The 115343-nt window shown below is 69.1% G+C and carries 101 protein-coding genes and 2 pseudogenes (1 of these 103 running past the window's edge); 50 read left to right on the top strand and 53 right to left on the bottom strand.

All coding sequences use genetic code 11. From position 1 onward, the window contains the following. Positions 1 to 610 carry the beginning of a PQQ-dependent sugar dehydrogenase gene (locus ACTWQA_RS27740; RefSeq protein WP_443161995.1) on the bottom strand. The gene continues 2216 nt to the left of window position 1, outside the view, so only the first 610 of its 2826 coding nucleotides appear in the window; the start codon lies at positions 608 to 610; its stop codon lies off the left edge, out of view. A gap of 122 nt (positions 611 to 732) precedes the next feature. Then, positions 733 to 3114: a ricin-type beta-trefoil lectin domain protein gene (locus tag ACTWQA_RS27735; protein ID WP_443161994.1), complete on the bottom strand. Its 2382-nt coding sequence runs from the start codon at positions 3112 to 3114 to the stop codon at positions 733 to 735. Between the two features lie 470 nt (positions 3115 to 3584). Here ACTWQA_RS27735 and ACTWQA_RS27730 point away from each other — a divergent pair, with 470 nt between their 5' ends. From ACTWQA_RS27730 to ACTWQA_RS27715, 4 genes are all read left to right on the top strand, one after another. Next, positions 3585 to 4325, top strand: a complete 741-nt coding sequence (locus ACTWQA_RS27730) for a FadR/GntR family transcriptional regulator (protein WP_443161993.1) — start codon at positions 3585 to 3587, stop codon at positions 4323 to 4325. 382 nt (positions 4326 to 4707) lie between these two features. After that, positions 4708 to 6156: an arabinofuranosidase catalytic domain-containing protein gene (locus tag ACTWQA_RS27725; RefSeq protein WP_443161992.1), complete on the top strand. Its 1449-nt coding sequence runs from the start codon at positions 4708 to 4710 to the stop codon at positions 6154 to 6156. 512 nt (positions 6157 to 6668) lie between these two features. Continuing rightward, positions 6669 to 7997, top strand: a complete 1329-nt coding sequence (locus ACTWQA_RS27720) for a ricin-type beta-trefoil lectin domain protein (RefSeq protein WP_443161991.1) — start codon at positions 6669 to 6671, stop codon at positions 7995 to 7997. A 113-nt stretch (positions 7998 to 8110) separates the two neighbouring features. Beyond that, positions 8111 to 10933 carry a glycosyl hydrolase family 95 catalytic domain-containing protein gene (locus ACTWQA_RS27715; RefSeq protein WP_443161990.1) on the top strand — a complete coding sequence of 941 codons (2823 nt, stop codon included), beginning with the start codon at positions 8111 to 8113 and terminating at the stop codon, positions 10931 to 10933. Positions 10934 to 10945: 12 nt separating this feature from the next. On the opposite strand, the gene ACTWQA_RS27710 is transcribed toward ACTWQA_RS27715, so the two are convergent. From ACTWQA_RS27710 to ACTWQA_RS27655, 12 genes are all read right to left on the bottom strand, one after another. After that, the gene (locus tag ACTWQA_RS27710) at positions 10946 to 11902 is read right to left on the bottom strand and encodes a sugar ABC transporter substrate-binding protein (protein ID WP_443161989.1); all 957 of its coding nucleotides are present in this window, start codon (positions 11900 to 11902) and stop codon (positions 10946 to 10948) included. A gap of 50 nt (positions 11903 to 11952) precedes the next feature. Beyond that, positions 11953 to 12702 carry an ATP-binding cassette domain-containing protein gene (locus ACTWQA_RS27705; protein WP_443161988.1) on the bottom strand — a complete coding sequence of 250 codons (750 nt, stop codon included), beginning with the start codon at positions 12700 to 12702 and terminating at the stop codon, positions 11953 to 11955. Further along, a complete protein-coding gene (locus ACTWQA_RS27700) occupies positions 12699 to 13712 on the bottom strand; it encodes an ABC transporter permease (protein WP_443161987.1) in 1014 nt (337 codons plus the stop codon). Before ACTWQA_RS27700 ends, ACTWQA_RS27705 begins: the two co-directional genes overlap by 4 nt. Next, positions 13709 to 14707, bottom strand: a complete 999-nt coding sequence (locus ACTWQA_RS27695) for a Gfo/Idh/MocA family protein (RefSeq protein ID WP_443161986.1) — start codon at positions 14705 to 14707, stop codon at positions 13709 to 13711. The genes ACTWQA_RS27700 and ACTWQA_RS27695 overlap by 4 nt, the downstream gene beginning before the upstream one ends. Beyond that, complete coding sequence (locus tag ACTWQA_RS27690) at positions 14704 to 15714, bottom strand: ABC transporter permease (RefSeq protein ID WP_443161985.1); 1011 nt, start codon at positions 15712 to 15714, stop codon at positions 14704 to 14706. The genes ACTWQA_RS27695 and ACTWQA_RS27690 overlap by 4 nt, the downstream gene beginning before the upstream one ends. Next, the gene (locus ACTWQA_RS27685; RefSeq protein ID WP_443161984.1) at positions 15711 to 16670 is read right to left on the bottom strand and encodes an ABC transporter permease; all 960 of its coding nucleotides are present in this window, start codon (positions 16668 to 16670) and stop codon (positions 15711 to 15713) included. The genes ACTWQA_RS27690 and ACTWQA_RS27685 overlap by 4 nt, the downstream gene beginning before the upstream one ends. Then, positions 16663 to 18207: a sugar ABC transporter ATP-binding protein gene (locus ACTWQA_RS27680; RefSeq protein WP_443161983.1), complete on the bottom strand. Its 1545-nt coding sequence runs from the start codon at positions 18205 to 18207 to the stop codon at positions 16663 to 16665. The genes ACTWQA_RS27685 and ACTWQA_RS27680 overlap by 8 nt, the downstream gene beginning before the upstream one ends. A 47-nt stretch (positions 18208 to 18254) precedes the next feature. Then, positions 18255 to 19319: an ABC transporter substrate-binding protein gene (locus ACTWQA_RS27675; RefSeq protein WP_443161982.1), complete on the bottom strand. Its 1065-nt coding sequence runs from the start codon at positions 19317 to 19319 to the stop codon at positions 18255 to 18257. Positions 19320 to 19556: 237 nt separating this feature from the next. Then, positions 19557 to 20342 (bottom strand): DeoR/GlpR family DNA-binding transcription regulator, encoded by a 786-nt coding sequence (locus ACTWQA_RS27670; protein ID WP_443161981.1) that lies wholly within the window; start codon positions 20340 to 20342, stop codon positions 19557 to 19559. Beyond that, positions 20335 to 21840 (bottom strand): rhamnulokinase, encoded by a 1506-nt coding sequence (locus ACTWQA_RS27665; protein WP_443161980.1) that lies wholly within the window; start codon positions 21838 to 21840, stop codon positions 20335 to 20337. Before ACTWQA_RS27665 ends, ACTWQA_RS27670 begins: the two co-directional genes overlap by 8 nt. Before the next feature lie 190 nt (positions 21841 to 22030). After that, on the bottom strand, positions 22031 to 23047 hold the full coding sequence (locus tag ACTWQA_RS27660) for a LacI family DNA-binding transcriptional regulator (RefSeq protein WP_443161979.1): 1017 nt from the start codon (positions 23045 to 23047) through the stop codon (positions 22031 to 22033). A 49-nt stretch (positions 23048 to 23096) separates the two neighbouring features. After that, complete coding sequence (locus ACTWQA_RS27655) at positions 23097 to 23657, bottom strand: MBL fold metallo-hydrolase (protein ID WP_138719807.1); 561 nt, start codon at positions 23655 to 23657, stop codon at positions 23097 to 23099. A gap of 163 nt (positions 23658 to 23820) precedes the next feature. Between ACTWQA_RS27655 and ACTWQA_RS27650 the strand changes: the two genes are divergently transcribed. Genes ACTWQA_RS27650 through ACTWQA_RS27625 form a run of 6 tightly spaced genes read left to right on the top strand, consistent with a single transcriptional unit; the run spans position 23821 to position 28232 of the window. Then, positions 23821 to 24657, top strand: a complete 837-nt coding sequence (locus ACTWQA_RS27650; protein ID WP_443161978.1) for an ABC transporter substrate-binding protein — start codon at positions 23821 to 23823, stop codon at positions 24655 to 24657. Beyond that, entirely contained in the window at positions 24654 to 25433 is a 780-nt protein-coding gene (locus ACTWQA_RS27645) for an amino acid ABC transporter permease (protein WP_443161977.1), read from the top strand. Before ACTWQA_RS27650 ends, ACTWQA_RS27645 begins: the two co-directional genes overlap by 4 nt. After that, entirely contained in the window at positions 25430 to 26194 is a 765-nt protein-coding gene (locus ACTWQA_RS27640; RefSeq protein ID WP_443161976.1) for an amino acid ABC transporter ATP-binding protein, read from the top strand. Before ACTWQA_RS27645 ends, ACTWQA_RS27640 begins: the two co-directional genes overlap by 4 nt. A gap of 7 nt (positions 26195 to 26201) precedes the next feature. Next, positions 26202 to 27731 carry a gamma-glutamyltransferase family protein gene (locus ACTWQA_RS27635; RefSeq protein ID WP_443161975.1) on the top strand — a complete coding sequence of 510 codons (1530 nt, stop codon included), beginning with the start codon at positions 26202 to 26204 and terminating at the stop codon, positions 27729 to 27731. Between the two features lie 56 nt (positions 27732 to 27787). Next, complete coding sequence (locus ACTWQA_RS27630) at positions 27788 to 28015, top strand: hypothetical protein (protein WP_443161974.1); 228 nt, start codon at positions 27788 to 27790, stop codon at positions 28013 to 28015. 19 nt (positions 28016 to 28034) lie between these two features. Beyond that, the gene (locus ACTWQA_RS27625; protein ID WP_443161973.1) at positions 28035 to 28232 is read left to right on the top strand and encodes a hypothetical protein; all 198 of its coding nucleotides are present in this window, start codon (positions 28035 to 28037) and stop codon (positions 28230 to 28232) included. Between the two features lie 15 nt (positions 28233 to 28247). On the opposite strand, the gene ACTWQA_RS27620 is transcribed toward ACTWQA_RS27625, so the two are convergent. Next, positions 28248 to 29183, bottom strand: a complete 936-nt coding sequence (locus ACTWQA_RS27620) for a helix-turn-helix domain-containing protein (protein WP_443161972.1) — start codon at positions 29181 to 29183, stop codon at positions 28248 to 28250. Positions 29184 to 29324: 141 nt separating this feature from the next. Here ACTWQA_RS27620 and ACTWQA_RS27615 point away from each other — a divergent pair, with 141 nt between their 5' ends. Genes ACTWQA_RS27615 through ACTWQA_RS27595 form a run of 5 tightly spaced genes read left to right on the top strand, consistent with a single transcriptional unit; the run spans position 29325 to position 35197 of the window. Further along, on the top strand, positions 29325 to 30197 hold the full coding sequence (locus ACTWQA_RS27615) for a branched-chain amino acid ABC transporter permease (protein ID WP_443161971.1): 873 nt from the start codon (positions 29325 to 29327) through the stop codon (positions 30195 to 30197). After that, positions 30161 to 31369: an ABC transporter substrate-binding protein gene (locus tag ACTWQA_RS27610; RefSeq protein WP_443161970.1), complete on the top strand. Its 1209-nt coding sequence runs from the start codon at positions 30161 to 30163 to the stop codon at positions 31367 to 31369. The genes ACTWQA_RS27615 and ACTWQA_RS27610 overlap by 37 nt, the downstream gene beginning before the upstream one ends. Beyond that, the gene (locus ACTWQA_RS27605; RefSeq protein ID WP_443161969.1) at positions 31366 to 33087 is read left to right on the top strand and encodes a branched-chain amino acid ABC transporter ATP-binding protein/permease; all 1722 of its coding nucleotides are present in this window, start codon (positions 31366 to 31368) and stop codon (positions 33085 to 33087) included. Before ACTWQA_RS27610 ends, ACTWQA_RS27605 begins: the two co-directional genes overlap by 4 nt. Further along, positions 33081 to 33764: an ATP-binding cassette domain-containing protein gene (locus tag ACTWQA_RS27600; protein WP_443161968.1), complete on the top strand. Its 684-nt coding sequence runs from the start codon at positions 33081 to 33083 to the stop codon at positions 33762 to 33764. The genes ACTWQA_RS27605 and ACTWQA_RS27600 overlap by 7 nt, the downstream gene beginning before the upstream one ends. Before the next feature lie 20 nt (positions 33765 to 33784). Then, the gene (locus tag ACTWQA_RS27595) at positions 33785 to 35197 is read left to right on the top strand and encodes an amidase (RefSeq protein ID WP_443161967.1); all 1413 of its coding nucleotides are present in this window, start codon (positions 33785 to 33787) and stop codon (positions 35195 to 35197) included. 192 nt (positions 35198 to 35389) lie between these two features. Here the strand turns inward: ACTWQA_RS27595 and ACTWQA_RS27590 are convergent, their stop codons facing one another. The 3 genes and pseudogenes from ACTWQA_RS27590 to ACTWQA_RS27580 all read right to left on the bottom strand — a co-directional run. Then, positions 35390 to 37183, bottom strand: coding sequence for an ABC transporter permease subunit (locus ACTWQA_RS27590; protein WP_443161966.1), 1794 nt, complete (start codon positions 37181 to 37183; stop codon positions 35390 to 35392). A 24-nt stretch (positions 37184 to 37207) separates the two neighbouring features. After that, positions 37208 to 38719 carry an ABC transporter substrate-binding protein gene (locus tag ACTWQA_RS27585; RefSeq protein WP_443161965.1) on the bottom strand — a complete coding sequence of 504 codons (1512 nt, stop codon included), beginning with the start codon at positions 38717 to 38719 and terminating at the stop codon, positions 37208 to 37210. A 229-nt stretch (positions 38720 to 38948) separates the two neighbouring features. After that, a pseudogene (locus tag ACTWQA_RS27580) lies at positions 38949 to 39041 on the bottom strand (hypothetical protein); the annotation flags it as partial. Positions 39042 to 39320: 279 nt separating this feature from the next. On the opposite strand from ACTWQA_RS27580, the gene ACTWQA_RS27575 reads away from it, so the two are divergent. Next, positions 39321 to 39917 carry a glycoside hydrolase family 3 C-terminal domain-containing protein gene (locus ACTWQA_RS27575; protein ID WP_443161964.1) on the top strand — a complete coding sequence of 199 codons (597 nt, stop codon included), beginning with the start codon at positions 39321 to 39323 and terminating at the stop codon, positions 39915 to 39917. Here ACTWQA_RS27575 and ACTWQA_RS27570 read toward each other — a convergent pair. Both ACTWQA_RS27570 and ACTWQA_RS27565 read right to left on the bottom strand, forming a co-directional pair. Beyond that, positions 39914 to 41530 (bottom strand): IS200/IS605 family accessory protein TnpB-related protein, encoded by a 1617-nt coding sequence (locus tag ACTWQA_RS27570; protein ID WP_443161963.1) that lies wholly within the window; start codon positions 41528 to 41530, stop codon positions 39914 to 39916. The two genes, ACTWQA_RS27575 and ACTWQA_RS27570, sit on opposite strands and share 4 nt — an antisense overlap. Then, on the bottom strand, positions 41523 to 42098 hold the full coding sequence (locus ACTWQA_RS27565; protein WP_443161962.1) for an IS607 family transposase: 576 nt from the start codon (positions 42096 to 42098) through the stop codon (positions 41523 to 41525). The genes ACTWQA_RS27570 and ACTWQA_RS27565 overlap by 8 nt, the downstream gene beginning before the upstream one ends. A 40-nt stretch (positions 42099 to 42138) precedes the next feature. Here ACTWQA_RS27565 and ACTWQA_RS27560 point away from each other — a divergent pair, with 40 nt between their 5' ends. Further along, on the top strand, positions 42139 to 43182 hold the full coding sequence (locus ACTWQA_RS27560; RefSeq protein ID WP_443161961.1) for a fibronectin type III-like domain-contianing protein: 1044 nt from the start codon (positions 42139 to 42141) through the stop codon (positions 43180 to 43182). Between the two features lie 53 nt (positions 43183 to 43235). Here ACTWQA_RS27560 and ACTWQA_RS27555 read toward each other — a convergent pair whose 3' ends face one another. Next, positions 43236 to 43595 carry a hypothetical protein gene (locus ACTWQA_RS27555; RefSeq protein ID WP_443161960.1) on the bottom strand — a complete coding sequence of 120 codons (360 nt, stop codon included), beginning with the start codon at positions 43593 to 43595 and terminating at the stop codon, positions 43236 to 43238. 299 nt (positions 43596 to 43894) lie between these two features. On the opposite strand from ACTWQA_RS27555, the gene ACTWQA_RS27550 reads away from it, so the two are divergent. Together ACTWQA_RS27550 and ACTWQA_RS27545 are read left to right on the top strand one after the other, a co-directional pair. Further along, complete coding sequence (locus tag ACTWQA_RS27550) at positions 43895 to 44311, top strand: nuclear transport factor 2 family protein (protein WP_443161959.1); 417 nt, start codon at positions 43895 to 43897, stop codon at positions 44309 to 44311. Positions 44312 to 44853: 542 nt separating this feature from the next. After that, positions 44854 to 45408: a DUF2690 domain-containing protein gene (locus ACTWQA_RS27545; RefSeq protein WP_443161958.1), complete on the top strand. Its 555-nt coding sequence runs from the start codon at positions 44854 to 44856 to the stop codon at positions 45406 to 45408. A gap of 76 nt (positions 45409 to 45484) precedes the next feature. Here the strand turns inward: ACTWQA_RS27545 and ACTWQA_RS27540 are convergent, their stop codons facing one another. Beyond that, positions 45485 to 46372, bottom strand: coding sequence for an NAD(P)-dependent oxidoreductase (locus tag ACTWQA_RS27540; protein ID WP_443161957.1), 888 nt, complete (start codon positions 46370 to 46372; stop codon positions 45485 to 45487). Positions 46373 to 46413: 41 nt separating this feature from the next. Between ACTWQA_RS27540 and ACTWQA_RS27535 the strand changes: the two genes are divergently transcribed. Next, positions 46414 to 46770, top strand: a complete 357-nt coding sequence (locus ACTWQA_RS27535; RefSeq protein ID WP_371825747.1) for a winged helix-turn-helix transcriptional regulator — start codon at positions 46414 to 46416, stop codon at positions 46768 to 46770. A gap of 355 nt (positions 46771 to 47125) precedes the next feature. Here ACTWQA_RS27535 and ACTWQA_RS27530 read toward each other — a convergent pair whose 3' ends face one another. The 3 genes from ACTWQA_RS27530 to ACTWQA_RS27520 all read right to left on the bottom strand — a co-directional run bounded on the left by ACTWQA_RS27530 (position 47126) and on the right by ACTWQA_RS27520 (position 50058). Beyond that, on the bottom strand, positions 47126 to 47869 hold the full coding sequence (locus ACTWQA_RS27530) for an ABC transporter permease (protein WP_443161956.1): 744 nt from the start codon (positions 47867 to 47869) through the stop codon (positions 47126 to 47128). Positions 47870 to 48157: 288 nt separating this feature from the next. Further along, entirely contained in the window at positions 48158 to 48856 is a 699-nt protein-coding gene (locus tag ACTWQA_RS27525; protein ID WP_443161955.1) for a response regulator, read from the bottom strand. After that, the gene (locus ACTWQA_RS27520) at positions 48853 to 50058 is read right to left on the bottom strand and encodes a sensor histidine kinase (RefSeq protein ID WP_443161954.1); all 1206 of its coding nucleotides are present in this window, start codon (positions 50056 to 50058) and stop codon (positions 48853 to 48855) included. Before ACTWQA_RS27520 ends, ACTWQA_RS27525 begins: the two co-directional genes overlap by 4 nt. A 191-nt stretch (positions 50059 to 50249) precedes the next feature. On the opposite strand from ACTWQA_RS27520, the gene ACTWQA_RS27515 reads away from it, so the two are divergent. The 4 genes from ACTWQA_RS27515 (at position 50250) to ACTWQA_RS27500 (ending at position 53698) form a co-directional block, all read left to right on the top strand. Beyond that, positions 50250 to 51626, top strand: coding sequence for an alpha/beta fold hydrolase (locus ACTWQA_RS27515; protein WP_443161953.1), 1377 nt, complete (start codon positions 50250 to 50252; stop codon positions 51624 to 51626). 482 nt (positions 51627 to 52108) lie between these two features. Next, complete coding sequence (locus ACTWQA_RS27510; RefSeq protein ID WP_443161952.1) at positions 52109 to 53137, top strand: serine hydrolase domain-containing protein; 1029 nt, start codon at positions 52109 to 52111, stop codon at positions 53135 to 53137. Positions 53138 to 53255: 118 nt separating this feature from the next. Next, positions 53256 to 53378 carry a hypothetical protein gene (locus ACTWQA_RS27505; RefSeq protein WP_443161951.1) on the top strand — a complete coding sequence of 41 codons (123 nt, stop codon included), beginning with the start codon at positions 53256 to 53258 and terminating at the stop codon, positions 53376 to 53378. A 2-nt stretch (positions 53379 to 53380) separates the two neighbouring features. Beyond that, the gene (locus ACTWQA_RS27500) at positions 53381 to 53698 is read left to right on the top strand and encodes a hypothetical protein (RefSeq protein WP_305915621.1); all 318 of its coding nucleotides are present in this window, start codon (positions 53381 to 53383) and stop codon (positions 53696 to 53698) included. A gap of 176 nt (positions 53699 to 53874) precedes the next feature. On the opposite strand, the gene ACTWQA_RS27495 is transcribed toward ACTWQA_RS27500, so the two are convergent. Both ACTWQA_RS27495 and ACTWQA_RS27490 read right to left on the bottom strand, forming a co-directional pair. Continuing rightward, positions 53875 to 55350, bottom strand: a complete 1476-nt coding sequence (locus tag ACTWQA_RS27495) for a coniferyl aldehyde dehydrogenase (protein WP_443161950.1) — start codon at positions 55348 to 55350, stop codon at positions 53875 to 53877. A gap of 101 nt (positions 55351 to 55451) precedes the next feature. After that, on the bottom strand, positions 55452 to 56255 hold the full coding sequence (locus ACTWQA_RS27490; protein ID WP_443161949.1) for an SDR family NAD(P)-dependent oxidoreductase: 804 nt from the start codon (positions 56253 to 56255) through the stop codon (positions 55452 to 55454). Positions 56256 to 56328: 73 nt separating this feature from the next. Here ACTWQA_RS27490 and ACTWQA_RS27485 point away from each other — a divergent pair, with 73 nt between their 5' ends. After that, positions 56329 to 56916: a TetR/AcrR family transcriptional regulator gene (locus ACTWQA_RS27485; protein WP_443161948.1), complete on the top strand. Its 588-nt coding sequence runs from the start codon at positions 56329 to 56331 to the stop codon at positions 56914 to 56916. A gap of 208 nt (positions 56917 to 57124) precedes the next feature. Here ACTWQA_RS27485 and ACTWQA_RS27480 read toward each other — a convergent pair whose 3' ends face one another. Continuing rightward, positions 57125 to 59881: a TIM barrel protein gene (locus ACTWQA_RS27480; protein ID WP_443161947.1), complete on the bottom strand. Its 2757-nt coding sequence runs from the start codon at positions 59879 to 59881 to the stop codon at positions 57125 to 57127. 246 nt (positions 59882 to 60127) lie between these two features. Here ACTWQA_RS27480 and ACTWQA_RS27475 point away from each other — a divergent pair, with 246 nt between their 5' ends. Beyond that, the gene (locus tag ACTWQA_RS27475) at positions 60128 to 61585 is read left to right on the top strand and encodes an alpha/beta hydrolase domain-containing protein (protein WP_443161946.1); all 1458 of its coding nucleotides are present in this window, start codon (positions 60128 to 60130) and stop codon (positions 61583 to 61585) included. Positions 61586 to 61924: 339 nt separating this feature from the next. Then, a complete protein-coding gene (rox, locus tag ACTWQA_RS27470; RefSeq protein WP_443162033.1) occupies positions 61925 to 63349 on the top strand; it encodes a rifampin monooxygenase in 1425 nt (474 codons plus the stop codon). Positions 63350 to 63425: 76 nt separating this feature from the next. On the opposite strand, the gene ACTWQA_RS27465 is transcribed toward rox, so the two are convergent. From ACTWQA_RS27465 to ACTWQA_RS27420, 10 genes and pseudogenes are all read right to left on the bottom strand, one after another. Beyond that, positions 63426 to 64895 (bottom strand): hydrogenase large subunit, encoded by a 1470-nt coding sequence (locus tag ACTWQA_RS27465; RefSeq protein ID WP_443161945.1) that lies wholly within the window; start codon positions 64893 to 64895, stop codon positions 63426 to 63428. Continuing rightward, complete coding sequence (locus tag ACTWQA_RS27460; RefSeq protein WP_443161944.1) at positions 64892 to 66340, bottom strand: proton-conducting transporter transmembrane domain-containing protein; 1449 nt, start codon at positions 66338 to 66340, stop codon at positions 64892 to 64894. The genes ACTWQA_RS27465 and ACTWQA_RS27460 overlap by 4 nt, the downstream gene beginning before the upstream one ends. Beyond that, the gene (locus ACTWQA_RS27455) at positions 66340 to 66999 is read right to left on the bottom strand and encodes a hypothetical protein (RefSeq protein ID WP_443161943.1); all 660 of its coding nucleotides are present in this window, start codon (positions 66997 to 66999) and stop codon (positions 66340 to 66342) included. Before ACTWQA_RS27455 ends, ACTWQA_RS27460 begins: the two co-directional genes overlap by 1 nt. 14 nt (positions 67000 to 67013) lie before the next feature. Then, on the bottom strand, positions 67014 to 67949 hold the full coding sequence (locus ACTWQA_RS27450) for a respiratory chain complex I subunit 1 family protein (protein WP_443161942.1): 936 nt from the start codon (positions 67947 to 67949) through the stop codon (positions 67014 to 67016). 5 nt (positions 67950 to 67954) lie between these two features. Then, positions 67955 to 69970, bottom strand: a complete 2016-nt coding sequence (locus ACTWQA_RS27445; protein ID WP_443161941.1) for a proton-conducting transporter transmembrane domain-containing protein — start codon at positions 69968 to 69970, stop codon at positions 67955 to 67957. After that, a complete protein-coding gene (locus ACTWQA_RS27440; RefSeq protein ID WP_327589615.1) occupies positions 69967 to 70449 on the bottom strand; it encodes an NADH-quinone oxidoreductase subunit B family protein in 483 nt (160 codons plus the stop codon). Before ACTWQA_RS27440 ends, ACTWQA_RS27445 begins: the two co-directional genes overlap by 4 nt. Positions 70450 to 70574: 125 nt before the next feature. Beyond that, positions 70575 to 70922: an ArsR/SmtB family transcription factor gene (locus ACTWQA_RS27435; RefSeq protein ID WP_443161940.1), complete on the bottom strand. Its 348-nt coding sequence runs from the start codon at positions 70920 to 70922 to the stop codon at positions 70575 to 70577. A 321-nt stretch (positions 70923 to 71243) separates the two neighbouring features. After that, complete coding sequence (locus tag ACTWQA_RS27430) at positions 71244 to 71570, bottom strand: DUF7134 domain-containing protein (protein WP_443161939.1); 327 nt, start codon at positions 71568 to 71570, stop codon at positions 71244 to 71246. A gap of 347 nt (positions 71571 to 71917) precedes the next feature. Beyond that, complete coding sequence (locus tag ACTWQA_RS27425; RefSeq protein WP_443161938.1) at positions 71918 to 72343, bottom strand: cupredoxin domain-containing protein; 426 nt, start codon at positions 72341 to 72343, stop codon at positions 71918 to 71920. A gap of 490 nt (positions 72344 to 72833) precedes the next feature. Beyond that, positions 72834 to 72923: pseudogene (locus ACTWQA_RS27420) on the bottom strand (succinate dehydrogenase/fumarate reductase iron-sulfur subunit); the annotation flags it as partial. Between the two features lie 119 nt (positions 72924 to 73042). Between ACTWQA_RS27420 and ACTWQA_RS27415 the strand changes: the two are divergent. The 3 genes from ACTWQA_RS27415 to ACTWQA_RS27405 all read left to right on the top strand — a co-directional run bounded on the left by ACTWQA_RS27415 (position 73043) and on the right by ACTWQA_RS27405 (position 74677). Continuing rightward, entirely contained in the window at positions 73043 to 73375 is a 333-nt protein-coding gene (locus ACTWQA_RS27415) for an ArsR/SmtB family transcription factor (RefSeq protein WP_443161937.1), read from the top strand. Positions 73376 to 73453: 78 nt separating this feature from the next. Beyond that, positions 73454 to 74155: a carbon-nitrogen hydrolase family protein gene (locus ACTWQA_RS27410; protein ID WP_443161936.1), complete on the top strand. Its 702-nt coding sequence runs from the start codon at positions 73454 to 73456 to the stop codon at positions 74153 to 74155. A gap of 69 nt (positions 74156 to 74224) precedes the next feature. After that, the gene (locus ACTWQA_RS27405; protein WP_443161935.1) at positions 74225 to 74677 is read left to right on the top strand and encodes a hypothetical protein; all 453 of its coding nucleotides are present in this window, start codon (positions 74225 to 74227) and stop codon (positions 74675 to 74677) included. A 15-nt stretch (positions 74678 to 74692) separates the two neighbouring features. Here the strand turns inward: ACTWQA_RS27405 and ACTWQA_RS27400 are convergent, their stop codons facing one another. Genes ACTWQA_RS27400 through ACTWQA_RS27385 form a run of 4 tightly spaced genes read right to left on the bottom strand, consistent with a single transcriptional unit; the run spans position 74693 to position 77519 of the window. Beyond that, entirely contained in the window at positions 74693 to 75259 is a 567-nt protein-coding gene (locus tag ACTWQA_RS27400; protein ID WP_443161934.1) for a universal stress protein, read from the bottom strand. Positions 75260 to 75301: 42 nt separating this feature from the next. Beyond that, positions 75302 to 77002, bottom strand: coding sequence for a SulP family inorganic anion transporter (locus ACTWQA_RS27395; RefSeq protein WP_443161933.1), 1701 nt, complete (start codon positions 77000 to 77002; stop codon positions 75302 to 75304). Next, on the bottom strand, positions 76999 to 77334 hold the full coding sequence (locus ACTWQA_RS27390) for an ArsR/SmtB family transcription factor (protein WP_327589607.1): 336 nt from the start codon (positions 77332 to 77334) through the stop codon (positions 76999 to 77001). Before ACTWQA_RS27390 ends, ACTWQA_RS27395 begins: the two co-directional genes overlap by 4 nt. A 2-nt stretch (positions 77335 to 77336) precedes the next feature. After that, positions 77337 to 77519, bottom strand: a complete 183-nt coding sequence (locus tag ACTWQA_RS27385) for a hypothetical protein (RefSeq protein WP_443161932.1) — start codon at positions 77517 to 77519, stop codon at positions 77337 to 77339. A gap of 239 nt (positions 77520 to 77758) precedes the next feature. Between ACTWQA_RS27385 and ACTWQA_RS27380 the strand changes: the two genes are divergently transcribed. The 6 genes from ACTWQA_RS27380 (at position 77759) to ACTWQA_RS27355 (ending at position 81814) form a co-directional block, all read left to right on the top strand. Further along, positions 77759 to 77917 (top strand): DUF3073 domain-containing protein, encoded by a 159-nt coding sequence (locus ACTWQA_RS27380; RefSeq protein WP_327589605.1) that lies wholly within the window; start codon positions 77759 to 77761, stop codon positions 77915 to 77917. Between the two features lie 164 nt (positions 77918 to 78081). Beyond that, entirely contained in the window at positions 78082 to 78987 is a 906-nt protein-coding gene (locus tag ACTWQA_RS27375) for an ABC transporter ATP-binding protein (RefSeq protein WP_443161931.1), read from the top strand. Beyond that, positions 78984 to 79712 (top strand): ABC transporter permease, encoded by a 729-nt coding sequence (locus ACTWQA_RS27370; protein ID WP_443161930.1) that lies wholly within the window; start codon positions 78984 to 78986, stop codon positions 79710 to 79712. Before ACTWQA_RS27375 ends, ACTWQA_RS27370 begins: the two co-directional genes overlap by 4 nt. Before the next feature lie 29 nt (positions 79713 to 79741). Then, positions 79742 to 80824: a sensor histidine kinase gene (locus ACTWQA_RS27365; RefSeq protein WP_443161929.1), complete on the top strand. Its 1083-nt coding sequence runs from the start codon at positions 79742 to 79744 to the stop codon at positions 80822 to 80824. Beyond that, positions 80821 to 81420 (top strand): response regulator transcription factor, encoded by a 600-nt coding sequence (locus ACTWQA_RS27360; RefSeq protein ID WP_443161928.1) that lies wholly within the window; start codon positions 80821 to 80823, stop codon positions 81418 to 81420. Before ACTWQA_RS27365 ends, ACTWQA_RS27360 begins: the two co-directional genes overlap by 4 nt. 190 nt (positions 81421 to 81610) lie before the next feature. Continuing rightward, a complete protein-coding gene (locus ACTWQA_RS27355) occupies positions 81611 to 81814 on the top strand; it encodes a hypothetical protein (RefSeq protein WP_443161927.1) in 204 nt (67 codons plus the stop codon). Between the two features lie 210 nt (positions 81815 to 82024). Here ACTWQA_RS27355 and ACTWQA_RS27350 read toward each other — a convergent pair whose 3' ends face one another. Continuing rightward, positions 82025 to 83449: an alpha/beta hydrolase gene (locus tag ACTWQA_RS27350; protein WP_443161926.1), complete on the bottom strand. Its 1425-nt coding sequence runs from the start codon at positions 83447 to 83449 to the stop codon at positions 82025 to 82027. Positions 83450 to 83528: 79 nt separating this feature from the next. Here ACTWQA_RS27350 and ACTWQA_RS27345 point away from each other — a divergent pair, with 79 nt between their 5' ends. Beyond that, a complete protein-coding gene (locus ACTWQA_RS27345; protein WP_327589595.1) occupies positions 83529 to 84134 on the top strand; it encodes an ArsR/SmtB family transcription factor in 606 nt (201 codons plus the stop codon). 233 nt (positions 84135 to 84367) lie between these two features. Here the strand turns inward: ACTWQA_RS27345 and ACTWQA_RS27340 are convergent, their stop codons facing one another. After that, a complete protein-coding gene (locus tag ACTWQA_RS27340; RefSeq protein WP_443161925.1) occupies positions 84368 to 85006 on the bottom strand; it encodes a TetR/AcrR family transcriptional regulator in 639 nt (212 codons plus the stop codon). A gap of 22 nt (positions 85007 to 85028) precedes the next feature. On the opposite strand from ACTWQA_RS27340, the gene ACTWQA_RS27335 reads away from it, so the two are divergent. The 3 genes from ACTWQA_RS27335 (at position 85029) to ACTWQA_RS27325 (ending at position 88075) form a co-directional block, all read left to right on the top strand. Further along, a complete protein-coding gene (locus tag ACTWQA_RS27335) occupies positions 85029 to 86351 on the top strand; it encodes an MFS transporter (protein WP_443161924.1) in 1323 nt (440 codons plus the stop codon). Then, positions 86348 to 86767, top strand: a complete 420-nt coding sequence (locus ACTWQA_RS27330; protein WP_443161923.1) for a hemerythrin domain-containing protein — start codon at positions 86348 to 86350, stop codon at positions 86765 to 86767. The genes ACTWQA_RS27335 and ACTWQA_RS27330 overlap by 4 nt, the downstream gene beginning before the upstream one ends. 240 nt (positions 86768 to 87007) lie before the next feature. Beyond that, positions 87008 to 88075 carry a serine hydrolase domain-containing protein gene (locus tag ACTWQA_RS27325; RefSeq protein WP_443161922.1) on the top strand — a complete coding sequence of 356 codons (1068 nt, stop codon included), beginning with the start codon at positions 87008 to 87010 and terminating at the stop codon, positions 88073 to 88075. 62 nt (positions 88076 to 88137) lie between these two features. On the opposite strand, the gene ACTWQA_RS27320 is transcribed toward ACTWQA_RS27325, so the two are convergent. Further along, positions 88138 to 88365: a hypothetical protein gene (locus ACTWQA_RS27320; protein ID WP_443161921.1), complete on the bottom strand. Its 228-nt coding sequence runs from the start codon at positions 88363 to 88365 to the stop codon at positions 88138 to 88140. A gap of 236 nt (positions 88366 to 88601) precedes the next feature. On the opposite strand from ACTWQA_RS27320, the gene ACTWQA_RS27315 reads away from it, so the two are divergent. The 3 genes from ACTWQA_RS27315 (at position 88602) to ACTWQA_RS27305 (ending at position 91863) form a co-directional block, all read left to right on the top strand. After that, complete coding sequence (locus tag ACTWQA_RS27315) at positions 88602 to 89444, top strand: helix-turn-helix domain-containing protein (protein ID WP_443161920.1); 843 nt, start codon at positions 88602 to 88604, stop codon at positions 89442 to 89444. 92 nt (positions 89445 to 89536) lie between these two features. Further along, on the top strand, positions 89537 to 90901 hold the full coding sequence (locus ACTWQA_RS27310) for an FAD-binding protein (protein ID WP_443161919.1): 1365 nt from the start codon (positions 89537 to 89539) through the stop codon (positions 90899 to 90901). Positions 90902 to 91143: 242 nt separating this feature from the next. Continuing rightward, positions 91144 to 91863 carry an FAD-dependent oxidoreductase gene (locus ACTWQA_RS27305; protein ID WP_443161918.1) on the top strand — a complete coding sequence of 240 codons (720 nt, stop codon included), beginning with the start codon at positions 91144 to 91146 and terminating at the stop codon, positions 91861 to 91863. On the opposite strand, the gene ACTWQA_RS27300 is transcribed toward ACTWQA_RS27305, so the two are convergent. After that, positions 91790 to 92887 carry a VLRF1 family aeRF1-type release factor gene (locus tag ACTWQA_RS27300; RefSeq protein WP_443161917.1) on the bottom strand — a complete coding sequence of 366 codons (1098 nt, stop codon included), beginning with the start codon at positions 92885 to 92887 and terminating at the stop codon, positions 91790 to 91792. The genes ACTWQA_RS27305 and ACTWQA_RS27300 overlap by 74 nt on opposite strands. A gap of 233 nt (positions 92888 to 93120) precedes the next feature. On the opposite strand from ACTWQA_RS27300, the gene ACTWQA_RS27295 reads away from it, so the two are divergent. After that, complete coding sequence (locus ACTWQA_RS27295) at positions 93121 to 94437, top strand: acyltransferase family protein (protein WP_443161916.1); 1317 nt, start codon at positions 93121 to 93123, stop codon at positions 94435 to 94437. 73 nt (positions 94438 to 94510) lie between these two features. On the opposite strand, the gene ACTWQA_RS27290 is transcribed toward ACTWQA_RS27295, so the two are convergent. Then, on the bottom strand, positions 94511 to 96901 hold the full coding sequence (locus ACTWQA_RS27290; protein ID WP_443162032.1) for a phosphoketolase family protein: 2391 nt from the start codon (positions 96899 to 96901) through the stop codon (positions 94511 to 94513). Positions 96902 to 97021: 120 nt separating this feature from the next. Here ACTWQA_RS27290 and ACTWQA_RS27285 point away from each other — a divergent pair, with 120 nt between their 5' ends. The 3 genes from ACTWQA_RS27285 (at position 97022) to ACTWQA_RS27275 (ending at position 100268) form a co-directional block, all read left to right on the top strand. After that, positions 97022 to 97285 (top strand): hypothetical protein, encoded by a 264-nt coding sequence (locus tag ACTWQA_RS27285; protein ID WP_443161915.1) that lies wholly within the window; start codon positions 97022 to 97024, stop codon positions 97283 to 97285. 11 nt (positions 97286 to 97296) lie between these two features. Continuing rightward, entirely contained in the window at positions 97297 to 99087 is a 1791-nt protein-coding gene (locus tag ACTWQA_RS27280; RefSeq protein WP_443161914.1) for an AMP-dependent synthetase/ligase, read from the top strand. 65 nt (positions 99088 to 99152) lie between these two features. Next, a complete protein-coding gene (locus tag ACTWQA_RS27275; protein ID WP_443161913.1) occupies positions 99153 to 100268 on the top strand; it encodes an acyltransferase family protein in 1116 nt (371 codons plus the stop codon). A gap of 31 nt (positions 100269 to 100299) precedes the next feature. Here the strand turns inward: ACTWQA_RS27275 and ACTWQA_RS27270 are convergent, their stop codons facing one another. Continuing rightward, a complete protein-coding gene (locus ACTWQA_RS27270; protein WP_443161912.1) occupies positions 100300 to 100548 on the bottom strand; it encodes a hypothetical protein in 249 nt (82 codons plus the stop codon). 212 nt (positions 100549 to 100760) lie between these two features. Between ACTWQA_RS27270 and ACTWQA_RS27265 the strand changes: the two genes are divergently transcribed. Next, on the top strand, positions 100761 to 101210 hold the full coding sequence (locus ACTWQA_RS27265) for a 3-keto-5-aminohexanoate cleavage protein (RefSeq protein WP_443161911.1): 450 nt from the start codon (positions 100761 to 100763) through the stop codon (positions 101208 to 101210). 137 nt (positions 101211 to 101347) lie between these two features. Beyond that, positions 101348 to 102334 carry an alpha/beta hydrolase family esterase gene (locus ACTWQA_RS27260; RefSeq protein ID WP_443161910.1) on the top strand — a complete coding sequence of 329 codons (987 nt, stop codon included), beginning with the start codon at positions 101348 to 101350 and terminating at the stop codon, positions 102332 to 102334. Between the two features lie 70 nt (positions 102335 to 102404). Here ACTWQA_RS27260 and ACTWQA_RS27255 read toward each other — a convergent pair whose 3' ends face one another. Beyond that, positions 102405 to 103745 (bottom strand): ROK family protein, encoded by a 1341-nt coding sequence (locus tag ACTWQA_RS27255; RefSeq protein ID WP_443161909.1) that lies wholly within the window; start codon positions 103743 to 103745, stop codon positions 102405 to 102407. A gap of 141 nt (positions 103746 to 103886) precedes the next feature. Between ACTWQA_RS27255 and ACTWQA_RS27250 the strand changes: the two genes are divergently transcribed. Next, positions 103887 to 105383: a cellulase family glycosylhydrolase gene (locus tag ACTWQA_RS27250; RefSeq protein ID WP_443161908.1), complete on the top strand. Its 1497-nt coding sequence runs from the start codon at positions 103887 to 103889 to the stop codon at positions 105381 to 105383. A gap of 371 nt (positions 105384 to 105754) precedes the next feature. On the opposite strand, the gene ACTWQA_RS27245 is transcribed toward ACTWQA_RS27250, so the two are convergent. The 4 genes from ACTWQA_RS27245 to ACTWQA_RS27230 form a co-directional block, all read right to left on the bottom strand. Further along, positions 105755 to 106660 (bottom strand): TauD/TfdA family dioxygenase, encoded by a 906-nt coding sequence (locus tag ACTWQA_RS27245; protein WP_443161907.1) that lies wholly within the window; start codon positions 106658 to 106660, stop codon positions 105755 to 105757. Positions 106661 to 106662: 2 nt separating this feature from the next. Continuing rightward, a complete protein-coding gene (locus tag ACTWQA_RS27240) occupies positions 106663 to 107958 on the bottom strand; it encodes an MFS transporter (protein ID WP_443161906.1) in 1296 nt (431 codons plus the stop codon). Beyond that, entirely contained in the window at positions 107933 to 111865 is a 3933-nt protein-coding gene (locus ACTWQA_RS27235) for a non-ribosomal peptide synthetase (RefSeq protein WP_443161905.1), read from the bottom strand. The genes ACTWQA_RS27240 and ACTWQA_RS27235 overlap by 26 nt, the downstream gene beginning before the upstream one ends. Further along, positions 111862 to 115343 (bottom strand): amino acid adenylation domain-containing protein (locus tag ACTWQA_RS27230; protein WP_443161904.1); only part of this gene is annotated, 3482 nt, incomplete at its 5' end. The genes ACTWQA_RS27235 and ACTWQA_RS27230, both read right to left, overlap by 4 nt.

Here is a 115343-nt window from a genome sequence, read left to right as displayed (position 1 = left end):
TCGACTCGAAGGGGTTGGTGTCGTCGCCGGTGGTGAGATACAGGTTTCCTGCGGCGTCGAAGTCGATGTCCCCGCCCACGTGACAGCACTGGCCGCGGTCGTTCTGGACCCGCAGGACCACCTTCTCGCTGGTCAGGTCGAGAGTGTCGTCCGCCTTGAGGGTGAACCGGGACAGGTACAGCTCGCCCTTCCACTGGTCGAACTGCGCCTGCGTGCCGGTGCTTGGCGCGTCACCGTTCGGTGTGCTCAGCCGCGGCGAGTAGTAGAGCCAGATGTACCGGTTCGACGCGAAGTTCGGGTCGACCGCCGCACCCTGCAGGCCCTCTTCGTCGTGCGTGTAGACGTTGAGCCTGCCGGCTACCTTCGTGTTGCCGTTGACATCGGTGACGCGCACCGTGCCGTCGCGCGCCGTGTGCACCACCGACCGGTTCGGCATCACGGCCAGCGACATCGCCTCACCCAGCTCCGCGCCACCCGAGGCGAGAGACACCTGCTGGTAGTCGGACGGCGGGATGTCGAGGGCGTTCGCCGGGGAGGCGTTGAGCGCGAGTGCTCCGGGAGTGATGAGCGCCATCGTGGCCAGCAAGGTGAGCCACGGACGTCGGGACATGAGTGTTCCCTCCTGCAACAGGAAGACCAGTCAGGGCAAGGCGCCCGGAATTCTGCTCGTGGCCAGAGGAGTGCCGCCTCTGGCCACGGTGGGAGACGAGGCCCGTCGTCAGGCGGACGGTGTCAGGCGCGGGTCCATTTCTGGTTGGTGCCGCCGTGGCAGGTCCAGATCTGCATCTTGGTGCCGTTGGCGGTGCCGGCGCCGGACACGTCCAGGCACTTGTTCGCTCCGACGGCGGTGATGCTGCCGTCGGCGTTGAGGCGCCATTTCTGGTTGTTCTGTCCGTTGCAGTCCCAGATGATCACGCTGGTGCCGTCCGCCGTCCCTGCCCCGTTCACGTCCAGGCACTTGCCGCCGTAGACGCGCAGCTCACCGGCGGTGGTGGAGCTCCACTGCTGGTTGGGCTGGCCGTTGCAGTCCCAGATCTGCGCCTGCGCGCCGTTCGTCTGCGAGGCGCCGTTGACGTCCAGGCACCGGCCCGATCCCACACCCTTGAACGCACTCGTGCTCCCCGAAGGCTGGCCCTGGGGCCCGGCGGCCGCGATCACGGCCTGGGCGCCGGCCGGCCAGGCGCCGTTGGTGACGGTGACGTTGTTGTTCACCACGTTGCCGCGGTCGCCGTTGGTCACGTTGGTGCTGCCGTTGGTCGACCAGTTGCCGGTGACGGTGAAATTGCCCATGTTCTCGCCGTAGTAGTAGTTGGCGGTGGCCCAGGTGCCGGTGTTCGAGAGCACGTTGTTCCTGACGGTGTAGTACTTGGAGCCCTCGTCGAAGTAGATGCCGAACCAGCCGTTGGTGCGCAGGCAGTGGTTGTCGCTGATCACCGCGCCCGGGTTCCACGACAGCGTGTAGATGCAGCCGCCGTCGGTCATCTGCTGCATGACGTCGTGCACGTAATTGCCGACGAGCCGGTTGCCGGAGGCGGTGGTGGCCGTGGTGTAGCGCGGCTGGAAGTCGTACAGGCCGCGGTCGGCGTAGTGGGTGCTGCCCCCCGGCTCGTTGGCGCCCCAGCCGTACCCGATCGACATGCCGGTGTACGGCATGTTGTAGACCTCGTTGTGGGACACGTCGGTGTTGGTGACATAAGTGGTCAGGACCGAGACGACGCCCCGGTGGTCCAGGCCGAGGTCGTGGATGCGGTTGTTGCTGACGGTGATGTTCCGGTTGACCATCCGCTGGTCACTCGGGTGGTGCGCGTCGGCGCGCACGCCGCCGACCACGATGCCGCCGGCCGAGCTGCGGGCGATCTCCGACCGGGTGACCGTGATGTCGGCGGCGCCCAGGCCGACACCGCTGGCATGCGCGTTGGCGTCATTGCCGATGCCGATGGCCGTCTGTCCCAGGTTGACGAACTGGGAGTCGGTGAAGGTGATGGTGTTGGCGGCGGAGACCTGTACGGCGGCCGGCATCTGCTGCCAGTTCGGCCGGGTCGCTTCGAACTGCCGGCAGCCCTGGTGGCAGGAGCTGAAGGCGGGCCAGCTCCAGTTGCCGGCGATGTAGGCGCCGGTCTGCTGGTCCACGTAGCCCTGGTTGCCGCTGGGGCCGAGCCAGCTCGTGCCGGTGAAGGTGATCCCGCTGAACGTGATGTGGTGCGCGGGCGCGTCGTAGGTGCCCCCGACCTGCACCAGCGACTGCTGCACCGGCAGCTCCACGCTGACGTTGCCCATGTTCTGCCCGGCGAGCGGGATGTAGGACAGGGCGCCGGTCCCGGGGTCGAGGTACCACTCCCCCGGCGAGTCGAGGAACTCGTAGGCGTTGACCAGGTAGAGCGGCCCCGCCCGGTGCGGGCTGGTGAAGGTGTCGTACCCGAAGTTGTTGTTGTTCCAGGCGGGCTGCCGCATCGTGATGAGGTTGCCGCTGATGCTCTGCACCGGCGCGTACCGGTCGGTGAACGAACCGACGCTCTCCATCTCGACCCGGCCCTGGTTGGCGAGGGTGTTCAGATAGCTCAGCGCGCCGCTGGCGAACCTCATCCCGGTGCTGCTCGCGGTGAAGTCGGACCGGTTGACGGCGGTGCGCGCCCGGGTGGCGAGCGCGCCGTCGACGTACAGCTGCCGGGTGTCGATCCCGGCGCCGACGTTGGCGCGCCAGATGTTCTTCCCCGAGTCGGCCACGGTCCATCCGGTGACCGCCCTGGCTCCGCTGATGACGGGATGGGCGCCCGCCGCGGCCTGCCATTTGACGGTGTAGCCGTTGTTCCCGGAGTCGGCGGCGGTCAGCCGGAGCGGCGCGGAGAGCCGGTACACACCGTCGGCCAGCTCGACGACGATGTCACCGGACATGCCGGCGTTCAGGGAACGCACCGCCGTCTGCGCCGCGGACAGCGAGCACGGCTGGGTCGAGGTGCAGGCGGTGCCGGTGCCGGCGGGTGACGCGTACAGGGTCGTGGTGGCCGCGAGGGCCGGGGTGGCCGGGGCGACGAGGGCGAACACCGCGGCCAGCGCCGCGGCGACGATGCCGGTCAGGACCGGTCTCAGCGCCGTGACGGGCGAAGATAACTGCACGGTGGTTCCTTCGGGGGGTAGGGGGTGGTCAGGTCGTGCCCTCCCAAGATGGCGCGCCTCACTGGTGAGACCACGAGGGGACGCATGGCAAACGAAGCTGTGGACGTCGACGTGGCCGGTCACGATGCAGAGGGCCGCGAAGCGCCTCCACACTGCGTCCATGTGATCCAGCCGCGGAGGTTCCGGAAGGAGCGCGTCCTTCGGAGCCTCGCTATCTAATTACGTTCGGAGTCATGATGCGTCAAGACCTTAAGCCCGCTTATTCGACCGTTTTGTGCACCGAGGTCCAGCCATGGTTGCGCGCTTTACTCCTTCATCAGCGGCGATGCCTGCCACGGCGTACGCTCGCGCCCATCATCCTCGTATGAACCTTTCAGATGTGTCGTACTGATTGCACGCACCTGATCGTCCTCGGGGAGGGCGACGTCGATCAGTCATACTCTTACAGGGAACGGCGAGGAGGAACCACGGTGACCGACACCCCGCGTGAGAGCGGATACCGGCCGGGCTACGAGGTGGCCGCCGAGCAAGTACTGGAATTGATCGTCCGGCTCGGCCTGCGTCCGGGCGACCGCATGCCGACCGAGAACGAGCTGGCCCGCCAGCTGGGCACCAGCCGCACCGTGGTACGCGAGGCGGTGAAGATACTCTCCGCGCTCGGGCGGGTGCGTGCCCAGAAGGGCCGTGGCCTGTATGTGGCCGACGACGAGGGAATGCTCGGCACCGGGCGCTTGGCGTCCTTCTTCCTCCCCGCCGACCTGGACCACGTCTACATGCTGTTCGAGTTCCGCCGGGCGCAGGAGATGGAGACCAGCAGGCTGGCCGCCCGCCGCGCCATCCCCGCGGAGCTGAGGGCCATCGAGGAGGCGGCCGGTGTGTGCCGCCACGGATTCGAAACAGGACGCGAGGACCTGTTCAACGAGGGCGACGACACCTTTCACACCGCCATCGCCACGGCCTCGCACAACATTTTCCTCCAGGTCGCGGTGCGGGAGGCCCGCAGGCTGCAGGCGCAGTCCAGCCTCATCGGGCTGCGCGGCTCGGTGGGCGGGCACGCCGCCAAGGCCGTCGAGGAGCACGACGCCATCTACCAGGCCATCCGCGCCGGCGACCCGGAAGCGGCCGCCCAGGCCGCCGCCACGCACATCGACAACACCCTCGACGACTACCGAAGAGAGATCCAGCAGCGCCTCTTCTCCTCATCTGACTGAGCCGGCTTCCCCCGAACCGGTTCGACCATAGGAGAACCAACGGCACATGGCCAGGCGAGCCGGGGGATGAACGTTTCATCGAGCCCGACTCGGCGGAAAGTGCAAGGCATCGCGGATGACTGCCGCCAGGTAGGACTTTCGGCAGGCAGCCGAACAGCACGGAGCCTTGACAGGCGGTCCGCCGGTCGTATGTGCTCCCTGTACACCGCCGTCTCCCCCTCCCTAGTGGACTCGGTACGTTGGCGAATCGATTCGCATCCGTAGTGGCGACCGGTTTCCGAGGAGCTATCCCCCAAGGAGTACGACAATGCAGCCTTCATCCGTTCCCTTATCGGGCCGTGCGACGCGTGGGCGGCGCTCTCGGGCCACCGTCGTCGCGTCTGTGGTGGCGGCGCTGGCGACCCTCCTGGCCACCGCTCTGACATGGTCGGCACCGGCCTCGGCAGCGACCACGCCGCTGGTGGGCGTGGGGTCGAACCGGTGCCTGGACGTCAACGGCGCCTCGCAGGCGAACGGCGCGCAGGTGCAGATCTGGGACTGCAACGGCCAGGCCAACCAGCAGTGGACGTCGACCAGTTCCGACGAGCTGCGGGTGTACGGCACCAAGTGCCTGGACGTTTACGGCGGTGGCACCGCCGACGGCACCAGCGTGATCATCTGGGACTGCAACGGGCAGAACAACCAGAAATGGCGCCTCAACGCCGACGGCACCATCACCGCGGTGGGGGCGAACAAGTGCCTGGACGTCAGCGGCACCGGCACCGCCAACGGCACCAAGGTGCACATCTGGACCTGCCACGGCGGCACCAACCAGAAATGGACCACCGGAGCCGAGCCCAGCCCCACGCCGACCCCGCCGCCGCCCGGCGCGCGCCCGTGCGACATTTACGCCTCGGGCGGCACGTCGTGCGTGGCCGCGCACAGCACGACGCGGGCGCTCTATGAGTCGTACAACGGCAACCTGTACCAGGTCAGGCGCTCCTCCGACAACACGACCAGGAACATCGCCGTCCTGACCGCGGGCGGCGTCGCCAACGCCGCGGCCCAGGACTCCTTCTGCGCCGGCACCACGTGCGTCATCACCGTCGTGTACGACCAGTCCGGGCGGGGCAACGACCTGTGGTACCAGGGATCCAGCGTGGTCCCCGGCTCCCCTCAAAGCAGGCCCGCGATCGCGACCACCGAGTCGCTCACCGTCGGCGGCGGCAAGGCGTACTCGCTCTACATCAACCCCGGCAACAGCTACTGGCGGGACGGCCACCTGACCGGCGTGCCCACCGGCAGCGCACCCGAGGGCATGTACATGGTCACCAGCGGCACCCACGTCAACAACGGCTGCTGCTTCGACTACGGCAACAGCGAGACGACCAGGAAGGCCGACGCGGCCGGCGCCATGGACGCCATCAACTTCAGCACCCAGTGCTGGTTCGGCGGCTGCCAGGGAACCGGCCCCTGGGTCCAGGCCGATCTCGAATGGGGGCTCTTTCCCGGCGGCAGCCAGTCGTGGAACCCCAACCAGCGGGCCTTCCCCCACAAGTTCGTCACCGCCACGCTGAAGAACAACGGCACGACCCGGTTCGCCATCAAGGGCAGCAACGCGCAGTCCGGCAGCCTGTACACCCTGTACGACGGGCCGCTCCCCAACGGCTACAGCCCGATGAAGAAGCAGGGGGCCATCATCCTGGGCAGCGGCGGCGACTGCTGCAAGCCCGACGGTGGCGCCAACCTCAGCGCGGGCACCTTCTACGAGGGAGCCATGGTCGCCGGCTATCCCACCGACGCCACGGAGAACGCCGTCCAGGCCAACATCATCGCCGCCGGCTACCGCTGACTCAGTCCCAGCCCGGACGCCGGCCACCTACTCCAGCCAGCAAGGGGAGGCGGTGGCCGGCACGCCGCTCCGTCCGGGCCGGTTCCCGCAGCCGGCCACGGCCAGTGCCGCGACCATAACGCCGAACACAACACTCGCTGCTTCATTGCCTGGATCGAGCGGCTTGATCATATGTCCGGCGCTCGGAACGATTCGATGGACCGGCCGTGAAAGTTTCATCGCGGCACCTCAGTGATCACCACGGCCACTTCCCCTGGCCAGACGCAGGAGCGACCGGGTCGTCTCAGGCGAGGGCCGCCAACGTCTGCGAGGCCGAGCCTTGACAGGTCTTGTCACGGTCATATTTGCTCCGCTGCACCGTCGCCTCCAGCCGCGCGAAAGAAAGGAGATGCGATTACGGCGGGCGTTGAGTGAGCGCTAACACTTTGAGACTCGACCGGCCCGGAGAAGGTGGAGGACGTGGCTTTCCCATCTACGTGTGCTACCACGAGAACGGCAAAGGAATTTGCGTGATGTCGAGGCTTAGATCCCTCTTAACCGTCATCGCGACCACGGCACTGCTCGTCGTCCTGACCACGCCTCAAACGGCGCTGGGCGACAGCGCGACCTCGTCGCTCGCACAACAGAGCGCCCTCGCGCCCACCGCAGGATGCGGCCAGACTCCGACGCTGAGAAGCGGTACGCAGTCGATTACCACCAGCGGGAAAAATCGCAGTTTCATCCTGAGAATTCCGGACAACTACAACAACACAAACCCGTACCGGTTGATATTCGGATTCCACTGGAATGGCGGCACCGCCAACGATGTCGACTCGGGCGGAACCAGTGGGTATCCCTGGTCCTATTACGGGCTCAGGGCATTGTCGAACAACACCGCGATCTTCGTCGCACCCCAGGGCATCAACAACGGCTGGGCCAACTCGGGCGGTGAGGACGTCACCTTCGTCGACGACATGATCCGGCGGATCGAGGCGGACCTCTGTGTGGACACCTCCCAGCGCTTCGCCCTGGGCTTCAGCTACGGCGGCGGCATGAGCTACGCGCTCGCGTGCGCCCGGGCGACGGTCTTCCGCGCGGTGGCGGTCTACGCCGGCGGGCAGCTCAGCGGGTGCAGCGGCGGCACCCAGCCGGTCGCGTACATCGGACTGCACGGCCTCAGGGACGGGGTGCTCAACATCTCCGCGGGCCGGTCGCTGCGCGACAGGTTCGTCAGGAACAACGGCTGCACGCCTCAGAACCCGCCGGAGCCGGCGCAGGGCAGCCTGACGCACATCGTCACCTACTACTCGGGGTGCCGGGCCGGATATCCCGTCGCATGGGCGGCGTTCGACGCGGGTCACACTCCCGGTCCCGTGGACGGGAAGCCTGGCGACTTCGAACCCGGCGAGAATTCCTGGACCAGACCAGTGGTGTGGGAGTTCTTCACGCAGTTGGGAGGCGGCAACCCAACTCCGCCGGCGACCGCGTTCAAGGGTGTCGGGTCGGGCCGGTGCCTGGACGTCACCGGCGCCTCGCAGACGAACGGCGCGCAGGCGCAGATCTGGGACTGCAACGGCCAGCCCAACCAGCAGTGGAGCTCCACCACCGCCGGTGAGCTGCGCGTCTACGGCGGCAAGTGCCTGGACGTGAACGGGGCCGGGACGGCGGACGGCACCAGCGTGATCATCTGGGACTGCAACGGCCAGAACAACCAGAAATGGCGCCTCAACGCCGACGGCAGCATCACCGCCGTCGGAGCGAACAAGTGCCTGGACGTGTCCGGCGCCGGCACCGCCAACGGCTCCAGGATGCAGATCTGGACCTGCCACGGCGGCACGAACCAGAAGTGGACCCGCGTCTGATCGTGACAGCCTGCGACAGCTGACGACGCGCCATCGCCGGGGTGATGAGTCGCCCCGGCGATGACCCCCCATGTTCTTGGAGAACCGAAATGGCTGATTTATCCAGAAGACAAGTGCTGAGATTCGGCGCGGTTGGAGCTGGAGCCGCGCTGTTGCCGGGGCAGTGGACGGCGGCGGCCCGGGCCGGATCGGTGGCGCCTCCGGACGTGCGCGCCGCGAACGATCTGGCGCTGTGGTACGACGAAAGTGCCGGTACGGACTGGCTGCGTGCGCTTCCGCTCGGAAACGGTCGCCTGGGCGCCATGGTGTTCGGCAACATCGACGCCGAGCGGCTGCAGCTCAACGAGGACACCATCTGGGCCGGCGGGCCGTACGACCAAAGCAACACGAAGGGTGCGGCGGCGCTGCCGCAGATCCGGCAGCTGGTCTTCCAGAACCAGTGGAGCCAGGCCCAGAGCCTGATCAACCAGAACATGCTGGGCAACCCTTCGGCTCAGCTGGCATACCAGCCCGTGGGCAATCTGCGACTGACCTTCGGCAGCGCCACCGGCGCCTCGGAATACAACCGCTGGCTGGACCTGACCACGGCCACCACGACGGTGACGTACCTGCAGAACGGCGTGCGGTATCAGCGCGAGGTGCTCGCGAGCGCGCCGGATCAGGTGATCGCCCTCCGCCTGACCGCCGACAGGCCGGGCTCGATCACGTTCTCCGCGACGTTCGACAGCCCGCAGCGGACGACGCGGTCGAGCCCGGACGGCACGACCGTGGCGCTCGACGGCATTTCCGGCGACCAGAGGGGCCTGGCCGGCAAAGTCAAGTTCCTGGCACTGGCCCGGGCCGTCGCCGAAGGCGGCAGTGTCAGCAGTTCCGGCGGCACGCTGCAGGTGAGGGCCGCCAACAGCGTGACGGTGCTGATCTCCATCGGCTCCAGCTATGTGAACTACACGAATGTCAGCGGTGACTACCAGGGCATCGCGCGGCGGTACCTCGACGCCGCCAACGGCAGGACCTACGACGACCTGCGTGGCCGGCACGTCGCCGACTACCAGCGGCTGTTCGGGCGGACGACGCTCGACCTCGGCCGCACCGCGGCGGCCGACCAGCCGACCGACGTACGGATCGCGCAGCACGCGAACAGCAGCGATCCGCAGTTCTCGGCGTTGCTGTTCCAGTACGGCCGTTACCTGCTGATCTCCTCCTCGCGTCCGGGCACCCAGCCCGCCAACCTGCAGGGCATCTGGAACGACTCGCTGACCCCGTCCTGGGACTCGAAGTACACCCTCAACGCCAACCTGCCCATGAACTACTGGCCGACCGACACGACGAACCTGTCGGAGTGCTACGAGCCGGTGTTCAGGATGATCAACGATCTCACGGTCAGCGGCGCCCGCACCGCCCGGGTGCAGTACAACGCCGGCGGCTGGGTGACCCACCACAACACCGACGGGTGGCGGGGCAGCTCGGTCGTCGACGGCGCGACCTGGGGCATGTGGCAGACCGGCGGCGCGTGGCTGGCCACCATGATCTGGGACCACTACCTCTTCACCGGCGACCTGGACTTCCTCCGGCAGTACTACCCGGCCATGAAGGGAGCCGCGCAGTTCTTCCTCGAGACCCTCGTGGAGGAGCCGAACCTCCGATATCTGGTCACGAACCCGTCGAACTCGCCGGAGCTGACCCACCACGCGGGCGTCAGCGTGTGCGCCGGGCCCACGATGGACAACCAGATCTTGCGAGATCTGTTCAACGGCTGCGCCAAGGCCAGCGAACTCCTCAGCACGGACGCAAGCTTCCGGGCGCAGGTCCTGGCGGCCCGGGACCGGCTCCCGCCGATGAAGACCGGGTCACGCGGCAACATCCTGGAGTGGCTGTACGACTGGGTCGAGACCGAGCCGAACCACCGGCACATCTCCCACCTCTACGGCCTGCACCCCAGCAACCAGATCACCAAGCGCGGCACCCCCGCGCTGTACACCGCCGCCCGGCGGACTCTCGAACTGCGCGGTGACGACGGTACCGGCTGGTCGCTGGCCTGGAAGATCAACTACTGGGCGCGGATGGAGGAGGGCACGCGGGCGCACGACCTGATCCGCGCCCTCGTGACGACGGCCCGGCTCGCGCCGAACATGTTCGACCTGCACCCGCCGTTCCAGATCGACGGCAACTTCGGGGCGACGTCGGGCATCGCCGAGATGCTGCTGCAGAGCCACAACGGCGAGCTGCACGTGCTCCCGGCGCTGCCGGCGGCCTGGCCGAGCGGGAAGGTACAGGGCCTTCGGGGGCGTGGCGGCTACACCGTGGACGCGACGTGGAGCTCCGGCGGGGCAACCGAAATCCTCATCAGGTTCGACCGTGACGGGACAGTCAACGTACGCAGCCGGCTGTTCGCCGGCACCTACGAGGTGGTCGACACCACGACCGGCGGTGCCGTCAGCGTCGACAAGCCGGAGAGCGACGTCATCAGACTGACCGGCCAAGCGGGTCGCACGTACCGCATGACCGGGTCCGGCCCCGCGCCGACGAGCTACGTGCGGATCACCAATGTCACCACCGGCCTGGTGCTGGACAGCGGCGGGAATGTCGCCTCCGGCTCGAACCTCAAGCAGTGGAACTGGGACGGCAGCACCAACCTGCAGTGGCAGCTCGTTGACCTGGGCGGGGGGTGGTACCGCATCGTCAACCGCACCAACGGCATGGTGGCCGACAGTTGGGGCAACACCGCCAACGGCGCCAACGCCAGGCAGGCGGCGTGGAATGGCGGCAACAACCAGCAGTGGCGCCTCAACAACATAGGCAACGGCCGCTACCAGATCATCAACCGCGGCACCGGCACGGCCCTGGACGGTATGGGCAACAGCACCGCCGGCTCCACCGTGGCCATGTGGACGCCGAACAGCAGCACCAACAACCAATGGACCCTTACGGGCGTGTGAAAACCAACGACGTCACTGGAAGCCCGTCACGTTCTCCTTCGTCACCATCTCAGTGCCGGTGTCGATGATCGCCGGGACACGCTGGCCTCGGGCCGCGGCGACCGCGGTCTCGATGCCGGCCGAGCCCATCTTGGCGGGGAACTGGGCGACCGACGCCGCGATCTCACCTGCGGCGATGGCCTTCAGCTCGCCCGGTGAGGCGTCGAAGCCCACCAGCACGAGATCGCCCGGCTTCTTGCCGGCCGACTTGACGGCCTGGAGGGCGCCGAGGATCGGCGGCCCGCAGGCCCCATAGATGGCGGCGATGCCGGGATGAGCGGCCAGGATGTCCTGGGCGGCGTTGAGCCCCTTGGTCTGGTCGCAATCGGTGGCGGGTTTGGAGACCACGGTGACCCCGTCACCGAGCGTGGACAGCATGCCGGTGACGCGGTCGTCGAGCGAGGGGTTGGCCAGCCGCCCCTGCAGCACGGCGATCGTCGAGCCGGGCTTGACGCGCTCGGCGAGCCAGGCACCCGCCAGCTTGCCGCCCGCGAGATTGTCGGTCGCCACCACCGACGACTTACCTGCCCAACCGGGGATGTCGTTGTCCACCAGGACGACCTTGACCCCGGCGTCCACGGCCTTCTGCAGAACGTTCTGGAGGTTCGGGCTGGTCGGCGTGATCGCGATGGCCTTGACCCCCTTGGCGAGCATCGACTCGATCTGGGCCGTCTCGCCTTCGTCGTCCGTGCCGCTCTTGCCCTGGCCGAAGAGAACGTCGACGTCTGGATGATCGCGGTTCCAGGTCTTCACCGCGTCGACCATGGTGTCGTAGAAGTCGACTGGGAACTTCGTGATGAATCCAACTTTGATCGGTTCGGCGGCGCCGGGAGACGCCTCAGTCGTGGACGTACCGGAGCCGGTGGAGCAGGCGCCGAGACAGAGCGCCAGTGCGAGGGCCAGCGAGGCTGACCGGAGGTGTGGTGCCATCGTTCTCATCACTTTCGGGAGGGGCGGTGGCGCGGAACGCCGGAGGGAGGTCACGAGTCGCCTCCGACGATGAGCGAGACGATCGCCTGCCGGTTGTCCGGCGTAGGTCTCATCTCGCCGACTTTGCGACCGCGCCGCAGCACCGCGGCTCGGTCGGCTATCTCGATCACGTGATCCATGGCATGGGAGATGACAATGACGGCGTGGCCCTCCTCGCGTAGGCGCAGGATGAGATCGAGCACTCGCCGCGACTCGCGCAGCCCGAGCGCTGCCGTCGGCTCGTCGAGAATCACGACCTTCGACGCGAACGCCGCGGCCCTGGCCACGGCGATGGCCTGCCGCTGGCCTCCGGACATCAGACCGACCGTGGCGTGGGGGTCGGCGATCCCGACCTGGAGGCGTGTCAGCAACTCACCCGTCGCCCGGGACATGTCCCGGCGGCGCAGCAGCCGCAGGCCGCGGGGAAGCCAGCGCGGCCCGGCGATCTCCCGCCCGGCGTAGAAGTTCGCGACGGGATCCAGATTGTCGAACAGCGCGAGGTCCTGGTAGACGGTCTCGATCCCGAGCGCTCGGGCGGCGGCGGGCGAGCCGGTCGTCACCGCGACCCCGCCCATCTCGATGGATCCCGCGTCCAGCCGGTGCACGCCGCTGATGCACTTGATCAGCGTCGACTTACCCGCCCCGTTGTCGCCGAGGAGGGCGAGCACCTCACCGGGGAACACCTCCAGATCCACGCCGTCGAGGGCGAGAACGGCGCCGAAGCGCTTGGTGGCGCCGCGAACGGCCAGGGCGGGCGTCATGACCGCGCCGCCTGCACGACGCGGAAGCGGCTTTCCAGCCGCCCGCGGATGACGTCGGACTCGACGGCCACGACGATGACGACGCCGATGACGATCGGCTGGAGAAAAGCGTCGACGTCGAGCAGGTTCATGCCGTTCCGGATGATCCCGATCATGAGTGCTCCCACGAGAGCGTTGCCTACGCCGCCCCGGCCGCCGAGGAAGCTCGCGCCCCCTATGACCACCGCGGCGATCGAGTCGAGCTCGGCCAGGTCGCCGAAGGTCGGGGAGCCGGCGTTGAGCCGGCCGGAGGTGACGATCGCGGCGATCCCGGCGGCCAGGCCGCTCAGGACGTACACCGAGATCACCACCCGGTCGACGGGAATCGCCGCCCGCCGGGCTCCCTCCGGGTTCCCGCCGACGGCGTAGATCCAGCGTCCCCACACCATGCGCGTGGTGAGCAGGACGACGGTCAGCGCCACTGCGGCGACCAGGAAGGCCGAATACGGCAGCCAGCCTGCCGAGCCGCCGCCCATCGTCTGGACGATCTCGGGCATGCCCTGCTGGGGTTGCCCGCCCGACAGCCACAGGGCGAGGCCCCGTGCCGCGCTCAGGGTGGCGAGCGTGATGATGAAGGGGTGGGGCAGCCGGCCCAGAACGTAGCCCATGCCGTTGATCGCGCCGACTGCCATGCCGGTGGCCAGCATGGCGAGGACGACGACCGGTCCGGACGGTGCGGCGGAGTAGACCAGGGCCCCGGTCACGGAGGCGAGCGCCAGCGTCGATCCCACGGACAAGTCGATCCCCCGGGTGAGGATCACCAGGAGCTGCCCGATGGCGAGCACCGCGATCACCGCGCTCTGCGCCAGCACGTTGCCCAGGTTGAGCATGGTGAGGAAGGCGGGTGACAACATGCTCATGATCACGACGAGGAGCAGCAGGATCAGCGCTGGGCCGAGCCGGATGGCCAGCAGCGCGAGCCGCAGCGGATCGCTGCCCAGGCGGCGCGGGGCTCCGGCCTCGACGGTCACGTCATCTCTCCGGGGGCGGTGTCCACTCGCTTCCCCGACTCGTACGAGCGGATCACGGCGTGCGCGAGCGCGAGCGCGCGACGGCCGGCGCTGGCGTGGACGGGCGGCGGATCGCCGGCGCGCAGGGCGGCGAGCACCTCGTCGACGTGCCGGTCGAAGGTGGCGTGGAAGCCCCGGTCGGCGTCGTTGAAGTACCCCGCCTGCCACACCCTGCTCGTCTCGTCCCCGGCCGGCGTGTAGGTGTAGCGGCGGACGGTGTCCTCGACGAGGATCCGGCCGCCGGTGCCGTTGATCTCCAGCAGGTGGGTTCCCGGGTAGGTGTACGAGGAGTCGTAGGTCCCGAGGAGCGTCCCCACCGCCCCGCCGGCGAATCGCACGGCGATCGCCATCGTCGTGTACGGCGGCCCGCCGGTCATCTGCGCCGTCACGGACGCGATCGGGCCGCACAGGTGCTCGACCATGTCGAAGCCGTGGCACTGGGTCTCGATGAGGTTGGCGTGGGGGTGCCGGCTGGTGCCGGCCTCTCCGCCGAATCGCCAGGTCGCGAAGACCAGCCGGCCCAGCTCACCGCGCTCGATGGCCGCCGCCGCCAGCCGTACGGGACGGGCGTAGCGGTGGTTGAAGTTGATGGCGAAGAAGAGCCGGCGGGCCTCGGCTTCGGCGATCAGAACGTCCGCCTCCTCGAGCGAGAAGACGAGCGGCTTCTCGACCAGCAGCGGGATCCCCGCCTCGACCAACTGCCGGGTGGTGGCGAAATGGTCTTCGTTCGGCAGGCACACGGATATCAGGTCGGGCCGCTCCCGGGCGATCATCTCCTCCACGTCGAGATAGGGGCGTACACCGAACCGCCGGGCGCGCTCGACGGTGCGCTTCTCGGTCCGGCCCACGACGGCGCACAACTCGGCGTCCTCGCGGCAGGAGAACACGCGGGCGTGGTGGAAGCCCCACCAGTCGCCGGTGCCGACCACCGCGACCCTGGTCCGATTGTCGTTCACTGTCGTCTCCTCCTTGCCAGGGCGGCCTGGACGAGTACGACCAGGACGAGGAAGGTGCCGCTGACCACCTGCTGGTAGGCGGAGCTGAGCGTGCCCACCTGGTTGATCAGGTTCTGGATCACCTTGAGCAGCAGCACGCCCGCGAGGGTCCCCCCGAGCGATCCGGCGCCGCCGGTGAGCAGCGTGCCGCCGATCACGACGGCCGCGATGGCCTCCAGTTCCCTGCCTTCACCGAGGGTGGGGAGCCCCGAGGCGGTCTGCGCGGCGATGAGGACTCCCGCGAGGCCGGCCAGCAGGGAGTTGAGCACGTAGACGCGGACGCGGATGCGAGCCACCGGGAGCCCCATGAGCTCGGCGGCGTGCCCGTCCCCGTTCCCGGCGGCGAAGACCCGCAGGCCGAACCGGGTGCGGTTGAGCACCACGCCGGCCGCGGCGAAGACCGCGAGGGCGATCAGCACCGGGACGCCGACGCCGAGAACACTGGCCTGTCCGATCCGGGTGAGGGCCAGGTCGGCCGGGATGATGTAGACCTGGTTACCCTCCTGGGAAACCGCGAAGGCCAGCCCTCGGGCGAACAGCAGGGTCGCCAGGGTGACGACGAACGGCGCCAGCCGGGCCCGTCCGATCAGCAGCCCGTTCACCAGGCCGATCAACCCGCAGACCGCCAGGGGCAGCAGGACCGCGCCCGCCGTCCCCCAGCGGGAGCCGTACGCCGCCAGGACGCCGGACAGTGCGAGAACCGATCCGACGGACAGGTCGATCCCGCCCGAGAGGATCACGAACGTCATGCCTGTCGCGACAAGCAGCAGGTAGGAGGCGTCCAGCGCGATGGCGCCGAGGTTCCCCGGCCCGGTGAAGCTCGAGCCGAAGGTCAGCGACCCGAGGAGGATCACGAGGACGAGCACCAGGGCAGCCCCGTGTCGTCGGGCCAGCGCAACCACGCTCATCCGGCCGGCGCCGGCGGCAGGCGAGAGGGGGGCTGCACGTTCCGCCTGTCCGGTTGTCACGTCCCGCTCCTGTTCCGCTGCGCGTACACGGCGGCCACGATGATCGCCGCTTGGATCATCCGGGCGGTCGAGTCGTGCAGGTCGTGCTGGATGACCGTGGCGATGATGAGCTGCATCAGCAGCGCCCCCATCAGCGTGCCGAGGATCCGGACGCGGCCTCCAGCAAGGGGCGTGCCTCCCACGACCACGGCAGTGATGGCGCTCAGCTCGATCAGCAGCCCGGTGAACGAGGGGTCGCTCGCGCTCTGCCGCCCGGTCGTCAGCACGCCGGCCATCGCTGCGAGCACCCCGCTGATCATGTAGACGGTGACCAGCGTCCGCCGTACGGACAGGCCGGCCAGGAGCGCCGCGGGCCGGTTGCCGCCCACGGCCAGCAGCCTGCGGCCGAACGCGGCGTGGCGCAGGACGAACCCGGCGGCGGCGGCGACCGTGAGGGCCATGAGCACGGGCAGTGGGACCCCCAGCACCTGCCCGCCGCCGATGGCGGCCAGCGTGGGGTCGAAGATCTCGACGAGCCGGCCGTCCGCGAGCACGAGCGCCGCCCCCCGTCCGGCTACGAGCAGCCCGAGCGTGGCGACGATCGGCTGGATGCCGTAGGCGACCAGTCCCCCGTTCAGGAGTCCCACGGCCGCACCGGCGAGCACCGCGACGGCGATGGCGAGCCAGGGCCCGTAGCCGAGGTAGAGCGGCAGCAACGCCGCCGCGATGGCCATCGTGGAGCCGACCGACAGGTCGATGCCTCCGGTGCCGATCACCAGTGCCATGCCGAGGGCGACGATGGCCACCGGGGCTACCTGGACGAGCTGGAGCCGTAGGTTCGCGACCGTGGCGAAGTTCGGCGTGAACACCAGGTTGAACGACAGCAGGACGCCGAGGGCGAGGTAGACCCCGTAATCGGACAGCCAGGTCACCCGCCCCACCGCGCCCATGCGGCCGGCCACGGTCGGCTCAGTCATCGAACCGCCCACCGGCAGATTCGTCCGGGACGTCCGCGGCGATCAGCTCCATGATCCGCCGCTCGCCGATCTCCGCACCGCGCAGGACGCCGGCCGCCGTCCCGTCCCGCAGGACCACGACGGTGTCGGCGCCCTCCACGATCTCCTCCAGCTCCGCCACCAGCAGCACGCCGAGGCCTTCCTGAGCGAGCTCGTCGATGAGCCCCTGAATCTCCGCCTTGGCGCCGATGTCGATCCCCCGTGTCGGCTCGTCGAGGATCAGCACCGCGGGATGGAGACAGAGCATGCGGGCGAGCAGCACCTTCTGCTGGTTGCCTCCGGAGAGCTCGCCCACCTTCTGGTCGGGCGACGACACTTTGATCCCGAGGCGGCGGATGAATGTGCCGACGATGCGGTCTCGCGCCCGCCGGGACACCAGCCCGCCGCGGGTGAGCCGGGGCAGCGCCGCGAGCGTGATGTTGTCGCGGACCGACAGCCCTGGCACGACTCCCTCGGCCTTGCGGTCCTCCGGGACCATGCAGACACCCGAGCGGATCGCGGTGGCGGGGTTCCATCGCCGGCGGGCGCGCCCGGCCACCTCCACCGACCCGGCGTCGAGAGGGTCGGCCCCGAACACCGCCCTCGCCGTCTCCGACCGGCCGGAGCCGAGCAGGCCCGCGAGTCCCACCACCTCGCCCGGGCGTACCTCGACGGAGACGCCGTTCAGGGCGTGCGCGCGCACGAGGGACTCGGCCCGCAGAACCGGCGCGGCGCGGCCCACCTCGTGGGCCTCGCCGAAGCTCGTCACGCCGTGGCGGCGCACCTCGGCGACCGGCCGGCCGAGCATCGCGGCGACCAGGCCGATGCGGGAGGTCTCCCGGACGAGACCGGTGTGGACCAGACGGCCGTCGCGCAGGACGCTCACCCGCTGGCACACGCGGAAGACCTCATCCAGCTTGTGAGTGACGTAGAGGATCGCGATGCCCTGCTTGCGCAGCACCTCGATGACGTCCGCGAGCCGGTCCACCTCGCGCGGGGCCAGTGAGGAGGTCGGCTCATCCATGATCACCAGTCGGGCGCGCGCACTGACCGCGCGGGCGATCGCCACCATCTGCCGGATACCGAGGCCCAGCTCGCCGAGCGGCCGGCGGACGTCCACGGTCACGCCGTACCGGGCGAGGACCTCGGTGGCTTCCCTCCGCAGCCGTGACCGGTCGAGCAGCCCCAAGCGGGTGATCGGCTCCCTGCCGAGGAAGAGGTTGTCGGCCACGCTCAGCAGCGGGGCGAGCTCGACCTCCTGGTAGATGGTGCTGATCCCGGCGTCCTGAGCGTCGGCGGGTCCGGAGAAGGACACCGGCCGGCCGAGGTGGCGGATCGTGCCGCCATCCGGGCGGTGCACCCCGGTGAGCACCTTGATGAGCGTGGACTTCCCCGCCCCGTTCTCCCCCACCAGCGCGTGGGCCTCGCCGGCGTCGAGCCGCAACGAGACGTGATCGAGGGCGAGGGTCCCGCCGAACCGCTTGGAGACGGCGTGCGCCTCGCACACCGGTTCATTCATGTGCCTGCTCCCGGACGTCGTGGGGGCGGTCCGTGCCGCCCCCGACCTCAGTAGGCGTTCGTCAGTTCGGCCTTGGCGTTCTCAGGGGTGTACTCCTTGTCGGAGATGATCGTCTTCGCCGGTACGCCCTTGCCGGCGTAGAAGTTCTCGAGCGCCTGGAAGGCGAGTGGTCCGAACCGTGGGTTCGACTCGATGACCGCGGCGATCCAGCCGTCGACGATGCCCTGGACCGCCCCGCGGGTGCCGTCGATCGTGACGATCTTCACGTCTCCCGGCTTCTTGCCCGCCGCCTTGAGCGCGGCGACGGCGCCGAGGGCCATCTCGTCGTTCTCCGCGTAGATGGCGCTGATGCCGGGGTTGGCGGAGATGAGCTGCTCGGTGACCGCGCGGCCCTTCTCACGGGTGAAGTCGCCGGTCTGCTCGGCCACGACCTTCAGCGCCGAGCCCTTGGCGGCGAGCTGATCCTTGAACCCCTTGGTCCGGTCGACGGTGACGTTCACCCCTGAGGCTCCGAGCAGGATCGCGACCTCTCCCTTGTCTCCGGTCGCGGTGATCATGGCGTCGGCGGCTCGGGCGCCCTGCTTGACGAAGTCGGAGCCGATCCAGCCGAGGTAGTCGACGCAGGCCTTCTTGGTGGTGAGCAGCCGGTCGATCGTCATGATCGGGACTTTCGCGGCCTGTGCCGCCTTGAGCGCGGGGTCGAGCCCTTCGGAGTTGAGCGGGGAGATGATCAGGACCTTGGCACCTTGGGCGATCATGCCCTGGATGTCGGCGATCTCCTTGTTGAGGTCCGACTGCGCGTTCGTCGTGATCAGCTTGATGCCCCGCCGAGCGGCCTCGTCCTTGATCGACTGTGTCTCGGTGATCCGGAACGGGTTCGCCTCCTTCTCCGACTGCGCGAACCCCACGGTGACGTTCTTCAGGTCGAGCTGGGGCACACCGCCGTTGTACCGCTCCGGGGTGCACAGCGACGCGTCTCCAGAGGTCGCCTCCACCTGCTGCTGGGCGGACGCGCCGGCGTCCGCGGGGCCGTCGCCGACGGACTTGGTGCACGCGCTCAACGTGAGCGCCAGCAGGCCGGCAGCGGCCGCAGCCGTTGTTCTGCGGGGCATCAAGTGACCCTCCTTCCGAGGGAACGGGCACCACCTGCCATAACTTGCATTGTTTTGACAGGAAGTTGAGAGGATGATAGCCACGGCGGTTACCGATGTGTCAATATGCGTCGCCAGAACAACATGTGATGGCGGGCCGCTTGGATGCCTACAAGCTGCTCATACACGGAAACGGCGGAGGGACCGGTGTCGCTGACTCGTTACGCGCCCAGAAAAGATGTCAGATTGGGTCAGAACTCATCGATTCATGTCAGCAATGTGGACGTCGACCTGCGCGCCGACAAGCCGGTCCACCATGACGGAGTCCGCCTTCAGGTCTGTGACCAGGACGCTCATGCGCTCGGTGGACACGGTCTGGCACATCGTGTCGTGACCGATCTTGGAGTGGTCGGCGAGGACGACGACCTCGCGGCCGGCCGCGGCGAGGGCCTGGTCGGTGGCGGCGGCGAAGACGTTGGGCGTGGTCAGTCCCCTCTCGGGGGTGACGCCGTCGCCCGACAGGAAGGTCTGCGCGCCACGCAGGCCCGCCAGGTGCTGCTCGGTGATCGGCCCCACGAAGGCGTGGATGGACCGGCGCAGCGTGCCGCCCACCGCGACGACTTCGATGTGGGGCGCGTCCATGAGCGCCTCGACCACCATGGTGGAGTTGGTGACGACGGTGAGGGACGGCAACTCGGCGAGCCGACGGGCCAGCGCCGCGGTGGTGCGCCCGGGACCGAGCAGGACGGCGGTGCCGGGCTTCACGAGCGTCGCGGCGTGGGCGGCGATGGCCTCGCGCTCGGCCGCCACCGCGTCGACGGAGACCGGACGCGACGCCGCGGGGAAGACGGGCAGAGTCACACCACCCCGAGTGGCGTCCAGCAGGCCCTCGCCCACCAGCGACCGCAGGTCCCGCCGGACAGTGGACTCCGACGTGCCGAGCGCGCCGGCCAGCTCCCGGAACGAGGCATACCCGTGCTCGTGCACGTGCTCCAGGATGCGGCGTCGCCGCTCTGCGATCAGCATGGGACCGGGCTCACTCATCTATGGTCGGGCACCTCTGGGACGCTACTTTACTCCAGAAGTTGTCAACAGCGGTCAATTGGCGGAACCGGACATACGTCGCATCGTATGGCTCGCGCTCACTGTCCGGCAGGAATGTCCGGGGCGGGTACGACCGGCGGACCACCTCGCGCAGCTCTCCAAGAGAACCGATGCCCCCGTGGGCCATGACCTGGACGAGGAGGTTGCCGATACCGGTCGCCTCGACCGGCCCCGCGAGCACGGGCCGCCCGCCGATGTCCGCGGTGAGCCGGCAGAGCGTATCGCTGGCAGCGCCACCGCCGACCAGGTGTACGGCCTCCACCGGGCGGCCGGTCAGCTCCTCTGCCTGCTCCAGGACCAGGCGGTAGGAGCACGCCAGGCTCTCCAGGATGCAACGCACCATCGCGGCCCGGCCCTCGGGCACCGGCTGGCCCGTCGCGCGGCAGAACGCCGCGACTCGGGCCGGCATGTCCTCCGGCTTCAGGAAGCCCAGGTGGGTGGGATCGATCAGCGGGCCGAAAGCGGGTGCGGCCTCGGCCTCGGCGACCAGGTCGGCGTACGAAGCGCCGGTCCCCCAAGCCCGGCGGCACTCCTGCAGCAGCCAAAGGCCGTTGAGATTGCGCAGGAACCGCACAGTGCCGAGCACGCCGCCCTCGTTGGTGAAGCCGGCGAGGCGGGACTCTGGGGTGGTGATGGGCCCGGCCGTCTCCACGCCGACGAGCGACCACGTGCCGCAGGAGACGTACCCGACTCCGCCAGAGGAGCCGCTCGAACCGGAGCCGACGGGGAGCGCCGCCACCGCCGACGCGGTGTCATGACCGGCCACGGCGACCACGACGGCCTTGCCTGGCCGGCCGGATTCGTCCCGCAGCGGCCCGGCGACCGTGCCGGGCTCGACGATTTCCCCGCCGAACAGACGCGACGGCAACCCGAGCCGGGCGATGAGGTCGCCGGCCCAGCGCCCGGTCCGGGCGTCCAGGAGCTGGCTGGTGCTCGCGATCGTTCGCTCGGTAAGCGACTCGCCGCTCAGCCAGAGGGTGAACAGGTCCGGTAACATCACCAGCCGATCGGCGGCGTCCAGCAGCGGCGACCCGGCGTGCGCAAGGAGCTGGCACGAGGTGTTGATGGGCAGCGGCTGCACCCCCGTCACCTCGTAGTGCTCCTGGGAGGAGACCAGGGCGGTCAGGCCCGCGGTGTAGGGGTCGCGATGATGCCGGGGGTTGGCCACGAGCCGCTGGTCGCGGTCGAGCAGCCCGAAGTCGTTGCCCCACGCGTCCACGCCCACGCTGACGACCCGACGCTCGGCGGCGACGCGCCCGATCCCGGCACGTGCATCCGCCAGCAGGCGCAAAACGTCCCAGTGGAGGCCGCCGAGAACGCGAACCGGCACGTTGGGAAAGCGGTGGACCTCGCTCACCACGAGACGCTCGCCGTCGAACTCACCCGCGAGCACCCGTCCGCTCTCCGCCCCGAGATCCACGGCGACGTAGGTGGGCACAGGCCGAGCCTATCCTGCTCACGGTTGAAGACACCTTCTGAGCGAGCTCGGGACGCTGCCGTGGCCGGCTTCCTGCTCAAGGACACCAAACCGGAGCAGTCGGCGCAGGCTGTCCGTACCCTCGCGTCGACGGCGCGATGGGCCTCGTCAGGAGGGCCGCATTCCTATGGGACAGCCACTGGCCGGGACGTCAGGCCGTGGACAGATGCCCGGCTGCGACGCGGAGCGTCGACTTTCGGACCAGCAGGCGAGTGTGATGGACCACGCCTCCTGACACCGCAGGCGTTTCTCCTTCGACGAGTTGGATGAGGAGTTCCGTGGCGATTCTGGTTGCTCCGACGGGATCGAGGGACAGCGTGGTGACCGGCGGTGTTGTCGTTTCGTAGGCACTGGACTCGCTCGCACAGGCCACGAGGAGGTCTTCGGGAATCCGCAGGCCATGGCCACGGGCGGCCGACAGCACGGCGTGCCCGCATCGGTCGTACGGACCGAAGATGGCGTCAGGAGGATCGTCCCGGGACAGGAGGCGGGCGACGGCAGGGGCCGGATTCTTGCGTCTCATGAGTTCGAGCCGGGCGGGCTCTCCCCGCTCGGCACACCACTCACGGTACGTTGTCATGCACGCCTGGATGTAGGAGTCGGTGGTGTCGCCGCCCAGCAGGGCGACCCGCTGTGCTCCGGCCTGCGACAGGTGGTCCAGCACGCCGCGCACCGCGCCTTCGACATCGTTGTCCACCCAGATGTCGTACGGCTCCGCGCTGGCCGGCCTCCCGATGTGGACGACGGGCACGCCGCGCATCAGCAGATCGGCACGAACCCTATCGCCCTTCGGGCTGTCGATCAGCAGCATGCCGTCGACGGGCAGAACGGCCCACCGCTCCAGGCCGAGAGCGGTGGGTTGCACGACGAGCCCATAGCCGTGTTCGTGTGCGACAACGGTGGCGGACTGGATGGCCTGGGAGAAGTAGGGGATTTGCGCGAAGCCCCATGAGGCGGGGTGGTCGGTGGTGACGGCCAGGCCCAGCGTTCTCGTGTGCGCCCTGCCAGGAAGGTAGCCGAGCTCTCGTGCCACGCGCCACACGTGGTCACGCGTGCTCTGGGACATGCGGCCGGCCGAGTTGAGCGCGTTGGAGACGGTCGCGATCGACACTCCGGCCACTCGGGCCACATCTGCCATGGTCACGTCAGGTGAGGGCTTTCGGGGCACCTTTACAATCGTACGCTCGTGGCGTTTCGCGGAGGTTACCCGCCGGCCGTCATTCGGCCGTCTCCACCGGGACGAAAGACCCGCCGTGACCAGGGATGATCAGGCTCGGACGCAGGGCGAGCACGCGCTCGCGCGATCGTCTCAACGCGTGGCCGTCCTCGGCCAGCGGGTCATCGGCCGGCCCGTCGGCACTCCACCACAAATGCGTGGCGACGACCAGCCCTTCATCGGTCTCCGCCACCGTGGTGATGTCCTCCGCCGTGTGCCCCGGGGTTCGCAACAGCCGGACCGAGGGCGACAGCTCGAAACCATCGGCCTCACGCTCCACCCACTCGTCGCCGGAGTAGATCGCCCAGTGGTCGTGGAAGCGGGCCTCGGGGAACAGGGCGGCGTTCAACGTGTGATCCGGGTGGTGATGAGAGAACACCACGTCGGTGACCTGCTCGGGTTGCAGACCCAACTCGGCGAGAGGGTCCAGGATGAGCCGGCGGTGGGCGACCATGCCCGGATCGACCACGGCGATCAGGTCGCCTTCCCGGATCAACGTCACGGTGCTGGCGACCCGCTCGTCGGCGTATCCGTCCGTAAGGACGTGAACGAATGCTGGCATGCCAGGCAGCATACGGAAATCGTTGCCAGCGAGGAAGATAGCGACCGATTCGATCGCCGTTCTACGGCCATGCAACGAGATTGTTACCGTACGGGGTTGAGGTTAATTCGTTAATCAACCTCAATGGCCCTCACCCGCAAGCTCGTCTGGGTGGAGGTACGGAATGCACAGTCGCATACTCGCGATGGCCGCCGCGCTGTCGTTGACCGCATGCGGAACGGCGGCGAAAACGGAGGCGGCTCCAGCCGGCGGCAAGGCGATGGTCGCGCCCCCTGCGGTGATCAAGGACGGGGAGATCGTCTACTGTTCCGACATCTCCGCCCCGCCGCTGGAGTTCTACGACAAGGCCAAGAAGCCTATCGGTGCCGACGTGGAGATCGGCGAGGCGCTCGCGGCCAGGCTCGGTGTGGCAGCGGTATGGCGCAACACCAAGTTCGCCTCCATCGTCCCTACCTTGGTGGCCAAGCAGTGCGATGCGATTTTGTCCCAGCTCTACATCAAGCCAGAACGGGAAAGGGTCGTCGACTTCGTCCCCTACATGTACTCCGGGCAGTCGATCCTCGTGGCCAAGGACAATCCCCGGCGCGTCACCGGGCTGGACGAGAGCCTGTGCGGACTGACCGCGTCGACGCTCATTTCCACCACGGCCGCCACGCGTCTCGAGGATCAGTCCAAGAAGTGCGAGGCGGCCGGCAAACCCGCCATCAAGCTGACCCGGTTCGATCAGGACATCGCCGCGCTGCAGGAGCTGGCGCTCGGCCGGTCGCAGGCATACGCGACCACGAGCGAGACCGCCGCCTACTACATGGGGCAGAAGCCCGGCCTCTTCGCCTTCGCGGGAGAGTCCTTCGACAAGATCAAGGCCGGCATCGCCGTACGCAAGGGCAACTCCACACTGCAGAGCGCGCTGGGCAAGGCGCTGCAAGAGATCCGGGCGGACGGGACGTACGACAAGGTCCTGGCCAAGTGGAACCTCCAAGTGGACAGGCTGGAGCCTTGAGTTTCGACCCGGCGTTCTTCTGGGACGCGCTCCTTCGCCCGTCGGGGCCGTTTCTCGAGGGGCTGTGGCGCACGGTCTACATCTCGGTCCTCGCCCAGTTCCTGGCAGTGATCATCGGGCTCGGCGTGGCGCTGATGCGCCGATCCAAGCGCCGCTGGGTCACCGCGGTGGCCGGGTTCTACATCTGGATCCTGCGCGGCACCCCGCTGCTGGTGCAACTGGTTCTCGTCTACAACGGCCTGGCCGCGGCCGAGATCTATTCCTTCTCCGACCTCACCCTGCTCGGCGTGACCGTCACCGGCGTGTTCCAGGCCGCCCTTGTCACGCTGGCGATCAACGAGAGCGCCTACATGGCGGAGATCATCCGTGCGGGGATCGACTCAGTCGGGAAGGGGCAGTCGGAGGCGGCGCTCGCCATCGGCATGACACCGCGCTCCGCGATGAGATGGATCATCCTGCCGCAGGCGCTGCGCTTCATCGTCCCGCCGCTCGGCAACAACTTCAACGCCATGATGAAGACCACCTCGATCTTGAGTGTGATCGGCGTGGACGAGCTGTTCCTCAACACCCAGGCGATCAGTTCCACGACATTCCGCACATTCGAAGTGTTCATCGTCGCGGCTCTGTACTACCTGATGCTCACCACCTTGTGGTCCTTCGTCCAGGCTTGGCTCGAGGCCCGGCTGAATGCATCGGCCGGGATATCGCGACCTCCGACGATAGGGCAGCGGCTCTTCGGCGGCGGGCGTGCCGTGGTCCGGGCGGAGGCGCCATGAGCGTGATCGTCCGAGCCGAGCACGTCACTCGCGCGCTCGGTGGCCACGTCGTGCTCGACGACGTCTCTCTCGAGGTGAGTCGCGGCGAAGTGGTCGTCCTCATCGGCCCGTCGGGCGCCGGCAAGACCACGTTCCTCCGTACGGTGAACCATCTGGAGACGATCGACAGCGGCAGCATCACGGTCACCGGTCGCCTCGTCGGCTACCGCCACGGCAAGGACGGCAGGCTCGTGGAGGAATCCGCGGCCGAGGTCGCGAGGCAACGTCGCGACATCGGCTTCGTGTTCCAGCACTTCAACCTGTTCGCGCACATGACGGCCGCGGAGAATGTCTGGCACGGTCCCGTGCGGGTCAGGCGCGTGCAGAAGGCGCAGGCGGTCGAGGACGCGCACCGCCTGCTGGACCGCGTCGGCCTGGCACACAAGGCCGACGCCTACCCGGCCAACCTGTCCGGCGGGCAGCAGCAGCGGGTCGCGATCGCCCGCGCGCTGGCGATGCGGCCGACGCTGATGCTCTTCGACGAACCGACGAGCGCGCTGGATCCCGAGATGATCGGCGAGGTGCTCGAGGTGATGAAGGAGCTGGCCCGCGAGCACATGACGATGCTGGTCGTGACCCACGAGATGGGCTTCGCCCGCGAGGTGGCCGACCGGGTCGTCGTCATGGACGCCGGGAAGATCGTCGAGGTCGGCCCACCCGCCCAGGTCTTCACCGATCCCGTCCACGAACGTACGCGATCGTTCCTATCCAAGATCATCTGAAAGTGCCATGACCTATCACTGCGCCATCGCCAGCCCGCACGTTCTCGCCACCGCCGCAGCCAAGAAGGCGATCGCACGCGGCGGCAACGCCGTCGACGCCGCGCTCGCGGCCGCCGTGACGCTCACCGTCGTCTATCCGCACAACACCGGACTCGGCGGCGATCTGATCGCTCTGATCAGATCCCCGGACGGCAGGATCTCCTGCGTCAACGCCAGCGGTCCCGCCCCGGCCGGCATCGACGTGGCGACGCTGATCTCGCGTTACGGCGGCCAGATGCCCGTGTCCGGGCCTGACACGATCACCGTCCCCGGCGCGGTCGCAGGCTATGCCGCGCTGCACACCTCCGGTGCCGCGCTGACATGGCCCGACCATTTCACCGCCGCCATACGCCATGCGGAAAGCACTCCTGTCGTTCCGGGCCTGGCAGCGGCCATGGCCGAGGCCGGAGATCTGATCGCCGCCGACCCTGGGATGCGGACCGTCTTCGGGTCACTGCGCGTCGGCGAAACCCTGCGCCAGGAGGCGTTGGCCGCGACGCTCACGGAGATCGCGGCTCAGGGCCCCGAGGTGTTGTACGGCGGGCCGTTGGGCAAGCGACTGGTCGCCGGCCTGCAGGCGCTGGCGGTCCCCATCGCCCTGGACGACCTGGCCGCCTACGAGGTCGAGCAGCCCGATCCGCTCCACCGCGCCTTCCGGGGTTTCGACGTTTACACCAGCCCGCCCAACACACAAGGCTTCCTGCTGCTGCAGGCGCTGGCCGCGCTGGAGAGGACGGACCCGCACGGAGAGGATGCCGGGCAACTGGCCGCGATCTTTCACGGAGGCATCGCCGACAGGACCCGCCATCTGGCCGATCCCCGGTTCGCGCAGATCGACGTGGACGCCCTGCTGCTGGGCCCCTCCCGCGAAGCGGCCGGGCCGGCCATCACCGGCAGGGCGAGTGGCGACACGGTCGCGGTCGTGACCGCGGACAGCGAAGGGTACGCGGTCTCGCTGATCCAGAGCCTCTTCCACAGCTTCGGCGCAGGGCTGCTCGAACCCTCGACCGGCATGGTGATGCACAATCGCGGGGCGTTCTTCTCCCTCGACGCCGCCTCGCCCAACGTCATCGCGCCGGGCAAGCGTCCGGCACACACGCTGATGCCGGTCATGGTCACCCAGGAAGAACGGCTGGCCTGGTCGATGGGCACGATGGGAGGCAAGGCCCAACCGCAGATCCTCACCCAAGTGCTGCTACGGCTGCTCGACGGGGAACAACCCGCCGACGCGGTGGCCGCGCCCCGCTGGGTCGTCGGCGGTATGGAAGCGGGCCAGCCGGAGGACACGATCAGCCTGGAGACGGATCTCTCCCCGCGTACCATCGCAGCTCTGACCGCGACCGGCGCGCCGATCGCCCCGCTGCCGCCGGCATCAGAATGGGTCGGCCACGCACAAGTCGTCGGGGGTGCCACCTCAGCAGGGAGCGATCCTCGCTGCGATGGCGCCTCCGCCGTGGTTTCGCTGGCACCGGAAAATCCCCAGACCGACATCTCCTGAGGCGACGCGGGACAGGGTCAGTGCCCCGATGTGGCGGGTGCAACATCACACGCGCAGTGTTCGTGGCAGTCCAGGCCGCAGGCGACGATCATATGCGCGGCTACCCGGGCTTCAACCTGGCGCGCTTCTTGCCCCGATGCCGGGGTGAGGATCCGGTTCTTCTGACTGTGCACGAGATCGCGTACCTGACCACGGAAGGCGGCGAACTGCTGATCGGCCATCAGCGCGGCCCGGCGCCGGCCACCGAGCGCCGGCGACACCGAAGACGTCCGGCCGGCGCGTGAGCGCGGCTAGGCCGTCACGGTGGGCATGATCCAGCCCGGCGCGGTCGGCATTGCCGCGCCCATCCAGGTGTCGGACTGGGCGACGGCGAGCCTCGGAGTGGTCCAGCTCGGTGTCAAGGCAGACGATGCGCTCGTTCCCACCGTGATGGACGCCGCGGCCGAGGCCAGCGCGCGGCTTTCAGGCGCACCCCGAGCCGAAGCGGCCGAGTGCTACTAGGGGTTGCGGCACACGTCAGTCCGGGCGGCCGGCGATCGCCTCGCGCCGGAATTCGCGGGGTGAGAGCCCGTATTCCGATCGGAACAGCTTGCTGAAGTGGCTGGGGTCCTTGATGCCCCAGCGACCCGCGATGGTCTGGGCGGGCAGGTGGGCCAGTGCGGCGTCGGCGAGGTCCTGGCGGATGCGGTCCAGCCGGCGGCGGCGTACGTGGTCGCTGACGGTGTGGCCTTGTTGCTGGAACAGTTTGTGCAGGTAGCGCACCGAGACGTGGTGGGCGGCGGCGATCGCGGCGGGCGGCAGGTCGTCCCCCAGATGGCGGTCGATGTGGTCCAGGACCCGCTCCAGCAGGGCGACGCCGTCGCCGGGCGGGGCCGGCCGGGACGACTCGTGCAGCACCGTTCTGAGCACGGCCGTGACGTGGTGTCCCAGCTCGTGGCCGGCCAGTGGGCCCAGCCGCGCCGCCTGGTCGGCCAGCTCCATCAGCATGGCCCCCAGGATGCGCGCGCTGGGCGGCCCGAGGATGTCGCGGTTGGCGGTGAAGCCGCGGGAGATACTGAACGCGGCCGTGGAGAGCCTGATCAGGAAGTAGCGGTAGGGGCCGTCGAATTCCAGCCGGAACGGCCGCGAGCCGGAGTAGAGCAGGAACTCGCCGGTGGACAGCGGGGCGAGGCGGCCGTCCTGTTCCAGCCGGCCGTTGCCGTCCCGGAGGAGTCCGAGCAGGTGCTCGCCCGCCGGAGCGGCCGTTGACCGCAGGGAGCTCACCCGGACCCGATCCTCGCCGGTGATCTCGCACGCGCCCAGCGCGCCGAGGCGGTACGGCCTCGTCTCCGCCTGGTAGGGACGATCCTCGTCCCGGACGAGAACCGCGTCAGAGGCACCCGCCCCCTGACGTGCGGCCGTGTCGAGATAGCCGTAGACGAGGGTGCCGTCCGGCCTGTGCTCGATGGGCATGGCCCTCCTTCACCGGCCGTTGCGCATGCTCCAGTGTCGGGCCGGGCGCTGTAAGACCACAAGTGTGCGCTGCCACACCAATTCGTCCGCTGCCTGATGGCGATCATCTGAACATTCCTCAGGTGAAAGGCGGACCCCGGCGTGGACGTTCTGCTCGCCATCGTGGGCCAGTTCGGGCTGTACGGCCTGCTCACCCTCGGCGTCGCGATCATCTTCGCGGCGCTGCGGGTGGTGAACCTCGCCCAGGGCGACCTGGCGATGACCGGCGCGTACGTCGTCGCGACCGTTACCGGCGCCGCGTTCGGCTGGCGGGTGCTGCTGGCTCTCGTGCTGTGCGTCCTGCCGCTCATGGTGATCGAGCGAGCGCTGCTGCGGCGTCCGCTGGCCGACGGCCTGGCCACGATGCTGGTCACCTGGGGTGTGGGCATGGCGTTGCGGCAGGGCGCCGAGCTGCTGTTCACCTCCACGTCCCGGTCGGTGGCCGATCCCGTGGGCGGCACGGTCGAGCTGCTGGGCACGCCCTATCCGGCCTACCGCCTGGTGGCCGGCCTGGTCGCGGTGGCGGTCATCGGAGCCGTCCTGCTGGTGACCTACCGGACGGGCTGGGGGCTCACGCTGCGCGCGGTCGCGGACAATCCCACGATGGCGGCGCTGCTGGGCACCGATCCGCGCCGGATGCGGATCGCGGCCTTCGTCGCCGGCGGGCTGCTGGCGGTGCTGGCCGGGGCACTGTACAGCCCGTTGCTCGCGGTGAATCCGACGATGGGCTTCGGGCTGCTCGTGCCCATGTTCTTCGCGCTGCTGTTCAGCCGCCCCGGTGCACTCGGGACTGCGGTGGCCGCGGCGTTCCTGGTGGCCGCACTGGCCGTGCTGCTGCGTACCTGGCTCACCGACACTCTCGCCGACGTGCTCTTCTACATCGTCGTCATCGGGACCGCGGCGCTCCGGTCGCGTTCCCACGTACGGAGGTTGCTCTCATGGTCCCGTCGCATCCTTACTCCCGCGCGGCCGTAGCCACGACGGCCGCCGCGGCCCTGCTGTCGCTGGCGGCGTGCAGCGGCTCGGCCGTGTCCAGCGCCGCCGGCGACGCCGGCGCGGCATTGAAGATCGGGGTGGTCCTCCCGCTCACCGGCCCAGTGAGCGAGACGGGCAAGGCGCTCCAGCGCGGCTTCGAGCTGGGCGTGCGGAAGATCAACGACAGCGGAGGGGTCAACGGCAAGAAGGTCGAGTACGTGGTCACCGACGATGCGGGCGACCCGGCGACCTCCACGCAGCTGGCCCGCAAGCTCATCCAGCAGGACCGCGTGTCGATGTTGTTCGGCACCATCACCGGCGACACCGCGGAAGCGGTGAGCAAGGTCGCGAACAACTCCGAGGTGCCGTTCGGCACCGCCATCCTGGGCGACACCGAGCGTTGTTTCCGCTACGCGTGGGGCTTCGGCGAGTCCACCCGCCAGATCCTCCTCCCGAGCGTTCCCGAGCTGATTCGCAAGCACGGCAAGCGGGTCGCCATCGCCGGGTCGGACTACAACTATCCGCATTTCTACGCCGGCATCGTCAAAGAGGTCGCCAAGTCGGCCGGCGGGACGATCGTCGCGGAGGAGTACAGCCCGCTCGGCCAGACGGACTGGCAGTCGGTCATCACCAGGCTGAAGGACGCCAAGCCGGACGTGCTGCTGTCGATGGTGGTCGGCGCGGACGCGGTGGCCTTCAGCAAGCAGGGCCAGCAGTTCGGGCTGTTCCGCAGCGAGCTGGGCTACGACGGCGCGCCGTTGGACGCGGATTACTATCCGGCGCTCAGCGATCTGGTGAACGGGCGCACCCACGTCGTGCGCTGGACCGATCGGCTCGACAACGCCGAGAGCAAGAAATTCGTGACCGACTACCGGGCCGCGTACAAGTGGACGCAGCCCATTCCCGAGGTGGCGGGCAACGCCTACTTCGGCGTCCAGTTCTTCCTCGCCGCCGCGGGCAAGGTCGGCCGCAACGACCCCAAGGCGATCAACAGTGAGATCGGGCGGATGCGGTTCGACTCGCCGCTGGGCAAGGGCACGTACTTCGAGCCGGCCAACCACCTCCTTCAGGCGGACATGCTGGAGACCACCATCGGGCCGGGCGGCGCCTACGCGGTGACGCGTAACCTCGGCCAGATCACCGACACCGTGGCCAAGCAGGGTTGCCCGTGAGCGCTCCTCGCCTGGCAGGCGCCGTCACCGCGCTGCTGATCGTGGCCCTGGCGGCCGCGCCTTTCGGGCTCAGCGCCTTCGCCGTTGCCACCTTGACCCTCGGGCTGTGTTTCGGACTGTTCACCTACGGGCTGGATCTGGCCTGGGGACGGGCCGGGCTCCTCAGCGTCGGCCACGCGGCCTTCTTCGGCTGCGGCGCCTACGCGGTGGCGCTGAGCGAGCAGCACGGCATCCCCCTGATGCTCGCGCTGGCCGTGGCTCTGGCGGCGGCAACGATGATCGCGCTGGTCGTGGTCCGCATCGGCCTGGCATCCGGGGTACCCGACGCGCCGCTGATCTTGCTGACGCTCGGGGTCAGTCTGCTCCTTCAGAAGGCGGCCACCACGCTCACGTCGCTCACCAACGGGACCAACGGCCTGCCGGTGTCCACCTCGGACATCGTGTCCACCTACTACCGGACACTGGTCGCGGTCGTCGTGGTGGTGGGGCTGTGCACGTTGCTGATCGTCCGCAGCCGGTTCGGGGCGCGCCTGACGGCGGCGGCCCGGAATCCGGAACGTGCCGCGCAGTCGGGCATCGACACCGTCCGCGTCCGCTCGGCCGCCTTCGCCGCGAGCGCGGTCGTGTCGACGATCGCCGGTGCCTTGTACGCCCCCGTGGCCGGACTGGTGTCGCCGCCCGTGTTCGGCCTGGGGTTGTCGACCAGCGTCCTGGTCTGGCTCGCCCTGGGCGGCCGGGAGTCGACGCTGGGCCCGCTGCTCGGCGCGGTGGCGCTCACGACCGGCCAGCAGATCCTGGGCACCGCCTGGCTGGGCTGGTACGTCTTGGGGCTCGCCGCCCTGTTCGTCCTGGTCGTCCAGGTCGCGCCGGCCGGGCTGGCCGGGCTCGCCCGCTCCTGGCTGTCGGGCGGCAGGCCCGGCGTGGCACTGCCCCCGGCCCCCTCCCGGGACAGGAGGACATCGCCCGCGGCTGCCTCCCTGGACCAGCGGGCCGATACGCCGCCCGCGGCCGGTCGCGACGCCGCGCTGTGCCTGGAGGGGATCGCCAAGTCCTTCGGCCCCGTCCGAGTTCTCGACGGTGTGGACCTCGTCGTACCGCCGGGCCGGTGTGTCTGCCTGATCGGGCCCAACGGCGCGGGCAAGAGCACGCTGCTGGCCATCGTCGCCGGCCAGCTCGCGGCCGACGCCGGCACACTGCGCATCTTCGGCCGGGACGCGGCGGCCGTACCGGTGCACCGCCGGGTACGCATGGGCTTGGGTCGGATGTTCCAGATCCCCAGCGTCATCACCGCGCTGTCCCCCGCCGACAACATCCGGTTGGCGCGCATGGAGGCGCCGGTCCTGGCCGAGTTGCCGGAGGAGTACGAGGATCTGGTGACGAACGACGCGATCGAGGCGGGCACCCTCCCCTTGGCCGACCGCCGCCGCCTGGAACTGGCCATGGTGCTGGCAGGCGCCCCCAGGCTGGTCCTGCTGGACGAGCCGACAGCGGGCATGGGGCGGCAGGACGCCCGACGGCTGACGCAGGAGCTGAAACAGGTCACCGTACGGACCGGCTGCGCCATGCTTGTCGTCGAACACGACATGGAGATCGTCAGAGAGCTCGCTGACGACGTCGTCGTACTGCACGGCGGCCGGATCATCGCCCACGGCCCCATGGACGACATCGTGGCCGACACGGCTGTGCGTGAGGCGTACCTGGGAGCGGGCCGATGCTGACGCTGAGCGGAATGTCCGGCGGATACGGCCAGGCGAACGTCGTCCGCGAAGTGACCATGGAGGTCGCGGCGGGCGAGGTGGTCGCGCTGCTGGGACGCAACGGCACGGGCAAGACGACCCTGCTGCGCACAGTCTTCGGCCTGGCCGACCGGCAGGGCGGCGAGGTCGTCTTCGACGGCCGTCCCGTGCCGCCGGGCCGTCCCGATCTGCTCGCCAGGTGGGGCGCCGCCCTCATGCCTGAGGACCGCGGCGTCTTCCCTTCGCTGACCGTCGCCGAGAACCTCCGGCTGGCCACACGGAGAGGGTTCGTCCCGGCCATCGACCCGCGGGAGCTCTTCCCGCTGCTGACCGAGCGGGCCGGCCAGCCGGCCGGCACCCTGTCCGGCGGGCAGAAACAGCAGCTCGGGGTGGCGCGGTCGATCCTGGCCGGGCAGCGCATGATAGTGATCGACGAGCTGACCCAGGGCCTGCAGCCCTCACTCGTGAGCGAGGTGCTGGCCGCGCTCGCCACCGTCGCCGCGCACGGCGTCGCCGTGATCGTCGTCGACCAGCATGCCGGGCTGTTGCTCGATCACTGCCACCGTGCCGTCGTCATGGAGGCGGGCCGGGTCGTGCTCGACGCGCCGGTCGGCCAGGAAACCCGTCAGCGGCTCGACGAGCTGCTCATGGTCCGCTGATTTGCCTGTTTGGAGCTGATATGGATCCCTTCGCCGCCGCCGTCGACCTCGCCACAGCCGTACGCAAACGAGAGCTGAGCCCCGTCGAGATCGTCGACACCTATTTGCACAGGATCGACCGCTACGATCCCGGCCTCACCTGCTTCGTCTGGCGGAACGACGACGAGGTGCGCGCCGCCGCCCGGCGGGCCGAGCAGGCCATCGCCGATGGCGCGGATCTGCCGCCCTTTCACGGAGTGCCGATTCCCATCAAGGAGCTGACCGAGGTGGCGGGGCAACCGGCCACCTACGGATCACTGGGGGTGAATGATCATCCACGGACTTCGAGCGAGCCCGTGGTCGAGCGGTTCCTTGACGCCGGATTCCTGCTCATGGGGCGTACGAACAGTCCGGAGATGGGCCTGCTGTCCACCACGGAGAACCGCCGCTTCGGCAGCACCCGCAACCCCTGGGACCCGTCCCGCAGCCCCGGCGGGTCGAGTGGCGGCGCGGCGGCCGCGGTGGCGGCCGGGCTGAGCCCGGTGGCGCACGCCAACGACGGCGGCGGCTCCATCCGCATGCCGTCGTCCAGTTGCGGCCTGGTTGGGCTCAAACCCAGCAGAGGGCGGGTGCCGCAGCAAGTGGCGGCATGGGAGCACGCCACCGTCGAGGGAGCCGTCACCCGCTACACGCGCGACGCCGCCGCGCTGCTCGACGTCATGTCCGTGCCGGACCGGCTGGCCTGGTACCAGGCGCCGGCGCCGGAACGCCCCTTCGCCGAGGAGGTGGGGCGCGACAGCGGGCGGCTGCGCGTCGGCCTGCTCACTCAGGCGCCCACCGGCCTGCCGGTGGACCCCGTGTGCGTCGAGGCGGCCGAGCGGGCGGCGCGGCTCCTGGAATCCCTTGGGCACGACGTCTTCCCCGTCGCTCCCCGCTTCTTCAGCGAGGAGGCCATCGCGGGGTACGCGCAGACCGTGCTGGACGCCAACCTGTGGGCCATGCCCTACGACCGGCCCGAGCTGGCCGAGGCGCATCTGCGCCGCCGGATGGAGCGCGCGGCGGCCAGGCACTCCGGCGAGTACGTGGAGGCCGCGTTCCGCCTGCAGCTGGAATCCCGTGCCGTCGTCGCGCAGTGGGGCCGCGACTTCGACGTCCTGCTCACGCCCACCATGGCCTGCCCCCCGCCACCCGTCGACGCCGTCCTCCAGGAGGCCAACGACAACCCCGATGGACTGCGGGTCACCGAAACCCAGATGATCTCCTTCACCGCGGTCTGCAACATCACCGGCCTGCCCGCGATCACCATCCCCCTGCACAGCTCCCCCACCGGCCTCCCCATCGGCGCGCAGCTCGTGGCCGGCCCCTGGGACGAGGCCGTGCTCATCCGCCTCGCCTCCGCCCTGGAAACACTGGACCCATGGCCGCAGCGCCGCCCCGCACGCTTCACCGCCTGACAACGGACTGCCTCAAGCAGCCGGCTGACGACCCGCGAGCGGTAGGTTGCCGATGGGCGCTGCTGTTCACCTGCCCCGCCCGGCCCTCCCGGGTCAGGGTCTGGTCGTTGGAGACCCGGACCAGCTCGTCAGGGCGAACACCGTGATGACTCCGAACCCCGATGGCCGTCACGACAAGTCCGGAGAGAGGGTTCACGCTCGTCGGCCGGCGCGACTCAGCAGAGCTGTCGCCGCGACGGCGAGCACTGCCAGAAGGGAGAGTGCGGCGGCCGGGCCGAGAACCGTCCACGGCGCGAGCTCCGCGTATGACTGGTTCTCCGACAGCAACCGCCCCCATTCGGGTACGGGCGGCTGCTCGCCGAGCCCGAGGAAACCGAGGGAGGCAAGGACGAGGACGACGGTCGGCAGCCGCAGCAGGGCGTTGCGCAGCAGTGGCGGGACCAGGGCAGGCATCAGATGACGCCGGATCAGGTGGCGGCGGCTCGCTCCCAAGGCCACGGAGACGGCTATGTGCGTTGCGGCGCGTTCCTGCTCCAACAGCGCGGCGGTCTGGGCGGCGTACGGGCTCCACCCGACGAGGCAGACGGCCAGCGCCGCGCCAAGCGCCGACGGTCCGGTGACGGCAGTGACCAGCAGGCCCGCCAGGATCACCGGCAAGGTGGACACAATGTCGGTCAGACCGGCCGTGACCTGGCGCGCCAGTCCGGCGAGCACACCGAGGACAAGGCTGACGGCGGTGACGGCGAAGGCCAGCGCCGCGGTGCGGAGTGCGCCGTGCCCCAGCCGGGCGAGCAGATCGCGCCCGAGCGCGTCAGTGCCGAGCGGATGCTCGTACGAGGGCGCCAGCAGTCGCCCGGCGGTGTCCACCTGGATGGGGTCACGCAACAGCCCGAGCCCGACGACGGTGGCGAGCAGCAGGGCGCACCCGACGGCCACGGCCGGCAGCGCGCGTCCAGTATGCAGGCCGGGCAGGGGTAGCGACGGCAGCACCCCGTCGCGTAGAGCAGGGCCGAGCATGGCGCGTCGCGCCAAGCGTACGAGCAGTCCCGCGCCGGTGCCGAGCAGGATCAGGGCGAGGCTTCCGCTCTGCAGGACGGGCAGGTCCTGCGCGATGGCGGCATCGAGGGTGAGCATGCCGAGGCCGGGAATGGCGTAGATCTTCTCGACGGCGACCGCGCCCCCGGCCAGGCTGACCACGGTGGGCAGCAGTTGCGGGAGTACGCCGGGCACCGTGCGACGCAGCGCGGCACGCATGATCCAGCCAGGCGGCATTCCGCTGGCGGTCGCCGCACGGGGCCAGGGCTCACGGAACGCGGCGGGCAGCGCCTGGTCGAGCAGTCCGCCGATCATCGCGCCGGAGGGCACACCGAGGGCGAGCGCGGGGAGCACCATCGACGACGGCCCCTCCCAGCCATACGGCGGAAACCAGCCCAGGTGCACGCCGAGGACGGTGGAGAGTACGGCTGCGAGCAGGAACTTGGGCAGTGCCGCCACCACCGCCGCGCCGATTCCGGCCCTGTCGCGGGTGAGCCGGCGATGGGCGCCCAACCACAGCGTCCGGGCGCAGACCATCGCGGCGACGGTGAGGGTGACCATGAGTGCGGCCGAGGTGAGGGTGAGTGAGACGCCGAGCGCGGTGCCGAGGGCGGGCGCCACCGGCTCGCCGGAGACCCAGGAGGTCCCCGCGTCGCCACGTACCAGAGCTGCCAGCCAGTGGCGGAGAGCGGCCACCGGACCAGCGTCCAGACCGAGTTGTTCACGTACGGCGGCCAGTGCCTCCGGGGACGGGTCCTGCTCGCCGGAACGGGCACGCAGGACGGTGAGCGCCGCATCCGTACCGGAGATCCAGGGCAGCAGGGCGATGACGGTCAGCAGCCCGGCCCCGGCGAACAGAGCGCCGAAGAGGCCGGCCCAACGGGCGCCGAAGCCGTGGGACCGGCCGAGGGCCGGCGAGCGGAGCCGCGACTCCGCTGTGGTGACACTCATGTGGGGCCCTCGTGACCGCTTCGGCTACTTCAGCCGGGTGTCGAGGCCGACCAAGGAGCGCTCGCGCGGATCAAGGATGGCGCCTTCGACGTCGGTGGAGATACCCTGCAGGACCTTTTCGTGGATGAGCGGCACGACGGCGTCGGTGGACAGGACGGCGGCTTCGGCGGCCATCACCTTGTCCTGGCGCGTGCCGGCGCCGGACTCGGCGGCGGCCGAAATGGCCCGGTCGACGGCCGGTTCGGCGAGCCGGGTGATGTTGTAGGAGCCCTTGCTGGTGTAGTCGCTGGCCAGGTAGGCGACCGGGTCTCCGGTGTCGAGGAGCGTCACCCTGGAGAAGACCAGCGCGTCGTACTTTCCTGCGAGCAGATCGGCCTCCATCTGCGAATATTCACGGACGTCCTGCTTCACGGTGAATCCGGCCTTCTCCAGTTGCTGCTGGAGCACGCTGGCCACCTCGGGCAGTTCGGTGCGATTGGTGTAGGTGGCCAGGGTGATGGCTGTGCCGCCGGTCTGCTGCTTGACCTGCTCGGCGGTGGCGGCCTTCACGATGTGCTGGACGGTGACGTGCCTGTCCCGGGTCCAGGGGATGGCGGGGCCGAACAGTCCCTGGGCGGCGTCGGCATAGCCGCCGAAGACGCTGTCCACGAGTGCGGTGGGCTCGACGGCCTGTCGGGCGGCGGCGCGCAGCGCGGCGTCCCGGAAGACACCGCTGCCGGTGTTGAGCAGCAGGCTGTCGGTTCGGGTGGACGGGACCTCGTGGAGGGTTCCGGGTGCGAGGAGCTCGGCCTGGGAGGTGGGGATCCACTCGGCGATGTCGACGGATCCGCCGCGCAGGGCGTTGGCGCGAGCGGTGCCGTCGGCGATCCACGAGACGTCGATGCCGGCGGCCTTGGCCTTGCCGCCCCAGTAGCCGTCGAAGCGGTCAAGGGCGGCTTGGGTCTTGCCGCTGAGCTTGGAGATCTTGAAGGGGCCGGTGCCGGCAGCGATCGGGCTGACGGCACCGTTGGATCCATATGCCTTCGGGGAGAGGATGCCCAGGGCGGGAGAGGCCAGGCGCAGCGGCAGGACAGGGTCGACGGTGCCGGTCGTGAGGACCACGGTGTCGGCGTCCTGCGCCTTGGCGGTCAACTCGATGTCACTCAGCACGCGCGGTGCCGGCTCGGCGTCGGAGGCGTGTGCGAGGGCGTTCGCGACGGCTTCGGCGGTGACCTTTGTCCCGTCCTGAAAGTGGGCGTCGCGTAGTTCGAAGGCCCAGGTGGTGTCGTCGGCCTGTTTCCAGGAAGCGGCGAGTGCGGGCTTCGCGGTGCCGTCGGCGTCGAGCCTGGTCAGGCCTTCGACGACGGAGAGCTTGCTCAGCACCGTGGCGTCGTTGCTGTATGGAGAGAGGGCCTGGGCCGGTGGCACGGCCAGGGCGACTCTGATGCGCTGTTCGGACCGGGCGCCGCCCCTGCCGGCGGAGCCATCCGAGAAGCAGCCGGCGAGTAGCGGGGCTAGGAGCAGCGCCGCGGCGAGGCGGAGGGGGATTGTGCGCATAAGAGTAGTCCTGTGGTGCCTGGTCCGAGTTGATCGAGCTAAGGTTAGCCTAACTTAACTGTTTCGCTTTCAATCAACCTCTGCCATTCAGCGGGAGCCGAGACGAAGGACGTCGAGGGCCGTCAGGGCCACGTGCAGCTCGGTGCGCCGCTGCCCGGACTCCAAGTCGCAGCGGCAGATCATGTGCTCTGCATGCGCGCACCTGTTCCTCAGGCGGGCGGTGGTAGCGCCGGACGAGTTCCAGAACGAGACCGGCGGCGCCGACCGTGGCCGGCTCGTCGACGTAGCGCCGCACCAGCACCGGTTCGCGGGGCAGCGGCATGCCCGTGGTCAGCACCAGTTCGCCGCACGCCTATAAGGTGATGGACGTCGAGCCGTCTCAGGTGATCCACACCGCCCAGGGCTGGGAGTACGACCTCATCCCCACCCGCGAACCGGCGTCCTCCGGCCGGCGGCCTGGGCCGTCCGGCCGCGGGGGTTCATAAGCGCCACATCGGTCACGCCCCGGACGGTGTCGCCGTCCGGGCGCGCGCTCACGCGGGGAGGCCGGGACTCCACCGAAACGGCTCAGTCCCTCGGTGGTGCTGTGCTCTCTCGGACCGTGAGGGTCGTCGCGATCTCCAGTCCCACCTGGGCGCTCGGTGAGATCGTCCGCGTGGAAGGGGCCGACCGGATCGCTCTGCGAGCCCGCTCCACCGGTGAGCTGCTGGACGGGTCCTCCTTCAATGTCGTCGACTGGGGCGGCGGGGCGTTCACCCTGCGTGACGCCGCCACTGGCCGCTACCTCAGTGTCCAGGACGACGGATCGCTGGCCGCAGACCGGGAGGTGCTCAAGACCTGGTTCATCAACGAGACCTTCCGCCTCGAACCGGTCCCCGGTGGCGTAGTGCTGCGCAACGTTCGCACCGGCCGGTTCGCCGCGGTCGACCCCGTCGATGGGCGGCTCAGCGTCACCGCCGAAACCCCCGCCGCCGAGTGCTGGGAGCGGGAACTCCTGCATGACGGCACGGCGGAGGCCAGGGCCGCCGCCGAGGACGCCGACGTCGCCATCATGGTGCTCGGCAACCACCCGCTGATCAATGGCCGCGAGACGGAAGACCGCCGGGATCTCGCGCCGCCCGCGGGGCAGGAGGCGCTGCTGCGCACGGTCGCCGAGATCCGCCCCGAAATCGTCACCATGAGCAGCTACCGTTCCTAAGGACTGAGCATGAGTTGCAGGTGCTCAGCCGAACGCTCCGAACGGTGTTGAGCGTTCTGGTCGCCCGCGTTCTCACCGTATCCGGGCGGCGCGGATCGTGTCCGTGGTCCGGGGATGCGGGGGCGGGGTCCCTCACGCCCGCGGGCGCCCGCTCGGGCCTGGGCGGTCCGATGCCCCCGCTCATCGCTCCGGTGAGCAGGGGGCGGTGCCGTCCGTCGCCGGATCGGGTGCCCGAGGGCGCGTCTGCCGATCGCCACAGCGGCCGCGTCGTGGCGGGTGGGCGTGCGTTTGTTGCTGGTCAGTGGGGCCTGCCAGTGCTGGGCACCCCACTTGGAGGTGTAGGCCGGATCGGCGGCGATGATGGCGATGCCGGTGGCCTCGGCCATCGCGGTCAGCCGGGCGCGCAGCTTGCCGGTGGGCATGCCGGAGATGAGCTGGCGAAAGCGTTTGCGGCGGCCGTGCTTCTCCCGGGTCTTCTCAGCGGCGAAGTCCAGGTCTTCGATGGCGATCGCTTTCACACCGCAGGTTTGGGCCCAGTGCAGCAGCCGGGTCAGCGCGTGGCGGACCTGCGCGTCGCGGTGGTCGGCGTTCCCGGACAGGTCGTAGGGGAAGCGGCGCGGGTTGCCGATGGGGTTGCCGTGGACGTCCAGGCGCCAGGCCGCCAGGTGGTCGGCGTTGGTGTCCACGCCGATCACGCCGTGCGCCAGCGCGGCCGACATGGGAACGGCCGGGGCCGGTGGGACCTGCCAGGAGGCGGTGATGTACCAGCGTCCGCGATCGACATCCAGGTGGATGCGGTAGGCCACGGCCCGGTTGGCTTCGATCCGATCGGCCCATTGGGTGCCGCGGTGCGCGAAGCGCACTCTGGAGGCCAGGATGTAGCGGCCGTGGGGTGCGTTGGCCAGGTGTGCCAGCGGGGCGGGCAGCCGGATGGACACCTCCCCGTCGGGGGTGATGCGGATGGTCTCGTTGCCGTACCGTTTGCCGGACTCGCCGTCGGCGGCCAGGAACCAGCGTGCGGCCTGCCATTTCTGCTGCCATTCGTCCTTGGTCAGGCCGGCGTCGTCCAGGTGGTGCCGGGTGCGGGCCAGGCGTTTGCCGCCGCGCACAACGCGGACACGCCCGGCCTGCTGGTCGGCCTTCTCCCGCTGCAGCCGGTCGGTCAGCACGCGCAGGCGGCGACTCTTGGCGTGCCACTCCTGCGCCGAGCGGTAACCACCCGGGCCCTTCCGGCTTCCCTTCTCACCCACCGGAAGCGACAGCCGATGCTCGATGGTGGCGATGGCGGCTTCCCGGTCGGCGATGTGCGCGGCCTGGCAGCGGCGGGCCAGCGCCCACTGATCGTGGCTGGCCTTGGTGATCGCCCCGGCCCACCGCGACGACGACAACCCGGTCAGCTCGCGTTTACGCGCCGCCCAGGCGTCAGCGGAGTGCTCCAGCCCATCGGCGCATCGCCTCTTCAGATCGCCCGAGGCCAGCGCGCCCAGATACGCGCCCACCAGGCGCAGCACCTGCTCATCGGCGGCCGTGAGGTTCTTGAGCCGATCCCGGACGGCCACCCCGGATGGGCCGCACGCGACGAACGGCGCCTCGATCGTTCGCAGCTCAGCCATGCTCAGCCGCCTCCAGAGCCTTGCGGGCCCGGTTGCGTGCCGACCGGCGCCCGTACAGGCGGGCACAGAACGAGGTCAGCACCTCCACCATGTCCCGCACCAGATCGTCGTCGGCCTCGCCATCGTCCAGCACCACCAGGCGGCGGCCATGCGCGGACAACACCGCTTCGACCAACTCGACGTTCATACGGCCCAGGCGGTCTTTGTGTTCCACCACGACCGTGATCACCTGCGGGTCGGCCAGCAGCCGGCGAACCTTCGGACGGGCACCGTTCATCCCCGAGGCGATCTCGGATTCGACCCGTACCACCGGATGCCCGGCCTGTGCCGCCCACGCCGACAGCCGAGCCACCTGCCGCTCCAAATCGGTCTTCTGGTCAGGGGAGGAGACGCGGGCATACAGCCCTACACCGCCCCCTATGCCCGGATCGGCGTTGGCCTCGACGTTCACCAGAATCGTGCGAGGCCCGACCCGCTCGGCGGGAACCGGAAGCGTGCCGTTACGGAACCAGCGGTAGGCAGTGTGGGGACTGATCCCCTGTGCCCGCGCCCACTCCGTAAGATTCACACCGGCACCATAGCACACTCAAGTAACATAATGCATACTCATGCACACTCAAATGCCAGCAGCCTCCGACCCCTACGCCCTGGACTGGGCCGACAAGCACCTGCCCGCCATGGTGTGGACATCCCACGGCGGGCAGGAAACCGGCCGAGCCCTGGCTGCCGTCCTGCTCGGCGAGGCCGACCCCGGGGGTCGGTTGCCGCAGACGTGGTATCGCGGCGACGACGAGCTCCCGCACCCGCTGGACTACGACATCATCAAGGCGGGCTGGACCTACCAGTACCACCGGGCCGCCCCGCTGTACCCCTTCGGCCACGGACTCTCCTACGCGGAGTTCGCCTACGGCGACCTGCGGCTCTCCTCGGGGACCCTGGCCACGGACGGTGCGGTCGACGTCTCGATGACGCTGACCAACACCGGAACCCGGCCGGGATCCGAGGTGGTGCAGCTCTACGTCCGAGGGTTGAACGCTCGCTACGAGGCCCCGCGGCTGCGGCTCGCCGACTTCCGCAAGGTCATGCTGTCACCGGGCGAGAGCCGAGAACTCACCTTCCGGCTGTCAGCCGAGCACCTCGCTCACTGGGACGTGGCCGGCGGGGCGTTCAGCATTGACCCCGGCGACTATGAGGTGCTGGTGGGCCGCTCCGCCGGTGACATCACCCAGGCGGCGCCGATCACGGTGAGCGGTCCCACCCCCGGGCCGCGTGTCGTCGTCGACAGGAGCACCTCGGCCGTCGACTTCGACGACCACACGGGCATCACCCTCGTCGACGTCACCCGCACCGCGGGCGACGCGGTCGCTCCCGCCAGTCAGGCCCAGCCCGCGACGCTGCTGTTCCGCTCCACCGACCTGTCCGGGGCCATCCGCATCGAGGCCGAGGTCGCCGGTCTGAGTGCGGGGAAGCTGGAGTTCCTGGCGGGCGACCGGCTGCTTGCCGAAATTCCGGTGCCGGTCACCGGGTGCCGCTACGCGTGGACGACCGTCGCCGGAGACCTGAAGACGTCGCCGGAAGGCATTCATGACCTGCAGGTGAACCTGCACGGAGACATCCGGCTCGCCGCGTTCCGCTTCGGCTCGACAGTCTGAAACGAGCGATGCGCCCCGGTCCCCGGCCGGACGTCACCCACGTCGGATGACGATCATCGTTCATCATCCCGTTTGGCGTCCTGCTCGCGGTCGCTCTGTCGGTCGTCCAGATGCTCGCCCGCTTCATGATCGCTCGTGCGACTGGTGCCCTGCCGCCGATCGCGGCATGGGCGAGATAACCGATCTGTCCGTGGCTGTCGCACGAAGTCGTTGATCGAGCGGAGGTTGAGCTGTCTGCCGACGTTGTGACCGGGTTCGTTGGCAGTGGCCTCCTTGGGTGCGTGACCGTCGAACGCGATTTCCAGACGCCAGCCGTCACGCCGCAGGATGACCGTAGGGCCGGAAGATCGCGGGACGGTCTGCACATCCCAGCCGTGTCGGTGTGCCCGGTGGGCAAGCGCGTGTGGATTCACCGATTCGTACTCCTTGTTCGAACGGGTCCAGCGGAGTCGGCGAACGGGCTGTCACGGGACTGATGCGACTTGTAGGCGGTTGGTCGATCCCTTCTATCGAAGGGACGGTGGAAGTCCGGTTTCGGTTCCATGGCGAGCTTTGATGGCGGACCAGGTTGCTCGCTCAAGGGACGGATCTGCAACCCGGTTCGGACTGGCGGTGGGCCCTCTACGCCGTGGCCGCGTTCCTGCCCCTGAATGGGGTCTCGCTTACGTGGGAGGTAATCGACAGGCCGCACGGGACCGGAAAAACTCCTGACATGAGTAGTGACACCCGTGCCATCGTCGAAGAGTTGCTTCGCCGGATCGCCGAGGGCGATCATGACCGCACCGCCGAGTTGTTCGCCGAGCAGTTCGACTGGCGGCTCGACTGGCCCACTGATGGGCATCCGGCGGTGCCGTGGATCCGACCGCGGTCGAGCCGGTCCGATGTGGCGGACCATTTCCGGTCACTGAACGCCCATCATGTGCCCGAACTGAACGGCACGTCGGTCGCGCGGATCCTGGTCGACGGTGCGGATGCTGTCGTGCTCGGAGAGATCGCGCAGACGGTGAGAGGCAATGGCGCCGCCTACACCTCGCCGTTCGCGCTACACCTCTCGGTCGAGGAAGGACTCATCGTCCGCTACCACATTTACGAGGACAGCCTCACGGTCGCGCGAGCCCTCAGTGCTTGAGTTGAAGTCACAGGACGCATCGCTGAGGTTTTTCGTCGGCGAGAAGGCCGTCGAGGGAGTAGTTGAACACTGTCGCTATCAGCTTCCGCATGATCAAAACTGCGTGGTCTCGGGTCGTCTGGGGACCGTGCTTGCTAGAGGACCGTGCGTGTCCCGGGCCGCAGCGCTCGCGCGGCCGCAGCGTCTGTGGCCTGTCACAAATGCTTTAGACGCCACTGCCGCCCGGAAGGCATCGGTGCCCGCTCTACTGGCTGGATGGGTGCTTGGACGCGCGAGTCACACGGTGCCGCCGGACGCCCACGCCGCTCCCTCATTCCCGGTGCGCGCCTGTGGGGCCAGGGACTGATCGGGCCGGGAAGTCCCGCTGAGGCTGGGTCGCCCGGCGGAGTCGCGCCGACGTCCCGCACCGGCCGTCGTCCGTGTTTTCACCCGGTCAAAAAGTTCCGCCAGTGTGCACTTCGACACAGACTCGCGAGCCTGACTACCGCAAGAGTGGACCACGAAAGGCCAGACGTCCAAACGACGGGACAACGGGCCGGGCGATGCAGTCTGACAAGCAGGCCCGCCGTCACTTCATGAATCACGGCACCATTACGTCGATCTCCAGGAAGATGGCCGTCGTCGGCACGGGCACCGCCCTGGCCAGTGGTCTTATAGCCGCCGGTCTGATGAACGGTGCGGCCGACGCCGCCTCCCTCTCTGTCGCGAGGACCGCAGAGCCGGCGAGCGTTCACCCGTACGACGGAAAGGATCCCTACAGCAGCGGGTGCGCCAAGTCCAAGGTGAACACCGGGAAGAAGGCCTCGCTGAGCAACGAGGTCGGGGACAGCCTGGGCACGATCCGGCTGTTCTACTCTCGTCACTGCGGCACCAACTGGGGCGAGGTGTCGGTCGCCACGAGAGGCTCCGGCACCATCACGGTCTACATCAGCACCAAGAGCAGATCTTTTACCTATCGGCCCGGGAACGGCGGACACCACTGGGGCAACATGGTCTACGCCCCCAGCGGCGTCTGCGCCAAGGCTACGGGCACGGTGAAGACCGGGGTCGGTCGCGCCAACAAGGGCAGCGGCACCACAGCGAAGGCCTGCGACTAGCGACGCCGGACCCCGCGTGGGCACGCGGGGTCCGGCGCCCATCTCACGGTTCCCAAGGCACCAACTATCGATCACCTCACCGAGGGTTGAGGATCTCGGTGATCCGGAGGAAGCCGTCGGTGCCGTGGCCCCGTCCGATGGCGCGGCGCGCCAGGCCTTCGGCCGCACGCATCACGCCCGCCTCGATGCCATGGGCCTCGGAGGTGTGGACGATATGGGCCATGGACGACACCGCCGAGGTGATCGGGTTGCCCTCACCGGAGAACCTGCTGTTGTCCACGTCCTCCGCAGCCTGCTCGAAGATCGGAGGAAGGATCGTACCGATACCTGCGGCGAACGGCGCCAGCTCCCGCGCGGTGACCCCTTCAGCTCTTGCCACCGCCAGCGCGTGCGCATACCCCGCCATCGCGGTCCAGAAGATGTCGAGCAAGGCGATGTCGTATGCAGCCGCCCGGCCGATGTCCTCACCGAGGTGGGTGTGGGTGCCACCCAGGGCGTCCAGCACCGGCCGGTGCTCGCGGTAAAGCCCCTCGGGACCGCTGTGGAGGAACACCCCGGCCGGTGTGCCGATGGTCGTGATCGGCGTCATGATCGCACCGTCCAGGTACCCGATGCCGTGCTCGGCCGCCCAGGTCGCGGTGTCTCGGGCCCGGTCCGGGGTGTCGGCGGTCAGGTTCACGACGGTGCGCCCCTTGAGCGCGTCGGTGACCGCACCGCGCCGCACGATGGCGTCCACCGCGTCATAGTTCACCACGCAGACCACGGTCAACCTGCTTGCGGCGACCGCATCTTCGGGCAATCGCGTGCTGACCGCGCCCCGCTCGACCAACGCCCCGTCCTTGCCCGGCGTCCGGTTCCAAGCCGTGGTTGGCAGGCCGGCGTCCAGGAAGGCACTGGCCAGGGCCCGGCCCATCGGCCCCAGGCCGAGCACGGTGACGGCAGACTGTTCAGCGTGTGAGGTCATGCCTTAACTCCTCGATAATGAGCAAACGGTGATGAATGGGGATGAAGATGACGCGCAGCCGTGCCCAGGACCCGAACGTCTGCGGAGTGACCGCCGCGATCGCCGTGATCGACGGCAAGTGGAAGACGATATTGCTCTGGCTCCTGGAATCCGGTCCGCGCCGCCCCGGTGAGCTACGCCGGCGGCTGCCGGGCCTCACCGAGAAGGTGCTGACTCAGACGCTGCGGGAGATGGAGGCCGACGGACTGGTCCACCGGGAGGTGCACGATGTACGGCCGCTGAAGACCGTGTACTCCCTGACCTCATTCGGCCATGAGCTCTCCGAAGCGCTGGCACCGCTTTCCGACTGGGGCCATCGCCGCCTAGAGAAGCTGGCCGCATCGCAACCAGTCTCTTGAAACACCGCCAACCTCCCCATCTCATCTGGATGTGAGGGCCCTTCGGCCCGCACGACCAAGCTTCAGGCCGCCATGGGGCGGCCGACAAGTACCCACAAAAAGGTGGCTACCGCAGGTAGCGCGGAGTACTGGTGCGGCTACGCCAACTGACCAACCTGACCCTCGCCAGCGCCGTCCACACCCAACAGCAGGACACTCCCGCACCCACACCCGACAACGTCATCGGAAACCGACGGGTTCGCCTCTGCCACAACCCAGCGAAGAAGTCCTGCGCCTGCGTGGGCTCTCAGGCTCACGGCGGCGCACTGCGGCCTCGTGTCGCACGTTCCAGCGCTTATCTCTCGGACGAGCGAGATCAGGCGTCCCGTCTGACGATCAGGGCGGTCGCGGGTATCGCCACGGCGGCCAGGTAGATCGCCATACCAGCCAACGCGAACAGTTCACCACGGGCGAGATGACCGGCGAGGTTGGGCAGCAGGAGCGCTCCTAGCCGCTGGCCCCAGGGCGGTGGCAGGAGGTTGGCGATCGTGGGGAGCACGAATAGTAAGGTCGCAACGGCCGTGATGGCCGCCGTTGCGGAGCGGGTAATGGCACCGAGGCCCAGCCCGACCAGCCCGGCCACCATGGTGGCCAGGCTCACGCTGAGCAGCCGTGCAAGTTCTTCGGTCAACGGACCTGTGGCGCCGGGGATCGGCCGGTCTGCGACGATCAGGCGTGAGGTCAGGTAGGAGCCGAGCACGGCCGTCAGGGCAACGACCAGTGTGATGCCGGCGACGACCAGTGCCTTGGCGGCGAGGAACACATGCCGCGCGGGCACGGCGGTCAGGCTCACCCGGATCATGCCGGTGGCGTACTCGGAGGTGATGGCCAGGACGGCGAGCACGGCCATGCAGAGCTGGATCAGTGGGCCGACGGACTGGTCGATGGGCAGGGCCTGGAAATTGACCCGGCGTTCGGGCGGAAGGCTGTCCCAGAAGCCGACCCCGATCCATGCCATGACGATGTTGATGACGACTACTGAGGCGGTAGCGGCGAGGACGATGTAGGTCGACCGCACTGAGCGGATCTTCACCAGCTCGGCCCGCACCACCGAGATCATTGAGCGTCCTCAGGAAGCCGGGCTCGCCTCCTGGACGGAGTCGTGCCAGGTAGCGGGCGGGTGGCTGCGGCCCTGACCATCGCACCGAGGTCTGGCACGTGCCCCTCGGTCGGATGTCCGGCTTCGACCTGAGACGGTGGCTGGCCGAGGGCGGGGTGTCCAGTGGGGTCGATCATTCGCAACATGGCCCAACCCTCCCTCGCGGGGAAGGACGAGCGCATCGGAGCGGGGTCCGTAGTCGCGCCTCCGCCCTGGGGTGGACGCCGGGCCGCGAACGTCCCGCGGGGTTCACCCTGGGGATGATGGCCCCGGGTGGGTGATGTGCGGGGTGACCAGTCCGCTCTCGTAGGCGATGATCACGAGTTGGGCCCGGTCGCGGGCGGCGAGCTTGGCCAGCAGGCTTCCCACGTGGCTCTTCACGGTCGCCTGGGTGACCTGGAGGTGGGCGGCGAGCTCAGTGTTGGACAGACCGCGGGCGATCAGTGTCAGGACTTCGCGCTCGCGGCCGGTCACACCGGCCAGGGCCGGGACGATGGGGTTGGCCGGTCCGGGCCGGCGGGTGAACTCGCTGATCAGGCGCCGGGTCACGGTGGGAGCGAGCAGGCTTTCCCCGGCCGCGATGACGCGGATCGCGGACAGCAGATCAGGCGCAGGGGTGTCCTTGAGCAGGAAACCACTGGCGCCCGCCCGGAGCGCGGCATAGACGTACTTGTCGAGATCGAACGTCGTCAGGATCAGGACCCGCACGTCCTTGGTCTGCGGTGAGCCGCAGATCAGGTGGGTGGCCTCGATTCCGTCCATCTCGGGCATCCGCACGTCCATGAGCACGACGTCCGGCTGCTCGCGGTGGGCCAGGTCGACGGCCTGGATCCCGGTGCCGGCCTCGCCGACGACCTGCAGATGCGGCGCGGTTTCGATCAGGACGCGGAAACTGCCTCGCAGCAGGGCCTGGTCATCGACGACCAGGACGCGGATCGGCGAGTTCACCGCGTCGCGTCCACGGCGGCGTCGGGTTGGAGGGGCAGATGGGCCGTCAGTGTGAACCCTCTCTCGGGGCGTCGCCCGGCGGAGAAGGTTCCGCCGTACATCAGGACCCGCTCGCGTATCCCGATCAGGCCATGCCCGCCGTCGCCGTCTCTGGCTGCCCTACTGCCGGGGGGCCCGTCGTCGCTCACCTCGATTGTGACGGTCACCGGCGAGGCGTGCACGAGTACCCGGCAGCGGGTCGGCGCCGCGTGTTTGATCACGTTGGTGACGGCCTCCTGGACGATCCGGTACACCGTCACCTCGACACTCTCCGGCAGGTGAGCGGCATTGACGTCCAGGTCGACATGCACCCCCGCCTGCGCGGCCTGGCCGGTCAACGCCTGGATGTCGCCGAGACCTGGCAGCGGGCTCACCGCGGGAGGTGACCCGCAGGAGGCTCCGGGAGCCCGCAGCACGCCGAGGACGTGGCGCAGCTCGGCAAGTGCGCTGCGGCTGGTCGTCTCGATCACTTCGAGTGACGCGGTCGTCTCCTCCGGACGGATCTGCGCTACCTGCCGGGCCACGCCGGCCTTCACCGTGATGAGGCTCATGCTGTGCGCGACGATGTCGTGCAACTCGCGCGCGATGCGCAGGCGTTCCTCCGTCACCGAGCGCTCGGCCTGCTGTTCGGCGGCTCGCTCGGCGGCTAGGCGGGCGGCCCTGACACTGCGGCCCAGCGCCCACGCGCAGCCCATGACGGTCAGGCCGGACAGGATCTGGCCCGGCAGCCGTCCGGCTAACCCTGAGGACGTCGGCGCGACCGCGTCCGTCGTCAACATCAGCAGGCTCAACCCGGTCCCCACGCCGATCGCCGTCGTGGGGATCCACATGCGCCGCGGCTGGGTGAGCGCCACCGTGTACAAGGCGTAACCGGCCGCCAGGAACGGGACGTTCGCTACTCCGGCCAGCAATGACGCCAGGGACGCGGTCAGAACCAGGCAGAAGACTCCCATCGGCCACACCCGCCGGACCGCCACAGGCATCCCCACCAGGACCGCTACCAACATACTGACCCACGGCGACGACGCTGCCTGGGCGACCGTTGGCGCGTCGCCGGCCAGCGCGGTCAGCCCGACGAGTGTGAAGCCGACCGCGGCAACGCAGTCGAGCGCGATCAACGGGCGACTGCCGAGCCACCGGGCGGAGACCACCCTCTCCGCCAAGCTTCGATGAGCGCGCACATTCACCAGGCAACGCTAGCCGGTTGGCCCGTCGACCACATCCGACCAGGGACTGTCATCCCCCAGTCGGATCAGCCGATGGGCCGGATGCCCTTCTCCACCGATGGGCTGCCCTGAATGTTCCAGCCGTGGGCCGATGCGGGAATGGGTTCGCTCCCGCAAGCCTTGTCCGCATGCTCACATCCATCGCTCTCACGCTGACCTTGCTTGGCTCGGGCTTGACCGGGCAGCACGCCGATACCCTCGACTGGCGCCCTTGCCCCGGCGACAAGATTGGGATGACCTGCGGGGATCTGCAGGTCCCGGTCGACTGGCAGAAACCCGGCGGCCGTAAGATCACCCTGAAGCTCGGCCGTCTCCAGGCCACGGGCCGCTCCGAAGGCAATGTTCTGGTGGCCTACGGCGGCCCCGGCGGGCCCGGCATCGCCCTCACCCAGAGCGGCCCGCAATGGTGGGCCGACCTTCGTAAACGCATGGACCTCATCACCTGGGACACCCGCGGCTACGGCGAGCAATTCGGCGGCCTCAGCACCGGCCTGCCCTGCGTCTGGACCCGCATCCCTGTGCCCGTGTTCCCCCGCGACGACGCCGACTTCGGCCGCCTGTCCGACACCAACCAAGGCTACGCCGAGGCCTGCCGCCACCAAGACCCCGAACTGTTCGCCCACATGAGCTCCGCCGACCACGCCAGAGACATGGAAGCCATTAGGAAAGCGCTCGGCGACGCCAAACTCAACTTCTACGGCTCCTCCTACGCCGGCACCTACGGCCAGACCTACCTGCGCCTCTTCCCCCAACACGTCCGTACGATGGTCCTCGACGGCACCTGGAACCACAGCACCACCGACTGGCCCCGCGAACTGGAGGCGACGGCCAAGAGTAACGAAGCGACCCTCAACCGCTTCTTCACCTGGTGCGACACCCACCGATGCCAAGACCTGCCCCGCACCTGGCGGACCCTGGTCGCCAAGGCCGACCGCACGCCGATCCCCGCCAAGTCCGCCCGTATCGCCTACGACGGCCGCGACCTGCAATCCCTCGCCATCGACTACGCCCGGCAGGGTCCGTCGGCGTGGCCGAAGCTCGCTCAGGCCATCCGTCAGACCACTCGGGGCGATGCCTCCGCCTTCGTCCCCGAGCGCGGCGGCCGTTATCCCGGCTACCTCACCGGCGTCACCGAGTGCACCGATTGGCCCCGCCCGACCACCCGGGCTGGCCTGGACACGACGATCGCCCGCCTGCGCCGCGCGGCCCTCAACACCGGCGCAGCCGACACCATGGCGACCGCCACCCTCGCTTGTGTGGGCTGGCCAGTCCCGGTGACCAATCCGCCGGCCGCCCTGCCCAAAGGTCTGCCACCCCTGCTCGGCGCGGGCGCATGGGGCGAGTCAGACGCAGCCGCACGCGCCCTGGCCCAGGTCCCCGGCAGCGCGATCATCCACCACGACGGCCCCGGCCACACCCTCTACGCCTTCAACACCTGCGCCCGAGACCACATCAACCGCTACCTCACCGACCGCGTACTCCCACCCAGCAAGACGACATGCTGATCGGTGTCCCTCGCCACCAGCGTGGTAGGCGGGCCGGCACTTACTGGTGAGATCAGCCGGTCCGCCGTGCCCGTCCACGACCCGGATTGACGAACGCCGCGTCGGCCGATGTCGGCGTGAAGTTTCGAAAATTCGTCTCCCTCTATGGTCGGATCGGATCGGGGTGGAGTTCGGCCGAATGGGCGGCTTTGAGATACTTCATCGCGGTTTGCGTCGAGATGCCGAATAGGCGCATGAGCAAGACAGGATCGCCGCTGTGCCTGGCCTCGTCGTAGAGGCGATCCTCCCGCAGCTTTCGGTGAAGCGAGGAAGGGCCATGGGTCAATCTCTCCAGACCACCAAGAGCAACAGGGCCCGGAGGCCGCGGGCCGTCCGGCGCGCGGCGGTCACGGCGCTGGCGGCCGCCGGGCAGGATCGCCCGGAGCTGCAGAAGGCCATCCAGGCGTTCGTCGATGCCGGTTTTTCTCGGGGTACAGGTGCGCGTGCACGATGAGCGGGGCAAGTGGGTCGGCAGCGCCGGGCTGCGCAAGCTGGGCGCGAGCGCGAAGCCGCCGACGAACGGGCATTTCTGGGTGGGCAGCGTCACCAAGACCTTCCACGCGACCGTGGTGTTGCAGCTGGTGGCCGAGGGCAAGATCGCGCTCGACACCCCGGTGGGCGGCTACCTGCCCAAGCTCGGACTGGACCGGCGGATCACGGTGCGGATGCTGCTGCAGCACACCAGCGGACTGTTCAACTACACCGGCGACCTCGACCCCGACGGGACATGGGTTCCAGGGCTCCCCGCGACGGGCAAGGAGTGGCTGGACAACCGGTTCCACTCGTACCGGCCGGAGGAACTGGTGCGGTTCGCGTTGTCCAAGCCGGCGCGGTTCGAGCCGGGGACGGGCTGGAGCTACTCCAACACCAACTACACGCTGGCCAGGCTGCTGATCGAGAAGGTCACCGGCCGCTCGTTCTACGCGGAGCTGAAGCGGCGGATCCTGCGGCCGCTCGGGCTGAAGGGCACCGTGGCGCCGGGCAACCGGACGCAGCTGCCCGCTCCGTACGCCCACGGCTACTTCCGCTACCACGACGCCGGCCAGTGGAAGGTGGTCGACGTCTCCCGCCAGAACCTCTCCCTGCTGGCCGGCGCCGGTGACATGATCTCGACCACCAAGGATCTCCAGACGTTCTTCTCCGCGCTGAACGGCGGCAAGCTCCTGCCGGTCAAGCTGCTGGCCGAGATGCGCAAGCCGCACCCGAAGAGCGACCACCCCCTCTACGGCCGCTACGGCCTCGGGATGTTCGTGCAGGACCTGGGCCTGACCTGCGGCACCGTTCTCAACCACAACGGCAGCCCTCCAGCGGGCTACGCGGCGCTGATGTACAGCACGCCCGACGGCAGCAAGACCCTGACCGCCTCGCTGACCGCCGGCGACGCCGCAGTGGACATCGCCAAGGATTATCCGAAGATGCTGGACGGGCTCGTCAAGGCGGCGCTCTGCGGCGGGCAGGCCGGGTCGCAGTAGACCACGCCGAGCTCATTGAGCGCGCCGTGGCCGGGTCCAAGAGGCGCGGACACCGAGCCGAGCAGGCGGAACCGGTCGACAAACCCGCACCCCGCATCCGGCCTTGATCGGTGCCGCCATGACGACTAGCCTGACCGCCGTACTGCCGGAAGGCGGGGCCGAGGCGATCGCGTCACGCGGGAAGAGCCCCGACCACGACGAGCTGCTCGACCACGCCGCCATGGAGTTTGGGACCGACTGACGATGAGCGCGGAAGAGGATTTCAAGCAGGTCGGCGCCGAGCTGGCCGACCTGGGTGTACGGATCTCCAGGATGATGGGGAGTCCCGCACTCAAAGATCAGGCGGGGAAGGTGTTCGCGAGCCTGCAACGCGACGGCGCGATGGTGTTCCGGCTGGTCAGGGACACCCCCGAACACGCAGCCGCGCTCCAACTGGCCGGGGCGTCCCTGTTCGACCCCTCGGGGCAGGGCAGGGCGATGAAGGACTGGGTGGTCGTGCCCCACTCGTCGGCCGAGAAGTGGACGGATCTGGCCGAGGCCGCCCTCAGCCGCCCACGCTGATCAGTAGGCCACGTGCTCACCGGTTTGAAGCCGCTGATCGGCCTCGACCAGCTCCTCCAGCCGGTGCAGCCACTGCTCGAAGGCGAGCTCGTGGGGAAGCCGGAGTCGTACCGCGGGGCTTGCGCGCGATGAACCAGACCGGCGTCCTGTGGGACGGCATACTGAGTCGGCGGTGTTCATCGGAGAAAGAAGTTGAGCAAAGCGTCGGCCCGCTTGCCGAACGGGGCACGCAGGAGGTTGGTGCTGTTCCAGCGGCCCTGCACGAAGATGCCTTTAGGGTGGCTCAGCGTTCGGAAGCCCTCGATGCCGTGGTATTTGCCCATGCCGCTTTCGCCGACGCCGCCGAACGGAAGATCGTCCTGTCCGACGTGCATGATCGTGCCGTTGATGGTGACGTTGCCGGACGTCGTGCGGTCGAGCACCCTGCGTCGGTCCGCGTCGTCGTCGCCGAAGTAGTAGAGCGCGAGTGGTCGCGGTCGTGCGTTCACGTAGTCGATGGCGTCATCGATATCGCCGTAGGAGAAGATCGGCAGGATCGGACCGAAGATCTCCTCGTGGGCAATCTTCATTTCGTCGGTGACGCCGAGCACGACAGTCGGCGCGAGGGTGTGAGGACGACGGGAGGCGTCGGCGGGCCGGTGTCCGACCTCGATGATCCGCGCCCCGTGGGCACGAGCGTCGTCGATCAGGTCGATCAGGATCGAATACTGCTGGTCGTTCACGATCGAGGTGTAGTCCTCGCTCGTCGGGCCGTCGGGGTAGGCGGCCTTCACCAGCCTGTCGTAGCTCTCGATGAAAGTGTTGACCTCGGATTCGTGCACCAGGGCGTAGTCCGGGGCGATGCAGGTCTGCCCGCCGCTGAGGAGCTTCCCCCAGACGATGGCGGACACGGTGCGGTCCCGCACGCTGCCCTTGGCGACGATGGTCGGCGACTTGCCGCCGAGCTCGAGCGTGACGGGGACGAGGTTCTCGCTTGCCGCCTTCATCACCGCTCGCCCCACGGCGGTGCTCCCGGTGAAGATCAGATGATCGAACGGCAGGGAGGAGAACGCGGAACCGTCGCCGCTGACGATGGCGACCTGTTCCTTGGGGAAGAGCTCGCTGAGCATCGACGCGAGCACGGCGTTCGTCGCCGGTGTGAACTTCGACGGTTTGAGCATGACGCGGTTTCCCGCGGCGATCGCGGTGACCACCGGCATCAGCGACAGGTTGACGGGGTAGTTCCACGGCGCGATGACGCCGACCACACCGAGCGGCTGATACTCGATGCGATTGCTGCCGGAACGCATGTGCAGAGCGGTATGGCGGCGGGTCGGGCGCATGAATCGACGGAGATTGCGGATCAGGTAGTCAATGCCCTGGACGACGCCCACGACTTCCATCATCGCCGTCTCGTGGCGTGAGCGATGGCCGAAGTCGGTGTTGATCGCTTCCTCGAGGGCGCCGCGTCGCGCGAGCATGGCCGCCTTGAACTTCTTCAGATCGCTGCGCCGCTTCGTCAGCGACGGCGCCCCGTCGCGACGATAGGCGGCACGCTGGACGGCGAGGATGTCGCCGAAGCGCTCCCGGTCGGACCGGCCGGCGGACGTGGTGTTCGGTTCGGACATGGTGCCGGACTCGGGCACGTCGGACATGGTGCCGGACTCGGGCACGTCGGACATAGTGCCTGTCATGGGACTGCTCCCCCATCGGTGGTCGATGTCGGTGGTACGGAGGCGGGAGCGGCGCCCGGCGGGCCCCGCTCGGTGTGGTGTCAGGCGTGGCTCATGGCGCGGCGCTGGATCCACCCCATCGTCCGGACGACCTGGCGCCGCGGCAGGAACTTGCTGGCGAGGGCGAGCGAGCGGCCGTTGGTGATCAACGACGGCGGGGCGGAACGACGGTCGAGCGTCTCGAGAGCCATCCGGACGACATCCTGGGGGGTTGCGCGCTTGGTGCCGTAGTCGGCCGCCTGGCTGCCGGCTGCGTCGAAGAACTCGGTCTGCATCGCACCGGGGCACACGGCGAGGACGCGCAGACCGGTGCCGCGGGTCTCCTCCCACAGCGATTCCGTGAAGCTGAGGACGAAGGCCTTGGTGGCGCCGTAGACACTCAGGTAAGGGGTCGGCTGGAAGCCCAGCAGGCTCGCGACGTTGATCAGGATGCCGGCGCCCGCGGAGGTCAGCGGCTCGATGTAGGCGCGGCTGAAGTCGACGAGGGCACCGACGTTCAGCGCGATCATGTCCTGGAGGCGCTCCGGATCCTCGTCCGGGAAGGCGTTGTGGGTGCCGAAGCCCGCGCTGTTGACCAGTCCCGTGGCGTGGATGCCGCGGGATTCGAGTTCGGCGCGGAGCGTGCGGCCGGCATCGGGCAGGCCGAGGTCGCGGGCAACGACGGTCACCGTGACGCCGTGGGCGCGGGTGAGTTCGCCGGCCAGGCTCTCGAGCCGGTCCGCGCGGCGGGCGACGAGCACGAGATTCGAGCCGCGGCGGGCCAGTTGGCGGGCGAACTCCTCGCCGAGGCCGGAGCTGGCGCCGGTGACGATGGTGATCTGGTTGCTGTAGTCGATTTTGCTCATGCCGTTCACTCTACGCACGACTATGCACTGAGTGCAAGTAGCTGCATGGCATGAATGGCTGTACCGTGGGTGCATGGCCCAGAAGTCGACATCCATCCGTGAGCAGACCCGCGCCGTGGTCCGCTCGCTGCTCGCCCGCACCGCTCTCGAGCTGTTCGCTGCCAAGGGCTACGACGACACGACGGTCGAGGAGGTCGCCGCCGCGGCGGGCGTCTCCCGGCGGACCCTGTTCAACTACTTCCGCAACAAGGAGGACCTTGCGCTCAGCGGCCTGTCCGAACAGGGCGAACTGATCGCCGCACGATTCGCCGAGCGTCCGGCCGACGAGGATCCCTGGGCGTCGCTGCGCGCGGCGTTCCACGTGATCGAGGAGATCGAGACCACCCCCGAGCACCGGCTCGAGATGATGACGCTCCTGTTCGGGAACGAGTCCCTGCGCGCCGGACACGCCGAGAAGCAGGCCCGCTGGCAGGATCTGCTCGCACCGCTGATCGAGCCGCGATTGCCCGACTCCGACCATCGCGCCCTCCAGGCACGCGCGATCGCAGCCGCGGCGATCACCTGCCTCCAGGCAGCGTCGCAGGAGTGGGTGCACGCGGGCGGACAGGTCGACCTGTTCGGCCTCTACGACACTGCCGTGCGGGCCATCCGCCGCACCTGAAACCCGCGTGTGATCACACCTCCGCTCAGAAGGAGATCGGCCGATGGTTGCCAGTGACCTTGTTCTCATCGCCGGAGCCGGTGGCGTGGGTCGCACGGTCCTCGGCCGGTGGCGTGGAGTCGTACGGTCCTCGGCCGGCTGCGCGCTCAGGACGTGCCGGTGCGCACGATGGTCCGCCGCGGTCGAGGCTCGGCGGCCGCGGCTCGATCTATGCCGCCTCAGTGGGGCCTGCTCGCTGGCCGACCCCATCGAGGTGGCGACGCGCTGCGGTGATCGCGAGACGGGCGTGCTCCTTAGCGCCCACCTGCGCCACGAGTGTGGCTCGCGGGATCTCCAGAGCGTACGGGATCCCGGGCGGCAGGGCGCCAAGGACGCCGTGCACGTCGATGCCACCCTCGCCGGGGAACAGGCGCTCGAAGCGAGCGGCGTAGATGATTTCCTCCTGCGTGGCCGGCGCCTCGGCTGGTGCATCGCAGACGTGGGCGAAACGGAACCACTCGCGTGGCAGGTCTCGGAGCTCGGCCACGCTGGAGCCGGAGCGCGCGAAGTGGATCAGATCAACGAGGATTCCCGCGTTGGGCCGGTCGGCGTCCCGCAGGACGCGCACGGCTTCGGTGAGGTTGGGCGTCTGGGTCCACGACGGGAACTCAAGATCGATGGTGAGGCCGAGAGGCCTGGCCATCTCGCACAACCGCGCGAACCGGTCGGCTTTGCGAGCGAAGTCCGGATCCGGGAGCTGGGTGATGACATGGCGGGCCCCCAGCTCGGCTCCAGCCTCCAGGAAGCGCAGGAAGTCCGCGGGGTCGTCATCGGGCGCGATCCGGGCGAGCTCGATGTCGAGCACCTCGATTCCCGTGGCCGCGAGGCGGACTTTGGTCGCCCGCATCAGAGCGGGGTCGGTGGCGAGGGGGTGGTGCGGCTCGTACGGCGTGACCCGCGTCATGCGCAGGCCCACGTATCGATAGCCCGCGTCAGCAGCGGCGCTCACCAACTCGGGCGGAGACAGGCTCAGCGCCGTCAAATGCGCCAATGAGTAGTCGTGCAGACGGTCGCCGCTGACAAGCGCGGACGACTCCCTCAGCGTGGTCAGCCGGCGCCTCCGGTGCGCGGCCATGCGCACCGCCGCGCTGTTCGCGGCGCCATAGCCGGAGTATGCGCCGATCCGCTGCACCACTTCGAAGAAGATCCGCGCGCCGAGCATCTCGGTGTAGAAGTGAAGGTATTCGCCGTCTTGATCTCGGTCATAAAGGATGGAGTGCTGCCGCATTGCCCCGAGGAGGTGCTGCGGCAGCGCCAGACGGGCGTCGAGATCATCGTAGTAGTTGTCGGGAATCCTCAGCAGCGGTGCGCCGAGTGCCCGCATCGCCCTCGCGCTGGCGATCGCGTCGTCGGTGGCGAAGGCGATGTGCTGAGGGCTCGGCACCGCCGGCGACCAGTCGCCCCGTCGCAGCGGCGCAGTGTTGAGGCTGATCCGGACGTGATGCTCCGGATCGGTCGCGGCCCGGCTGTGGATCAGCCCGAACGGCGCGGGCAGCGTGGTGGTCTGCGTGGCCTGCAGGCCGAGCACCGAACGATAGAACAGCGCGGCCTGGTCGAAGTCATCGACTGACTCGGTGAGCGAGACGTGATCCGTTCCGGTCAGCAGGCCGTCGCTGCGAGCCTCGCGGCCGGTGGGAGCGAAATCGTTGAGCCAGTTGTCGTGCCCGCCTGTGCGGCAGAAGAAGACGGCCGTTCCGTCGGGTGCCGCCACGGAGTTGAGGTCGGCCTCCTCCACCTGCCGGGCGCGCGGTAACACGGGCGCCAGCAGCCGCTCGGCCCGCCGGGCCGAGCCGACCGGGTCAGCGCTCTCCACGGCCAGCGCGCAGATGGCCGCAGTGCCTGCCGGTACTGTCCTTTGCGATGCGAAGTTCAGCAGAACCTGGGCCTTGCCCTGCGACCACAGTTGCACCGGCTTGGAGCGATGCTGGCCAGTATGGGTGAACCCCAGCGTGGCGAGCCCCCGCGCCACGATCGGGCCGGAGATCTCGTCCACGGCCAGCTCGGTGAACACGTGACCGTCGAGCTGCGGAGCCGGCGGCAGGTTGGTCAGCTGGGTGCGCTCGCGGACCGCCACCTGGCCGAGCGTGCCGACTGTCTCCTCCAGCGACAGCAGTGAGCGCATCGCGTCGACGGCGACATGCCGGGGATCTGCCTGCCGGCAGACGTCGTTGAACACCTCGATCGAAAGGGGGCCGTCGTACCCGGTGGCCAGGACGTGGCCAAGGAAGTCAGTCAGATCGAAAGCGCCTTGCCCGGGAAACAACCGGTGGTGCTCACTCCACTCCAGTATGTCCATGTTCAGCCGCGGTGCGTCGGCAAGTTGCAGGTGAAACACCTTCGAACCTGGCACGGCTCGAATCTTGGCGGGGTCGTCGCCGCGGGAGAACGCGTGGAAGCTGTCGAGGCACAAACCGAGTGCGGGATGGCCGGCGCGCCGAACGATCCGCCAGGCGTGTTCGACGGTGTTCACGAACCGCCCCCAGGCAAGGCCCTCGTAGGCGATGCGCAGGCCACGCCGCGCGGCCCGGACGGCCAGCGTGTGGAGTTGCTCCGCGGCGAGGTCGTCGTCGTCGACAGCGTTCATGGATGTCGTCGAGCAGACCGCCATCATGGTCGCGCCGAGTTGTTCCAGCACATCGAACTTCCGCTCCGCCCGACGGAGATTGGCCTCGAATGTCTCGGAGGGCACTGCCTCGAAGTCATGGAACGGCTGATAGAGGTGGATTGACAGGCCCAGCTCGGCGCATTCCTGCCGAATCCGGCTCGGTGACCAGCTCGACACGATGAGGTCGCCTTCATAGATCTCGATCCCGTCGAAGCCCGCCGCGGAGGCGGCCGCGAGCTTGTCCTCCAGGGTGCCGGAGAGGCAGACCGTCGCGAGCGCCAGAGGAGGACTCGCAGCGCGGCGGCTGACAGGACTTGCCATGCCATGATCGGCGGTGAGCATAGGCGTCTCACCTTCTTCGCGGCGATTAACGTACGAACTAGATACTTACTTATATGCCTTGTCGGCCGTCGGCGAAAGAGGCAATCCGGCTACCCTGTGGTCCGCTACGTGGATTCGGTGATCTGACAGGTAGAACCTGACTGTTGACTGCCCGACAGAAACGGATCTATCGTGCAGCCCATTAAGCGGATCAATTAGTCCATCAGGCAGACCAAGGGCCGCCCCATGTCTCGACAGTCCCGCAGCATCACCCTCGCGTGCACGTTCATGCTCGTCTCGACGGCGCTGTCAGTACCCGCCACGGCGCACACAGCGACTCCGCCGAGGACGCCCGTGCCCTCGCTGACCGGGCCCCTCCAGTCCAGCGGCGATTCGCATCCGTTCAACATCTCCACCGTGCCACTGGACGCATACGGCTACGTCGAGGAGGAATTCCTCGTGAGCGGGCGGGCCAATGTCTACGATTACGACGCCGCAGGCAAGGTCACGGTGGTGCGTACGGCCGTGCCGTACACGAACCGCATCATCGTGCGGCGGCCGGCCGATCGCAGAGCGTTCAGCGGGACGGTCGTCGCCGACATCATGAACATGACCAACGGTTGGGACCTTGACCGCATGTGGCTGACGTCCCACGATGAGTACCTGCGACGGGGGGACGCCTACGTGGGGATCACCAGCGCGCCCAACGCGGTCGCGTCGTTGAAGAAGTTCGACCCGTCCCGATACGGCTCGCTGTCCTGGCCGGACCAACGTGGCTGCACCGGACGGGCGCTCAACTCCGCCGCCGGCTCCGAGGGCGGTCTGGTGTGGGACATCCTCAGCCAGACAGGCGCGGCACTGAAGAGCCACGGGCGCGACAACCCGCTGCGCGGCTTGAAGGTCGACAAGGTCTACGCGACCGGATATTCCCAGTCGGGCGCCTACCTGACCCGCTACATCAACGCGGTGCATCCACTCGCGCGCGTCTACGACGGCTTTCTCGTCGCGGCCTCCGCGAGCGGTGTCAAGCCGCTCAACAAGTGCGGACCCACACCCGCCGACCATGACCTCATCCGGCCCACCGCCGAGCCGGTCATCAAGATGCAGACACAGACCGATTTCTTCATGGACCGGGGCGCCTCGCGCCGCGACGACTCCGACCAGCCCGACGACAAGTACCGCCTGTACGAGGTGCCCGGCTCGGCTCACGCCTACGCCTACACCTCCGGTTTCGCCCCGTCTCCCGAAGACCTGGCCAGGATCGGCGTCACCTACAACTACTTCAACTGCGACGGCGTCGGCACCACTTTCCCGATGCACTACCTGTACAACGCCGCCCACGTGAATCTGGACCGCTGGGCCCGCAACCGAGCCACACCACCACGCGCACCGCGCATCCAGGTGGACGCCGGCGGCCAGACCGTTCTCGACGAGCACGGGAACGCAGTCGGCGGCGTCCGCACACCGTGGGTGGACGCGCCCACCGCCACCTATCATCCGGCGAGCACCGGCCCGAACTGCTTCCTGTTCGGTCATATGACCCCGTTCACCCCGAGCAAGCTGCAGCAGCTCTATACCGACCATGGTGTCTACGCGCGCGCTGTGGCCGGCCAGGTGCACAAGCTGGTCAAGGAAGGGTGGCTGACGCGGGAGGACGGGGCGGCGTCCGTCAACGAGGCCGCAGGCGCGAGCGTGCCCAGGTAGGCCCGTGTGGAACCGTGATCACGTGGCTGGGAAATGGATTGGACGGGATGATGCTCGGGCTTGTAGCTTGCGGTTGATCGTGACGCCGCCCGAGGAGGTGAGACCCATGAACGCTGTATCGATGTGGGTGCTCCCCCTTCCCGTCACGGTCGGGCGATTGAGGTAGGTGTCGCCGGGAGCGCCTCGCCACCAAGGCACTCCCGAAAGGCAACACCTATGCACTCTCAGCAGTTCACCGCCGAGCCGCCGTCGAACGACAGGGGCGAGCGTGACTCCACGGTGGGCGACGTCCCCGGAGTTCTCTGGTCGCCGGCCTCCGGCGCCGATCGCGCGCCCCTCATGTTCGATGTGATCATTGCCGGGTGCGGGCCGACCGGTGCGATGCTGGCCGCCGAACTGCGGCTGCACGATGTGCGAGTCCTCATTCTGGAGAAGGAAACCGAGCCCGCGTCGTTCGTCCGCATCGTCGGTCTGCATATTCGCAGTCTCGAGCTGATGGCGATGCGCGGACTGCTGGATCGCATTCTCCAGCACGGAAGACAACGTCCGGCCGGCGGTTTCTTCGCCGCCATCCCCAAACCCGCGCCCAAGGGCCTGGATTCCGCGTACGCCTATTTGCTGGGCATCCCGCAACCGGTCATCGTTCACCTGCTCGAGGAACATGTGATCGAACTGGGTGCGCAGGTCCGGCGCGGTTGCGCGGTCGCCGGTTTCGCGCAGGACGACGAGGGTGTGACCGTCGAGTTGGCCGACGGGGAACAGCTGCGTTCGCGCTATCTCGTCGGCTGTGATGGCGGGCGCAGCACGGTGCGCAAATTGCTCGGCGTTGGCTTCCCCGGCGAGCCCTCGCGGACCGAGACGCTGATGGGAGAGATGGAAGTGGGCGTGCCGCCGGAGGAGATCGCCGCCAAGGTGACCGAATTGCGCGAGATCCATCAGCGATTCTGGCTGCGGCCCTTCGGCGAAAGGGTCTATAGCGTCGTAGTCCCCGCCGCGGGAGTCAGTGACCGCGCGGAACCGCCCACCCTCGAGGATTTCAAACAACAGTTGCGCACCATCGCCGGAACCGATTTCGGCGTGCACTCCCCGCGCTGGTTGTCCCGCTTCGGGGATGCCACCCGGCTGGCCGAACGGTATCGGGTCGGGCGGGTGCTGCTGGCCGGCGATGCGGCACACATCCATCCACCCATCGGCGGACAGGGCCTCAACCTGGGCGTTCAGGACGCATTCAACCTCGGCTGGAAACTGGCCGCACAGATCCGCGGCTGGGCGCCGGAAACACTGCTGGACACCTACCAGGCCGAACGCCATCCGGTCGCCGAGGACGTGCTGGACAACACCCGCGCCCAGATGGAACTGTCGTCCACCGAACCGGGCCCGCAGGCCGTGCGCAGGCTGCTCACCGAACTGATGGACTTCGACGAGGTGAACCGCCATCTGATCGAGAAGATCACCGCGATCGGCATCCGCTACGACTTCGGCGAAGGCCCCGACCTGCTCGGCCGCCGCCTGCGCGACATCGACGTGAAACAGGGCCACCTCTACGGTCTGCTGCATCGCGGCCGCGGCCTGCTGCTGGACCGCACCGAACGCCTGACCGTCGGCGGCTGGTCAGACCGGGTCGATTACCTCGCGGATCCCACTGCGGTACTGGATGTTCCGTGCGTCCTGCTACGCCCCGACGGCCACGTCGCCTGGATCGGCGACGATCAGCAGGACCTGGACGACCACCTCTCCCGCTGGTTCGGCAAGCCCGCCAACTGATTTCACCTGAGCAGTGGTCATCCCGCATATACGTGGCGTCGATGCCGCGACCCGGATCGACTGGCGCATCTTGCTGTCAGAGGTCGTTGCCGGCGTAGGACAGGTTGAAGCTCTTGTTGACCAGGGGAAAGTCAGGGACGATCGCGCTGTTGAGCGCCACCGGAAGAGCGGGCCAGTTGAAGAAGGACGGATCGACGATCTTCACGCGGGTGAGGGTCCCGTCGGGGGCGAGCTCGATGCGGTGGGCGATCGTGCCGCGCCAGCCCTCGACGAGTCCCACACCCGAGGAAGAGCCCTCGGCCGGAGATGAATCCCCCGGCGCCGTGGGCTCGCCGATCAGATGAGTGATCAAGGCGATGGACGTGGCGATCTCATCCGCCCGGATCTGGAAGCGGGCCAGCACGTCCCCGCCGGTGCGGCGGGCGGGGGTGAAGTCGCCGAGGTCGGTGAAGGGGTGGTCGCGGCGGGCGTCGAGGTCCAGGCCGCTGGCGCGGGCCACGTAGCCGAGCGTGCCGAGGTCGCGGGCGGCGTCGCCGGACAGCACGGCGGTGCCGGTGAAGCGGTCGGCGACCACGGTGTGCCGCAGGGCGAGTTCGGCGAGTTCGGCCACGTCTGCGCCGATGGCGTGCAGTCGATCCGGGTCGGGGAGGGCCTCCAGGTGGGCGCCGCCGAGGCGGACGCCGCCACGCAGCAGCCGGTGTCCAGTGACCTGGGCGTTGATCCGCAAGAGTTGTTCGCGGATACGCCCGGTGTGCGCGTGCAGGATGCCGAAGGCCACATCATTGCAGAGCGCGCCCAGGTCGGTGACGTGGTTGTAGAGGCGTTCCAGCTCCAGCAGCAGGGCTCGTTCCCGCTGCGCCTGCACGCTGACCGGGGCCTGGGTGGCCTCTTCCACGGCCAGGCAGTAGGCGAGCGCGTGGCCGACGGAGGTGTCTCCGCTGACACGCTCGGCCAGTTCCAGCCCGTCGGCAGGTTGGCGGCCTTCGAAGAGCTTTTCGATGCCCTTGTGCACGAACCAGAGCCGGGCCTTGAGCTTGATGATGGTCTCGCCGACCACGGAGAAGCGGAAGTGCCCCGGTTCGATGAGGCCGGCGTGGACGGGTCCGACGGGGATCTCGTAGACGCCCTGACCCTCCACGGTGACGAACGGGTAAGGACCTTCTGGGTCGCCGAAGGAGGGTGGCAACCCGGCGTCGGAGCGCATGGGGTACCAGCCGCGTGGCCAGTGATGGTGGCGCACCAGCCGCCGGGGGAGCGGGTGATCGAGCGGGGTGATCCCGTACAGGTCGCGGATTTCCCGTTCGAACCGGCCGGCGGGGAAGGACAGGTGGGCAAGACTGGGCACGGCCGGCTGCTCGAGGGGCAGGCGGAGCCGGAGCTCGGTACGGCGATCCGGGCCGCCGGCGACGAACAGGTACGCCAGGCCGAACCCGTCGATCTCCTGGAGTGCGGAGACCAGCGCCAGCCGGTGGCCGTCGGCCAGCAGCCGGGCGGCGTGCTCGGGCAGCTCGGCGGAGCTGATGTCGGCTATGGTGCGCATGCTCATGGCGTTGCTCCGGCGATGGTGGCGGCGGCCTGCAACAAGGAGTGCAGCGGCCCGAGAGTGATGCCCAGGACGGCGCAGCCGGCCAGGCCCGCGACCAGCGGGACGGCCACACTGCGCGGCAGCGCGATGGCCTCACCCGGCCCGCCGCCCAGGAGCATCCGCCGGCCCTGGCGCCCGATGGCGGCGACGATGACCAGCATCAACACCAGGGCCGCCGCGATCGCCCAGCCCAACCCGGCGGCGAAGCCCGCCCGCGCGATGCCCAGCTCGCTGGCGAACAGACTGAAGGGCGGCAGGCCGAGCAGGGCAAGCAGCCCCAGCGCGAAAACCCCAGAGAGCAGCGGCGCTCTGGCCAGGAGCCCGCGTACCGCGTGGATCCGGCTGCTGCCGAGCGCCTGGTGCAGCTGTCCTGCGGACAGGAACAACACCGACTTGCCGAGCCCGTGCCCGAGGATGTGCAGCAGCACGGCGACCAGTGCGAGGGTGTTGCCGATCGCCGCGCCGAGTGCGACCAGCCCCATGTGCTCGATGCTGGAGTAGGCCAGCAGCCGTTTGTAGTCGCGCTGCCCGAGCAGCAGCAACGCGGCCACGGCCAGAGAGGCCAACGCCACGACGACCAGCAAGACCCGGGCGAACCCTGCACCGAGCGCCAGATCGGCGATGACCTTGACGCGCAGGATGGCATAGAACGCCACCGACAGCAGCACCCCTGACATCAGCGCCGACACCGGAGCCGGGGCCTGGCTGTGCGCGTCGGGCAGCCAGGCGTGCATCGGCGCCAGCCCTGCCTTGGTGCCGAACCCGAGCACGAGCAGCATGACCGCGATGCGCATCACGCCGGGGTCGAGCCGGTTCGCGTGCTCGGCCAGCACCACCCAGTCCAGGGAAGCAATTCCGGCGCGGGTGCCGGCGTAGTGGACCATCACGATGCCGAGCAGCGCGAGCGCGATGCCGACCGAGCAGATGACCACGTATTTCCACGCGGCCTCGGTGGCCTGGCGGGTGCGCCGGTGCCCGACCAGGAAGGCGGTCAGGATGGTGGTCGCCTCGATGGCGACCCACAGCAGGCCAAGGCTGGAAGACAGGACGGCCAGCGCCATCGCGGCGATGAAGGACTGGGTGAGCACGCCGTAGCGGCGCATCGCGCGCGGGCCCGTATGCCCCGCGGCAAGCTCGGCCGCCAGGTAGGCGGGACTGGCCGCCATCGCCAGCAGCGCGACCGCGCCGATCACGAGCAGCATGAAGGCGCTCAGCGCGTCGCTGAGCAGCAGCCCGCCCAGCGCGTCGCGCCGGTCCCCCGCCGCCAGCGCGACGGCGCAGGACAGCAGCCCGGCCGCGGACAGCGTGCCCAGCCAGGCGGTGACCCGGTTCCAGCCGAGCACGGCATAGACGCAGGCGGCGGCCGCGGGCACCGCGACCGGAGCGATCACCAGCAGGCTGTCCATCAGTCGTGCAACTCCCGCAGCTCGTCGAGGTCGGTGCCGCCGAAGGCGGCCCGCATCCGGGTGGTCAGCACCTGCAGCACCAGGACAGCCAGCAGGACGTCCAGGGAGATCCCGAGCTCGACGACGAGTGGGACGCCGCTGGTGGTAAGAAAGGCGGTGGCGGTGATGGCGTTGTCCATCAGCAGGAAGCCCACCACCTGCGACAGTGCCCGCCGCCGGGTCACCAGGACGAAGAACCCGATCAGCAGCACGGTCAGCGCGACCGGCACCGCCTGCGTGGCCGGGGTGGGCGACAGCCGTACCAGCGGTTGGGAGACCGCGTAGGCCAGCATCGCCAGCACCGCCGCCACCAGCAGCGAGGTCGCCACGTTGACCAGCGGCTGCGTCTCGCGGGCCTCGCCGCTCGCGACGAGTGCGCGGCGCATCAGGTACGGCAGCAGCGCGGCGCGCAACGCGCCCACCCCGAGACCGATCAGGATCAGCTCGAGATCGTCCTGCTGGACACCCAGGACGATGACCATCGCGGTCAGTGCCACCCCCTGCAAGGCGAACAGCCACACGATCGCCGACAGGTCCCGCCGCCACAGCACCAGCACCCCCGTCAGCAGGAACGCCCCGCAGGCCAGGTCCAGCAACTGGATGTACATCGCATCAGTCATGTTCACGCCCATGTTCAGGCCAGGAAGAAGGAAGCGGCCACGGCCAGCAACGCCAACAGGAACGAACCGGCCAGCAACTCCGGAACGCGGAACAACCGAAGCTTGGCCATGAACACCTCACCGACCGACAACAGCACCCCCAGCAGCCCCACCTTGACCACCAGCGCGATCATCGCCACCAGCAGCGCGAGCACCCCCGCGTCCGCGATGGCGATCCCCAGGGGGAAGAACAGGCTGGCCAGCAGACCCAGTAGCACCGACAGCCGCATCGCCGACGCCCACTCGATCAGCGCCAGGTCCGGCCCGGCGTACTCCAGAACCATCGCCTCATGGATCATCGTCAGTTCCAGATGCGTGGACGGATTGTCCACCGGGATCCGGCCGGTCTCCGCGATCGTGACGATCGCCAGCGCGACCGCGGCCAGCACGCTCACCGGGGAGATCACCGACAACGGATCCTCCACTGTCGCCGTCACGATCGACCCCAGGCTGGTGGAGCCGGCTCTGATCGACAGCGCGAACACCGACACCAGGATCGTCGGCTCCACCAGCGCCAGCACGGTCATCTCCCGGCTGGCGCCCATCCCGCCGAACGCCGTCCCGGTGTCCAGGGCGCCCAGGGCCAGCGCCACCGATCCCAGCGCCAGCAGCGCGGTCACCGCGAACAGGTCGGCGACGCCGTCCAGCGGCGAGGCCGTGGTCACCAGCGGCACCACCGCGGCGACGACCAGCGCCGTACCGGCCAGCAGCAGCGGCGCCGCGCGGAACACCCAGCCGGTGCCGCGCGGAGTGATCGGCTCTTTGCGCATCAGCTTGCGCAGGTCCCGCCACGGCTGCAGGACCCCTGCACCAGCGCGTCCCTCCAGCCGGGCGCGGACCTGCCGCATCACCCCCACCAGCAGCGGCGAGCCGACCCCGACGACGATCACCTGAAGCACAGCTCCGACCACGCCCGTCACCACAACACCACCAAGACGATCAGCGCCGCGGTCAGCGCCCAGAATCCGTAGCCGAGATAGCGATGCACGCTGCCGGTGGCCAGCCCGCGGGCGCCGCGTCCGACGGCGGACGCGGCGGCGATCAGCGGATCGTAGAGCCGGTGCTCGATCCGGTCCGGCACCCGCGCGTGGAACCGCACACGTTCCACCAAGTAGGTCGACTCCTTCGTTGGGGTGACGTCCACATCGCTTTCGGGGGCCAGCACGTCGTCGAAGACCCGTTGCAGCGGCTCGGCGAACGACGTGGCGGTGTACTCCATCCGGGCCGACATCGGTCCCGCGCCGCAATCCCAGAGCCGGGCGGCGCGCCGTGCCCGCCGCGACGCGGTCACCCGTACCAGGCCGAGGACGGCCACGACGGCGGCCACCAGGGCGACGGCGATCAGCAACGGCGAGATCATCCCCGAGAGCCCCGCCAGCCGCAGCGTCAACTCCCCGCTCACCACGTCCCGGCCAGGGAACACCACTCCGACCGCCCGGCCGAGCGCGGGCACCACCAGCGTGGGGGCCAGTGCCAAAGCCACGCAGCCCGCCACCGCGAGTGCCATCGCGCCCAGCATGGTCGGCGGGCTCTCACTGGCCCGCTCGGCCTCGGCGCTGCGCGGCCGGGCCAGGAACCCCACGCCGAACGCCTTGACGAAGGTGGCGACCGCCAGCCCCGCCGACAGCGCGATCACCGCGACGGCCAGCGGCATCGTCACCGCACCCGCCACCCCGGAACCGGGCAGGGCGTGGATCAGGCTCTGCAGCAGGAGCCACTCGCTGACGAAGGCGTTGCCGGGCGGCAGCGCCGAGGCGCACAACGCGCCGACCGCGAAAACGGCGGTGGTGTACGGCAGCCGCGTGCGCAGCCCACCAAGAGCGTCCAGATCGCGGGTGCCCGTCGCGTGCAGCACCGAGCCTGCCGACAGGAACAACACCGTCTTGAACGCGGCGTGGTTGACCACATGCAGCAGCGCCGCGGCCAGCGCCAACGCCGCCAGCACCAGCTGGTCGGACGCGGCGAAGAAGCCCGCCGCACCCACCCCGACCAGCACCAGGCCCAGGTTCTCCGTCGTGGAGTAAGCCAGCAGCCGCTTCAGATCCGAGGCGACCACCGCCTGCAAGATCCCGAACAGCGCCGACGCCGCGCCCGCCACCAGCACCAGCAGCCACCACCACGCCGGCCCGCCACCCAGCAGATCCAGTCCGACCCGGACGACGCCGTAGACGCCCATGTTCACCATTGCCGCGCTCATCAGGGCCGAGACGTGACTCGGCGCCTCCGGGTGCGCCCGTGGCAGCCACACGTGCAGCGGCACGATGCCCGCCTTGGAGGCGAACCCGGCGAACGTCGCCAGGAACACGACGGTCCTGGCGGCCGGCGACAGCGCGGCGGCACGCAGCTGCTCGAAGCTCTCCCCACCGGCCCCGGCGGCGAAAGCGACCAGCCCGATCAGGATCGTCACCAGGCCGAGGTGGGTCATGACCGCGTACCACAGCCCGGCCCCGCCCACCGCCGCCCGCCGCCGGTGCTCGGCCAGCACCAGCAGCAGCGACGACACGGCCATCAACTCCCAGGCGAGCAGGAACGTGCTCACGCTGGCCGCGGCGGGGACCAGCAGCATGGCCGCCACGAACAGCGGCAGCACGGACTGGAACACGCGACCGTCCAGGCCGTGGTCGCAGTAGCCGATCCCGTAGATCGCCGCGCATACCGCCACCACCCCGGTGACCGCGATGAACACCCCGCCCAGAGGGTCGATCGCCAGCCGTACCCCGGCCAGCGGCAGCAGCTCCGGCAGCCAGGCCGACCAACTGCTGCCGAAAGACATAACGGCCGCCACACCCGCCGCCGCTCCCAGCCCGCCCGCGCCTGCCGTGCACCAGCCCGCCAGATGCAGCCGCGCTCGTGGCGGAGCCAGCAACGCGGCCACAGCGGCGACCGCGCAGCCGGACAGCGCCATCACGTACAGCGTGCTGACCAGGTTCATCGGCCGGTCAGCCCCCGCAACGCCGCCACGATCGCGTCTGGCTCCGGCGGGCAGCCCGGCACCTCCACGTCCACCGGCACCACGTCGCTCACCGCCCCGGCCACCCCGTAGGCTCCGGCGAACGCCCCGCAGTTGCGTGCGCAGTCACCCAGCGCGATCACCAGCCGTGGTTCGGGAACCGCGTCATGGGTGCGGCGCAGCGCCACCTCCATATTGCGCGTCACCGGCCCGGTCACCAGCAGGGCGTCCGCATGCCGAGGCGAGGCCACTAGGCGCGCGCCGTACCGCTCGGCGTCATACACCGGGCCGAACGCCGAGGCGATCTCCACCTCGCACCCATTGCACGACCCCGCATCCACATGCCTGATCTGCACCGACCCGGCAAGCTCCGCCGCCTTCGCCGGCGGCTCACCTGGTTCGCGCTCCGGTGCGGGCTCGGCCACCCGGCCCGTCTTCGCGATCTTCCGCCACAACCCCATCGTTGCCTCTCCATCGCTCACCAGCCAACACGCCAGACGATCAGCAGATGATCACCCGGGTCGGGGGTGATGCGGTGGCTGCCGAACCCCGGCCAGCAGGTCGCCCAGGCCCGCAGTCAACAGGCTCACGAGGCTTCGCTTCCGGCTGTGTCCTCCAACAGCTCGCTGAGCAGCTCATGCTGCCCGGACAGCTTCTCGGCCAGCAGCTCGCGAGCCGCGCGCAGCAGCCCGGCCACCCGGCCACCGGCCAGCGCGTACACCACTGTGGTCCCCTCGCGCTGCGCGGTCACCATGCCCGAGCGGCGCAGCACCGCCAGATGCTGCGACAGCCCGGTCGGCTCCACCTCGATCTCGGCCAGCAGCTGGCGCACCGGCATCGGCCCGTCCTGCAGCAGCTCCAGCACCCGGATCCGCACCGGATGGCCCAGCAGCCGAAACAGCTCGGCCTTGGCCTCATACAGCGGCACCGACATCACGCCTCCGCCTCCCGCCGCGGCTCGGGGCAGCCGTGATTCGCAGCAGCGAACACTGTGCTCATCCGCACCTCTCGTCCGCCCGCGCGACACAGTCCGCGGACCCACGCTCGAGAGCAATTACGCATCTTCGCAACTACGATAGCGTTAGAAGAGGGTGGCCAGTGACCCCGGCGTGGCCGTCATCGCCGGCCCACACCCTCAGCGTGCGCACGCCCACCTGATGCGCCGGTAATGCCACGGCGCACTAGGACGCATCGCCGTGGCCCATCGATCCACCAGGACTTTCGTCCCTCGCTCGCTGATCAGGCCCGTGGGCTGTCAACGGCCGCGGATGGCCGGGTGCCGTGCGTGGTAGGCCGCCGAGCAGACCGCCACGACCATGGCGAAGAACATCGCGAAGCCGGCGTTGGAATCCACGCCGAGGGCGGCTTGGGCGATCGCGCCGGTCAACACGATCACCAGCACCGCCATCGGCGCCCGCCTACGCCACGCCAGGGCCAGACCCATGACCAGCCCGGCGACGGCCACCAACGGCCGGGGGCCTCCTACGACGACTCCGGACCACACCTCCACCTGGGCCAGGCCCGCGATGCCCAGCGCCACCAGCGCATCACGCGGGTCCAGCGATTCGGAGAGCCTGGCCATGAGTTGACGAAAGACCGCTGCCGACCTGCCGTGAGTCAGTCCTGAGAGCGAGCATGTCCGGCACTCCCGTCGTCCGTTGGATTGACACCATGCGAGCCGAGGTGCGGTCCGCCACGTCATACGGGTGCATGTCCAGCTCGGCGATCCGCACGTGGAACCGGGGACGGACGACCTCGCCAGAAAGGCCCTGGGTCCTACCGTCAGACATCATCACCTCGCCTGCTCCCGACCCGACTGGCCGGTGGTTGAGGGGTTGCGATGCGTCCCGGGACGGCTGCCATGGCGCGAAGGGGATCGCGTACGTGCCTGCCGGGGCGCCGCGTCGCGCCGAGCCGTGCCCGCAGTGGTCACTTGACGGTCAGGGTGGTCTCCATGCCTTGGGCGCGGTGGTTTCCCACCGGGCACCACACCTCGTAGGTGCCGGGCTGAAGGGTGACCGTCCATTCGGTCTTCTTGCCGCCGTCAACAACGTCCGACTGCTGGGTGCCCACGGCGGGGCCCTCCAGGGCCATCGCGTGGGGCGCGCTTCCGACGTTGTCGATCACGAACGTGTACGTGCCGGCGGCGAGGTCTTGCTTGGCCATCACGAAAGAGAACTCGTTCACCGTCACGTTGACCATGCTTCCCTGCTGGGCAGGCGACGTGGTCGCCTGGCGGGCGGGAGGAGCCTCAGGTGCGCTCGAACCGCCCCCGCAACCGGAAAAGGCCAGCAGTGTGACGGCGGCCGCCCCAGTGGCGAGGGCCAGTCGCCGTCGATTGGTGATCCTGTGCATTGAAGACCTCCTCTTTGGCCTCGCTGCCCTGTCTCCTGCGGGCGCGGTGGCTCGGCCATGGCCACGGCCGGTGGTCCAGACTGCTGCGGCCAGCCGTATGCGGTGGTCTCTCTCCAGTATCTCTCCAGTCTCCCGCCATCACCCCCAACGGGGAACACGCGGACGCAGGCCTGCGGCGGCTACCACCCTGGGCTACGACTGCCACGGCAAATCGTCACGCATGTGGGGCAGCTGGGACTCCGCCAACGCCATCATCGGCAGCCTCAAGGAGATCACCACCAAGTACGGCACGGCCTATCTGGAGAACTGGTGCTCCAAGACGTGCGGCACGAACTGGGCCAGGCTGAAGATGCCCGACTCCTGGTCGGCCAGGCGAAGAGAAGAAGGTAACCACAGACACCACGGCGGGGTGACGAAGACCACGCCGCGGAGCCGTCATGTGGATCCGAAGCCGCCAACCCGCCTGAAGATCCGAACTCCGTACAGGCCCTTAGTCCGCGCGCTTGAAGATCTTGCTGCCCAGCCACACCAGCGGCTCGTACTTGCGGTCCACCACGCGCTCCTTCATCGGGATCAGCGCGGGGAGGAAGAATGTGATCCGGAAGGGCCATTGCTAAAATTAGCAATTGCCTAATGTGAAGACGAAGGTTGGCGGTCATACAGGCCGCTGGAACGCATCCACGACAGGGAGAGACCGCGGTGACCCTGCCGCTCTACCAGCTCAAGGCGGAGTTCTTCAAGACCCTAGGGCATCCCGCCCGCATCCGGATCCTGGAGCTGCTCAGCCAGCGCGAGCACTCCGTCGCCGAGATGCTCCCCGAGGTCGGCATCGAGCCCGCACACATGTCCCAGCAGCTTGCGGTGTTGCGGCGGGCCAACCTGGTGGTCTCCCGCAAGGACGGCACCACCGTGTACTACGCGATCACCAGCCCGGAGATCGCCCAGCTGATGGCCGTGGCGCGCTCGATCCTCACCGGTGTGCTGACGGGGCAGGCCGAACTGCTGGAAGACCTGCGCGCCTCCACCCCATAGACAGCAGGTGCCCGTCGGTTCTCCGGTAGCCACCCGGCGGGCGCTTACTCACCGATTGCCGGCCTGGGAAGGATCGACATGCGTGCCCCGCTGACCCTCGCTGTTGCCCAGCCGCCCTGCGTACCGGCCGATATTGCCGCCAACGCCGTGACCCACGCCGCGACGGTTCGTAGCGCCGGCGCCCGCGTGGTGGTCTTTCCCGAGTTGTCCCTGAGCGGCTATGAGCTGGCGGCGCCGTCGATCGTCGCCGACGATCCGCGGCTGGCCCCCATCGTGCAGGCGTGCAGGGACGAGAAGGCCATCGCGCTGGCAGGTGCCCCCGCCCGCGGGCCGGACGGCCGCGACTATATCGCCACGCTCGCCATCGACGGCACCGACGTGACGGTGGCCTACCGGAAGATGTGGCTGCACCCGCCGGAGCCGGACCGGTTCGCTCCCGGCGACAAGCCCGCTGTGGTGGAGGTCGACGGGTGGCGGCTGGGCCTGGCGATCTGCAGGGACTCCGGCGTACCCGAACACGCCTTGGCGACCGCGAGCCTGGGCATCGACGCCTACCTTGCCAGCACCCTGTTCTCCTTCGGCGCACGGAACCGGCGCGATGACCGCATGCGCGCCATCGCCGCCGCGCATCGTGTCTGGGTTGCGGTGGCCAGCTTCGCCGGGCCCACCGGCGGATATCGGACGACCTCCGGCGGGTCGGGGATCTGGGCGCCGGACGGGTCACTCGCGGCCCAGGCCGGATTGCGGGCCGGCACGTTCGTGCTGGCGACGCTCAGCTGAGCCGAGCGGCCTTTCTCTCTGCCAACATCGCCGGCGTCACCACCGTCCGGCAGCCCTGCGCAACGGCACGTGCCCGGCCTGCGGCAGCACGCGGCTTCTGGGGTTCAGAAAGACGGGCTTCAGGATCGGCGTGCCTGTCAAGGCACGCAGGACCTCGTCATGACCTTCCACTGGCACCATGACAGACGCGACTCGATCGAGATCCTTTCGCTGTCGGGCCACGCCGGGCTCACCGTGCCCGACCTGATCATCGCGACTGTGGCGGAGAGACTGACACATGGTGATCGGCTGCTCGTCATCGATCTCACCGAGATGGCCGGCTGGGGACACGTCGGGCGCACCGCGGTCGTCGAGGCCGTGCGCCACCTGTCGGCACATCGCCGGGTCATGGTCTGTCCACCGCGCGACAAGCTCACCTTGTGGGCGTTGCGGGAGAGCGATCTGACCATTGAGATGTGCCCTGATGTCGATACTGCGCGGTCTCGGGCCGAGCAGCAGCAGCCGGCGGCGAAGGAGGGGTAGGTCGGGCAGCCGGCGTCATGGCGGGGGAGGGTGACGCATCCACGGCCTGCGCAGGCGCCGGCCGAGGTGCCCGGCAGGCAGATCGGGCTGGTCCGGAGCCGAGGGTGACGCGACCACGACCAGCGTGGTACGTGCATAACGCGTACAGCAACGGCGTGTGGAGGGCAGGAAGAGGCGGCTCCACCAGTGGCGCCTCCCCCGCCCGAGCACCAGGAGATCACCCGGGCGGGCGAGTTCGACGAGATGACGCCAGGGCTCACCCAGCTGCACGACACACACGACGTGCAGGTCGCCGGGGATCCCTCCGGCCACGTCCTTGAACAGACTCGCGATCAGCTCGGCGCTTCTGGCCTCTTCCTCCAGACTGGCACCGTGATCGTACGGCAGCACCTCACCGATCGGGGTGATCGGCGCGCGGCTCACATGGACGGCAAGCAGCGGTGCACGCCGCAGCCGCGCCTCTCCGATCCCCCAGGCCAGCGCCCATCGCGATGCGGGAGAGTCATCGACACCCACAACGATCCGCGGGCCGGAGGGTAGCCCCTGGTTCATGGCCTCCTCCTCGAGGAACCTCACCTTCATGGTGCGCTTTCTCACCGCGTTCGTGCAGTGCAAGCCGGGATTTCACACCTTGCCCGCGACGACCTCTTCCACAACGGCCCCGGGGGCGAGCAGGCCACGCGCGTGCGCGATGGCGGCAGGGGTGTCAGCGAAGATCAGCCCGTCGCGGCGCAGGTGCTCGGCCACGCCCAAGACGCCCATCACCTGGCCGTGACCGGGCTTGATGCCCGACAGCAGCACGATGATGCCGCGCTGCTCCAACCGTGCGATCGCATCCCCGAGAACCTGGGCGCCGGTGGCGTCGATGGTGGTGACGCGGGACATGCGCAGGATCATCACGCGCACGTCGGCGACCTCCGAGAGCTCCAGCAGGAACCGATGCGCGGCGGCGAAGAACAGGGGCCCGTCGAAGCGGTAGGCGACGATATGATCTTCCAGCAGCCTGAGCTCCTCCTCACTGTGGTCGCCGGCCTCCAGGGGAACCTGCTCGATCCGGACCGTGAGAGCGACGGCACGCAGCGCCAGCACGATAGCCACACCGATGCCGATCGCCACCGCGGTGACCAGGTCGAGAGCGACCGTGACCACGAAGGTCAACGCCATCACCAGCGCGTCCGAGCGGGTGGAACGGGCGATCGCCCGCAGCGAGCCGACCTCGACCATCCGGACTGTGGTAGCCAGCAGCACCCCGGCCAGGACGGCCAGCGGAATGCGGCCGACCAGCCCGGAGGCGGCGAACACGATGACCGCGAGCACGACCGCATGGGAGACGGCCGCCACCCGGGAGCGGGCGCCGGAGCGCACGTTGACCGCGGTCCGGGCGATCGCCGCGGTGGCGGGCACCCCGCCGAACAGCGGTGCGACCAGATTGGCGACGCCCTGGCCGAACAGCTCCCGATCGGGATCATGCCGCTCGTTCACGCTCATCGCATCGGCCACCGAGGCACACAGCAGACTCTCCAGCGCCGCCAGCGCCGCCACGGCCAGCGCGGATGGCACCAGGCCGGCGAGCGCACCTGCATCGACGAAGCCGAGACTCGGAGCGGGCAAGGTGGCCGGCAGCGCCCCGATCCGGGCGACATCCAGCCCGGCGAGCTCGGCCACCCCGGTCGCCACGACCACACCGATCAGCGAGAACGGCACACCCGGCCGCCAGCGGGCGCCGGCCAGCATCAGGGCCGCCACGGCCACAGCCATCAACAGCGGCACAGGATCGGCATCGCCGACAAAGCGGGTAACCGCCGCAAAGGCCACCTGCCAGACCCGTTCGCCCTCGGCCCCCGTGACCCCAAGAGCCGACGGGACCTGCTGCAAAGCGATCACCACCGCGATGCCCGCAGTGAACCCCTCGATGACCGGGGTGGGCATGAACTGGGCAAACCGGCCGACCCTGGCCACGGCCAGCACGATGAGCACCAACCCGGCCAGCAGACCCACCATCAACACCCCGCCGGCGCCGTACTGATGCATGATCGGCACCAGCACCACGGTCATCGCCCCGGTCGGCCCGGACACCTGCAGGTTGCTACCACCGAACACCGCGGCCAGCACCCCGGCAACGATCGCGGTGGCCAGCCCGGCCTGGGCGCCCAGCCCCGAGCTGACTCCGAAGGCCAGCGCCAAGGGCAGCGCGACGATGGCGACCGTCAGGCCGGCCAGCAGATCACGACGAGGATTGCGGCGCGCCACCGCCCAGTCCGACCGGCGTGGTAGCAGGCCCACAAGACGGGCGCGCCTGCGCGCACCCGCGGAAGCCGAACTCATCGCCGCGCCTCCGCGCGCAGCTCGGCCAGCAACTGGTCCTGTCCGGCCAGCATCTCGGTGAGGATCCGCCGAGCGGCGAAGAGTAGATCGGCCACGTCCGGCGTGGGCAGGGCATAGATGACCGTCGTCCCCTCACGGGTCGCGCTCACCAGCCCGGCGCGGCGCAACACCGCCAGCTGCTGGGACAGGTTGGAGGCCTCGATCTCGATATCGGCCAGCAGCTCGCGCACCGGAAGCGGCCCATCCTGGAGCAACTCCAGGATGCGGATCCTGGCGGGATGGCCCAGCGTGCGAAACAGATCGGCCTTGGCCTCATACAGCGGAAGCGACATGATCACTCGGCCGAGTCCGCCGGATAGCGCACATCGACATCGTGCTGGCCGGCGATGCGCAACAGGTTCTCCAGCCGCACGGTGAGCACCTCCACCGCATGGTCGTCAAACGCTGCCCGCGCCCGCAGCAGCTCTGCGTCCACCTCATCGATGCGTGCCCGAAGCTCCGCAGCGAACTCGCTCAACCGTAAGCCCCCTGATCCCCGATCAACCTGCAACATCCTCATCATGTTGCAAATTGCGAAATTATTCAAATTATGATGTTTCGGATAGCGTGTCAGGCTGTGTCGGACCGCGGAGGCAGCCGTCGGTCTCTGGTTGGTACGGATGGGCCAGGTACAGTGACCGCGAGCTGACCTGCGAGTCAGCCAGCGAGCGTAGCAAGGATTGGGCTCCGGAAAGCCCGGACGAAGGAGTGCAGATCATGGGGCGGGGTCGCGCCAAGGCCAAGCAGACGAAGGTAGCTCGCCAGCTCAAGTACACCAGCCACGACATCGACCTCGATCGACTCCGCCGCGAACTCGCCCCCGCAGACGAGCACGGGCACGACGACGAGCCCGACGACTCGACCATGCAGGCATAGCACAACGGAGCCGCCGGGTGGCCATCGCTGCGGTGGCCGCGGTGAGCGCGCCGGTGGCCCGTCAGGCTCATTCCATCCAAATCCGGCAGCCGTGACATTTGTCATGGCCAACTCGTGACAGACAAGCGACGTACACCCGGGTCACAGCCGGGAGAGTCGGCGTCATGAAAGATCTGGTGTCAGCGGGAGCGGCGGTGAGCCTGCGCGGCTTGCGCAAGAGGTTCGCTGAGGTGCACGCGGTACGCGATGTGGATCTGCTCGTCGCACCCGGTGAGGTGGTGGCCCTGCTGGGCCCCAACGGCGCGGGCAAGACGACCATGATGGAGATGCTTGTCGGGCTGATCACGCCCGATGCCGGTGAGGTGGCGCTGTTCGGCCGCCCGCCACGTCGCGCGCTGGCCGAAGGGCTTGTCGGCGCGATGCTCCAAGCAGGCGGTTTCCTCGGCGAGATGACCCCCAGGGAGATCGTCAAGGTGATCGCCGCGCAGTACCCCAAACCGCTTGAGCCGGAGGACGCCCTGGAGCGAGCGGGCGTCACCCCGTTCGCCAAGCTCAGGTACGGCGGGCTGTCGGGCGGGCAGCAGCAGCGGGTCCGGTTCGCCGCAGCCTTGGCCTGTGACCCCGACCTGCTCGTGCTGGATGAGCCGACGGTGGCGATGGACGTGCGGGCGCGCCAGGAGTTCTGGGCCGCGATGCGGGAGTACGCCGGAGGAGGGCGCACGGTGGTGTTCGCCACCCACTACCTGGCAGAGGCGCAGGACTTCGCCGATCGGGTCGTGCTGCTGCGCCGGGGTGCGATCGTGGCGGACGGCTCCGTCACCCAGGTCTGCGCCTGCGTCGACACCAGGACGATCATCGCCAGGACCGGCGTCGAGCACCCCTTCGACCTGCTGCCAGGCGTCAGCGCGGTCGAGCGGCGCGGTGACCTGGTGGAGTTGCACTGCACCGACTCCGACACGGCGCTGCGTGCCCTCCTTCAGGAGGTGCCCTCCGCGCGCGACATCGCGGTCACGCCGATGTCGCTTGAGGATGCCTTCGCCGTACTCACCGCCGAGGAGACAGTCCGATGATCACTCTTGTCGTCACCGAGCTGAAGGTCCTCGCGCGCAGCGTCACCTTCTTGGCGATCACCATCGGCTTCCCGGTGGTGTTCTTCCTGGTCATGTCCGAGGTGTTCGGCGGGCTGGGCCCCGGCGGCCTGGACATGCCGCGCTACATGATGGTGAGCATGGCGGCGTTCGCCGCGATCTCGGTGTCGATCGCGGTCGGCACCAGGGTCGGCCAGGAGCGGCTGGCCGGGTGGAACAGGCAGCTGCGGCTCACACCACTACCCGGCTGGGGGTACGTGACCGCCAAGGTGGTCGTGGCGATGGCGATGGCGCTGCCCGCGATCGTGCTGGTCTTCCTCGCCGGACTGGTGATCAAAGGCGTCGAGCTGCCCGCCGGGCAGTGGCTCGCGCTCATCGCCGCCACCTGGCCAGGGGCTCTGCCGTACGGCGTCATCGGCCTGGCCATCGGGCTGGCGGTCAAGCCCGACGCGGCCGGCGGCGCCGGCGTGGCCGTCTACCTGCCGATGGCCATGCTCGGCGGCCTGTGGATCCCCGTCGAGGCACTGCCCGCCTTCATGGCGGACCTGGCCAAGCTCCTGCCCAGTTACTGGCTGGCCGAGAACGCCAGGATCCAGCTCAGCGGCGCACCGTTCCAGCCACTGGGCGTCGCCGTGATGGTCGCGTGGCTCGTGGTCGTGGGCGCCGCGGTGATCGCCCTTCACCGGCGACAGGCCGCTCGAATCTGAGCGGTGCATTGGGGCTACGCTTTCACCCGATGTCCACTCCCCCGCCCCTTCGGCCGTTGATGATGAGTTGGCCGTTTCGTCACCCCAGAACGTGGTGGATCTTCGCTCTGCTGTTCACCGCCGCCCTATGGCTCGACCTGGCCAGAGCGCTGTGGCTGGGCGAGATCGTCCACACCCTGCTGATCGCGGTCTACATCGCGTGCTACGTGGTCGGCGTCGGCGTGGCCATCGGCAGGCCCCTCATGTGGCGTGTGGGGCTGTGCGTGCTCGCCGCCGCGGCTTCTGCTCCCCTGGTCCTGATGTACGGCCAGCACGTGTGGAACCTCAGCTACACGCTGGCCATCTTCGGCTTCATGCTGCCGTGGACGGTCGCGTTCGGCCTGGCCGCGGCGGCCATCGTGGCGTCGATCGCGACCGGGGTCATGTCGCAGTCCGACGGACGCGGCACCACGATGATCTTCCTTCTCGTCGTGCTCTCCTCGGTCGCGCTGGCCGGACTCTGGCGCGCCAACCGGGCGCTGGCCGACGCCAACGCCACCATCGCCGAACTGGCCGTACTGCGAGACCGCGAGCGCATGTCCAGAGACCTCCACGATGTGATCGGCTCCACCCTGACCACGATCACCGTCAAAGCGGGCCTGGCCAGGCGCCTGCTGGAAGGCGACGGCAACGAGCAGATCCACGCCGAGGTGGCCGACATCGAAGGGCTGGGCAGGCAGGCACTCACCGACGTACGGGCAGCCGTCGCCGCCACGCACCAGCTGTCGATGGAGACCGCGCTCGCCGATGCCGCCGCGGCGCTGAACGCGGCAGGCATCCAGGCCGACCTCCCGGCAGCGGCCGATCAGATGGCCGACCGTTACCGCAGCGTCTTCGCCTACGTCCTGCGCGAAGGGGTGACCAACGTGGTCAAGCACAGCCGGGCCAGCCGCTGCCAGGTGCGACTCGGCCCCGCCTTCATCGACATCACCGACGACGGCATCGGCGATGCCAACGGCACAGGGCATGGGCTGGCCGGGCTGACCAGGCGGCTGCGTGACGTCGGAGGCACCCTGGAGGCGGGCGCGCTGCCCGGCGGCGGCTACCGCCTGCGCGTCGAGTGCCCGCGATGATCAGGGTGCTGCTCGTCGACGACCAGGCCCTCGTGCGCGGCGCCCTGGCGGCCCTGCTCGGCCTGGAGCGCGACATCGAGGTGGTCGGCCAGGCAGGCACCGCATCCGAGGCGATCGACGCCGCCCGCGCGACCCGGCCCGACGTCGTCCTGCTGGACATCCAGATGCCGGGCGGTGACGGCCTCGCGGCCGCCGCCGCACTGCGCGGCCTGGACTGCCGGGTGATCATGCTGACCACCTTCGGCCGGCCCGGTTACCTGGCCCGTGCGATGGCCGCCGGAGCGGCCGGCTTCGTCGTCAAGGACACCAAGCCCGAGCACCTGGCCGAGGCCGTGCGCAAGGTGCACGCCGGGTTGCGCGTCGTAGACCCCGACCTGGCCGCCGTATCGCTGAGCAGCGGCATCAGCCCGCTCACCGCCCGCGAACTCGAGGTCATGAACGCCGCCGCGGACGGCGGCACGGTTGCCGACATCGCGCGGCGCCTGCACCTGTCCGAGGGGACGGTGCGTAACCACTTGTCCTCCGCCATGGGCAAGACCGGCGCGCGGACCCGGGCGGAAGCCGTACGGCTGGCCACGGAGAAGGGATGGCTGTGACCAGCCTGCCCCCATAGGTGTACTGGGTTGGCTTATCCCAGCATGTGCCTGCGGCGGCGGGCGCCGTGGTCAAGATCGTGACAGCCGACAGGCTCAGGACGGCACTGCCCATGAGGGCGGCGAAGCGTTGTGCGGACTTCCAGCCCGACGTCACCCCAGGGGTGCGGAACGAGATTGCCGGGCTCGTGCCGTGGGCGAAGCCGGAATCATGATCAAGGAGAGCACCACCACCCCGGCGGGCTCCCATACGGCCTGCCTGCGCAACCGCGTCGGCCCGCACCCCGGTGACGCCGGCAAGGGCGGCGGCGTCCTGCGTGTCGGCGACTGCACGCTCATCGAGGACGGCGTACGCCTTCAAGTGGAACGGCTCGTACCTCTGCGCCGGCCCCGGTGAGGACGCCACGAAGGTCGGCCCGGCGTACAAGCGCGGTAGTTGCCTGACCGCCCCCAAGACCGAGAAGCGCAAGTCCATCTTCGGGGGCATCGAGACGGCCATCGTGGGCGGCCTGGAGGAGACGTCGTGCAAGGGCAAGAAGGCGTGGGGGACGGTGGTCGGCCACGTGAGCATCGAGTTCGCGTGCAAGCGACCGGCCGACTACTCGCTCTACGGAAGCAGCAATCCCCAGTACAGCGCCCACAGCAGGAACACCGCGCCACCGGCGACCACGAGCCCCAGGCGTACTCTCTCGCCCGTAGCGGCGATCCGCCGCCACCGCACGCCTGTCATGACGGCCGCCACCACGGTGAGCACGGCGAGTGCCTGCAGCGCGAGCCACACCACCGGCCGTCCCGCCACCAGCGGCCCGGGCGCGGCCAGCTTCCCGCCCGTCATGACCACGTAGAACACGTACGAGAACGCCCCGGCGACGACGGCGAGCCCGGCGGCGCAGGCAGTACGGGCCGCCTTGACCACCTCCACGTCCCGCCGTCCCCGGACCCACCGGACGAGGGCGACCACCGGATATCCGCCGAACGCCACCAGAAGCATCACCAGCGCCACGACCTGGACCAGCGCCGACTCCCACCACTCGGCCGGCGGCACCCCCACGGAGTCGTCCGCCTGGACGGGCGCGGGCCCGGAGATCCGCGCCACGGGAGCACTCCCGGACGTCGCCTCGCCCACCCAGCTCCCGACCAGCTCCGCGTATCCGGGAGCGAGTTCGGGCAACCGCGTCACTCCGCCGTCCGGCGTCCGATGGGCCGCGTGATCGGCATCGGCGAAGAACCGGAGCGTGTACGCCTTGTTGCCGCCCCTTTCCAGCGCCGCGGCGAACACCGGCGGCGTCTCCCTGGGCGGGGTCAGCAAGTCGTGCACCCCCCAGATGGCCAGCACCGGCTGTCGCACCCGCATGAGAGCCGCCTCTGAGTCGTGGTACGGCTCGGGGAACATCCCACCGTCGGCGATCGCCCGATACAGGGTCGGCTCGGTTCGCTCCACGAGCGACCCCTCCACGCCTGCCTTCCGCAGCCCGGCGGCCACCGCCCAGGCCTGCTGGCGCAACGGTTGCAGGGAGTTGGCCCCCACAACCACCACGAACGCGATGTCCTTGGAGCGGCCGGCCGCGAGCGGCGCCACCCATCCTCCCTCGCTGAGTCCCCAGACACCGACCTTTCCGGGATCGACTCCCGGCTGCTTCCTCAGCAGTTCCACCGCTGCCAGAGTGTCGTCCGCCAGCTGCGAGTAGGACCTCGTGAACAGCGAGTACCCTTCCGAGCGCTTGTCGTGGACCAGCACCGACAACCCCTGCCGGGCGAAGGCCACGGCCTCGGCCAGCAGCTTCTCCCTGGGTGTCCCGGCCCCGGCGCCGTGGACCAGGACGAGCCCGGCCCGCCCGGCCCGGGCGTTCGCGGGGCTGATCACGCTACCCCGCAGGTCCAACCCGCCGCTGCCGCGGAAGCTCACATCCTGCGCCACCAGGTCCGCGGGCAGGCCGGGCAGGCCCGGATCATCGGCCCTCGCTCCCGCGGCCGACGGGAGGAACCCTAACACCGTGGCGGCCATCGCGACGGCCGCAAAGATCTTTCGCATATGGCAGAGACTAGTCTGCAGAGAAACATCGGCAAAGCAATGTCTGCAGATATCGTTCTCGAGTACTAGCCTGCTCCTCATGGAGGATGAGGAGACGACGCACGAGGCACAGGACCTCGACAAGCCGTTCATGCTCAGCGACCCCGGCCGGCTCAAGGCCCTGGCCCACCCGATGCGCCGCCGCATGCTGACCCACCTCAACATCCACGGCTCCGCCACCTCGACCACCCTCGGCGAACTGCTCGGCGCGAAGACCGGTACCACCAGCTACCACCTGCGCCAGCTGGAGAAGTACGGCTTCATCGAGGAGATCCCCGAACGCTCCTCAGGCCGGGAACGCTGGTGGCGCCGCGCCTCGGGTCCGCGCGACCTGCGCGCCCCCCACCCCGACCAACTCGCCCCCGAAGACCGCGCGGTCCTGATGGAGTTCCACCGGATCGGCTACGAGGACGACCGTGCCCTGATGGACCGCTTCCCCGCCGCCTATCGTGCCGACCCGGACTGGACGAAGGGCTCGAGAGGGCTGGCCCACATGACGAAAGAGGAGCTGAACGCCTTCCACGACGAGTACGTCGCCCTGCTCCTCCGGTACACCCGGCACCGCCCGGAGGACGCTCCTTCGGACGCCCGCCCCGTGCACATCCGCCTCTTCACCATCCCGGCTGACGAGGAGTCGCCGGACTAAATCTCATCGACATCACCGCCGCCATACCCCCACAACCGTCGTTCAGGTTCCCGCTGCGCAAGCTGGAGGCGCCGGATCGGCGGGCGCTCGCCCAGTGCCGCAGCCGGACATCGCACATACCGCTTCCTACCTGGTCAGCCCAGAAGCGGGGTTCCGCGGGAGTCGTCGGACCGCGCGTGCCACGGTCGGCGCTGATGTTCTCCAGCAAAGCACACCCCCTGGCGGCGACGCTTTTACGGGAGAAGCCCGTTCACGAGGGCGCGCACACCCTTGGCGTAGGTGTCGCGGGCGGTCAGCTCCTCCCATCGCGCGGCCACCTCGCTCAGCCGGGGGAACTCCTCAGCGTCCAGCTCGGCGAACACCCGCTCTCGATGGGTGCTCCCGCCCTCCTCCCGCCGCCTCCGCGCCGCCGCCCGGCCGCCGATCTCGCCCGCCGTGTAGTGCCAGATGATCCGGTACGCGTCCACGGCCTCCTCCATCGCCAGCCCTGCAGATATGGCGGCGTCGACGATTCGCTCCGGATACCACAGTGCCCTCACCGACATCAGGTCGTCGGCCCTGAGCACGTCCACGGCCCATGGACACCCGGACACCGCCTCATGCATGGCCATGGCGGCGGCCACCATGCGCTCGCGCGGCTCCTCCGGCAGCTCGGGCCGCGCGATCCCGGCAACGTAGTCGTCGAGCAGCAGTAGGAGCAGTTCCTCCTTGTCGCGCACGTGGTGGTAGATCGCCATCGCCGTGCTGCCGACCTCCCTGGCCAGCCTGCGCATGGTGAGCACGCCCACCCCGCCTTCCTCGATCACTCGGAGAGCGGCGGCCACGATGTCCGCCCGAGAGATCTTGGGCGGTCTTCCTGTGCGTGTGGGCATCCTGTCATGATACTTTCTATACGTGTATAAAAATTCATGGGCCGTAGCGGTGCTCGCGTTCGCGGTAGCCGTGGGGACCCTCCAGATGACCGTCGTCGTGCCACTGCTGCCAGGCCTCGAACGGCAACTCCACGCCCCGCCCACCACCGTCTCGTGGACGCTCACCGCCGGGCTGCTGTCAGGCGCGGTCTCGATCCCGCTGCTGGCACGGCTCGGCGACATGTACGGCCGGCGCACGGTGTCGCTGGTCGCGCTCGGACTGCTCATCGCCGGGTCGGCGCTCAGCGCCGTGGCGGGCACACTGCCGTTGCTCATCGCCGGTCGGGTGCTGCAGGGAACGGCCGCGCCGCTGCTCCCGCTGGCCATGGGCCTGGTCAGGCAGATGGTGCCCGGCAACCGGCTGCCAAGCGCGATCGGGGTGCTCAGCGCCACCATCGGCGTGGGGAGCGGCGGCGGCATGATCTTCGCCGGGCTGCTGGACGGCAACCACCGGACGGTGTTCTGGGCACTGGCCGGGCTGGCCGCGCTGAGCTTCGTCCTGGTGGCGGCCGTAGTGCGGGAGGCGCCCGCGCGCGGATCAGGACGGCCTGACCTGGCCGGGGCGGCGCTGGTCACGGTGTGGCTCGTCTGCCTGCTGCTGGCCATCAGCAAGGGGGCGGCCTGGGGCTGGACCTCGCCGCTGACGCTGGGCCTGTTCGTGGTGGCGGTGGCGGTGGCGGCGGTGTGGGTCGCGACCGCTCGCCGTACCGCGTCGCCGCTGATCGAGATCCCCATGCTGCTGCACCGGGGGACGGTGGGGGCGACGGTGGCGTCGTTCCTGCTGGGGTTCGCCCTGTTCGCCGCCATCACGACCGTGTCGGCGGTGGCCCAGGGCGCGCTCGGGGCCTCAGTGCTGCAGGTTGGGGTCTACCTGCTGCCGACGACGATGCTGATGCTCGTGGTATCCGTGCTCGCGGGTCCCCTGATGCGCCGCTTCACCGCGTCCGCGCTCGTGGCGGGCGGCTCCGCCCTGGTGACGGCCGCCGCTGTGTGGCTGGCGGTGTCCAGGTCCTCGGGCGCGGACCTGTACGGGGCCGCGACGCTGCTGGGGCTGGGGGTCGGCCTCGGCTACGCGGCGCTCGGGACGATGGCCGTCGAGCACGTGGAGCCCGCCAAGACCGCCGCGGCCGGCGGGGTGAACGCGCTGGTCAGGGTCGTGGGCAGCAGCGTGGCCGGGGCGGTGGGGGCGGCGGTGCTGTCGAGCGGGAGCGCCGGGTGGACCTTCGGCGTCGCGGCCGGGGCGGCCCTGCTGGCGGCCCTCTTCGCCGCCGTCTACGGAAATCTCACGCGAAAGGAACTGGCATGACGGACGAACAGCGCATCGTCGCCTGGGGTGACGAGCTGATCAAACTGCACGACAGCTTCCGCAGGGATCTGGCGGACCTGCGGTCGTCGCGGGCGGGCGCGGCGGACTTGCGTACGCACTGCCTGACGTTCTGCGACGCCCTCCACACCCACCACGAGGGCGAGGACAACGCGCTTTTCCCCCATCTGGGGACCGAGCACCCGGAACTGGCCGAGACCCTGACCCGGCTCCGCTCGGAGCATCGGGTGGTGGCCCGGCTCGTGGAACGGATCAGGCGGCTCCTCGACCACGGCGGCACGGGGATCGGCGAGGAGCTCGACCGGCTCGCCATCGAACTGGAGGCCCACCTGGACTACGAGGAGGAGCAGTTGGTCCCGATCCTCAACAAGATGCTCACTCTCCCCGAGGAGGTCTAGGCGGTTCAGCCCCCTGCTCGAACGGGGCTCCCACTCCCTGAAAGGGCGACAGGGGCCGACTGGGGTGACGCGACCGTGGCGCCGTACTTCGACCGCTGGACCTGGACGCGGCAGTACACCTACGCCCGACGGGCGGCGGTAGTGCTGGCCCCACCCCAAGAAGCCGGACGGCATGACTGATCTTGGTGGCCGGAGATCCAAGGATGAGGACATCACCCGAACACAAGGAGATCTCCCGAGATGCGTAAGTACCTCGCCACCGCAGCCGCTGCCGTCGTCCTGCTCGGCACCGCCTCGCCCACCATGGCCGCCACCGTCACCGCCGACCGGAGCGTCCAGGCGCAGGTGGACCGGCTGACCAAGCAGGACGGCCTGGCCGGAGCCGTGCTCTCGGTGCGTGACAGGAACGGCCGCACCGCCACATGGACCTCGGGCACCGCCCAGCGCGGCACCGGCAAGCCGATGGTCGGCGCCGACGGCCGGTTCCGCGCGGCCAGCGTCACCAAGTCCGTCATCGGGGCGACGGTGACGCGCCTGGCCGCCGAGGGCAAGGTGAACCTGGACGAGCAGGTCGAGCACTACCTGCCAGGGGCGCTGAACGGCAGGCGGGTCACCGTCCGCCAACTCCTGCAGCACACCAGCGGCCTGCCCGAATATGTCGATCTGATCGACTTCTCCAAGCCCGCCACCCCCGCCGACCACCTCGCGCTCGCTCTGACCCGCGCGCCCGTCGGCAGGCCGGGCGAGCGGTGGTTCTACTCCAACACCAACTACCTGGTTGCAGGCATGCTCATCGAGAAGGTGACGGGCAAGGACTTCCGCGAGGTCACCGAGGACGGCGTGCTGAAGGGGCTACGCGGCACGTACTGGCCAAAGAATGGCGAGCTGGGCATCCGCGGCAAGCACGCCCACACCTACGGCGTCAGCCCGGTCAACCCGAAGGCTGGGGATACAGACCTGACCGAACTGCCGGGCTATGTGTTCGGCGCGGGCGGCGGCCTGATCTCCACTCCAGAGAACCTGAACCGCTTCTGGCAGTCGATCCCCGAACGGACGCTGCGCACGATGCTCGCCGGCGCGGTTCCCGCGTACGACCCCAAGGGCAGCCGCTACGGCCTCGGCGTCTACACCTATCCGCTGAGCTGCGGGCCCGCCTGGATGCACGACGGCGGCCTCCCGGGCCTCCGCGTGCTCAGCGGCCGCAACCGCACCGGCAAGGCCGCCACCGTCTACGTCACGGGCACCCCCAAGAGCGATCAACATCTCTTCGCCGCCCTCGACACCGCCCTCTGCGCCCAGTCAAGGTGACGCGCTCGGAGGTCGGATGACGCTTGGGGCTGATCGGCGGCGGGGAGCGGGGAGAGCAACGGTCACCTGGCCGGTTGTGTCGCTGGTGGCGCCGACAGGAACACGCGAATGATCCCCGTGCCCGTAGAAAGATCCCAGTGATGCAGCGCGCCGAACTCGTCGTACAGCCGCGCCGTCCACGGATCCAGCACTGCGGCGATGTCGCCTCGGACGGCGAGCACCAAGTCGATGTCCGACCATCGATCGCCGTCGCCAACGGCGTGTGAGCCGGTCAGAGCGGTGCCGACCACGGCGTCGTCGAACGCAAAGCAAGCGTTCTTGGACGCGGTCGCGTTCTTCGATTGAGAAGATCACAAAACTTTACGTATCGGGTACGGGGTGGCACATGAATCCGCAGGGTGCCAAGTCTTCGCTTGACCAGATCCGCGCCTACCAGCGAACGTGAATGAGGCCAAGCCATACCATTGACCAGAGGTTCAAGTAGGCAAAGAGTCAGGCACTGCCTGCATTTATCGGATAAGAAGTCATGTCTACCCGGATAGTTGCAGATTTCGAGCAAGCACGGCCGCCGCAAGCCGCCGGTGCGCCACATCCGGCCCTTCGCCCTCTCCTCGCTCGCGCATACTCCGGATACAGGGCGGACGCCGACCAGTCAGATCGCCTGCGACGCCCGGCGACCACATCCGTGTCGCTGATCCTCAAAATCCAGGATTCCGCTCACCGGCCCCCCGCGTTCGTCCACGGCGCCCATGATTCGTGCGCCACGATCCAGGGCGCCTGTGCGCCCTCCTACTTAGAGGTCCGGCTGGCACCGATCGGCGCGTATGTCCTGCTGGGCGTGCCAGTACACGAGTTCAACGCAAGCATCGTGGACCTGAGGGATCTACTCGGCCCGGACAGCGACCGCCTGGTGGAGAAGGTACGCGCCGCGCCAGATTGGGCTTACCGCTTCCGGCTCATCGACGAACACCTCTTGCACCGGACCGCGAGCGGGCCACGGCCGGCGTCGGCCGTGGCGTGGGCGTGGCAGCGGCTGCTTGCCACCAGCGGCACTATCCCCATCAGGGCCATCGCCGCCGAGGTCGGCTGGAGCAACAAGCATCTGATCGACAAGTTTCGGCAACAGGTCGGCCTGCCACCGAAGACGGTCGCCCGCCTGATCAGGTTCAACCGGCTGCTCTCCTGCCTGGACGAGTCCCCGCTGCCGCGCTGGGAGCGCATTGCGGCGGACTGCGGCTACGCCGATCAAGCGCATCTGGTCCGCGACTTCCGAGAGTTCGCCGGAACCACACCCACCGGCTTCCTCGATGCCGCTCGTCCCGCCGATCGAGTGCACCGGGTTCAGGACGAGTTCGTACTAGACCTCTGACCGGCTCAGAGACCGCAGGTTAATTCCCTTCAAGACGCCCCCACATCGGGTCCATACCGTGGTGTAGGTACGTGCACCCGACCAGCCGGAGGATGGAGATGCAAGGGGAGCCGAGACACGCCGGCATGCTGGCCGGTTTCCCGGCAGTGGCAGGCAGCCTCGATGCCGCGCCGGAGGCACCCGCCACAGCGGCGGAGGACTTCGGTCACCTCATCAGCAGGCGGCCGTTGGCCGTTCTCCGGCCGGGATCGGCTCACGACGTGGCCGCGGCGGTGAGATGGGCGGCCCGGCACCGGATGCCGCTGGCCGCGCGGGGACAGGGTCACTCCGTGTACGGCCGCGCGCAGGTGGAAGGCGGCCTCGTGGTTGACATGAGCAGCCTCGGCGCCGTACGCGCGGTGGAGCCCGATCGAGTGGTCGTCGACGCCGGGGCGACCTGGCAGTCCGTGCTCGACGCCACGCTCCCGCACCGGCTCACCCCACCCGTGCTCACCGACTACCTCGGCCTGTCGGTCGGCGGGACGATTTCCGCAGGCGGCATCGGCGGCATGACCTTCCGTCGGGGCTTCCAAAGCTGCAACGTCATCGAGCTCGAAGTCGTCACCGGCAGCGGGGACCTCGTCACCTGCTCGACGATGCGACACCCCGAGCTCTTTGACGCCGTGCGCGCCGGGCTCGGCCAGTTCGGCATCATCACCCGGGCCGTGTTGCCCCTCGTCCCGGCGCCGGAGCAGATCCGCCTGCACACCCTCACCTACCGGGACGCCCCTACCATGACCGCTGACCAGCGACGTCTGCTGACCATGGACGGGATCGACTACCTCGAGGGCGCGATCCGGCCTCACTCGTCCGGCTGGCAACACGTGATCGAGGTGGCGGTCGGGCTCCCCGGCGATGGCGGTGTTCCGGCTGGCCTGTCCGACGACCAAGCCCAGGCTGAGAGCGCCGACATGTCGTATCTCGACCTGTTCCGGAGGCTGAGCCAGTTGGAGAACCAGCTGCGTTCAACCGGCGCGTGGCGCCATCCGCACCCCTGGCTGAATTCCTTCCTCCCGGACTCGACCACGGATGCCGTAATCGTCGAACTCCTCCGCACGTTGGATCCGCTGGAGCTGGGCGAATACGGGCGCATCCTGGTCTACCCGTTCCTGCCAGCCCACGCTCGCACGCCTCTGCTGCGTCTCCCAGAGGACGACGTCGCCTTCCTCGTCAACCTCGTACGCTTCCCGAAGAACGATCCCTCCCTGGCCAACGACCTGGTCGAAGCCAACCGCGTGGTGTACGACCGCGTCCGGGCCGCCGGCGGTCGCAGCTACCCCGTCAGCGCCGTCGCGCTCACGCAGGCCGACTGGAAAGACCACTTCGGCCCGGCGTGGCCAGCAGTCTTGGATGCGAAGGACCGCTTCGATCCGCGACACCTCCTGAGCCCCGGGCAGGAGATGTTCCCCCCTCGGTGACCACCGGGCCGGAGCCCATCCCGCTGCCGCCACTCGGGCGAGCACGTTGGTGGCCAGTAGCCGGTTCTGGAACATCTCGCCAGAGAGGCAGATCTGGGTGACGTCGCACTCGGCCGTTTTGCCGGAGCAAGCGGGCCGGTGGATCCCCCCGCGCCACCACGACTTCATGTACGTGCCGAACCAATCAAGCATCTGGCTCGGGTCCTTCTGGAAGTACGTGTATCCGTCCCAGCGTCGCGTCGTTGCCCCTGCCCGACCTCGTCAGGGCCGCGTCACGCACTCGCGGCGGAAATCGACGTCCCGACTTCGTCGAGCGGATCCGCCTGCACCAGCTCGTGACCGGCTCCGATGACGCGGCCGAGGGCTTCGGTGAGGTTCTGGGCGGGAACGTCCGGCCGGTGGTCGACGCCGCGACCCGGATCGACGCGGCCGAGCGCCGGGTGTCGCTGGCGGGCGGCGGCACGGTCGCATACGACTACCTCATCTACGCGGTGGGCAGCGGCGCCGCCGATCCCGGCGTACCCGGAGCCGCGGAGTTCGCTCATTCGGTGTCGGACCTCGAGGGGGCGCAACGACTGCGGTCGGCACTGGCCGCGACGCCCGCGACGGCTCCGGTGACACGCGACGCCGTACGGCTCGGCGACGGCCGCGAGCTGCCCAGCGCGGTGACGATCTGGACGGCGGGATTTCGTGTCCCGGACCTGGCCGCCTGCAGCGGGCTGCGCACCGACACCGAAGGCCGCCTGCTCACCGACGCGACGCTGACCAGCGTGGACGACGTGCGCATCGTCGCTGCCGGGGACGCGGCGGCGATGACGGACTGGCGGGTGCGGAAGGAGGGGCCGGCGACGGCGTACGGGCGACGACCCACGGGCGCACGACGACCGCTCACCAGCGCAGCATGGCGGCCACTCCGCCCGCCTCGGCGAGCTCCTCCGCCGCTCCGGTCTCCAGCACGGTGACGTCGCCTCCGTGCTCGAAGGTGAGCTCGATCATCTCCTCCTCCAGCTCCTCGGGGGTGAGGACTGTGGGCTCGGCGTTCTGCAGGCCCGCCTCGTCGAGCAGCAGGTGCTCGACCCGGCCCTGCCGCAGCAGGGAGAGGATGTCGTCGAGGCCGACCGCGCCATTACCGCCCGACAGTGCCAGGTCCCGGGCGCGTACGGCCAGGGCGGCGTCACGCCTGGCCCGCACCTCGTCGAGAGTAGGGCGGACGAACTCCAGCACCTCCGACGGCGACAGGGCGGGATCGAGCACGGCGTCCACCTGGACGATCTCCCTGTCCGCCGGCAGCGCCTCGCTCAGCACCGAGGTGTCGCGGGGGTCGCCCACCAGCAGCAGCGTCTCCCAGCCCAGTCGCCGGGCCTGGCCTGCCACGTGCGGGGCCGACTCGCGCAGGAACTTGGTCAGGTGCTCCTCGACGCGCTGGTCGAAGCGGTCGGGGTGGATGCCGCGCCGGGAGAGCCCGGGCAGCGTCGCCGACCCCTCTCTGGACCAGTCCGCGGTCGCCAGGTTGAAGACGACCGGCTCCACCTCGTCGGCCAGGCCGTACCGGCAGTCGAACAGCCGCACACCGTCACGCCCCACCCTGACCACCCCGGCCGGCTTGTCGGCCTGTACGGCGGTGACGAGCGGCAGCAGATAAGCGTGCTCCTTGAGGACGGCGAGGTCACCCACCGGGAGCTGAACCCACTCGGTACGTACGTCGTCACCGGCCACCTGCGCGAACAGGGCACGCCCGAGACCGGGACCGGCCGGGTCGAGCAGCTCGGTGATCCGCGGCTCCAGCAGGTCGAGGCGGAGGTCTACGAGCCTGGCCCGTTCCTGGTCGGGGCCTGCGGCCAGCTCCTGGCGCAGCGCGGCGATCTCGTTGCGCAGCCGGGTCCGTCCGGCCTGTGTGCCCGGCTCCATCGTGGTGTAGAGCGACAGCACACCGACCTCGTCGCTGAAGGCCGCCAGCTCGCGTAGATCTGTCTGGTCGAACACCATGACGCACTCACCTCCGTGGGCAGGAGACCCTTGCGCGGGCCCCGGCGGTGAGGGGGTGACTCCACCTTACCAGCGCTGCCTGTCGTCCCTGGTCAGCGGCCTTAAGGAACGCTGCGTGCCCTACAGGCGTCACCGTTTCAATTCACTGCGGGTCGGGGACAGGCTCAACATCGCCTCCGATCCGGTGGCGAACGGGGCGCGCGATGATCCATGGTCGGCGAGGGGTTGAAGTCATGCGCGGGTTGGGGGCGACAGTGCGTGACCTGGCGGTGCGCACGCCGGATAGTCGCGAGCGCAACGTCGACATGTGGCGCGCGCTGGCCATCTGCCTGGTGGTGCTCGGGCACTGGTTCGTCATCGCCGTGACCTACCGTGGCGGCCGGCTGTCCGGGTACAACGCGCTGGACGTTCTCACCTGGATCGACCCGGTCACCTGGCTGTTCCAGGTGATGCCGATCTTCTTCCTGGTCGGCGGCTACGCCGGCGGCGCCTCGATGGCATCGCACCGCGCCTCCGGAGGCGACAGCATCAGCTGGGTGCTGAGGCGAACCGACCGGCTGCTTCGGCCGACAACTGCGCTGTTCCTGGTGCTGACGGTGGTATCACTGGTCGCAGGGGCAGCTGGGGTGAACAGTGAGCTGCTCGGTCACGCGGCCTGGTTTGCCTCCATTCCGCTGTGGTTCTTGTTGGCCTACCTCGCCCTGGTGGTGCTCACGCCGTGGCTGCACGCGCTGCACCGCCGCGCGGGTCTTGCCGTCCCGGTGGTGATGCTGGTCATCGTCGCCGTCGCCGACCTTTTGGGGAGGGGCCTGCACGTGCCGATCGTCGGTATGAGCACCTACCTGTTCGCATGGCTGGCGGTCTACCAGCTCGGCTTCTGCTGGCGGGACAGGCTCTTGCGGCTGAGCCCTGGGCAGGCGCTCGCGGTCGCGGCCGGCGGTCTGGCCGTCCTGATCGGACTGACGGCGGTGGGCCCATATCCAGTCGGCATGGTCGGGTACAACACGACTCCACCGTCCCTGGCACTGATGGCGCTCGCCGCCACGCAGGTCGGATTGGTTCTGGCCCTTCAGCCCGCGGCCAACCGATGGCTTCGCCGGATCGGCCCATGGAGCGCGGTCGTCGTGATCAACGCAGTCATCCTGACCGTGTTCCTCTGGCATATGACGGCGGCGGCGGTCGCGGCCGTTGTGCTGTTCCCAACCGGTGTCATGCCGCAGCCCCCGTTGCACTCCACGACGTGGCTGCTGTGGCGAGTGCCGTGGATAGCGGCTTGCGCTCTCGTCCTCGTTGTCCTGGTCGCCCTCTTCGCGCCCATCGAACTGCGCCGGTCGAGGCTGCGTTCCGTCGAGCGCGGTCTGTGGCGCGACGGCGCGACTGTGCTCGGATTGGCCGCTGTGCTGGCCGGGCTACTCGTTGTTGCCGTGTCCGGCCCCGGCTACCACGGCGCCACCGGCCTCCCCTGGGCTGGGGTGCTTTCGTACCTGTGCGGTGCTGCTGTTCTGCGCGTGGCACGAACCCGACCTGTCCGGTCGGCCGCCAGTCGCTAGTTGCCGCGGAGTTCCCCAGACAGCTGCCAGGCCGTGTGCCGACTTCGCCGATCAGAACTGACGCCCATGCCGCTCAGCCCTGCTCTGCCCAGTCGCCCAGCGACCAGTCCCGCACCTCCGGCATGTCCTGCAAGTGCTCCACCACGTACCGCTCGTGGCGGAGGAGCTGCTGCTCGCACCACGCCTTCAGCTCGCTCGCCCCGGTCGGGGTCCGCCGCGCGGCGTTCAGCGCGTCGATCACCAAGTGGTACCGGGATGCCCGGTTGCGCACCACCATGTCGAACGGGGTCGTGGTCGTCCCCTCTTCGACGAACCCACGCACATGGAACCTGTCCGGGTCCGGCCGGCCGTGCACCAGCTGGTGGATCGCGCCCGGGTAGCCGTGGAAGGCGAACAGCACGTCGACGTGGTCGGTGAACAGCTCCCGGAACAGGATGTCGTCCATGCCGTTCGGGTGGACCGTGCGCAGTGGCAACGTCATCAGGTTGACCACGTTGACCACTCTGGTGGCGAAGTGCGGCAGCCGCTCGCGCAGGATGTTCGCCGCCGCGACGGTCTCCATGGTGACCACGTCCCCGGCGCACGCGAGCACGATGTCGGGGTCCGACCACCCGTCCTCGGTGCCTGCCCACGGCCACACCCCGGCACCCCGGGCACAGTGAGCCACCGCCTCGTCCATGGTCAGCCACTGCAGCTGCGGCTGCTTGTCGATGACGACGAGGTTCACGCGCGACCGCGACCGCATGCAGTGGTCGGCGACCGACAGCAGCGTGTTCGCGTCCGGCGGCAGGTAGATCCGGCTGATCGTGCCGCGGTGGCTGATCACGTTCTGGATCAGGCCGGGCCCCTGGTGGCTGAAACCGTTGTGGTCCTGGCGCCAGGCGGTCGAGGTCAGCAGGATGTTCAGGCTCGGCACCGGCGCCCGCCACGCCAGATGGTGCGCCTCCTGCAGCCACTTCGCATGCTGCACGGTCTGCGAGGCCGACACCATGGCGAACGCCTCGTAGGTGGCGAACCAGCCGTGCCGGCCGGTCAGCGTGTAGCCCTCGAGCCAGCCGTGGCAAGCGTGCTCCGAGAGCACCTCCATCACTCGGCCGTCCCGCGATATCGCGACGTCTTCCTCGGTCACGCGCTCCGCGAACGCCCGGTCGGACGCCTCGAACACCGCCCCGAGCCGGTTGCTCTTGGTCTCGTCGGGGCAAAAGAGCCGGAACCGGTCTGGGTTGCGTTTGTAGGTGTCGCGCATGAGCTCGCCGAGCTTGCGGGTCGACTCGAGCCGCTCCCCGCCCGGCGCCTTCACCGGCACCGCGTAGTCGCGGAAGTCGGGCAGGTCCAGGTCGACGGTGAGCAGGCCCCCGTTGGCGTGCGGGTTGGCGCTCATCCGCAGCTCTCCCTCGGGGTTGATCGACAGCACCAGCGCCTCGGGCGCGCCGTGGTCGTCGAAGAGCTCCTCGGGCCGGTAGGAGCGCATCCAGTCCTCAAGGATCCGCAGGTGCTCCTTGTTGCCCTTTATTTCGGCCAGCGGCACCTGGTGAGAGCGCCATGTGCCCGACACCTGCACCCCATCCACCACGTCCGGTCCGGTCCAGCCCTTCGGCGTCCGCAGCACGATCACCGGCCACCGAGGCCGGGTGCCGTCCCAGTCGCCGCTGCGGGCCGCCGCCTGGATCGTCTTGATCGACACCCACGCCCGCGTCAGCGCGTCGGCGAACCGGTGGTGCATGCCGGGCAGTTCGTCACCCTCGACCTCGATCACGTCATACCCGTGCCCGCTCAGCAGCGACCGGACCTCGTCCCGGTCCTTGCGGGCCATCAGGGTCGGCCCGGCGATCTTCGCGCCGTTCACGTGGATGACCGGCAGCACCGCGCCGTCGCGGACCGGGTTCATGAAGGAGATCCCGCTCCACGACCCCTCCAGCGGACCGGTCTCCGCCTCCCCGTCGCCGACCACCGCCAGTGCGATGAGATCCGGGTTGTCCATCACCGCGCCGAACGCGTGCAGCAGCACGTAGCCGAGCTCGCCGCCCTCGTGGATCGAGCCCGGGGTCGGCACCGACGCGTGGCTGGGGACCCCGCCGGGTGAGGAGAACTGGCGGAACAGCCGCAGCAGCCCCTCCTCGTCCATGGTGACGTGCGGGTAGATCTCGGTGTAGGTGCCCTCCAGGTAGCCGGCCCCGACCAGCGTCGGGCCGCCGTGCCCCGGACCGGCCAGGTAGATCATCTGCTGGCCGGTGTGCTGGATCAGACGGGACGCGTGCGCGTACACCAGCGCCAGGCCGGGGCTGGTGCCCCAGTGTCCCAGTAGCCGCGGCTTGATGTGCTCGCCGGTCAGCGGCTCGCGCAGCAGCGGGTTGGCCATCAGGTAGATCTGGCCGACGGTCAGGTAGTTGTTGGCGCGCCACCACGCGTCGACCGCGGCGACCTCAGCCTCGGTGGGATGGGCGAGCCGGTTCACCAGGTCCATGGTGGGTGGTCCGGCGCTGGCGGTTTCGGTGGTTGCCACGAGAGTCTCCATCCACCAGAGTGTCGGCGCTCACGTTGTTCCCCAGGAGTTTCTGATGGGGTAATTCCCCAGGTCCCGGGCGTGTCGTTACTCTACGTGCTGCTCATCTCACCGTGGGGGACGACACACGAGGGACTCTGGTTCGGGCGGTGGCTCGGCCCGTTCATGAAGCACTGGCGCGGGCAGATGGCGGCACGCCGGGCCGCGCCGCCGTACAGCCTTCGCCTGTCATGTGTGCGCCTGCTGACCTGGGGAATCAGGCTCATTGGCTGCTTCTCGCCGCCGTACCTGCGCCGCCCGGTGCCGCAGTTCACCGACGCCACCTGGCCGGCCTTTTCCTCATAGAGAGATCAACGATGCGTGCCTACGCGGTCCCGGCCCCGATAACCGTTGCCCCCGACGCCCAACTCGCCGACGTGGTGTTCGCCGACGACCGGGTGAACAGCGACATGGTCCTGTTCCAGCGCCGGTCGGCCGGCAGCTGGCGTCCGGTGACGGCCAGGCAGTTCGCGGCCGACGTTCGCAGCCTGGCGGCCGGCTTCCTCGCCGCCGGAATCCAGCCCGGCGATCGGGTCGCGCTGCTGGCCGCCACCAGCTACGAGTGGACGCTGGTGGACTATGCCCTGTGGACGGTGGCGGCGCTGCCGGTCCCGATCTATGAGACCTCCTCGGCCGAGCAGGTCCGCTGGGTGCTGGAGGACGCCGGCCCGGTCGCAGTGGTGGTCGAGAGCGAGACGCATCGCCGCTTGGTCGAGGACGTGGCCGAGGGCCTGTCCGGGCCGCTGCAGGTGTGGCAGATCGGCGGAGGCGGGCTGGACCGTCTCCGCGAGGGCGGGCTGGACGTGGACGACGCTCAGCTGCGTGAGCGCTGCCGCGCGGTGTCGGCCGACGACCTGGCGACGATCATCTATACCTCGGGCACCACCGGCCGCCCGAAGGGCTGCATGCTGAGTCACGGCAACCTGCTGTACGAGGCTCGCATCGCAATCGACAGCCTGGAGCGGATCTTCGGCCAGGATGCCTCGACCCTGCTGTTCCTCCCGCTGGCGCACGTATTCGCGCGGGTGATCCAGGTGGCCTGCGTGGAGCGGGGTATGCGCCTGGCGCACAGCGCCGACACGGCCAGGCTGACCGAGGACCTGGCCGCCCTGCAACCGTCGTTCCTGCTGGCGGTTCCCAGGGTATTCGAGCGGGTCTACAACAGTGCTCAGCAGCGGGCCCATGCTGAGGGCAAGGGGAGGATCTTCGACTGGGCCGACCGGACCGCGGTGGCCTACAGCCAGGCGCTGGACAATGGGCGGCCAGGCTTGCGCTTGCGCCTGGCACACCGCCTGTCCGATCGGCTGGTCTACCGGCGGCTGCGGGCCGCGCTCGGCGGCCGGGTCGGCTACGCCATCTCCGGCGGAGCGCCGCTGGGCGTACGGCTGGGCCACTTCCTCCGCGGAATGGGCATCCCCGTGCTGGAAGGCTACGGGTTGACCGAGACCAGTGCCGCCGCGACCGTAAACCGGCCCCACGCGCTGAAGATCGGCACGGTGGGGCCGCCCCTCCCCGGGGTCGAGATCCGGATCGCCGACGACGGCGAGATCCTGATCAAGGGCCCGATCGTGTTCCAGGGCTACTGGCGCAACGAGCAGGCGACCAGGGAGAGCAAGACCGCCGATGGCTGGCTGCGCACCGGCGACGTCGGCGCCCTGGACGAGAACGGGTTCCTGACGATCTCGGGCCGCAAGAAGGAGATCATCGTCACCGCCGGCGGCAAGAACCTCGCCCCGGAGCCGCTCGAGGACCGCCTGCGCACCCACCCGCTCATCAGCCAGGCGGTGGTCGTCGGCGACCGGCGGCCGTACACCGCCGCGCTGATCTCCCTGGACGCCGAGGCGCTGGCGTCATGGAAGCGGGCCGCCGGCCGGCCCGAACAGGCCGGCCCGGCCGAGCTTCGCGACGATCCGGATCTACTGGCCAGGCTGCAGACGGCCGTGGACGAGGCCAACACGGCGGTGAGCCGGGCCGAGTCGATCCGCAGGTTCCGGATCCTTGCGGTCGACCTGACCGAGCAGAACGGATATCTGACCCCGACCCTGAAGGTCAAGCGTGCCTTGGTCCACAAGGACTTCGCGGCCGACATCGAGGAGCTGTACCGCTGAGCGCCAGACGCCAAAACCGGCAGACCCGCCGCGTCGCGGGCCAGCGATCGACGCTGGACCGGCTGGTGGCGGCCACACCGGCGTCCCGCGACCGGGTGGTCGACGCCGCCCGCGCGCTGTGCATCGTGGTCGTCACCCTCTGGCACTGGACACTGTCGGTCACCCACCGCACCGCCGACGGCGGCCTGGCCATGCCCAACCCGATCCACGCCGTGCCCGGTGGCTGGCTGGCCACCTGGGTGCTGCAGATCATGCCGGTATTCTTCCTGGTCGGTGGGTACGCCAACCTGGTCGGCTGGCAGCGGGCTCAGGCGCGCGGGACGACCGCCGGCCAGTTCGTCCGAGACCGGCTGCGCCGGCTGCTCTTGCCGACTGCCGTCTGGGCCCTGGTCTGGCTCGCCGGCGAGCTGATCGCGGCCGCCCTGCCCGGCCTCCACCGATGGATGTGGGAGTGGTTCCCCGGCTACCTGACGCCACTGTGGTTCCTGGGCGTGTACGGCCTGCTGATCGCCGCAGTGCCGATCACCGCGAGCTTGAACGCCCGCTACGGAGCCAGGGTCCTGATAGCGCTCGTACTGCTGATCACCCTGGGCAGCGTGGCGGACCGCGGCGCCGACCTGGCCTGGGCGGCCTGGGTGACCGCCGCCCTGGTGTGGCTGTTCTGCCACCAGCTCGGCTACGCCTGGCGCAGCTGGGAGCTGGGGCGGCGCCCGCTGGCGCAGCGGCTGGCGGTTGCCGGAGCCGGACTGGCCGCGCTGGTCGGGCTGACAGTGGGAGCGGGCTACCCCCTCTCGATGGTGTCCACCACCGGCGCCGCCGAATCCAACATCTTCCCGACCAACGCCACCATCGCCGCCCTGGCCGTCTTTCAACTCGGGCTGCTGGTCCTGGTCACGCCGGCCGCCGAGCGCCTGTTGCGCCGGCCGGCTGTCTGGAAGCCGGTGGTGGCCCTCAACGTGGTCGCGTTGACCATCTTTCTCTGGCACATGACCGCGTACCTGGTGGTGCTGTGGGCCTATGAAGGGCTAGGCCGCAACCTGCCGGCGGAGCCAACCGCCAGCTGGTGGGCCCAGCGCTGGCTATGGCTCCTGGCCCCATCGGCCGTGATGGCCGTGCTGGCCGTCCTGTTCGCCCGAGTCGAGCTGACCGCCCGCCGACCCCGCAGAGGGGCAGACCGCTGAGCTCGGTTATCTGGTCAAAGCCCCTGGGGGCTTACGGGCTCTGGCACGATGAGCTGCTCACCAGGGACAAATGGCTCCGTCTCCGGTGCCTATCCCGGAAAGTCACCCTGATGATGAACCGGTTCTCGTAGGTGTCGCCGTCGGCGAGTTCGGCGACCATACGCTCCTCCACGATGGCCACGTCGGGGTCGTCCGTCTGGTGGAACAGGACGTCGTGCACGGCGATGCTGCGCGCCCCGGCGACCAAGCCGGTGAACGCGAAGGTATCACGGCGCTCCACCGTAGCGCTGCTGCGCCAGCGAGTGGACATATCGGCGCGACTCTGACTAGAGAGTCAGCGCCGATGCTTTGAGCAGGACTAACGGCTGCTTCTGTTGTTCCTGTGGCAGCAGGCGTGGCGAGCCCGGCGGGCGCGAAGGATGCGCCGGCATCCCGATCTCGCTCTCGTCAGGGGCATACATCGAACCTTCGGCGGCGCGACGGGCGGCGCTTATGAAGACGTGGACTGTGTGGCCGGATGTGGTGAGCGCGAATTTCTTCGAGGCGGGGGTTCTCGAGCTATGCGAACTCGTGCTGGCCCGGGGGATCGCCATTGAAGCGGCGATGCTCTCGGTCGACGATGCACACGCCTTCGTCTCCTCCGGCATGGCCGCGCGTTGCTCGTGGGTCCTCCTCGAAGCGTTTGAAGAGCGGGCGGAGGACGCTCTCCGAGCGGTCTCGGCGATGGAGACTGTGTTGTCCGAGGCCGACGTCCAGCTAGAGAGGGTCTACCACGGGTACGGTCCAGCGTCGTGGGCCGTCCAGCGCTACGGAGCTGCGCGCGGTCACGGGGTTCGCGCAGGTCTCGAAGATGTGACGGTCCTTCCTGATGGGCGTCCCGCGTCCGGCAACGGCGAGATCGTGGCCGCCGCAGCGGCACTAATGGCGCACGCAGCCCTCTGACGTCAGCGTGTGGCTGCGCCGGCCATCGGGACGGCGCTCCACAGACAGGAAGAAATGGCATGTCCGAAACCCTGTGCATTACGGAAAACCGTATGTAACATCCGGTTCATCCACAGGTCGGTGGCAGGAGGGGTCCTATGCGGGCTTGGTTCATCGCGTTGCTGGCGGCGTCCTCCACGCTGTTGTCCGGTTCGCCCGCCGCCTACGCGTCGCCGTCCGCTCCTGCGGATGGCGTCCGCCCGCCCTTCTGCACTTTGGACGCCGGCCGCACCACCCTGACCGTCAGATCAGGCAACGTCGACCGCACCGTCCTGGTCTACCTTCCCGCCCTCTCCCGAGGACGCGCGAACCTGCCGATGGTGCTGAATCTGCACGGCAGCCAGAGCACCGCGGCCGAGCAACTGACGAGAAGCGGGATGGAGGAAGCCGCCGACGACGGCGGCTTCCTCGTTGTGGCCCCGGAGGGGATCGTCGACGCCTCGCCTGGATACCGCTGGAACGTCCCCTACGTCACCGGCACCGGTGGGCCCGACGACGAGCAATTCCTCACCGACACCATCACCACTCTGGCGCGGATGGGGTGCGGCGACCCCGGCCGCGTGCTGGCCGCCGGCTACTCGGGCGGAGCGCGGATGGTCTCCCAGTACGCCTGCGACCATCCCGACCGGGTGACCGCGCTCGCGGCGGTGGTGGGTCTGCGCGCCGGGGCGCCACGCCAGGAGGCGGACGGTTCCTACGTTCCGGACACCGCCACCTGCCAGCCGGCCCATCCGGTCCCGGTGGTGTCGTTCTCCGGAACCGCCGACCCGGTCAACCCGTACGCCGGAGGCGGCGCCCCGTACTGGGGTTACGGCGCCGAGGCCGCCGTGAAGCAGTGGGCCGTGCTGAACGGCTGCCGCCGCGGCCCGCGCACCATCACGGTCTCCGAACATGTCAGCCGGGTGCAGTACACCTCGTGCCGGGGCGGAGCGGACGTCGTGTCATACGTTGTCCAAGACGGCGGACACACCTGGCCGGGCAGTCCCGCGATCTGGCCGCCGGCCCTGGGACCGGTGACTCAGGAGATCGACGCCAAGGAGATCATGTGGCACTTCCTGCGCACCCACCCTGGCCGTACGCCTTGAGCCTGGTAGTGCTGACTGCGACTGCTCCGCCGAAGGCCGCGACAAGCCACGTCCGAGCATCCGGGGGACGTCACACGGCGGTTGCGGACGCCGCCTCGCCCTCGGGAGACGGTGTTTGGGCGCTGTCCGTCGGACGGCCGTGGCCGAGGGTCAACTCGCTCTGCAGGACGAGGACGGCCCCACCGATCGCTGCGGCGTCCGACCCGCTGACCGATGGGACGACCCGCACCCGGTGAGCCCGCCGCGCGAAGGTGCGGCCGTCCACCTCCTCCTGGATCACCGACTGGTAGATCGAACCGGCGACCGCGAAACTCGGTCCGGCGAGGACGACTGTGTCGAGGTCGAACAGGGTGGTCATGGTGACCGCGGCATAACCCAGATAGCGGGCCGACCGTTCGACCAGGCCTCGGGCGGCCGGGTCGCCGGCGTTCGCCGCAGCCGCGAGCCACGCGAACCCGCTGAGGAAGTCGTCTCCGGTCGGATCGAGCGCCAGTCGCTGGCCAAGCCCGGGCGTCGTCAGGGCCTGCCTGACCAACGCGGCCGGGCCGGCGTAGTTCTCCAGACAACCGCGGTTGCCGCAAGGACACTCGTCCCCGTTGACGTCGACGGAGATGTGGCCGATCTCCACGCTGTTCGAAGAGCTGCCGCGATACACCTCGCCTGCGACCACCACGCCACCGCCGATCCCGGTGGCCATGTAGATGCAGCCGTAGGTGCTGCGTGGCTCTACCGCCCCCAACCAATACTCACCGATCGCGGCCGCCGCCGCGTCGTTGTCCAACAGGACCGGCAGACCGAGGCTCTCGGCGAGACGGTCCGCGATCGGGTAACCGAACCACTCCTCGGTGGGCTGCGGGGTCAACAACACACCAGCCCGCCGATCCTGCGGCCCATAGCTGACCAAGCCAACTCCCAGCACCTTGTCACGATCGACGGCCGCCGTGTCGAGCAGCGCGTTTACCTGCGTGGCCACCGACGACAGCCCGCGCTCCGGCGGCATCGACGACACTCCGCTGAACGACATCCTCGCGATCTGCCGGCCGGCCAGATCGACCACAACGATCACGCACGTATTGCGTTCCAGCTGCACCCCGACGCTGTAGCGGGCTGAAGGATTGAGCTGGACGAGCATCGGTCGCTTGCCTCCCGTCGACGCCCCCAGCCCCGCCTCGACGACCAGGCCGTCGACCATGAGCTCACGCACGACCTCGGAGATCGTCGGTGCCGTCAAACCGGTTGCCCCCACGAGCTCCACCCGGCTGATCGCCCGCGCCGCCCGGATCAAGTCGAGCACCATTCCGCGGGTCTTCGTCCGAGTTGCCCAGATGGGGCTCGTCACCGTGCCACCTCCCACATCCCAATGTATAAAAGCTACCTTATTTTCAGCCATCCGCCGGGCGAGCAGCTCCACCGCCAGGCCCTTGAGCTGGGGTCCAATCCCGAGCTCCAGGTGCCTTTTTCCTGGGCATACCTTCGCAGATTGACTTTCATAACTTTGCTAACTAAGCATGCTGGGGCAGCTGTCCGCATCTATCTCGAACAGAGGGATCAGATGAAACATCGTCATGCGCTGCTCACGTTCAGCGCCGTCGGAGTCCTGGCGCTGGGCAGCATGGCAGCGACCACGCTCCCCTCGTCGGCTGCCACCACTGGCTGCTCCGTCACGTACACCGTCCAGAGCGAGTGGCCCAGCGGATTCACCGCCAACGTGGCCATCACCAACCTGGGCTCCGCCGTCACGGGGTGGACCTTAACGTTCGACTTCCCCAACGCCGATCAGAAGGTCACCCAAGGCTGGAGCGCCACCTGGACGCAGTCCGGGGCTCACGTATCCGCCACCAGCCTGAATTGGAACGGGTCACTGGACACCGGCGCGTCCGCCTCCATCGGCTTCGCCGGAGCATGGAAGGGGGCCAACCCGGTAGCCACCTCGTTCGCGCTCAACGGCACAGCCTGCACCGGCTCGGTGATCACGCCGACCCCCACCACAACCACCAGTCCCTCCCCCAACCCCAGTGGTCCAGCACCACGCCTGCAAGTGTCCGGAAACAAGATCGTCACGTCGGACGGCAAGCCTTACCGTCTGCTCGGCGTCGACCGCTCAAGCGGCGAATACGCCTGCGTGCAAGGCAAGGGCCAATGGGACAGCGGACCGGTCGACCAAGCATCGGTCGATGCCATGAAGAGTTGGAACATCCACGCGGTGCGCCTGCCGTTGAACGAAGAATGCTGGCTCGGTGTCAACGGCTCGCCCAGCGGCGCGACCTACCAGGTGGGCGTGAAGGCCTACGTCAACCTGCTGGTCGCCAACGGCATCACCCCGATCCTCGACCTGCACTGGACCTCGGGCGCCTACAGCAACGGGCCGGACTGGCACTGCAAGGACGCCACCGCGACGTGCCAGAAACCGATGCCGGACGCGCAGTACGCCCCCCAGTTCTGGACCAGCGTCGCGAACACCTTCAAGGGCAACGACGCCGTCGTCTTCGATCTGTTCAACGAGCCGTACCCGGAGATCGGCAGCGACTGGAACAAGACCTTGGGCTGGCAGTGCCTGCGAGACGGCGGCACCTGCACCGGCATTCCCTATGAGGTGGCCGGCATGCAGGACCTGGTCGACGCGGTCCGGGCAACCGGCGCGACCAACGTCCTCATGGTGGGCGGCCTGGAGTGGACCAACGACATGCGGGAGTGGCTGGCATACAAACCGAACGACCCGCTGAACAACATCGCCGCGTCCTGGCACGCGTACAGCTTCAACGCCTGCGCCACCCCGTCCTGCTGGGACACCCAAATCGCCCCGCTCGCCCAGCAGGTACCCGTAGTGCTCGGCGAGTTCGGCCAGGACAACTGCGGCTACGACTACATGGACACGCTGATGGACTGGGCCACCGCACACGGCCTGTCCCACCTGGCATGGACCTGGAACCCGTGGGGCTGCAGCACCGGCGCCGTCCTTATCAAGGACTGGAACGGTACTCCCGAACCCGGCGTCGGCGAAGGCTACAAGGCCCACTTGCTCACCCAAAATCCCTACACAACCCCGTGACCAACCACCCCAGGCGGCTGCCCACAGCCGCGTACGACGCCACCCCGGCCGGATGTCCAATGCCAGGGCTGTCGAAATGCTGTCTACCCGCAGGTGGCAACGGCCGCGGCTGAGAAGACCACCGCACCCGGCCCCGCGAACGCCGCCTTCTCGCGGCGGAGCGGGGCCGTTGCTCTTTCGCAGAACCCGAGGAGGGCGAATGGATCATGGTGTGTGCAGGGTTGGTGCACGCGAGCACGCACCGAGCACGTGACCGTCGTGTGCGTCATCCCTGCGCAACGGCGGTGCCCCAAGAGAGCATCGCCGATTGTTCAATCCGGGTGGAGCCAACGCCCGGCATGGATCCCGTCGGGACGCTGCGCTGACGCCGCTCAGATCATCGCCACCAGGATCCTTCTCGGGCCGGTGTAAGCGTGCCTGCCGTGCATGACGAGCAAGTTGTCGATCATCATGACGTCGCCTTCCTGCCACGGGAAGGAGCATTCGTTCCGTTTGGTGACGTCGCGGATGTGCCGGAGGTCGACCACGTCCAGCGGGCTGCCATCGCCGTAGGTGGCCTGGAGGGGCAGGTCCTCGTCAGTCTCTGCCATCTCCAGCAGGGCCTCGGCCTCGTCGTCCGGGAGGTTGGAGACGTGCCACTGCTCGGCCTGGTTGAACCAGACCTCCTCGCCGGTGACGGGGTGACGCCGGATGGCCGGGCGGACCTGTCGTACTCTGAGCTCCTCATCATCGGTCCAGTGGAACTCCGCGCCGGTTTCCGCCAGCGTCTTCTCCACCTCGGCCCGGTCGGCCGTCTCGTAAGTGTCCTGCCAGGACTTGCCGAAGCCGAATCCCCCGTGCAGGTTCTGCAGGTAGGCGACGCCGCGGGTGGCGAAGCGCTCGCGAACCTCGGGTGCGATGCCGGCCAGCACGGCCCTGGAGTCCGAGACGGGCGTCGCGCCTCCGGTCTCGGGAGCCTGGTCGCAGTAGAAGAACAGGCGTGAGGGCCAGCGGTGGGCGTAGGACAGCTCGTTGTGCAGGGAGATCTCGTACTCCGCCGGGTACTCGGTGGAGGTCCACACGCCTGTCTGCACAGCCACGCGGGGAGTGTTGCCGTGCCGGTAGCTCGTGAACGGCTCCCCGAACGTGCTGACGAACCGGTGGAAGTCAGCGGGCGAGGCGATGCCGAGACCGCGGAACAGCACGGCACCGTGCTGGACGAGCAGCTCGTCGGCGGGCCCGCGCGCGGCGTCGTCGAGCACGGCGATCGTGGTCGCCCCTGAGGTGATCTTGTCCATGGTCAGTGCTCCCGCGGTTCCGGCATGCCCTTGGTCTTGGGAATGGGTGACAGCGCGAGCACGACGATCGGGATCACCGCGCCCGCCGCGCAGATCAGCATCGTGGTCCGCATCCCGACCCCTGCCGCGAGCAGCCCCGTGAGCAGGGCGCCGAGCGGGGCGAGGCTGAGGGCGACGGCGCGCTGTGAGGCCATCACCCGGCCCTGCAGGTGCTGCGGGGTGGCGCCCATGCGCAACGTCCCGCTCGCCACCATCGCGATGGGCCCGGTGATTCCCAGCAGGAACTGGGCGGCTCCGATCATGACGATGAGCAGCCACGTCGGCCCGGTGGCCAGCCCGATGAGGAACAGCGAGAGGTTGCCGACCACGGTGGGCCAGAAGAACGCCGGGCCGATGCCGATCCACTTCATCGTCCGCGTGGCCAGCAGCGACCCGAGAATGGCGCCGGGAGCGCCGACGGCCAGCAGGATGCCGAGCCAGTAGGGGCTGAGGCCGAGCCCTTTGACGACCCAGAGCGGCAGCAGGACCTCGATGCCGGTGTAGAAGAACATGTAGAAGCCGGCCGCGATGACGCCCGGCCGGATCAGCGGGTCACGCCATACCCAGCGCAGACCCTCGGCGATCGAGGAGAACACGCTCGGCCGTTCCTCGCCCGGTGTGGGCACCGGCTCCGGCTTGCGGATCAGCGCGCAACTGATCGCGGAGATGATGAGCGTCACCACGTTGACGAGCAGAACCTGGGCTGCGGCGAACGCGCTGACCAGGGCGGATCCCGTGCTGTTTCCGGCGATCCTGGAGACGGAGGTGCTGAGCTGCAGCTTGGCGTTGCCGTCACCGAGATGCTCCCGCCCCACCAGGAACGGCAGGTGCGACATGTTGGCGACCTCGAAGAACACGAACAGCGCGACCGAGAGGAAGGAGATCGTGCCGAGCCAGAAGAGCGTGAGCGTCCCGGTGAGGTACATGACGACGATCAGGAGCAGCAGCAGGGCGCGGCCGACGTCCGCGGCGATCATGGTGGGCCGCTTGCGGAACCGGTCGGCCCAGAAGCCGGCGAACAGGAACAACAGGAACGGCAGGCGGCTGACCGCGCCGAGCGTGCCCACCTCGGCCTCGTTGGCGCCGAGGATGACGATGGCCACCAGCGGCATGGCGACCACGGTGACCTGGGCGCCGAACTGCGAGGTGGTGTAGCCGAGCCAGAGCTTGAGGAACTCTCGGTGCTTCCAGAGGCTGGCGGGCTCGTCTACGGCCGGGGCGGGCGCCGGTGTCTCAGTGGTCGGCGTGTCCGAGGCCACGGTCCATCCACCTCCTCCATTTGTGGGCGGTTCTGGTGACGTAGGGGTTGTACAACGCGCTGAAGCGGGCGCCGGGGATGAGCCCGGTGTCCAGCCCGGGGACGATCGGCCGCCAGCCGAAATCCTCATCGGCGGGCGCCTTGTCCTCTTCCGGGATGAGCAGGACGGCGGGCCCGTCGTAGACGTCGTGCTTGTAGCGGCCCACCGCATGCGCGTTGGCGCGGAAGACCTCCACATAGCGCTGGATCTGGTCGAGGTCGTCGGTCTCGGTCCGCAGCTGCCCTTCCTTGGTGGCCGCGTTGACGATCTTCAGCAGGCGCTCGGCCGGTTCGAGCATGCTGAGCTCGCGCGGGTCGAGCGAGGTGGCGCCGCCGGCGAGCGCGTGCACCATCAGCGCGGTGTCGTCCTCCAGGGTGGAACCGACCACCGGCTCGTCCGCGGAGGACCAGGCGAGGAAGACGTACGGCACGGTCTCGCCGGACGCGCGCAGCCTGCGGGCGACCTCGAGGGCGATGTTCCCGCCGATGCAGAAACCACCCAGGAAGTACGGCCCTGCCGGGGCGATCTCGCGGATGTAACCCGCGTAGGCTTCCGCCATCTCGTCGATCGAGGTGTGTACGGCGTCGCCCGCGGTGAGGCCGTGTGCCGGGATGGCGTAGACCGGCTGGTCCTCGCCCAGGTGCTGGGCGAGCGGCCGATACCGGAACACCTGCCCGCCGAGGGCGTGGATGAGGAAGAGCGGGGGACGCTTGCCCGTGGTGCGCAGCGGGACGACCCTTCCGCGTGACACCGGGTTCTCGCCCTCGTCGGCGAGCGCCTCGGCGAGCAGCGCCACCGTGGGCGCGGCGAGGACCGTCCCCACCGGAATCTCGCGGTCGAGCTCCTGACGCATGCGCAGGGCCAGACGGAGCGCCAGCAGCGAGTGACCGCCCAGGTCGAAGAAGTCGTCGTGGATGCCGACCTGCTCGACCCCGAGGATGTCGGCCCAGATCTCGGTGAGGGTCCGCTCCAGGTCGTCCCGGGGAGCTTCGTACGGGGCACGGGCCGCCGGTGCCGGTTCAGGGAGTGCTTTGCGGTCGAGTTTGCCGTTGGCGGTGACCGGTAAGCGCTCCAACTCAGTGAAGGACGCGGGGATCATGTGCTCCGGCAACCGCTCACGCAGGAACCCCACCAGTTCCGGTGCGTCCGCCCGGCCCACCACGTAGGCCGCCAGCACGCCACCCACCGGCCGCACCGCCGCCGCCTGCACCGCGGGGTGCCGGGCCAGCACCGCCTCGATCTCGCCCAGTTCCACCCGCATGCCCCGGACCTTCACCTGATCGTCCATCCGGCCCAGGTAGTCCACCTCGCCGTGCGGCAACCACCGCGCCAGGTCACCGGTGCGATACAGCCGCGACCCCGGCGGACCATACGGATCCGGGACGAACCGGTCGGCAGTCAGCCCGGGCCGCCGCACATACCCCTCGGCCACCTGCACTCCGCCGATGCACAGCTCTCCTGGTGTCCCTACCGGCACCCGCCGCGAATCGGCATCCAGGATCTCGATGCGCGTCGCCCGGATCGGCGCCCCGATCGGCGTCCGCTCCTCCCCCACCTGGCACGCGTGCCAGGTCACATCCACCGCCGCCTCGGTCGGTCCGTACAGGTTGTGGACCTCCACACCGGGCCACATCCGATGAACCCGCGCCACGAGCGCGCTCGGCAACGCCTCCCCCGAACACACCACCCGCCGCAAGGACGGCACCGCCAGATCCGGCACCTCCACCACCGCATCCAGCATCGATGGCACGAAATGGACCATCGACACGTGCTCCCGCCGCATCAACTCCACCAACGCCGGCGCGTCCAGGTGCACGCCGGGCGGCGCCACCACCAGCCCAGCGCCCTCCACCAGCGGCCAGAACAACTCCCACACCGACACGTCGAACGTGAACGGCGTCTTCTGCACCACCCGATCCGCCGCTCCGAGCGGGAATGCCTCCCCCATCCACACCAGCCGATTCGCGATCGCGCGATGCGACACCACCACGCCCTTCGGCCGCCCCGTCGAGCCCGACGTGTAGATCACATACGCCGGCGCCTCCGGAGGAACGGCCACAGGCTCCGCCCCGCGCACGACGTCCGGCAAGGAGGTGGAGACGGTCTCCACCTCCCCGAACCGCTCCGGCGCCCCGGTGATCACGACCCGCGCCCCGGCATCGGCCACCATGAACGTCAACCGCTCATCCGGGTACTCCAGCTCCAGCGGCAGATAGGCGCCCCCCGCCGCCATCACCGCATGGACGGCCACCACCAGGTCCACGCTCCGCGGCAGGCACACCCCCACCACATCGCCCAGCCGCACACCCCGCTCACGAAGGGCCGAAGCCAGCGCACTCACCCGTGCGCCGAACTCCGCATATGACAGCCACACCCCATCGCCGCCGCAGACGGCCGCCGCATCCGGCGTCGCAGCCACCCGCCGTGCCACCGCCTCAGGCAACGACACGAACTCCCGCGCCACGCCCGTCGCATTCCACCCCTCCACCGCCGCCACCTCCCGGGCGAGGAGCTCGGCGGCGCCGCGCGGATCGGCCGCGGGATCCGCAGCGATCTCGGTGAAGACCTGGTGGTAATACTCGCCCATGCGGAGGATCTGATCCGCGGAGAACTGGGTGACGTCGTACTTCAGCTTCAGCTCCAGCCCGCCGCTCTGCGGGGACCACGTGAAGTTGGCCGAAACCGGCAGGTTGGTCTGCTCGAAGAACTCGCTCTCCACGACCTCGATCGGGCCGCCGGGACCGAGGTCACGGTAGACGTGGAAGTCGCGGTAGTCGAAGAGGACGTCGATCACCGGCGACCGGTTGGTGAGCCGTTGCATCTCGAACAGCGGGTAGAGCCGGTGCGGCAGGAGGGCCACCTCGGCTTCGAAGACCTTCCTGATCAGCTCCTGCCAGGTGCGGACGTCCGTACGCACCCTGACGGGCACGCTGTTGAGGAACAGGCCGAGGACCTGCTCGGCCGCCTCGTGCTCGGGCCTGCCGTGCGTGACCAGGCCGGTGATGACATCGGCGTCGCCGGTGAGCAGCGCGAGCACGCGGAGGTGACCTGTGAGCAGCACGGTCCGCAGCGGCACCCTGGCCTGGCGCGCCACCTGCTGGAGCGCCGCCACGAGCGGCTTGCCGAGCGGTACGGCGTGAGCCGTCGTCTCCTCCGCGTCCCCCGTACGGTATCCGGGCAGACGAGGCAGCGTGGTGGTCGGCGCCTCCGTCAGCACGTCCCGCCAGAACTGCTCGGTCGCCGCGGACGCCACCGCAGCCTTCTCCCTGGCGACGAAATCACGGAAGGTCAGCCCCGGCGCCTCTGCACGGCCACTGCCGTTCGCGGGCGGAGGCTCGACCGCCGGGTCGCTGTCGACAGCGAACCTGGCGGCGTAGCGGCCAAGCAGTTCGGTCACGAGCGAGGCCACGCTCCAGCCGTCGAGGATCGCGTGGTGGAAGCTCAGGGTGAGCGCGAACCATCCCGATGCGAGGTGGTGGATGACGGCGCGGAAGAGCGGCGGGGCCTCCCAGTCGAACGGCCGCCGCTTCTCCTCCTCCCGCCAGATGCTCAGCCGCTGCCGGGGATCCTCGAACCCGGAAAGGTCGATCTCCTGTACAGGCGGCTCGACGTCGTCCCAGACGAGCTGGATCGGCTCGTCGAATCCAGTCAGGTCGAACGAGGTCCGCAGGACGGCGTGCCTGGCCATGACGTCGCGCAGCGCGGACCTGAACACCTCACCCTGGTAGGTGCCGCGCAGGATCAGCGTGAAGACGTCGTGGTAGGTCGCGGAGTCTTCCTGGTAGGCGCTGTGGAAGAGCATTCCCGCCTGCAATGCGGTCAGCGGGTAGGCGTCTTCCAGCCCGGTCACGGAGTCTGTTGCCGTCAACGCCTGCCTCCTGGGAATCGCCGCTTGAGCCGATCCAGATCCGCCGAGCCGAGCAAGCCGAACGCCCGGCTGCCCGTGCTCTCGTCGGTCTCGCCGAGGGTGATCGTCTGAGCCAGCTCCCGTACCGTCTGGTGGACGAAGACGTCCTCGAGCTTGAGGGTGTAGCCACGGGCCCGGAGGCGTGCGACGACCTTGAGCGATCTGATGGAGTCACCGCCGAGGGCGAAGAAACCGTCGTGGGCGCCCGGCGACGCGATGTCCAGCACCTCGGCCCAGACCTCGGCGACCGCCCGTTCGGCCGCCCCGCTCGGCTCCTCGTACGGCACGTCCGCCGGGGCCTGAGGCGTGGGAAGGGCTTTGCGGTCGAGTTTGCCGTTGGCGGTGACCGGCAACCGGTCCAGCACCGTGTACCAGGACGGAACCATGTGATCGGGCAACTGCGCACGCAGATACCCCGTCAGCTCCACGACGTCCGGCTCGCCCACCACATACGCCGCCAACCCTCCGCCGAACGGCTGCACCACCGCCGCCGTCACCGACGCATGTCCGGCCAGCACCGCCTCGACCTCACCAAGCTCCACCCGCATCCCGCGGATCTTCACTTGATGATCGATCCGGCCCAGGTAGTCGACCTCACCCTCCGGCAACCACCGCGCCAGATCACCCGTCCGATACAACCGCGAACCCGGCGGGCCGTAGGGATCGGGCACGAACTGCTGCGCCGTCAACCCCGGGCTGCCGGCGTATCCGTCGGCCAGACCCACCCCGGCGATGCACAGCTCTCCTGCCGTCCCCACCGGCACCCGCCGCAGGTTCTGGTCCAGGACTTCCAACCGGATCCCCCGGATCGGCGCGCCGATCGGCGTGCGCGTCTCCCCCGGCACACAGGCATGCCAGCTCACATCGACCGCCGCTTCGGTTGGCCCATACAGGTTGTGCAACCGCGCATGGGGAATCCGCTCGAAGAACCGCCCTGCCAACGACGACGGCAACGCCTCCCCCGAACACACCACGCGCCGCAGCGACGGCACCTCCAGAACCGGCTCCTCCAGCAACGCCTCCAGCATCGACGGCACAAAATGCACCATCGACACCTCATGCTGATGAATCAGCCCGATCAAGGCGGAGGTGTCACGATGCGCACCCGGCGCCGCCACCACCAACCCCGCGCCGGACATCAACGGCCAGAACAACTCCCACACGGACACGTCAAACGTGAACGGCGTCTTGTGCAGCACCCGATCGCCGGCCCCCAACGGGAAGGCCTCCCCCATCCACACCAGACGATTCGCGATCGCCCGATGCGAGACCACCACACCCTTCGGCCGCCCCGTCGACCCCGACGTGTAGATCACATACGCCGGCGCACTCGCAGGAACCGGCACACGCCCCGGCTCCCCGTCCTTGGGCTCAACCGCCGGACTCACCGTGATCCACCCGGCGAAACGCTGCGGCTCCTCGGTGATCACGGTCCGCACTCCGCCATCGGTGACCATGAACGCCAGCCGCTGGTCGGGGTCACCGGGATCGAGCGGCAGGTACGCCGCTCCCGCCGCCATCGCGGCGTGCACGGCCACCACCAGGTCGACGCTGCGCGGCAGGCACACGCCCACCACGTCGCCCACCCGCACACCACGCTCACGCAAGGCTCTGGCCAGCGCGTTGACCCGCCCGCCGAACTCGGCGTAGGTCAGCCACGTACCGTCGGCGTCGCACACCGCGGGCGCGTCCGGCGTCGCGGCCACCCGTGCGGCCACCGCGTCAGGCAACGACACGAACTCCCGCGCCACCCCCGTCGCATTCCATCCCTCCACCACCGCCGCATCCCGGGCGGGCAGGGGAAGCCAGGAGACAGGCGCGTCGGGGTCGTCCACCGCCGCGGTGAGCAGGGCGACGAAGTGCTCGGCCATGCGCTCGATCACGTCTGCGTCGAAGAGGTCGGTGCGGTACTCGAAGATGCCACCCAGCCGGCCGGGGAAGCGCTGGACGTGGAGCGAGAGGTCGAACTTGGCGGTCGTGGTGTTCGACGACACCCACTCGACGTGCAGATCTCCGGCCCGCATCGCAGACCGTTCCGTATCTTCCAGGCTGAGCATGGCCTGGACCAACGGCGTACTGCCCAGATCGCGGCGCGGCCGCAGATCCTCGACGAGCGCCTCGAACGGAACCTCCGCGTTGGCGAAGGCGTCCAGCGTGGTGGCCCTGACCTGCCTGATCAACTCCCGGAAGGTGGGGTCTCCCGAGCAGTCGGTACGGAGCACCAACGTGTTGAGGAAGAAACCGATCAACGGCTCCAGCTCCGGCCTGGGCCGTTCCGCGGTCGGCGTGCCGACGGAGATGTCCTGCTGCCCCGTGTGCCGGGAGAGCAGGACGGCGAAGGCGGCGAGCAGCGCCATGAACAGCGAGGCGTTCTCCTCGGCGCCCAGCGCTCGCAGCCGCTCGAAGACCGAGGTCGGGATCATGAACGGAACATTGGCACCCTCGTGACCGCGTCGAGGCGGACGCGGCTTGCTCGCGGGGAGTTCCAGGCGTTCCGGCATGCCCTCCAACCGCTTGCGCCAGTAAGCCACCTGGGTGTCGCGGAGCTCACCCTCCACCCGCGCACGCTGCCAAGCCGCATAATCGGCGTACTGCACCGGCAGCTCCGTCAGCGACGCAGCCCGGCCCTCCGCCAACGCCGCATAAAGCTCACCCAGCTCACGGGCGAACAACACCGCCGACCACGCATCGTTCACCACATGATGCACCGTCACCAGCAACTGATGATCCCGCACCCCATGCCGGACCAGATGCGCCCGCAGCGGAGGCTCAGCCGTCAGATCGAAACGCCGCCCCGCCACCCCCAGCAAAAACCCACGAGCCTCCGCCTCGGCCAGCTCCACCACCTCAAAAGGCACCACCGGCTCGGCCCCCACCGACACCAGCACCTCATCATCAACCTGCACGAACCGCGACCGCAGCACCTCATGCCGCTCCGCCAACGCCACCAACGCCCGCTCCAGCAACCCCGCATCCAGCGGGCCGCGCAGGCGCAGCCAGATCTGGGTGTTGTAGACAGCGAGATCGCTCTCCAGCTGATCGAGGAACCACAGCCGGCGCTGCCCGTACGACACCGGTAGCAGCCCGTCGCGCGGCAGCGGCACCACCTCGGGCACCGGGTCGGCGGCCGTATGCATCGCCGCCGAGTCCGCGGCCGTCCGCTGGGCGGCGGCGATGCGCTCGGCCAGCGCGGCCACGGTGGGCGCCTCGAACAGCGCCCGTACCGGCAACTCGATCTCGAAGGCCGCACGCAGGCGGGTGACGATCTTGATCGCCAGCAGCGAGTGGCCGCCGAGCGCGAAGAAACCGTCCTCACGCCCCACCGGACCGGTCTGGAGCACCGCCTCGAACAGCGCCGCCACCAACTCCTCCACCGGACCACGCGGCGCCACCCGCACCGGCTCGACCACACCGGCCGGCTCGGGCAGGGCCGACCTGT

This window comes from Nonomuraea sp. 10N515B (assembly GCF_052245915.1).
In the GTDB taxonomy this organism is placed as follows: Bacteria; Actinomycetota; Actinomycetes; order Streptosporangiales; family Streptosporangiaceae; genus Nonomuraea.
The sequence above is the reverse complement of the archived record's forward strand: the minus strand, read 5'-3'. Positions and strand labels throughout refer to the sequence as shown.

Excerpts from the sequence above, each read along its gene's own strand:
- ACTWQA_RS27490 (WP_443161949.1), bottom strand. The coding sequence starts at position 56,255 with ATGAGCAAAATCGACTACAGCAACCAGATCACCATCGTCACCGGCGCC.
- ACTWQA_RS27545 (WP_443161958.1), top strand. The coding sequence starts at position 44,854 with ATGCAGTCTGACAAGCAGGCCCGCCGTCACTTCATGAATCACGGCACC.
- ACTWQA_RS27395 (WP_443161933.1), bottom strand. The coding sequence starts at position 77,002 with ATGAGTTCGGCTTCCGCGGGTGCGCGCAGGCGCGCCCGTCTTGTGGGC.
- ACTWQA_RS27300 (WP_443161917.1), bottom strand. The coding sequence starts at position 92,887 with ATGGTGTTCGACCAGACAGATCTACGCGAGCTGGCGGCCTTCAGCGAC.
- ACTWQA_RS27560 (WP_443161961.1), top strand. The coding sequence starts at position 42,139 with ATGCACACTCAAATGCCAGCAGCCTCCGACCCCTACGCCCTGGACTGG.
- ACTWQA_RS27380 (WP_327589605.1), top strand. The coding sequence starts at position 77,759 with ATGGGGCGGGGTCGCGCCAAGGCCAAGCAGACGAAGGTAGCTCGCCAG.
- ACTWQA_RS27280 (WP_443161914.1), top strand. The coding sequence starts at position 97,297 with ATGCGTGCCTACGCGGTCCCGGCCCCGATAACCGTTGCCCCCGACGCC.
- ACTWQA_RS27670 (WP_443161981.1), bottom strand. The coding sequence starts at position 20,342 with ATGAGTGAGCCCGGTCCCATGCTGATCGCAGAGCGGCGACGCCGCATC.
- ACTWQA_RS27585 (WP_443161965.1), bottom strand. The coding sequence starts at position 38,719 with ATGCGCACAATCCCCCTCCGCCTCGCCGCGGCGCTGCTCCTAGCCCCG.
- ACTWQA_RS27370 (WP_443161930.1), top strand. The coding sequence starts at position 78,984 with ATGATCACTCTTGTCGTCACCGAGCTGAAGGTCCTCGCGCGCAGCGTC.
- ACTWQA_RS27480 (WP_443161947.1), bottom strand. The coding sequence starts at position 59,881 with ATGGCAAGTCCTGTCAGCCGCCGCGCTGCGAGTCCTCCTCTGGCGCTC.
- ACTWQA_RS27260 (WP_443161910.1), top strand. The coding sequence starts at position 101,348 with ATGCGGGCTTGGTTCATCGCGTTGCTGGCGGCGTCCTCCACGCTGTTG.
- ACTWQA_RS27655 (WP_138719807.1), bottom strand. The coding sequence starts at position 23,657 with ATGCCAGCATTCGTTCACGTCCTTACGGACGGATACGCCGACGAGCGG.
- ACTWQA_RS27345 (WP_327589595.1), top strand. The coding sequence starts at position 83,529 with ATGGAGGATGAGGAGACGACGCACGAGGCACAGGACCTCGACAAGCCG.
- ACTWQA_RS27265 (WP_443161911.1), top strand. The coding sequence starts at position 100,761 with ATGAAGACGTGGACTGTGTGGCCGGATGTGGTGAGCGCGAATTTCTTC.
- ACTWQA_RS27330 (WP_443161923.1), top strand. The coding sequence starts at position 86,348 with ATGACGGACGAACAGCGCATCGTCGCCTGGGGTGACGAGCTGATCAAA.
- ACTWQA_RS27685 (WP_443161984.1), bottom strand. The coding sequence starts at position 16,670 with ATGACTGAGCCGACCGTGGCCGGCCGCATGGGCGCGGTGGGGCGGGTG.
- ACTWQA_RS27635 (WP_443161975.1), top strand. The coding sequence starts at position 26,202 with ATGACCTATCACTGCGCCATCGCCAGCCCGCACGTTCTCGCCACCGCC.
- ACTWQA_RS27315 (WP_443161920.1), top strand. The coding sequence starts at position 88,602 with ATGTCTACCCGGATAGTTGCAGATTTCGAGCAAGCACGGCCGCCGCAA.
- ACTWQA_RS27640 (WP_443161976.1), top strand. The coding sequence starts at position 25,430 with ATGAGCGTGATCGTCCGAGCCGAGCACGTCACTCGCGCGCTCGGTGGC.
- ACTWQA_RS27440 (WP_327589615.1), bottom strand. The coding sequence starts at position 70,449 with ATGGGGTTGTGGCGGAAGATCGCGAAGACGGGCCGGGTGGCCGAGCCC.
- ACTWQA_RS27710 (WP_443161989.1), bottom strand. The coding sequence starts at position 11,902 with ATGGCACCACACCTCCGGTCAGCCTCGCTGGCCCTCGCACTGGCGCTC.
- ACTWQA_RS27365 (WP_443161929.1), top strand. The coding sequence starts at position 79,742 with ATGTCCACTCCCCCGCCCCTTCGGCCGTTGATGATGAGTTGGCCGTTT.
- ACTWQA_RS27620 (WP_443161972.1), bottom strand. The coding sequence starts at position 29,183 with ATGCCCATCGAGCACAGGCCGGACGGCACCCTCGTCTACGGCTATCTC.
- ACTWQA_RS27290 (WP_443162032.1), bottom strand. The coding sequence starts at position 96,901 with ATGGACCTGGTGAACCGGCTCGCCCATCCCACCGAGGCTGAGGTCGCC.
- ACTWQA_RS27410 (WP_443161936.1), top strand. The coding sequence starts at position 73,454 with ATGCGTGCCCCGCTGACCCTCGCTGTTGCCCAGCCGCCCTGCGTACCG.
- ACTWQA_RS27720 (WP_443161991.1), top strand. The coding sequence starts at position 6,669 with ATGTCGAGGCTTAGATCCCTCTTAACCGTCATCGCGACCACGGCACTG.
- ACTWQA_RS27535 (WP_371825747.1), top strand. The coding sequence starts at position 46,414 with ATGAAGATGACGCGCAGCCGTGCCCAGGACCCGAACGTCTGCGGAGTG.
- ACTWQA_RS27375 (WP_443161931.1), top strand. The coding sequence starts at position 78,082 with ATGAAAGATCTGGTGTCAGCGGGAGCGGCGGTGAGCCTGCGCGGCTTG.
- ACTWQA_RS27540 (WP_443161957.1), bottom strand. The coding sequence starts at position 46,372 with ATGACCTCACACGCTGAACAGTCTGCCGTCACCGTGCTCGGCCTGGGG.
- ACTWQA_RS27550 (WP_443161959.1), top strand. The coding sequence starts at position 43,895 with ATGAGTAGTGACACCCGTGCCATCGTCGAAGAGTTGCTTCGCCGGATC.
- ACTWQA_RS27390 (WP_327589607.1), bottom strand. The coding sequence starts at position 77,334 with ATGTCGCTTCCGCTGTATGAGGCCAAGGCCGATCTGTTTCGCACGCTG.
- ACTWQA_RS27680 (WP_443161983.1), bottom strand. The coding sequence starts at position 18,207 with ATGAATGAACCGGTGTGCGAGGCGCACGCCGTCTCCAAGCGGTTCGGC.
- ACTWQA_RS27590 (WP_443161966.1), bottom strand. The coding sequence starts at position 37,183 with ATGAGTGTCACCACAGCGGAGTCGCGGCTCCGCTCGCCGGCCCTCGGC.
- ACTWQA_RS27460 (WP_443161944.1), bottom strand. The coding sequence starts at position 66,340 with ATGGACAGCCTGCTGGTGATCGCTCCGGTCGCGGTGCCCGCGGCCGCC.
- ACTWQA_RS27445 (WP_443161941.1), bottom strand. The coding sequence starts at position 69,970 with ATGAACCTGGTCAGCACGCTGTACGTGATGGCGCTGTCCGGCTGCGCG.
- ACTWQA_RS27485 (WP_443161948.1), top strand. The coding sequence starts at position 56,329 with ATGGCCCAGAAGTCGACATCCATCCGTGAGCAGACCCGCGCCGTGGTC.
- ACTWQA_RS27600 (WP_443161968.1), top strand. The coding sequence starts at position 33,081 with ATGCTGACGCTGAGCGGAATGTCCGGCGGATACGGCCAGGCGAACGTC.
- ACTWQA_RS27310 (WP_443161919.1), top strand. The coding sequence starts at position 89,537 with ATGGAGATGCAAGGGGAGCCGAGACACGCCGGCATGCTGGCCGGTTTC.
- ACTWQA_RS27705 (WP_443161988.1), bottom strand. The coding sequence starts at position 12,702 with ATGACGCCCGCCCTGGCCGTTCGCGGCGCCACCAAGCGCTTCGGCGCC.
- ACTWQA_RS27325 (WP_443161922.1), top strand. The coding sequence starts at position 87,008 with ATGCGTAAGTACCTCGCCACCGCAGCCGCTGCCGTCGTCCTGCTCGGC.
- ACTWQA_RS27675 (WP_443161982.1), bottom strand. The coding sequence starts at position 19,319 with ATGCCCCGCAGAACAACGGCTGCGGCCGCTGCCGGCCTGCTGGCGCTC.
- ACTWQA_RS27430 (WP_443161939.1), bottom strand. The coding sequence starts at position 71,570 with ATGGCCAGGCTCTCCGAATCGCTGGACCCGCGTGATGCGCTGGTGGCG.
- ACTWQA_RS27295 (WP_443161916.1), top strand. The coding sequence starts at position 93,121 with ATGCGCGGGTTGGGGGCGACAGTGCGTGACCTGGCGGTGCGCACGCCG.
- ACTWQA_RS27505 (WP_443161951.1), top strand. The coding sequence starts at position 53,256 with ATGACGACTAGCCTGACCGCCGTACTGCCGGAAGGCGGGGCCGAGGCG.
- ACTWQA_RS27500 (WP_305915621.1), top strand. The coding sequence starts at position 53,381 with ATGAGCGCGGAAGAGGATTTCAAGCAGGTCGGCGCCGAGCTGGCCGAC.
- ACTWQA_RS27475 (WP_443161946.1), top strand. The coding sequence starts at position 60,128 with ATGTCTCGACAGTCCCGCAGCATCACCCTCGCGTGCACGTTCATGCTC.
- ACTWQA_RS27245 (WP_443161907.1), bottom strand. The coding sequence starts at position 106,660 with ATGGACAAGATCACCTCAGGGGCGACCACGATCGCCGTGCTCGACGAC.
- ACTWQA_RS27400 (WP_443161934.1), bottom strand. The coding sequence starts at position 75,259 with ATGAAGGTGAGGTTCCTCGAGGAGGAGGCCATGAACCAGGGGCTACCC.
- ACTWQA_RS27650 (WP_443161978.1), top strand. The coding sequence starts at position 23,821 with ATGCACAGTCGCATACTCGCGATGGCCGCCGCGCTGTCGTTGACCGCA.
- rox (WP_443162033.1), top strand. The coding sequence starts at position 61,925 with ATGTTCGATGTGATCATTGCCGGGTGCGGGCCGACCGGTGCGATGCTG.
- ACTWQA_RS27530 (WP_443161956.1), bottom strand. The coding sequence starts at position 47,869 with ATGATCTCGGTGGTGCGGGCCGAGCTGGTGAAGATCCGCTCAGTGCGG.
- ACTWQA_RS27455 (WP_443161943.1), bottom strand. The coding sequence starts at position 66,999 with ATGACTGATGCGATGTACATCCAGTTGCTGGACCTGGCCTGCGGGGCG.
- ACTWQA_RS27435 (WP_443161940.1), bottom strand. The coding sequence starts at position 70,922 with ATGTCGGTGCCGCTGTATGAGGCCAAGGCCGAGCTGTTTCGGCTGCTG.
- ACTWQA_RS27340 (WP_443161925.1), bottom strand. The coding sequence starts at position 85,006 with ATGCCCACACGCACAGGAAGACCGCCCAAGATCTCTCGGGCGGACATC.
- ACTWQA_RS27350 (WP_443161926.1), bottom strand. The coding sequence starts at position 83,449 with ATGCGAAAGATCTTTGCGGCCGTCGCGATGGCCGCCACGGTGTTAGGG.
- ACTWQA_RS27360 (WP_443161928.1), top strand. The coding sequence starts at position 80,821 with ATGATCAGGGTGCTGCTCGTCGACGACCAGGCCCTCGTGCGCGGCGCC.
- ACTWQA_RS27570 (WP_443161963.1), bottom strand. The coding sequence starts at position 41,530 with ATGGCTGAGCTGCGAACGATCGAGGCGCCGTTCGTCGCGTGCGGCCCA.
- ACTWQA_RS27250 (WP_443161908.1), top strand. The coding sequence starts at position 103,887 with ATGAAACATCGTCATGCGCTGCTCACGTTCAGCGCCGTCGGAGTCCTG.
- ACTWQA_RS27465 (WP_443161945.1), bottom strand. The coding sequence starts at position 64,895 with ATGAGCATGCGCACCATAGCCGACATCAGCTCCGCCGAGCTGCCCGAG.
- ACTWQA_RS27595 (WP_443161967.1), top strand. The coding sequence starts at position 33,785 with ATGGATCCCTTCGCCGCCGCCGTCGACCTCGCCACAGCCGTACGCAAA.
- ACTWQA_RS27515 (WP_443161953.1), top strand. The coding sequence starts at position 50,250 with ATGCTCACATCCATCGCTCTCACGCTGACCTTGCTTGGCTCGGGCTTG.
- ACTWQA_RS27425 (WP_443161938.1), bottom strand. The coding sequence starts at position 72,343 with ATGCACAGGATCACCAATCGACGGCGACTGGCCCTCGCCACTGGGGCG.
- ACTWQA_RS27610 (WP_443161970.1), top strand. The coding sequence starts at position 30,161 with ATGGTCCCGTCGCATCCTTACTCCCGCGCGGCCGTAGCCACGACGGCC.